The organism is uncultured Moraxella sp. (genome assembly GCF_945873075.1).
In the GTDB taxonomy this organism is placed as follows: Bacteria; Pseudomonadota; Gammaproteobacteria; order Pseudomonadales; family Moraxellaceae; genus Moraxella.
Map to the genome: position 1 here is coordinate 1 of NZ_CAMCBS010000006.1, position 95,127 is coordinate 95,127.

89 protein-coding genes and 1 tRNA gene are annotated in these 95,127 nt (G+C 45.1%); 52 read left to right on the forward strand and 38 right to left on the reverse strand.

Features of this window, described 5'->3' with window-relative positions; genetic code table 11:
• The first annotated feature begins 92 nt into the window (after positions 1-92).
• Positions 93-1,685, forward strand: coding sequence for a 2-oxo acid dehydrogenase subunit E2 (locus tag Q0N89_RS03120; RefSeq protein ID WP_294033446.1), 1,593 nt, complete (start codon positions 93-95; stop codon positions 1,683-1,685).
• Between the two features lie 630 nt (positions 1,686-2,315).
• Here the strand turns inward: Q0N89_RS03120 and Q0N89_RS03125 are convergent.
• A tRNA-Leu gene (locus Q0N89_RS03125) sits at positions 2,316-2,402 on the reverse strand.
• A 213-nt stretch (positions 2,403-2,615) separates the two neighbouring features.
• Between Q0N89_RS03125 and Q0N89_RS03130 the strand changes: the two genes are divergently transcribed.
• From Q0N89_RS03130 to Q0N89_RS03145, 4 genes are all read left to right on the forward strand, one after another.
• Positions 2,616-2,831, forward strand: coding sequence for a hypothetical protein (locus Q0N89_RS03130; RefSeq protein ID WP_294033340.1), 216 nt, complete (start codon positions 2,616-2,618; stop codon positions 2,829-2,831).
• A gap of 18 nt (positions 2,832-2,849) precedes the next feature.
• Positions 2,850-4,112: an amidase gene (locus Q0N89_RS03135; RefSeq protein ID WP_294033341.1), complete on the forward strand. Its 1,263-nt coding sequence runs from the start codon at positions 2,850-2,852 to the stop codon at positions 4,110-4,112.
• Between the two features lie 136 nt (positions 4,113-4,248).
• The gene (gene mfd, locus Q0N89_RS03140; RefSeq protein ID WP_294033342.1) at positions 4,249-7,815 is read left to right on the forward strand and encodes a transcription-repair coupling factor; all 3,567 of its coding nucleotides are present in this window, start codon (positions 4,249-4,251) and stop codon (positions 7,813-7,815) included.
• Positions 7,816-7,924: 109 nt separating this feature from the next.
• Positions 7,925-8,362, forward strand: a complete 438-nt coding sequence (locus tag Q0N89_RS03145) for an HIT domain-containing protein (RefSeq protein ID WP_078255036.1) — start codon at positions 7,925-7,927, stop codon at positions 8,360-8,362.
• A gap of 140 nt (positions 8,363-8,502) precedes the next feature.
• On the opposite strand, the gene rfbC is transcribed toward Q0N89_RS03145, so the two are convergent.
• The 14 genes from rfbC to Q0N89_RS03215 all read right to left on the reverse strand — a co-directional run bounded on the left by rfbC (position 8,503) and on the right by Q0N89_RS03215 (position 22,550).
• Positions 8,503-9,069 carry a dTDP-4-dehydrorhamnose 3,5-epimerase gene (rfbC, locus tag Q0N89_RS03150; protein ID WP_294033343.1) on the reverse strand — a complete coding sequence of 189 codons (567 nt, stop codon included), beginning with the start codon at positions 9,067-9,069 and terminating at the stop codon, positions 8,503-8,505.
• 9 nt (positions 9,070-9,078) lie between these two features.
• On the reverse strand, positions 9,079-9,969 hold the full coding sequence (rfbA, locus tag Q0N89_RS03155; protein ID WP_294033344.1) for a glucose-1-phosphate thymidylyltransferase RfbA: 891 nt from the start codon (positions 9,967-9,969) through the stop codon (positions 9,079-9,081).
• A complete protein-coding gene (gene rfbD, locus Q0N89_RS03160; protein ID WP_294033345.1) occupies positions 9,959-10,864 on the reverse strand; it encodes a dTDP-4-dehydrorhamnose reductase in 906 nt (301 codons plus the stop codon). Before rfbD ends, rfbA begins: the two co-directional genes overlap by 11 nt.
• The gene (locus tag Q0N89_RS03165) at positions 10,861-11,316 is read right to left on the reverse strand and encodes a type II toxin-antitoxin system VapC family toxin (protein ID WP_294033346.1); all 456 of its coding nucleotides are present in this window, start codon (positions 11,314-11,316) and stop codon (positions 10,861-10,863) included. Before Q0N89_RS03165 ends, rfbD begins: the two co-directional genes overlap by 4 nt.
• On the reverse strand, positions 11,316-12,470 hold the full coding sequence (locus tag Q0N89_RS03170) for an AAA family ATPase (protein ID WP_294033347.1): 1,155 nt from the start codon (positions 12,468-12,470) through the stop codon (positions 11,316-11,318). The genes Q0N89_RS03165 and Q0N89_RS03170 overlap by 1 nt, the downstream gene beginning before the upstream one ends.
• A gap of 4 nt (positions 12,471-12,474) precedes the next feature.
• Positions 12,475-13,542 (reverse strand): dTDP-glucose 4,6-dehydratase, encoded by a 1,068-nt coding sequence (rfbB, locus tag Q0N89_RS03175; protein WP_294033348.1) that lies wholly within the window; start codon positions 13,540-13,542, stop codon positions 12,475-12,477.
• Positions 13,543-13,659: 117 nt separating this feature from the next.
• Positions 13,660-14,784, reverse strand: a complete 1,125-nt coding sequence (locus Q0N89_RS03180; RefSeq protein WP_294033349.1) for a glycosyltransferase family A protein — start codon at positions 14,782-14,784, stop codon at positions 13,660-13,662.
• 9 nt (positions 14,785-14,793) lie between these two features.
• A complete protein-coding gene (locus Q0N89_RS03185) occupies positions 14,794-16,173 on the reverse strand; it encodes a hypothetical protein (RefSeq protein ID WP_294033350.1) in 1,380 nt (459 codons plus the stop codon).
• Positions 16,174-16,232: 59 nt separating this feature from the next.
• Positions 16,233-16,928, reverse strand: coding sequence for a hypothetical protein (locus Q0N89_RS03190; protein WP_294033351.1), 696 nt, complete (start codon positions 16,926-16,928; stop codon positions 16,233-16,235).
• A 52-nt stretch (positions 16,929-16,980) separates the two neighbouring features.
• Entirely contained in the window at positions 16,981-18,828 is a 1,848-nt protein-coding gene (msbA, locus tag Q0N89_RS03195; RefSeq protein WP_294033352.1) for a lipid A export permease/ATP-binding protein MsbA, read from the reverse strand.
• 8 nt (positions 18,829-18,836) lie between these two features.
• Entirely contained in the window at positions 18,837-19,922 is a 1,086-nt protein-coding gene (locus Q0N89_RS03200; protein ID WP_294033353.1) for a hypothetical protein, read from the reverse strand.
• 28 nt (positions 19,923-19,950) lie between these two features.
• Positions 19,951-21,003 carry a glycosyltransferase gene (locus tag Q0N89_RS03205; RefSeq protein WP_294033354.1) on the reverse strand — a complete coding sequence of 351 codons (1,053 nt, stop codon included), beginning with the start codon at positions 21,001-21,003 and terminating at the stop codon, positions 19,951-19,953.
• Positions 21,000-21,803 carry a glycosyltransferase family 25 protein gene (locus Q0N89_RS03210; RefSeq protein ID WP_294033355.1) on the reverse strand — a complete coding sequence of 268 codons (804 nt, stop codon included), beginning with the start codon at positions 21,801-21,803 and terminating at the stop codon, positions 21,000-21,002. Before Q0N89_RS03210 ends, Q0N89_RS03205 begins: the two co-directional genes overlap by 4 nt.
• A 3-nt stretch (positions 21,804-21,806) precedes the next feature.
• Positions 21,807-22,550: a hypothetical protein gene (locus Q0N89_RS03215; RefSeq protein WP_294033356.1), complete on the reverse strand. Its 744-nt coding sequence runs from the start codon at positions 22,548-22,550 to the stop codon at positions 21,807-21,809.
• A gap of 166 nt (positions 22,551-22,716) precedes the next feature.
• Between Q0N89_RS03215 and Q0N89_RS03220 the strand changes: the two genes are divergently transcribed.
• From Q0N89_RS03220 to ruvA, 8 genes are all read left to right on the forward strand, one after another.
• A complete protein-coding gene (locus Q0N89_RS03220; RefSeq protein WP_294033357.1) occupies positions 22,717-23,298 on the forward strand; it encodes a hypothetical protein in 582 nt (193 codons plus the stop codon).
• Between the two features lie 23 nt (positions 23,299-23,321).
• Positions 23,322-23,627 (forward strand): DUF4149 domain-containing protein, encoded by a 306-nt coding sequence (locus Q0N89_RS03225; protein ID WP_078255025.1) that lies wholly within the window; start codon positions 23,322-23,324, stop codon positions 23,625-23,627.
• Positions 23,628-24,145: 518 nt separating this feature from the next.
• Complete coding sequence (gene glnA, locus Q0N89_RS03230) at positions 24,146-25,555, forward strand: type I glutamate--ammonia ligase (RefSeq protein WP_294033358.1); 1,410 nt, start codon at positions 24,146-24,148, stop codon at positions 25,553-25,555.
• A 346-nt stretch (positions 25,556-25,901) separates the two neighbouring features.
• Entirely contained in the window at positions 25,902-27,152 is a 1,251-nt protein-coding gene (locus Q0N89_RS03235) for an FAD-dependent oxidoreductase (RefSeq protein WP_294033359.1), read from the forward strand.
• Positions 27,153-27,307: 155 nt separating this feature from the next.
• Positions 27,308-28,510 (forward strand): phosphoglycerate kinase, encoded by a 1,203-nt coding sequence (locus Q0N89_RS03240; protein WP_294033360.1) that lies wholly within the window; start codon positions 27,308-27,310, stop codon positions 28,508-28,510.
• 152 nt (positions 28,511-28,662) lie between these two features.
• Positions 28,663-28,929 (forward strand): entericidin, encoded by a 267-nt coding sequence (locus Q0N89_RS03245; protein ID WP_294033361.1) that lies wholly within the window; start codon positions 28,663-28,665, stop codon positions 28,927-28,929.
• Positions 28,930-29,115: 186 nt separating this feature from the next.
• Entirely contained in the window at positions 29,116-30,153 is a 1,038-nt protein-coding gene (gene fba / locus Q0N89_RS03250) for a class II fructose-bisphosphate aldolase (protein ID WP_078253560.1), read from the forward strand.
• Positions 30,154-30,774 (forward strand): Holliday junction branch migration protein RuvA, encoded by a 621-nt coding sequence (gene ruvA / locus Q0N89_RS03255; RefSeq protein ID WP_294033362.1) that lies wholly within the window; start codon positions 30,154-30,156, stop codon positions 30,772-30,774. It abuts the gene before it with no gap.
• Between the two features lie 106 nt (positions 30,775-30,880).
• Here ruvA and Q0N89_RS03260 read toward each other — a convergent pair whose 3' ends face one another.
• Both Q0N89_RS03260 and Q0N89_RS03265 read right to left on the reverse strand, forming a co-directional pair.
• Positions 30,881-31,774 (reverse strand): LysR family transcriptional regulator, encoded by an 894-nt coding sequence (locus tag Q0N89_RS03260; RefSeq protein ID WP_294033363.1) that lies wholly within the window; start codon positions 31,772-31,774, stop codon positions 30,881-30,883.
• Between the two features lie 112 nt (positions 31,775-31,886).
• Positions 31,887-32,189, reverse strand: coding sequence for a hypothetical protein (locus tag Q0N89_RS03265; RefSeq protein ID WP_294033364.1), 303 nt, complete (start codon positions 32,187-32,189; stop codon positions 31,887-31,889).
• Between the two features lie 321 nt (positions 32,190-32,510).
• On the opposite strand from Q0N89_RS03265, the gene leuC reads away from it, so the two are divergent.
• Genes leuC through leuB form a run of 6 tightly spaced genes read left to right on the forward strand, consistent with a single transcriptional unit; the run spans position 32,511 to position 36,864 of the window.
• A complete protein-coding gene (gene leuC, locus Q0N89_RS03270; protein WP_294033365.1) occupies positions 32,511-33,929 on the forward strand; it encodes a 3-isopropylmalate dehydratase large subunit in 1,419 nt (472 codons plus the stop codon).
• Entirely contained in the window at positions 33,913-34,227 is a 315-nt protein-coding gene (locus Q0N89_RS03275) for a hypothetical protein (protein ID WP_294033366.1), read from the forward strand. The genes leuC and Q0N89_RS03275 overlap by 17 nt, the downstream gene beginning before the upstream one ends.
• Positions 34,211-34,600 (forward strand): PIN domain-containing protein, encoded by a 390-nt coding sequence (locus Q0N89_RS03280; protein WP_294033367.1) that lies wholly within the window; start codon positions 34,211-34,213, stop codon positions 34,598-34,600. The genes Q0N89_RS03275 and Q0N89_RS03280 overlap by 17 nt, the downstream gene beginning before the upstream one ends.
• Positions 34,601-34,619: 19 nt before the next feature.
• Positions 34,620-35,267, forward strand: coding sequence for a 3-isopropylmalate dehydratase small subunit (leuD, locus tag Q0N89_RS03285; RefSeq protein WP_294033368.1), 648 nt, complete (start codon positions 34,620-34,622; stop codon positions 35,265-35,267).
• 13 nt (positions 35,268-35,280) lie between these two features.
• Positions 35,281-35,766, forward strand: a complete 486-nt coding sequence (locus tag Q0N89_RS03290) for a DUF1643 domain-containing protein (protein WP_294033369.1) — start codon at positions 35,281-35,283, stop codon at positions 35,764-35,766.
• Between the two features lie 27 nt (positions 35,767-35,793).
• Positions 35,794-36,864 (forward strand): 3-isopropylmalate dehydrogenase, encoded by a 1,071-nt coding sequence (gene leuB, locus Q0N89_RS03295; RefSeq protein ID WP_294033370.1) that lies wholly within the window; start codon positions 35,794-35,796, stop codon positions 36,862-36,864.
• A 127-nt stretch (positions 36,865-36,991) separates the two neighbouring features.
• Here the strand turns inward: leuB and Q0N89_RS03300 are convergent, their stop codons facing one another.
• The gene (locus Q0N89_RS03300; RefSeq protein ID WP_294033371.1) at positions 36,992-38,614 is read right to left on the reverse strand and encodes an ABC transporter substrate-binding protein; all 1,623 of its coding nucleotides are present in this window, start codon (positions 38,612-38,614) and stop codon (positions 36,992-36,994) included.
• Positions 38,615-38,998: 384 nt separating this feature from the next.
• On the opposite strand from Q0N89_RS03300, the gene tolA reads away from it, so the two are divergent.
• From tolA to Q0N89_RS03315, 3 genes are read left to right on the forward strand one after another with little or no spacing between them, the layout of a single operon-like run.
• Entirely contained in the window at positions 38,999-40,102 is a 1,104-nt protein-coding gene (tolA, locus tag Q0N89_RS03305; RefSeq protein WP_294033372.1) for a cell envelope integrity protein TolA, read from the forward strand.
• 12 nt (positions 40,103-40,114) lie between these two features.
• Complete coding sequence (locus Q0N89_RS03310) at positions 40,115-40,663, forward strand: MotA/TolQ/ExbB proton channel family protein (protein ID WP_294033373.1); 549 nt, start codon at positions 40,115-40,117, stop codon at positions 40,661-40,663.
• A 9-nt stretch (positions 40,664-40,672) separates the two neighbouring features.
• Positions 40,673-41,074, forward strand: a complete 402-nt coding sequence (locus Q0N89_RS03315) for a biopolymer transporter ExbD (protein WP_294033374.1) — start codon at positions 40,673-40,675, stop codon at positions 41,072-41,074.
• A gap of 122 nt (positions 41,075-41,196) precedes the next feature.
• On the opposite strand, the gene Q0N89_RS03320 is transcribed toward Q0N89_RS03315, so the two are convergent.
• The 4 genes from Q0N89_RS03320 to dnaQ form a co-directional block, all read right to left on the reverse strand.
• Positions 41,197-42,483: a DUF2868 domain-containing protein gene (locus Q0N89_RS03320; RefSeq protein WP_294033375.1), complete on the reverse strand. Its 1,287-nt coding sequence runs from the start codon at positions 42,481-42,483 to the stop codon at positions 41,197-41,199.
• Positions 42,484-42,501: 18 nt separating this feature from the next.
• Complete coding sequence (locus Q0N89_RS03325; RefSeq protein WP_294033376.1) at positions 42,502-43,338, reverse strand: RnfABCDGE type electron transport complex subunit B; 837 nt, start codon at positions 43,336-43,338, stop codon at positions 42,502-42,504.
• A gap of 89 nt (positions 43,339-43,427) precedes the next feature.
• Complete coding sequence (gene nudC, locus Q0N89_RS03330; RefSeq protein ID WP_294033377.1) at positions 43,428-44,306, reverse strand: NAD(+) diphosphatase; 879 nt, start codon at positions 44,304-44,306, stop codon at positions 43,428-43,430.
• The gene (gene dnaQ / locus Q0N89_RS03335; protein ID WP_294033378.1) at positions 44,303-45,709 is read right to left on the reverse strand and encodes a DNA polymerase III subunit epsilon; all 1,407 of its coding nucleotides are present in this window, start codon (positions 45,707-45,709) and stop codon (positions 44,303-44,305) included. The genes nudC and dnaQ overlap by 4 nt, the downstream gene beginning before the upstream one ends.
• Before the next feature lie 199 nt (positions 45,710-45,908).
• Here dnaQ and Q0N89_RS03340 point away from each other — a divergent pair, with 199 nt between their 5' ends.
• Together Q0N89_RS03340 and Q0N89_RS03345 are read left to right on the forward strand one after the other, a co-directional pair.
• Positions 45,909-46,556, forward strand: a complete 648-nt coding sequence (locus tag Q0N89_RS03340) for a DUF938 domain-containing protein (RefSeq protein ID WP_294033379.1) — start codon at positions 45,909-45,911, stop codon at positions 46,554-46,556.
• A gap of 55 nt (positions 46,557-46,611) precedes the next feature.
• Positions 46,612-47,835 (forward strand): TIGR03862 family flavoprotein, encoded by a 1,224-nt coding sequence (locus Q0N89_RS03345; RefSeq protein ID WP_294033380.1) that lies wholly within the window; start codon positions 46,612-46,614, stop codon positions 47,833-47,835.
• A gap of 46 nt (positions 47,836-47,881) precedes the next feature.
• Here Q0N89_RS03345 and Q0N89_RS03350 read toward each other — a convergent pair whose 3' ends face one another.
• The 7 genes from Q0N89_RS03350 to Q0N89_RS03380 form a co-directional block, all read right to left on the reverse strand.
• Positions 47,882-49,246 (reverse strand): AarF/ABC1/UbiB kinase family protein, encoded by a 1,365-nt coding sequence (locus Q0N89_RS03350; RefSeq protein ID WP_294033381.1) that lies wholly within the window; start codon positions 49,244-49,246, stop codon positions 47,882-47,884.
• 147 nt (positions 49,247-49,393) lie between these two features.
• Entirely contained in the window at positions 49,394-50,671 is a 1,278-nt protein-coding gene (purD, locus tag Q0N89_RS03355) for a phosphoribosylamine--glycine ligase (protein ID WP_294033382.1), read from the reverse strand.
• A 217-nt stretch (positions 50,672-50,888) separates the two neighbouring features.
• Entirely contained in the window at positions 50,889-51,524 is a 636-nt protein-coding gene (locus Q0N89_RS03360) for a fumarylacetoacetate hydrolase family protein (protein ID WP_294033383.1), read from the reverse strand.
• Positions 51,525-51,679: 155 nt separating this feature from the next.
• Positions 51,680-52,684, reverse strand: a complete 1,005-nt coding sequence (locus Q0N89_RS03365) for an alpha/beta hydrolase (protein ID WP_294033384.1) — start codon at positions 52,682-52,684, stop codon at positions 51,680-51,682.
• A 21-nt stretch (positions 52,685-52,705) separates the two neighbouring features.
• Positions 52,706-52,870 carry a rubredoxin gene (gene rd, locus Q0N89_RS03370; protein ID WP_078253585.1) on the reverse strand — a complete coding sequence of 55 codons (165 nt, stop codon included), beginning with the start codon at positions 52,868-52,870 and terminating at the stop codon, positions 52,706-52,708.
• A 139-nt stretch (positions 52,871-53,009) separates the two neighbouring features.
• Complete coding sequence (locus Q0N89_RS03375) at positions 53,010-53,384, reverse strand: hypothetical protein (RefSeq protein ID WP_294033385.1); 375 nt, start codon at positions 53,382-53,384, stop codon at positions 53,010-53,012.
• 115 nt (positions 53,385-53,499) lie between these two features.
• The gene (locus tag Q0N89_RS03380) at positions 53,500-54,414 is read right to left on the reverse strand and encodes a transaldolase (RefSeq protein ID WP_294033386.1); all 915 of its coding nucleotides are present in this window, start codon (positions 54,412-54,414) and stop codon (positions 53,500-53,502) included.
• Positions 54,415-54,674: 260 nt separating this feature from the next.
• On the opposite strand from Q0N89_RS03380, the gene pheA reads away from it, so the two are divergent.
• From pheA to Q0N89_RS03410, 6 genes are all read left to right on the forward strand, one after another.
• A complete protein-coding gene (gene pheA, locus Q0N89_RS03385) occupies positions 54,675-55,784 on the forward strand; it encodes a prephenate dehydratase (protein WP_078253588.1) in 1,110 nt (369 codons plus the stop codon).
• Positions 55,785-55,880: 96 nt separating this feature from the next.
• Positions 55,881-58,184, forward strand: a complete 2,304-nt coding sequence (locus tag Q0N89_RS03390) for a bifunctional prephenate dehydrogenase/3-phosphoshikimate 1-carboxyvinyltransferase (RefSeq protein WP_294033387.1) — start codon at positions 55,881-55,883, stop codon at positions 58,182-58,184.
• A 110-nt stretch (positions 58,185-58,294) separates the two neighbouring features.
• On the forward strand, positions 58,295-59,188 hold the full coding sequence (rarD, locus tag Q0N89_RS03395) for an EamA family transporter RarD (protein ID WP_294033388.1): 894 nt from the start codon (positions 58,295-58,297) through the stop codon (positions 59,186-59,188).
• A 24-nt stretch (positions 59,189-59,212) separates the two neighbouring features.
• The gene (folB, locus tag Q0N89_RS03400) at positions 59,213-59,572 is read left to right on the forward strand and encodes a dihydroneopterin aldolase (protein ID WP_294033389.1); all 360 of its coding nucleotides are present in this window, start codon (positions 59,213-59,215) and stop codon (positions 59,570-59,572) included.
• Positions 59,569-59,991: a 2-amino-4-hydroxy-6-hydroxymethyldihydropteridine diphosphokinase gene (locus Q0N89_RS03405; RefSeq protein WP_294033390.1), complete on the forward strand. Its 423-nt coding sequence runs from the start codon at positions 59,569-59,571 to the stop codon at positions 59,989-59,991. Before folB ends, Q0N89_RS03405 begins: the two co-directional genes overlap by 4 nt.
• 72 nt (positions 59,992-60,063) lie before the next feature.
• On the forward strand, positions 60,064-60,213 hold the full coding sequence (locus Q0N89_RS03410; RefSeq protein ID WP_294033391.1) for a hypothetical protein: 150 nt from the start codon (positions 60,064-60,066) through the stop codon (positions 60,211-60,213).
• A gap of 7 nt (positions 60,214-60,220) precedes the next feature.
• On the opposite strand, the gene panD is transcribed toward Q0N89_RS03410, so the two are convergent.
• The 4 genes from panD to Q0N89_RS03430 are packed head-to-tail and all read right to left on the reverse strand — an operon-like array spanning position 60,221 to position 64,926.
• Positions 60,221-60,604 (reverse strand): aspartate 1-decarboxylase, encoded by a 384-nt coding sequence (gene panD, locus Q0N89_RS03415; protein ID WP_294033392.1) that lies wholly within the window; start codon positions 60,602-60,604, stop codon positions 60,221-60,223.
• A 42-nt stretch (positions 60,605-60,646) separates the two neighbouring features.
• Entirely contained in the window at positions 60,647-61,876 is a 1,230-nt protein-coding gene (locus Q0N89_RS03420; protein ID WP_294033393.1) for an AAA family ATPase, read from the reverse strand.
• Between the two features lie 36 nt (positions 61,877-61,912).
• Positions 61,913-62,959 (reverse strand): lipid A biosynthesis acyltransferase, encoded by a 1,047-nt coding sequence (locus tag Q0N89_RS03425; RefSeq protein WP_294033394.1) that lies wholly within the window; start codon positions 62,957-62,959, stop codon positions 61,913-61,915.
• A complete protein-coding gene (locus Q0N89_RS03430) occupies positions 62,956-64,926 on the reverse strand; it encodes an ATP-binding cassette domain-containing protein (protein ID WP_294033395.1) in 1,971 nt (656 codons plus the stop codon). Before Q0N89_RS03430 ends, Q0N89_RS03425 begins: the two co-directional genes overlap by 4 nt.
• 104 nt (positions 64,927-65,030) lie before the next feature.
• Here Q0N89_RS03430 and Q0N89_RS03435 point away from each other — a divergent pair, with 104 nt between their 5' ends.
• Complete coding sequence (locus Q0N89_RS03435) at positions 65,031-65,261, forward strand: SlyX family protein (protein WP_294033396.1); 231 nt, start codon at positions 65,031-65,033, stop codon at positions 65,259-65,261.
• A 203-nt stretch (positions 65,262-65,464) separates the two neighbouring features.
• Positions 65,465-66,958 carry an outer membrane protein transport protein gene (locus Q0N89_RS03440; protein WP_294033397.1) on the forward strand — a complete coding sequence of 498 codons (1,494 nt, stop codon included), beginning with the start codon at positions 65,465-65,467 and terminating at the stop codon, positions 66,956-66,958.
• Between the two features lie 153 nt (positions 66,959-67,111).
• Here Q0N89_RS03440 and Q0N89_RS03445 read toward each other — a convergent pair whose 3' ends face one another.
• Together Q0N89_RS03445 and Q0N89_RS03450 are read right to left on the reverse strand one after the other, a co-directional pair.
• Entirely contained in the window at positions 67,112-68,884 is a 1,773-nt protein-coding gene (locus Q0N89_RS03445; protein WP_294033398.1) for an oleate hydratase, read from the reverse strand.
• A gap of 265 nt (positions 68,885-69,149) precedes the next feature.
• Entirely contained in the window at positions 69,150-70,814 is a 1,665-nt protein-coding gene (locus Q0N89_RS03450; protein ID WP_294033400.1) for a fatty acid--CoA ligase, read from the reverse strand.
• Between the two features lie 213 nt (positions 70,815-71,027).
• Between Q0N89_RS03450 and rpe the strand changes: the two genes are divergently transcribed.
• The 5 genes from rpe (at position 71,028) to radA (ending at position 74,744) form a co-directional block, all read left to right on the forward strand.
• Complete coding sequence (gene rpe, locus Q0N89_RS03455) at positions 71,028-71,705, forward strand: ribulose-phosphate 3-epimerase (RefSeq protein WP_294033402.1); 678 nt, start codon at positions 71,028-71,030, stop codon at positions 71,703-71,705.
• The gene (locus Q0N89_RS03460) at positions 71,705-72,007 is read left to right on the forward strand and encodes a hypothetical protein (protein WP_294033404.1); all 303 of its coding nucleotides are present in this window, start codon (positions 71,705-71,707) and stop codon (positions 72,005-72,007) included. The genes rpe and Q0N89_RS03460 overlap by 1 nt, the downstream gene beginning before the upstream one ends.
• Positions 72,007-72,309, forward strand: a complete 303-nt coding sequence (locus Q0N89_RS03465; protein WP_078253601.1) for a hypothetical protein — start codon at positions 72,007-72,009, stop codon at positions 72,307-72,309. The genes Q0N89_RS03460 and Q0N89_RS03465 overlap by 1 nt, the downstream gene beginning before the upstream one ends.
• A 70-nt stretch (positions 72,310-72,379) precedes the next feature.
• Entirely contained in the window at positions 72,380-73,165 is a 786-nt protein-coding gene (locus Q0N89_RS03470; RefSeq protein ID WP_294033407.1) for a hypothetical protein, read from the forward strand.
• 160 nt (positions 73,166-73,325) lie between these two features.
• Positions 73,326-74,744 carry a DNA repair protein RadA gene (gene radA, locus Q0N89_RS03475; RefSeq protein ID WP_294033409.1) on the forward strand — a complete coding sequence of 473 codons (1,419 nt, stop codon included), beginning with the start codon at positions 73,326-73,328 and terminating at the stop codon, positions 74,742-74,744.
• A gap of 270 nt (positions 74,745-75,014) precedes the next feature.
• Here the strand turns inward: radA and Q0N89_RS03480 are convergent, their stop codons facing one another.
• Positions 75,015-75,914 carry a LysR family transcriptional regulator gene (locus Q0N89_RS03480; protein ID WP_078253609.1) on the reverse strand — a complete coding sequence of 300 codons (900 nt, stop codon included), beginning with the start codon at positions 75,912-75,914 and terminating at the stop codon, positions 75,015-75,017.
• 124 nt (positions 75,915-76,038) lie between these two features.
• Here Q0N89_RS03480 and hppD point away from each other — a divergent pair, with 124 nt between their 5' ends.
• The 6 genes from hppD to Q0N89_RS03510 all read left to right on the forward strand — a co-directional run bounded on the left by hppD (position 76,039) and on the right by Q0N89_RS03510 (position 82,210).
• The gene (gene hppD / locus Q0N89_RS03485; protein WP_294033412.1) at positions 76,039-77,121 is read left to right on the forward strand and encodes a 4-hydroxyphenylpyruvate dioxygenase; all 1,083 of its coding nucleotides are present in this window, start codon (positions 76,039-76,041) and stop codon (positions 77,119-77,121) included.
• Between the two features lie 336 nt (positions 77,122-77,457).
• Positions 77,458-78,858, forward strand: a complete 1,401-nt coding sequence (locus tag Q0N89_RS03490; RefSeq protein WP_294033414.1) for a Na+/H+ antiporter NhaC family protein — start codon at positions 77,458-77,460, stop codon at positions 78,856-78,858.
• Positions 78,859-78,905: 47 nt separating this feature from the next.
• On the forward strand, positions 78,906-79,544 hold the full coding sequence (gene maiA, locus Q0N89_RS03495; RefSeq protein ID WP_294033416.1) for a maleylacetoacetate isomerase: 639 nt from the start codon (positions 78,906-78,908) through the stop codon (positions 79,542-79,544).
• A gap of 134 nt (positions 79,545-79,678) precedes the next feature.
• Positions 79,679-80,434 carry an ABC transporter permease gene (locus Q0N89_RS03500; RefSeq protein WP_294033418.1) on the forward strand — a complete coding sequence of 252 codons (756 nt, stop codon included), beginning with the start codon at positions 79,679-79,681 and terminating at the stop codon, positions 80,432-80,434.
• A 14-nt stretch (positions 80,435-80,448) separates the two neighbouring features.
• Entirely contained in the window at positions 80,449-81,450 is a 1,002-nt protein-coding gene (locus Q0N89_RS03505) for an ABC transporter substrate-binding protein (protein ID WP_367178551.1), read from the forward strand.
• A gap of 70 nt (positions 81,451-81,520) precedes the next feature.
• The gene (locus tag Q0N89_RS03510) at positions 81,521-82,210 is read left to right on the forward strand and encodes an ABC transporter ATP-binding protein (RefSeq protein ID WP_367178552.1); all 690 of its coding nucleotides are present in this window, start codon (positions 81,521-81,523) and stop codon (positions 82,208-82,210) included.
• 124 nt (positions 82,211-82,334) lie between these two features.
• Here Q0N89_RS03510 and Q0N89_RS03515 read toward each other — a convergent pair whose 3' ends face one another.
• Positions 82,335-82,913: a septal ring lytic transglycosylase RlpA family protein gene (locus Q0N89_RS03515; protein WP_078253614.1), complete on the reverse strand. Its 579-nt coding sequence runs from the start codon at positions 82,911-82,913 to the stop codon at positions 82,335-82,337.
• Between the two features lie 573 nt (positions 82,914-83,486).
• On the opposite strand from Q0N89_RS03515, the gene Q0N89_RS03520 reads away from it, so the two are divergent.
• The 8 genes from Q0N89_RS03520 to Q0N89_RS03555 all read left to right on the forward strand — a co-directional run bounded on the left by Q0N89_RS03520 (position 83,487) and on the right by Q0N89_RS03555 (position 92,627).
• Positions 83,487-84,278 carry a hypothetical protein gene (locus Q0N89_RS03520; protein WP_294033427.1) on the forward strand — a complete coding sequence of 264 codons (792 nt, stop codon included), beginning with the start codon at positions 83,487-83,489 and terminating at the stop codon, positions 84,276-84,278.
• 134 nt (positions 84,279-84,412) lie between these two features.
• A complete protein-coding gene (serC, locus tag Q0N89_RS03525) occupies positions 84,413-85,495 on the forward strand; it encodes a 3-phosphoserine/phosphohydroxythreonine transaminase (protein ID WP_294033429.1) in 1,083 nt (360 codons plus the stop codon).
• Between the two features lie 17 nt (positions 85,496-85,512).
• Positions 85,513-87,483: an extracellular solute-binding protein gene (locus tag Q0N89_RS03530; RefSeq protein ID WP_294033431.1), complete on the forward strand. Its 1,971-nt coding sequence runs from the start codon at positions 85,513-85,515 to the stop codon at positions 87,481-87,483.
• A gap of 3 nt (positions 87,484-87,486) precedes the next feature.
• Positions 87,487-88,266, forward strand: a complete 780-nt coding sequence (gene gloB / locus Q0N89_RS03535; protein ID WP_294033433.1) for a hydroxyacylglutathione hydrolase — start codon at positions 87,487-87,489, stop codon at positions 88,264-88,266.
• Positions 88,267-88,391: 125 nt separating this feature from the next.
• On the forward strand, positions 88,392-88,952 hold the full coding sequence (locus Q0N89_RS03540) for a manganese efflux pump MntP family protein (RefSeq protein WP_294033435.1): 561 nt from the start codon (positions 88,392-88,394) through the stop codon (positions 88,950-88,952).
• Positions 88,953-89,051: 99 nt separating this feature from the next.
• Complete coding sequence (locus Q0N89_RS03545; protein ID WP_294033437.1) at positions 89,052-90,092, forward strand: ABC transporter permease subunit; 1,041 nt, start codon at positions 89,052-89,054, stop codon at positions 90,090-90,092.
• Entirely contained in the window at positions 90,092-91,153 is a 1,062-nt protein-coding gene (locus Q0N89_RS03550) for an ABC transporter permease (RefSeq protein ID WP_294033439.1), read from the forward strand. The genes Q0N89_RS03545 and Q0N89_RS03550 overlap by 1 nt, the downstream gene beginning before the upstream one ends.
• Positions 91,140-92,627, forward strand: a complete 1,488-nt coding sequence (locus Q0N89_RS03555; RefSeq protein ID WP_294033441.1) for an ABC transporter ATP-binding protein — start codon at positions 91,140-91,142, stop codon at positions 92,625-92,627. Before Q0N89_RS03550 ends, Q0N89_RS03555 begins: the two co-directional genes overlap by 14 nt.
• 7 nt (positions 92,628-92,634) lie before the next feature.
• Here the strand turns inward: Q0N89_RS03555 and Q0N89_RS03560 are convergent, their stop codons facing one another.
• Positions 92,635-93,111: an Lrp/AsnC family transcriptional regulator gene (locus tag Q0N89_RS03560; RefSeq protein WP_078253622.1), complete on the reverse strand. Its 477-nt coding sequence runs from the start codon at positions 93,109-93,111 to the stop codon at positions 92,635-92,637.
• 182 nt (positions 93,112-93,293) lie between these two features.
• On the opposite strand from Q0N89_RS03560, the gene leuA reads away from it, so the two are divergent.
• Positions 93,294-95,012, forward strand: coding sequence for a 2-isopropylmalate synthase (gene leuA / locus Q0N89_RS03565; protein WP_294033444.1), 1,719 nt, complete (start codon positions 93,294-93,296; stop codon positions 95,010-95,012).
• Positions 95,013-95,127: the final 115 nt, after the last annotated feature.

Here is a 95,127-nt window from a genome sequence, read left to right on the forward strand (position 1 = left end):
AAGCAGCTGCACCAGTTGCATCAGCACCAGCATCAAGCCAAACGCACAACCTGCCTGATCTAGGTGTGGACAGTGCTGAAGTCGCTGATGTAATGGTGAAAGTTGGTGATACTGTGACCAAAGATCAGCCGTTGATTCTAGTTGAATCAGACAAAGCATCTGTGGAAGTACCTGCACCGGTTGATGGTGTTGTAGAAGCTATCCTTGTCAAACAAGGCGATGCCGTATCAAACGGTCAAGCATTCATCACCATCAAAGGTGGTGCATCTGTTGACACTGCACCGGCTGCCCCTGCACAAGCAGAACAGTCTGCACAAGCACCTGTACTAGCAACAGCTGAACAGCCTGCACAAGCAGCTGCACCAGTTGCATCAGCACCAGCATCAAGCCAAACGCACAACCTGCCCGATCTGGGCGTGGACAGTGCTGAAGTTGCTGATGTGATGGTCAAGGTTGGCGATACCGTCACCAAAGATCAACCATTAATTTTGGTGGAATCAGACAAGGCATCTGTGGAAGTGCCTGCACCGGTTGATGGTGTTGTAGAAGCTATCCTTGTTAAGCAAGGCGATGCCGTATCAAACGGTCAAGCGTTCATCACCATCAAAGGTGGTGCACAGGCTTCTGCGCCTGTGGCGACTGCTACACCTGCCGCACCTGCACAAGCGCCACAAGCCAGTGCGCCAAAAGCAGCTGCACCACAAGCAAGCGCAGCACCAAGTCAAAAATTGCCTGAAGCTGTCGTGAACGAAAAAGCACGCAATGCTCATGCAGGCCCTGCGGTGCGTAAGCTGGCTCGTGAGATGGGTGTGGATATTAGCCTTGTGACAGGTACAGCAGCACATGGTCGTATCCTAAAAGAAGACCTATTCGGCTATGTCAAGAGCGTGATGAGCGGCGCTACCAAGCCTGCAGCTGCAGCAAGTGCACAAGCTCCTGCGGCACGAGTTGGCTTGCCACCACTACCAGATATGTCAAACAAAGAAATCTGGGGTGAGATTGAGACTGTTGAGCTATCTCGACTACAAAAAGTCTCTATCCCACAGTTGAACTTGAACACGCTGATTCCGCAAGTCACCCAGTTTGACCTAGCGGACATCACCGACACCGAGAACTTGCGCAATGAGCTTAAGGGCGAATTTAAAGCGCAGGGCGTAAGCCTAACCATCTTGGCATTTATCGTTAAGGCAGTGGCATATGCGCTGACTCAGCATCCAAAATTCAACAGCCATGTCTCTGATGACAACACCCAAATGATTATCCGTAAGTCGGTCAATATGGGTATCGCTGTCGCAACGGATGATGGTCTGATTGTCCCTGTCATCAAAGATGCACAAGCTAAGGGCATCCGTCAGCTGGCTGTGGAAATTGGTGAACTTGCCAAAAAAGCTCGTGATAAGAAGCTGTCTGCCAAAGAACTGCAAGGCGCAAGCTTCACCATCTCAAGTCAAGGCAATATGGGCGGTACTTACTTCACGCCACTGGTCAATTTCCCACAAGTGGCAATTTTGGGTATCTCAGAATCAACCTTCCAACCACGCTGGAATGGCAAAGAGTTTGAGCCACGCCTAATGCTACCGCTGTCATTGTCTTATGACCATCGCGCCATCAATGGCGCTGATGCGGCAGTATTTACACGCTATATCGCCAAGCTATTGGCAGATCCACGCCGTATCTTGATGTAAGATATATCGTGTCAAGACGACAAAAAGGTGGCTTCGGCTGCCTTTTTTGTTATACTACATGAGTATCAAGGTTGGAGTTTATTATGCAAAAAGTTGCAATAGTATTTTTATACATCTATGAGTTTAACAAGTTTGACAAATCAATCTCTTAGGGTCTTTTTCGTCTAATGCAGGCTGATAGTACTGAAATTAAGTTTACATAAAATGGCAAAAGTCTTTTATTATGATGTGTATAAGTATAAAGAAAGTGGTGACTTTTACCATTTTAAGCTATTATTATGATAGTTAAGTTCTGTAATGTATAATACGGCACCATTTGAGATGATAAGCCGCCCAAGCTAAAAGTGTGGTTTGGCTTAAACTATGCGGTGCATTCTTATCATAAAGCCGATATAACTTCTATTTAGGTCTGGCGTTATTGATTTCAGTGACAGTTAAAGGTTTAGTTGTGCGAGCCATAACAGTACAGATGCCATCTAAAAGAGTGTAAAAATAAGCTGTACTGTTATTTATACTGTTATCAATACCAGATTTCAAGGTGGTATAGGCATCCACCGGACAACAAAAAACCCTTAAAGCTATATACTTCAAGAGTTTTCGTGTATTTTCGAATCCTTTCGGACTCTTGAATGGTACCAGTGGTCGGACTCGAACCGACACGCTTTTAAGGGCAACGGATTTTGAATCCGTCGTGTCTACCAATTTCACCACACTGGCATGTATGGTTAGCCTAACTGGCTATGTGTGCGTATTATACAGGAAAATTTTGAGCGGTCAAGCGTTTTTTTTGAAATTTATTTTATGTAAGCACTACTGGATTGATCTTTATGTAATATGTGCCGATTTGTGTGTCATCCATGCGTTAGGGGTTGCGCTTACATTACAACTCATCTAAGATAAGCATAATGGTGCGACCAACAAGGAGTGTTTATGTTCAAAGAATACAGCCAATACGACGCCATGGAACTTGCTAAGCCGATCAATGATGGGCAAATCAGCCCAAAAGAAGTCTTATTGGCAGCGATAGAGCATGCTGATCGCTTAAATCCCTCCCCAAATGCCATCTTCACCGCTTTGATGAGAAGGCACTGGCGGCGTGCGATACATTGCCCAAAGGAGCGTTTTTTGGCGTGCCATTTTTGTTAAAGGATTTATTGTACGAATATGCAGGCGAGCCTTTATCCATGGGCAGTCGCAGTGTGTGTGATCCCTAAGCACGACAACACAATCGTCAAACGCATCAAGCAAGCAGGGCTTAACTGCTTTGGCAAAACCAATACCCCAGAATTTGGCCTAATCATCACCACCGAACCCAAAGCTTTTGGGGCAACGCACAATCCCTTTAAGCATGGCTACAGCACAGGCGGCTCATCTGGCGGTAGTGCCGCTGCTGTCGCCAGTGGCATTGTACCGATGGCAGTCAGCGGTGATGGCGGCGGCTCTATCCGCTTTCCCGCGGCGTGGTGCGGTGTCTTTGGGCTAAAGCCCACGCGAGGCAGAAATCCCATTTCATCACTATTGGGCGAAGATTGGCTTGGTGCTGTGGCAAATCATGCCATCATACGCACCGTGCGTGACAGTGCCATGATGCTCGATGTGCTAAGCGGTGCAGAAATCGGTGCGCCTTTTGTTCTGCCGTCTGACAGCTTTTATCAGGCGAGCCAAACACCGCCAAAACGCCCAAAAATCACACTGCACAAGCGTCCTTTGGTCGCCAATACACCGATTGATGACGATGTCATGGACTGCCTTCATACGACCGTCAAGCGACTCGCCGATATGGGGCATATCATCGAAGAAGCTGAGCTTGATGTGGATATAGAAAGGTTGTGGCAGGATTTTTTAGTGGTGGTCGGCTGTCATACGGCGCATTTGGTGGATGAGATTGCACGCACACATGGCAAAGCGATGATTGCAGGTCTTGAACCACAAACTCTAAACCTCGCCATGTTTGGCAGATCTATGACGGCGCTGGATTTATTAACTGCCAAACAAGGATGGCACAGCGTGCGTTATCAAGTGGATAAACTGCTGCAAGACTACGATGTCATTCTATGCCCGACCGTGCCTACGCCTGCCGTACCGCATGAGCAGCTACCGCCAAAGCTGATGGATGAATTTATGATGGGTCTAACCAATCCTTTTAAATTTGGTAAATGGCTACTCAAATCAGGCGTCGTAGAAAAACTTAGCCATCCTGTCCAGTCCAAGATGGCGTTTACCATGCTTGCCAACATCACCGGCATGCCTGCGATGAGCGCGCCTGCGGGCATGAGCCGTGGTGGCTTGCCGATTGGGATGCAGCTCATCGCTCGGCTCAACGATGAAAAGACCCTATTTGCCATCGCAGGTGAGATGAAGCGGGCAGGGTGGTTTGTCAAGACGCCGATAGGTGACTGTTTACAATCATCATTGACTGATTATTAAAAAAATTCTCAGTGCTGTATGAGCTACATTTGAGATAGATTTTGGGATTGGTGATAATTTGGGTCAAAATGCCATGACTGGGTTTATTTTATGCTAAAATAGCGATAGTTTTTTTTTGAATTTTTATATAATTTACATGACAATTTCAAATAATTTTAGCCAATCAACACTCCCAACCAAGCCCAATTTCAAACATACCCTGCCATCGCTGGGTGGTGCGGATTTGGCGTATTGGCTTGCGATGACCGCCAAAAACCAAGATCGGCTGATTGTGATGATTACCATTAATCAAAATGAACTCAATCAGTTAGAAACTGAACTTGCGTTTTTTGGGGTGGATGCGCAGGTGTTCGCCGATTGGGAAATCTTGGCATACGATCAGCTCTCGGTGCACCAAGACATCACGTCAGAGCGGATTGCACTACTCACGCATATGCCAAAATCAGGGGTGCTACTGGTATCGGCGCAGACCTTGATGCAGCGCATTGCACCGCCAAGCTGGTTGATTGGGCGACATTTTGACCTGCAAGTCGGTGATCGATTTGATATTGACGAGCAAAGACAGCGTCTAGCAACCGCAGGCTACATCGCCACCGACAATGTCTTTGAGCCGGGGGAATATGCGGTGCGCGGTAGTATCGTCGATATTTTTGCGGTGGGGCAGGCGTTGCCGTTTCGCTTGGATTTATTTGATGATGAAATCGAAAGCATTCGGTTTTTTGATCCAGAATCACAGCGGACATTAAGCGATGATTCTTTAGAGAAATTGCGTAAAGATGCACAAGCAGGGCTGAATAATTTAGTATTTCACAAGCTACCATCGACCGCCAAAGTCAGCCAATTTAGCCTATTGCCCGCACGAGAATTCCCCCTAGAAGAAGGGCGAGAGCAATTTCGCCAAAACTTCGCTAGCCTATTCCCCAATGCCAGTGCACGCAAGCTTGACCTACACACTGATGTCATGGCAGGCATTGCACCATCGGGCATTGAGTATTATGCGCCGCTGTTTTTTGAGATTGAATCATGGATGACGACAGGGACGCTGTTTAGCTACTTGCCAAGCGATGCACTGCTTGTCAGCCATCATGACATCAGTACGCACCATGAGCAGTATTGGCAACAAATCCAAACCCGCTATCAGTCACGAGCGCATGATAAAGATTTGCCAATTTTGCCACCTGATTATTTATTTTTACCAAATAATGAATTTCATCAATCGCTCAAAGCCTACCCTAGAGTCATCATTGATACCCAAGATGGTGCAGTGCAGATGGATGGCGTCAGTGTACGCACGCCGCCTGTGCTACCGATTAATCATCAGTCGGCTGAGCCATTGTCGGCACTGCTTGAGTTTATCGAGCAGACACCGCAGCCGATGCTCCTACTGGCTGAGAGTGCAGGTCGCCGTGAGATTATCCTTGAGCTATTAAAAGGGAAAATCGCCACCAAAGTCGTTGCTGATTTTGATGAATTTTTGAGCAATCAAGCAAACTTTGTCACAGATAGTATTGCCATTAGCGTTGCGCCGATTGAGCGTTGGCTGTGGGTGGATGGCGAAGGCGGTTTTTGTGTCATCAGCGAGACGCAGATTTTTGGGCGGCAGGTATTGCAGACTCGCCGTCGTCGGCAGTCGAGCGTGTCGCAGGCGTTTTTGATCAAGTCGGTGACTGAGCTGACCGAAGGGGCGCTTGTCGTGCATCTTGAGCATGGGATTGGGCGTTATCATGGGCTGATTGTACTTGATGTGGGTGAAGGCGAGCAAGAGTTTATTCACCTAAAATACGCCGATGATGCCAGTATCTATGTACCGATTACCAATCTTGCTTTGATCGGTCGCTATAGCGGTACGGACTCTGAAGCAGTGGCATTATCCAAGATTGGCTCGGGTAAGTGGGAAAAAGCCAAGCTTAAGGCACTTGAGCAAATCCACGATGTCGCCGCCGAATTGCTCAATGTACAAGCACGGCGTAACGCCAAAGCAGGCATCAGCTTTGAGGTGGATATGGCGCAGTATGAGCTGTTCGCCAGTCAGTTCGCCTTTGAAGAGACCATTGACCAAGCTGCCGCCATCAACGCCATTATCCATGATATGAAACAGTCCAAGCCGATGGACCGCTTGATTTGTGGTGATGTAGGCTTTGGCAAGACCGAAGTGGCAATGCGTGCGGCATTCATCGCTGTGCAAGCAGGCTATCAAGTGGCGGTGCTCGTGCCGACGACACTGTTGGCAGGCCAGCATGAAGACAGTTTTTTGAACCGCTTTGCCGATTGGCCAATCCGTATCGAGAGCCTATCTCGTTTTGGTAACAAAAAACACCATGAACAAGTGCTTACTGATTTGGCAGCGGGCAAAGTTGATATCGTCATCGGCACACACAAGATGCTCCAAGACGATGTGACATTTGCCAAGCTTGGACTGATGATTATTGATGAAGAGCACCGCTTTGGTGTCCGTCACAAAGAGCGTATCAAAGCGATGCAAAGCGAGATTGACAGTCTGTCGATGACCGCCACGCCGATTCCCCGCACGCTAAATATGGCATTGTCAGGGATGCAGGATATTTCCATTATTGCCACACCGCCCGCCAGACGCCTAGCGATTAAGACTTTTTTGATGCCCAAGTCAGATGAAGTGATTGTCGATGCAATCTTGCGTGAGATTTTGCGTGGTGGGCAGGTGTATTATCTGCATAATGATGTGGCAAGTATCGAAGCAGCGGCGGAGAGCCTAAGAAATCTTGTCGGCGAAGCTCGTGTAGCGGTGGCACATGGACAGATGCATGAGCGAGAGCTGGCGGCGGTGATGAGTGATTTTTATCACAAAAAATTCAATATCCTAGTGGCGAGTACCATCATCGAAACCGGTATCGATGTGCCGAATGCCAACACCATCATCATCAACCGTGCTGATAAATTTGGCATCGCACAGCTGCACCAGCTGCGTGGGCGAGTGGGGCGTAGTCACCATCAGGCGTATTGCTATCTGCTTGTGCCATCGCTCAAGGGGCTTAGTAGCGACGCTAAAAAACGCCTAAACGCCATCACTCGAGCCAATACACTGGGCGCAGGCTTTATGCTGGCGTCCGAAGACCTTGAGATTCGTGGCGCAGGCGAGATTTTGGGCAAGGAGCAATCGGGTAATATGCAGACCATTGGCTTTGGGTTGTATATGGATATGCTTGAGCGTGCGACCCGTGCCATCAAACAGGGCAAGACGCCAAGCCTTGCGACACCGCTTGATTTGATTAGCGAAATTGACATTCATGCATCGGCGCTGATTCCTGATGACTATCTGGGTGATGTGCATGAGCGACTGCTATTTTATAAGCGTATCAGTAGCCTTGAGACGGTGGATGAGCTGATTGAGATTCGTACCGAGATGATTGACCGCTTTGGGGCATTGCCTGTGCCGACGCAGAATCTATTTGCCGTGCATCGCTGTCGTATCCGTGCCAAAGCACTTGGCATTACCAAGATGGATGCCACCGAACGCCATATCACCATTGAGTTTCGTCCTGATACGCCTGTTGATGGATTAGCGATTATCAAGCTGATTCAGTCGGGTGATGGCTATCGGATGCAAGGGGCGACGGCGATTCGCTATACTGCCAAAGCGGCGATGGATACGCAGATGCGTATTGATAAGCTTGGCGAGTTGCTACTGTATTTTGAAGGGCAATTAAACACGCACGAAGCGGGCTAATTTGCCAAAATTTCAAGCGTATGCATAACAAAGTTATGAAATTTTATGCTACAATAGCAGTGTTTTTTGGGCGTATTGCCAAGATTTTGATAATAATTTGAGAATAACTATGTTTCAACTACATCCGACTCTTGCCAAGGATACTTTTTTGGTGGGTGATTTTCCGTTATCGACGGTACGACTGATGAATGATTGCCAGTTTCCGTGGCTGATTTTGGTGCCACGAGTATCGGGTATCAAAGAGATTTATGAGCTAAGCCAAGCTGACCAAGTGCAGTTTTTGCGTGAGTCAAGTTGGGTATCTAGCCAGATGGCGAAGATTTTTGGTGCTGACAAGATGAATGTCGCCGCCCTAGGCAATCAAGTGCCACAGCTGCATTTTCATCATATCGTGCGTTACCAAAATGATGTCGCTTGGCCAAATCCTGTGTGGGGGCGTCCTGCCATCCCATACACCGCCGAAGTGCTAAGCCATATGCAGCAGACGCTGATGATGGCACTGCGTGGTCATCATGAGATGCCATTTGATTGGAAGATGTCAGTATAAGGCTTAAGTTGTTGATTATAATCATTTTTTTTAGATTGATAATCAACTTTCTACTACCTTAAATACTACCAAAGCCCTGCATATTACTACGCAGGGCTTTGTTTATTTTGACTAAAGGCATTGGCTATGGATTATTAAGATTAGCCAAGTTCTTTGATGGCTTCATTAAAGGATAGGGCGGTTGCGTCTTTTTCATTAATCAACAGCTCCAAACCTTCCGTTTGCCAATCAATGCCAATGGTTTCATCATTCCACACGATACTTCGCTCACTATCTTTATGATAAAAGTTTGTGGTTTTGTATAAAAATTGGGTATTATCTTCTAACGCAACAAAGCCATGAGCAAAGCCTGCTGGTATCCAAAATTGGCGATGTGTTTCGGTATTTAATTCCACACCGACCCATTGTCCAAAGGTTGGCGAGTTTTTACGAATATCTACTGCGACATCAAAGGCACGACCTTGCACCACACGCACCAATTTGCCTTGGGCATAAGGTGCAATTTGATAATGCAATCCACGCAACACACCCTTTGCTGACATAGAATGGTTATCTTGTACAAAGGTTGGTACATCAAAACCACGTTCTTTGAGTGCTTTTTCAAATACATTTTGGTTAAAACTTTCCATAAACCAACCACGCTCATCAGCAAAAATACGTGGTTCAAAAATCAATAGTTCAGGGATTTTGGTTTCTATGACGTTCATGTTTGCACCTTAACCATTGTGTTCTTTATGCAATTTTAATAAATATTGTCCGTAGCCTGTTTTCTTAAAAAACTCTGCTCGTGCTAATAATTGTTCATCATTTATCCAGCCATTCGCATAGGCAATTTCTTCTAAACATGCTACTTTTAAGCCCTGTCGATGTTCAATGGTTTGTACAAATCGGCTTGCATCAAGTAATGAATCGTGTGTTCCTGTATCGAGCCAAGCAAAACCACGCCCAAGCAATTCAACATTTAATGTATCTTTTTGTAAATACACATTATTAACATCAGTGATTTCTAATTCACCGCGATGCGAAGGTTTGATATTTTTGGCGATTTCTACCACATCATTGTCATAAAAATAAAGTCCAGTTACGGCATAATGTGATTTTGGCTCGGCAGGTTTTTCTTCAATGCTTAAGGCTTTGCCATTTTTATCAAATTCTACCACACCAAAACGCTCTGGGTCATTCACATAATAGCCAAATACGGTCGCTCCTGTTGTCTGTGCTGATGCACGGCGTAATTGTTCGCTAAAATGCTGACCGTAGAAGATATTATCACCCAAAATTAAGCAAACATTATCATCGCCAATAAATTCTTCACCTAAAATAAAGGCCTCTGCTAAGCCATCTGGACTTGGTTGGACTTTGTAGGATAATTTTAAGCCAATCTCTTCACCTGTTCCCAGTAGTTTTTCAAAATTTGGTAAATCTTCAGGCGTTGAAATAATCAAAATTTCTTGAATACCTGCCAACATCAGCACCGATAATGGATAATAAATCATCGGTTTATCATAAATTGGCAATAATTGTTTTGATGTTCCCATGGTGATTGGGTATAGGCGAGTGCCTGACCCGCCTGCCAAGATAATGCCTTTACGGTTTTTAGTTATCATGAATCAGTTCTCCAAGCACTTGGCGAACGCCTTGTTGCCAATGTGGTAAATGTAATAAAAAATTGCGTTGTAATTTGCTGGTATTAAGTCGTGAATTATGTGGACGCTTCGCAGGCGTTGGGTAATCTGCTGTGCCAATGGCATTGATTTGTTTCACCATCAAGTCTGCCCCCATTTCTTGAGCCACATCAAAAATAAACTTAGCATAGTCATACCATGAACATTCGCCTTGTGGTGCAAGATGGTAATGCCCCATCTCAATACTTGTAGAGTTCAGCTGATATTGACGAATGATTTGGGCGGTAATGTCTGCAATCAAACTTGCCCCTGTTGGACTACCAATTTGGTCGGCAATAATTCCAAGCGTTTCACGGCTTGCTCCCAGTTTTAACATGGTTTTGATAAAATTATTGCCATGTGTGCCATAGACCCAACTGGTGCGAAGGTTGATAAAGTTTGCTCCGCTTTGTTCAAGTGCAAGTTCGCCTTGACGCTTGGTTTGCCCATACACATTGATAGGGTTGGTATTATCTTCTTCTGTCCAAGCAGTTTCGCCTGTACCATCAAACACATAATCGGTTGAATAATGTATCAATAGGGCTTGATGTTGTTTTGCTAACTCTGCCAAATGTTTTACAGCCAAATGGTTAATTAACTCTGCTTGCACAGCATCGCTTTCGGCTTTATCAACCGCAGTATAAGCGGCCCCATTAACCACAATATCAGGGCAAATTTGCTGAAATGCGTGTGTTATTGCATCAAAATTCGCCACATCACCACATAAACCATCAGCATTGCTATGACGGTCTAGGGCATAAACCTGTCCTAAGGGTTGTAAACTTCTGTCTAGTTCCCAACCGACTTGACCGTTTTTACCTAAAAGTAAAATTTTCATGATGTTTTTTGTTCCTGTAACCGCTCATATAAAGTATCAATTTGAGTAATATCACCATCTTTGGACAAAATAGGTAATTGATTAACTTTTGCAGTAGCATAATGAAACATATCAAATTTACGCTTATCTAAATTTTTATGTTGTCCAGCTTGTCGAGCAGAATATTCATCAAAACGATAGAGTTCAATTGCTAAATCAGACACATTATTTGTAATATCAAGTGTTTGAAATTCTGCCAAGGCTTGCATTAAGCGATGAAATTTCTCGTTTTCTTCAAATGTAATGCCACGCAATACTTCATAACGAATTAAGGGCGTAAGTACAAATTTGCTTTCTGTTGATGAAAGTAAATTTGCAAACTCTTGTAAAACCGCTTTACGCTTTTCTTTATCAGCATTTTCATCTAGTAAATATATTAAATAATTGGTATCTAGCAAATAAGTCGTCATCATTATTTCTCCATATTTGCCAGTTCTGCTTGTACAAGAGCCAATAAAGCTTGTTTTGCAATAAGTTGTTCATCGGCTTGTACGGCTTGAAGTTTCATTTTATTTAAATCAACATCAAAGGCATCTTTTAATACATCAATAAAAGAGGCTTTATTTGGTGATTCAATAGGACGACTATATACGACACCATCTTCTATATTGCGTTCTAAGCGATAAGCTTCGCCTTGTTGTAACTGGCTAATCACCAATGATGAATGCGTTGATACGATAAAAGTTGTATTGACAAATAACCGTTTTAATAGTGGAATGATTTTAACCTGCCATTGATTGTGCAAATGACTTTCTATTTCATCAATGATAACCACACCACGAACATGAGCGATATTTTGCTCATTGGTATAATAACTATAGCCTGAAATAATCGCTTGTAGAATTTTTAGAATAGAAGTAAATCCACTGGATAACTCGGATAATTCTGTTTTTTGATTGGCAACCTTAATAAATACTCGATGATTACCCGATATTTCCAAAAACTCAGCATCAATGCGTGAATCAATTTCATGCAATAAGCGTAATAAAGTGATAATTTCAATTTCACGATTATCTGCATCCGCTTGGAAACGATTAGACGATTGAGCTCGTTGAATTAACCATGACTCAATATTGCTCGTCATATTTAAGTTTTTTAGCTTATCTGAATCATTTTTAAATGCTTGTTTAATCTGCTCCAAATAGTTTTGTAGTCGTTGCTGTTTATCGCCCAAGCTAGCAATGCTATCATAATGATTCAGGCGTTGTATCGTACTTCGTTGTTGAGCAGCAATATAAACTACTGGTAAATGGTGTTTTATTTGAACAAAAGGGTTGTTGGAAATGTGAATATAATCTTCTTGATGGTTATTTAAAAATTCTTGACCATCAATTACAAGATGACGAAAAGGTAGCCCATGGTAGTCTAAATATAGATTATTTTGGCGTTGCCAATGTTCGCTGGCAAGTAACAATACTGCAAACAAACTTTCTAACAGTTTGGTTTTACCTATGCCATTTTCACCAATAAAAGTATAAACTCTTTGGGGTGAGATTAAATCCAATTGAATCTGTCCCACACCTTTTACCGCAAAGAATTTTATATTTTTTGTGAGAATATCTATCATGGTTTTAATCCTGATATTGCTTATTTATCCAGTTTTGGTATTCACCGCTTTGAACGTGCTCAACCCACTCTTGATTATCCAAATACCATTGCACCGTTTTACGCAAGCCTGTGGCAAAGGTTTCTTGTGGTGTCCAACCTAAATCCGCCCCAATTTTGCTTGCATCAATGGCATAGCGTAAGTCATGCCCTGGGCGGTCTTTCACATAAGTGATTAAATCTCTAAAATGCACAACGCCTTTTGGTTTATTTGGTGCAAGCTCTTCTAATAATTCACAAATGGCTTTGACCACATCAATATTTTTCTGCTCATTGTGTCCGCCAATGTTGTAAGTTTCGCCCACTTTTGCGGTTGTTGCCACTAAAAATAAGGCACGAGCATGGTCTTCTACATAGAGCCAATCACGGATTTGTAAGCCATTGCCATATACAGGTAAAGGCTTGCCATTTAACGCATTTAAAATAGTTAATGGAATTAATTTTTCAGGGAAATGATAAGGCCCGTAATTATTTGAGCAATTCGTAATTACCACAGGCAAGCCATAAGTACGGTGCCATGCACGCACTAAATGGTCAGAACTGGCTTTACTGGCGGAATACGGTGAACTTGGAGCATAAGGTGTGGTTTCAGTAAATAAATCGTCTGTGCCTTCCAAATCGCCATACACTTCATCGGTTGAAATATGATGGAAACGGAATGTTGCCTTTTTATCCTCACTTAACCCATGATAATAATGGCGAGCGACTTCTAACAGCGTATAAGTACCGATAATATTGGTTTGAATAAATTCGCTTGAACCGGTAATCGAACGGTCCACATGACTTTCTGCCGCCAAGTGCATAATGATATCTGGAGCAAATTCATTAAACAATCGCTCAATTTCCGTACGATTACAAATATCTGTTTGGCTAAATTGATAGCGTGGATTGTCAGACACAGATAATAAGGATTCTAAATTGCCTGCATAAGTCAATTTGTCCACATTTAACACATGATGCTCGGTCGTTTGCAAAATATGGCGAACAACAGCTGAACCGATAAATCCTGCACCGCCTGTGATTAGGATGTTCATTGCGTAAATTCCAAAAAAATCATAAATCAATATTAATTCTTAAGTATGTAAGTTGTCTTGGTTAAAGAATAATGTTACCAATTAAATTATTGGTAACATTATACATATCATACATAGTCAAGATTTGGGAGGGTTGAGCAGATTTTGAGAATGTCCATTCCTTAATTTCCGAATAGAGTCCCTAACCCAATGAGCAAAAGCTCTAGACTTTAAAAATTTTTTTCTAGTTGCCCGAATTTTTTCTTTGATTTTTCTAAAAAACTTGCTTATAGGATTTACTTTTTTGTAAAAATAGTAAACCATCTCATACATCTCATCATCCCTTTGATTTCGAGAGGTTGTATTGTGAATATGCCAAATTAACTCATTTTTGGTTTTTTCAGCATCTTGAAGTAATATGTGTAAAAGTCCAAAATTTGCTTGATTATCCAAAAGAGCTTGGCGAACCATGGCGTTACAATATTCTGTTTGATATTTTAGGTGCTTGTCCACCCCAGCAATGACAGGGTTACCGTAAGTACCGTTTGCATTTGGACGGTGATGATAGTAGGCTAATTTTTTATTTAAGGTCTTGATTTCGCCAAGTCTAAACAGTCTCAAGTTATAGTCCCAATCTCCCAATACGGGTAGATTTTCATTAAAACCACCAATAAGTTTTGCAGCTCTCATTCTGATGAGTAGGCAGATTGGCGGCGCAATATTGCCTTTAATTAAGGTGTTGATATCAACAAATTCTTTCCAGTAACCCCAATCAAATATAGCAAGTTCTTTAACAGTATCATTATTGATCTCTTCATGAACAACTTGACAATTGCATATGACAGCAACGGCTGACTTATCTAGCTGTAAGAATTGCACAGTTTCTTGTAAGAATTCCGGATGCCATGAATCATCATCGTCATGCACAACTAAAAATTCTTCATGCGCAATTTGAAAGGCGCAGTTTGATGCCGCTTCCATGCCTAATGAAGTTGGGTTGTGGATTATGGTAATTCTTTGCTGCAGATTATGTGAATAAACATCCACTAAATCTTCAACATCTTTTGGATCACCACCATCATTGACTATATACAAATGCCAATTTTGGTAGCTCTGCTCCAAGACGCTATTAATTGCTCTTGCTAATAAGATAGCACGATTTTTGGTGCGCATGATAATAGCGACTGAACCATCGGCTTTTATTTGATGATTGTCTTGTAGCTCATTGATAATAGGGTATAATTGATTATTAAGCACCGTCATTAGTCCTTCTCAAAATTTACTTTTGATTAATTCTGGATAGTAATCAAAGTGTTGGCGAGCGATTTGGTATGCTGTAGGATTTTTTTCTTTTATACCAAGATTAATCCAATGGGTCATCACACCCGCAGGCCAACCTCCTCTGTGAAGCAAAACAGAAACTTGCTCTTGTGTTTTTGGCAGATTGTTAGGAATAATCCGATGAAACTCATCATGATTGTGTAGCATGCTATGTTCTATTGCGCCTAATGTTTCTATTTCATGTTTATTTGGAGAGCAAAAAACCTGAGCCATGGCAGCATTTGCACTAGCAATGCTAATATCAGTAGCTAGAATACCCATATAACTTCCAGTTGTTACCCATTCAGATATTGCTTGCAAGGCATAGTCTTGAAATAACTTAAAAGTCTCATTAAATGAGTTGATGTATGCATATCCCTTATCTTCCTTTAGGGTCGGATAGTAACATCCGTCCGTATTGGATAAATAAAAATCAACTGTTGTTTGATGATCGGCTGAATGAAAATTTTCCAGCAGATTGATTGAGTTCATCAGTGTAGTTGTTTCATCCTGTCTGAGAAATTTATTCCAAAAAGCGGCAGTCATTGGCCCATTTTTATATAGCCTACCTGTGGTATTTTGACGAAATAAACCATAATAATAGCCATATACTTTTGAGTCAACGCCAAAGTAACTGCGTAAGCTGGCAATAGACATTTGAATAGTACCATTCCAACCTAAGTCAACTACAGCAATCTTGTTATTATCACTCATTAGTCCTTCTTGATGATAGTAATTAGTTGTGTTTTCAAACACTTGCTTAAAAACAGGTAGTAAATCATCAAGTAAAAATTCTTGAATATAGCCCTTAACCTCATCTATCCTAGACCAGTCAATTTTTGAGTTTAGATTGCCAAAAATAGTTTTGAATCCATCTTGATAAATTCTTGTTTGAGAAATATTGAATGGCTCAAAAATTTGAGCGTAGCTATCCTCTGGTTCACAAGATTCATTGATAATAAAGTTTAGCGATGCATCAGATAGGCATCGATCTTTAACAATTTCTGTATAGCATAAAGAGTATCTTAAAACTCGTCTTGAGACATATAGATAGCTCGATGTACAGCCGATTTTATTATCAAAATCTTGAAGTTGCCAAGCTTTATGGATTGCCTGAGCATCTCTTGCGCAGAAAAATACATGGTCAATTTTCTGAGTTTTAATTTGCTCTGCTAGCCAATTTGTAAAACTGTATAAAATTATTGATCCTAAAGATGTGCCCAAGGAAGACCACATATATTTTTTGGTACAAGAATCCAAACTTTTTCGAAGCTTAGTAGCTTGACTAAGAAAAGAAAATGGTAATAAGTTAGGATTTAATTCCGCACCCACTCGGCGTTCGTTTAGGAATCTATCGTAGTGTTTTGTTTGAATGCCATATTTGTTTGGTGTTATAACATCCGCATGGATATTGTCTCCAAAATGAAAGATTTTTTTTCATTTCCAACGACATTTTTTACTTCGGTCCAGATTTTGCCACTATGTTTGGTTTTGCCAAAAAATGAAGAAACGAATAAATAGTCGTAATTATCAAACCCATTAGTTTTTAGAATCATTTCAATGTCTTGTGGATGAAGATACATGTCAGAGACAAAGATGATGGTTTTGCCTAGCTTTTTTAGCTGAGAGATTAATTCGGAGTGATCGGAAATGGCGACACAAAGGTCAATCTCAGAGCTCACTTCACAAGATTTTGCAGCATTTGCAAAATCTTGTGTATAACCAAATTGAGCAACTAACGCATTATAAATTTCGTCAATAGTAATTTCTTCAGCTCTATTTTTGTTGAAGGCCGTATTTCTAGCTTGCTGTTCTGCAAGCAGGCGATTTTTTGCAAAGCCTCTTGCAAGAATATATCCTTGTGATACTAGCTTTGCCTCAATAAAAGCAAAAACATCAATAGGGCATTCAACCAATCGAGTCACAACGGTATCAAATACATCAAAAGAAATAATATCAAAATCTTGAAGTTGATTTAACATCAAGTCAACATAGTTTTTATTTGTTGCCATTCTATTTTTTTCATAATCTGTACGAACCGCTAAAAGCATTTGATTTGCATCAAAATGAGCGTTGGATATGGTCATAAGAGTCCTTATTTGAAAATGTTAAGTGTATCAAATTATGTTATTTAGATGGTTAGTTGGCTTTTGTTAAACTTCTTAACTTAGCATAATACCCATTTTGAGCCATCAATTCTTGATGACTGCCCTCTTCAATAATCTTACCTTCGTCCATGACGACAATGCGATCAGCCTGTTCGATAGTGGTCAGACGATGAGCGACAATGATACTCGTGCGACCATGCATCAAGCGTTCAAGTGCTTGCTGTACAAGGCGCTCTGACTCATTATCAAGTGCGCTTGTCGCTTCATCAAGCAGTAGGATTGGCGCATCTTTTAGGATGGCACGAGCGATCGATACACGCTGACGCTGACCGCCAGATAGCTGACCGCCATTAGCACCGATTGGTTGGTGCAGCCCTAATGGGTGTTTATTGACCAAGTCGGACAAATTCGCCGCTTCTAGTGCTGCCATTACATCACTTTCTGTCGCATCAGGGCGTGAGTAGCGCACATTTTCAAACAAAGTATCGTCAAACAAAAACACATCTTGAGACACCAGTGAGAACTGTGCACGCAGATTAACTAGGCGAAGCTCATTAATATCTATACCATCAAGCGTAATGCATCCTGCAGTTGGTGTTACAAAGCGGGGTAATAGATTGACCGCTGTCGTCTTGCCAGAGCCAGAGCGACCCACAAAAGCAACTTTCTCACCGGCATTAATGGTTAGGCAAAAATTATTAAGTGCTTTACGACTTTCGTTATTATATTGTACATCAATGTTGCAAAATTGCAAGTTGCCAGCAACATTATTAAGCTCAATTTTGCCTTGATCGACTTCAGGTTCGGTATCGAGAAATTGACATACGGAATCTGCTGCCAAAAACATCGTCTGCATGGGAATGGTGATGTTGGCAAGGTTTTTGATCGGGCCAAACATCTGCATCATCGCTACAATGAATGCCATAAACTCACCGATGGTTGTGACGCCATTTTGGCTTTGCCACAGAGCAATAAAAATCACCACAGCGAGCGCAGTCGATCCGATCGCTTCACTGATGGGTGAGCGAGCAGCGGTGGCCTGCATGATTTTTTTACCAAGACGGACGATCGTGTTATTAACATCGCCAAAGCGCTTGGCAGCTTGGGATTGACCGCCAAATAATTTCACCACTCGATGACCTTGATGTACTTCATTGACAGTGCTATTCAGCGTACCGATGGATAGCTGAGCACCGTTAATGATATTCTTGAGTCGATTGCGATAATATCGGGTTAGTGCTGATAAAATCGGAAACATGACCATAATGGTAAGTGCTAGTTGCCAGTTGAGATAAAACAGCACGCATACCAAGCCGATGACGATCAGTGTATCACGAGTCAGCACAATAAAGACATTGCTGGCGTTATTGATTGAGCTTTCGGCCATTTGTACGATATTCATCAATACTTGTCCAGATGGCGTGTCTTGAAAATAACTCGATGGCAAGGTAAGCATCTTATCAAACATATCACGGCGCAGATGGCTGATGGCGACGACCGCTACCCAAGTCATCAAATACTGGCTGATAAAGCGACAAATGCCACGAAAAATCACCAAAGCCATAAAAAAGATAGGAACAATCCAAACCTTATTTTCTGTCCCCCAAATCGCATACATAAAGCTGTCTTTGAGATGCTTGAAGCTGGCGATTAGTCCATCGCCATCCTGAATTGGCGCAGTACCATCAGGAATGGCAAAGCCTTGATTGACAAGTGGTGCGATAAATGCTGCTAAATAGCTTTCGGTAAATGCCACACCGACGATCGCAAGCAATGCGGCGATGATGCGAAATTTATACGGCTTGACATAAGTCATCAGACGCATAAAGCTTTTGGTGTCTTCTTGGCTAAATAGCCCAAAGGTGAGTTTGCTGATCATGGTCGCTCTTATTGTTTGGTGTGTGTGGTTGTGGTTTGTCGTAAGCAGTTATCCAGTGCGATAAACGGATGAATACCGAGCATATAATGTATCCAGTTGGTAAAAGAATACTTATAAATAATCTCTTGATTTGGCGATCGATAAGGTTTTTTGAGAAAACTCTGTATTTCTTCGGGGGTGATGTGATCGGTCCATATCAAGATATTGTGATCATCATAAAAATCATACTGTGCGATATTGGCATTGTTCGTGATGAGTTTTTTGGCGTAATATAACGCTTCAAACGCTCGAAAAGACAAGCCGCCATGCACATCATTTAAGATATCTACAACAATATCTGCAGATTCGACATTTGCCAAATTCTCTTCAAATGAGATGTTTTTATCCAAAAAAGTTACCGAATAAGGCTTGTATTCACTTTGCTTATGTTGCTGACCGCTTATGCCAGCAATCAAAAACATGGGTTCTATGTCTGATTGATGTAGGCAGTTAAGCATTTTTAGCAAAGTGGGCGTTCGCTGATCTAAATGAGATCCAACAAAATAAGCTTTTGGTGGCTTATTTTCGTCTTGAGATGTTTTTTGATTTTTTTGGGTATAATCAAAGTAAAAATTTGTGATCAGCTGCAAATCGTATTGATGGTATTTTTGAATATCAGCTGGATCAAAAACAAAAAAATTGTCAAAAAAATGTATTTTTGAGAATACATCTGGGAATCGATCCAATCCATCCCATTGGTAGCCAATTTTTTTGTTAGAAATTTCTTGCAAAAAGCTTAAAAATTCGTCCGAAAACATATCGGGTCGAATGGTTAGCATATAATCAATTTGTTTATGTTGATGCAAGAAATCCAAAAGCATGGCTTTACCTTCTCGATCTTGATTTTTCGCCTTATAGCTAAAATCCCTAAAAATTAATTTGCGAAAAAAATTAACCATTCTTTCAAAAAAATTTTTGTACTGAAACGCAGGGCGTTCATATTTGATCACGGTAAAGCCACAGTGAGAGAGATTTTTGGCAATCAAGTCACTAATCCCCATATCCTGTGGGGCGACCAAGATAATGGTTTTAGCTGCTGAATTAACAGTGGTCATGTTTCGTACTTCCAATGATTACTTGATATTAAGATGAAATTAAATTTAGATATTTTTGTACAGTTGCTGGTAGGTTGAACCAGATTTTTGGCGAGCTTTGAAATTGCATCGGTGCTTGGCAGGCTTCATCCATTTTTTGGGCGAGTGATTCTATGTCTTGAACAGGCACAAGGTTTTGACTTGGCAGAATCTCAGCAGGGCCTGATGGACAATCGGTGCTAATCACTGGCGTATCCAGCACAATCGACTCAAGGATGGCAATTGAAAAACCTTCAAAGTCAGAAGCGATAACCATAATATCAGCGTGTTTTATCCAAGGATAAGGATTTTTTTGAAATCCTGCAAAAATCACTTGCCCATCTAGTCCAAGCTCATGAACCAGTTGTTTATTTTGTTCAAGCAGTGGACCTGTACCAACAAGCACCAAAGGTTTGAGCCGTTTGGATTTGGCATAGGCTCGAATCAAGATGTCATGTCGTTTTTGTTGTTTAAATTTGCCAACATGCACCATGTAGCCTTGATAGGGTGGTTGATATGCGTCAGCATCTATGATGATGGCATCGGCATCGATGGGATTGTAGATGGTTTGGATGTCGCTGTCTTTGCCGAAAAGTGCCAAAAAATCATTGGTGACTCCTTGGCTGACACCAATACAGGGTTTGGATTGATAAATCTGCTTGAGATGCGATAGCTGTGTAGCTGACGCTGAGCGGTATTCTTCGCTCATAGTGTTGTGAATAACCAGATGCACATTTGGCAGTTTGCTTTTATGCAGGATCAGATCCACAGGATATAGATTGGATAGTACCAAATCTGGCATGCCAATTTCACGCATGACAAAGCGATCAAAGGCGGCGCACGCTACAGCACTACGCATAAACTTAGGCAAAATGCGATAGCGACGATAATCAAAATAATGCAGCTGCACACCATCAGGGACTGGCAAATCGATAATTGGCTTAAAATATATGATATGCGCATCGTGACCTGCATCAATCAAGCCTTTGGCAAGCGTCAAAGCAAAGCGTTCTGCGCCATTGCCTTGTAGGGTGAATATCGCTAGTACGACAGTTTTTTTCATTTAAATCGTTCTTTATCAAATTCAATATATCTTCGCTGTGCCTTGCTCATGACTGATAGATGGCGCAGTCCCATGCGTAGCTGTGCCGATAGTCGGCGCAGCTTAAAGGTCAGCTTTTGACCAAAGTTATCATACACTACCGCATGATGCTCAGATCGCCCAATGGTGGAATCGAAGCGCAAATCATCGCCAAGCCCATAAGCGTGCATTTGATCCTGTTGAATCATTGCGGCAGGTTCGATCTGATAGCCGTTCAGTTCATAGCTTGCGCAGATGAAACCATCAGCGATGGCAGGGGCGGATCGTTCTAGTCGGTCTAACAATTTTTTGGCACCACTTGGATATAGGATATAACCACCTGCACCCGTGCGATCTTGATACAATCGATATAGCTGATATTGCTCATTCATCAGCTGATATGCTGGCGTTTTATCGATGATTTTTTTGCGGCTACGCACTTCTAGATTGATCAAGTCAGCATCGCTGATTTTTTTATCAATGTCGGCTAATAGCTGTGCTAAATTCTGCACCAAGACAGCATCATCTTCCAGAATAAGACACGGCTCACCATGCTCAAGCACTGTTTGCCATGCACGCTTATGACTCAAAAAACACGCAAGCTCTACTTTACGAAGCGGGCGCTGCCACCCAAATGCTAGACGGCGATAGTCATCATCACTAATATCATCGACGCTCACAGCAGGCAAGATATCAAAGCTTAGCCCAAGCTGTGCAAACTGTCGCTGCTGAAAGGCGAGTCGATCACTTGATTTTGGTAAATTAATCAATAAAGTTTTCATCAATTACCACCAGCGAGTGCGTTCACGGGTATGGCGTGCACGAAAACGACTATATACCGTATCATGCTCAGCTAGCTGTAGCCGATCAAAAATCTCGATGACGATTTGACCCAGTGGATGATGGGCGCATACTTTATCGAGTCGCCATCGCATATTGCGCAGGCTATCATCTGTACCGACAGCAAAGGCGGCAGTGCCATCAAATAAGGCGACTCGTTCGGTTTGTAGGCGCTGACGCACATCATCATGCTCAATATCTGTAGCTTGGCAGAGTAGTCGCTCAGTTTCTTGAAGTTTGATGGTGTTAATTAGGATGTTGGCATTCATCAATATGGCTTGCAAAGTAGCATCTTCATCATGATCGATGAAGGTGTCACATGCTGATATTAGCCAACGAGTGTTTAAATGTTGTAATAAAAAATCTCTTTCTGCAAGCCATAATGCTTTGAACTTTTGAAAATTGGCTTCGGTGTCGATTTCACGACGAATCAGCACGATCAAGCTTGCGTGGTAGTGGCACAGTGTCGGCAGACCGACGAATTCTTGGCGTAGATCGTTGATATGCGTCTGCAAATCTTTTGCTGAGCCATAGGTGTAGATGGTGTCATCACCTGTGATGAGCGTGGCTTTCATGCTTTCGATGTCTTGACCATCAAGCGCTTGCGTGACAATGTCGGCGCCGAAGCGTCGTTGGTGACGGCTAAAAGAAAACCAGCGTTCTAATTTGGACTTTTGTCTTGGTGGCATGCCATATCCTATGAATCGTGATGATGTCTGTTAATCTAAATGCTTTATTTTACTTGAATTACTGTTTATACGCCAGTGTTTTACCAAATCTCAACCGTCACGAAGCTAGTAAAATGCCCCAATTTTCAGTACAATGGATCAATTTGTTAAGTCTTAGAGTAACACAATGATGAATTACACAATCCGTCGTGCCATGATGTCGATATTAGCGCTATCTGTACTTGGGCTATCGGCCTGCAGTGAATCCACCACTAAAGCCACCGAAACTACCAAAACAGAGTCGGCAGATACGGCGACAGTATCCAATTTTGAAGGCTGTTATGCCATTGAGCAAGGCTCACCTGCATTGATAAAAATCAGTAAAGATGGCACAGGCTATGCGATGCAAATGAAAGAAAATGCCGATAAGGCACAAGCATGGGACGAGCCCGAAATGCTTGATAGCCTAAGCACTGATGATGCTTGGCAATATTTTGCAAGCAACAGCCTGAATCTGAACAAGTCAGACCTAATCGGCGATGCCATCGTGCGTAAAGACAAGGTGATGGCAATGGCACAGGTGCAATCCGCCGCTGCCAATACCAATCCATTTCTTGACAGTGCTTATGTGGTGATGTTGATTAATAAAGTTGCCACCATTTATCAAGTGCTGTGTGATGACACTCGTGTGGATATGATTAAGGACTTTCACCATGCGACACCAAGCACGACACCAAGTGCATCACAAGACAGCACTCAATCAAAATAATACGCGAATCACTGGGGGAGAATATGGGATTTTTGGGTTATTTATTGATGGGTAGTATCGTCTATGTGATAGGCTTTATGGTGAATCTAAAGCTACTTCGCCCCAAGCGTCAAGCAGGCGTGATTGATTCTGCGACGCATCCGATTATCTTATCATGGGTGGGGGCGTGCTTTGTGATTATGCTTGGCGTATCGGCACTGCTTGGGCGATTTGTGCTGGGTCATGATGGCTTTGATTGGGCATTTATTGTGGTCAATAGCCTTGTGGCGACGGCGGTGTTTTATTTTGGGCTTAATCCTGATACATCACAGATGAATTTGCCGGATTGATATTGACTATTGACCACTGTAAATTTTTGGGTCAAGTAATCATTTATCGGCCATTATGATTTGTTGTTCATTTTTTATGATGAATATTGCCGCTGATTTCAAGGTTGATTTTAGCAGATTAACCATGAAATCGGTGGTTTTTTATGCTTAATTCATCAATATTTATGATGTATAAATTTTAATATCTTATATATTTAACTATACGAATTTATATCAATTAATCATATTAAATAAAATACGCGATGGCTTGTTATACATAAATGTATAAAAACAATAAAATCAATAAGTTAATGATAAATCTTTAGTAATATTTGCCAATTATATGACATTATCTATAAGTTATTGCCTATTTATCGTATTTTCTGATAATAGCATAAATTATGCTAATTGATACTTTACCGACCAAAAAAATTAGCGTATGATAGCTACCAAGTTAGCAAGCAAAGCTTGAACAACCTGAACAGGCAGTTGCTTGGCTGACGACTGATTACTAATGTCCCTAAAAATAGGAGTAAGTTATGTCAAATAAACTATTTGATTTGATCGAATCATCAGGTGCTAAGTGGGTAGATTTTCGTTTTACCGACACGCATGGCAAGGAGCTACACCTGACTTTCCCAGCATCGACTGTGGATGAAGACACTCTAGAAGATGGCAAGATGTTCGACGGCTCATCAGTGGCTGGTTGGAAAGGTATCGAAGCATCTGACATGATCTTGCTTCCTGATCCAGAGACTGCCTATCTTGATCCATTCTTTGAAGCGCCAACTGTGGTGGTTACCTGTGATGTCATCGAGCCTGCTACCCTACAAGGCTACGAAAAAGACCCACGCTCAATCGCTCGTCGTGCCGAAACTTACCTAAAATCAACTGGTATCGGCGATACCGCATTCTTTGGTCCAGAGCCTGAATTCTTTGTATTTGACGAAGTCAAATGGGACATCGACCAATCAGGCGCTCGTAGCACCATCAAATCAGAAGCAGCTGCATGGTCAACCAATAATGACTACCCATGGGGCAACAACGGTCAGCGTCCACACGTCAAAGGCGGCTATGCGGTGACTGCACCTGTGGATCACTACCATGATATGCGTGCGGTGATGTGTGATCGCATTGAAGACATCATGGGCGAAGGCCGTGTGGAAGTGCATCACCACGAAGTCGCATCAAGCCAGCTTGAAATCGGCGTATCGTTCAATACTTTGGTCAAAAAAGCAGACGAAGTACAGCAGTTCAAATATGTGGTACAAAATGTTGCGAACCAATTTGGCAAAACGGCAACCTTTATGCCAAAACCAATCGTCGGTGACAACGGCTCAGGTATGCACGTGCATATGTCGATCTCAAAAGATGGCGTAAACACTTTCTCAGGTGATGAGTACGCAGGTCTATCAACCACTGCGCTACACTTCATCGGCGGTATCATCAAGCACGCTCGTGCCCTAAATGCTATCACCAACCCAACGGTGAACAGCTACAAGCGTCTAGTACCGCACTTTGAAGCGCCGATTAAGCTTGCTTACTCAGCATCAAACCGCTCAGCATCGATCCGTATTCCACACGTATCAAGCCCGAAAGCGGTGCGTATCGAAGCTCGCTTCCCAGATCCTGCGGCGAACCCATACCTATGCTTTGCAGCGCTATTGATGGCGGGTATCGATGGTATCGAGAATAAGGTCGATCCGGGTGAGGCAGCGGATAAGAACCTATACGACTTGCCACCAGAAGAAGAAGCATTGATCCCAACTGTGGCAGAAAACCTAGAAGCTGCCCTAAAAGCTCTTAAAGAAGACCATGCCTTCCTACTTAAAGGCGATGTGTTCTCTAAAGAGATGATTGATGCTTATATCGATCTAAAAATGCAAGAAGTACACAAGATGAACGAAGCGGTACATCCACTTGAGTTTGATCTGTACTATCGCTGCTAATCAAATATTGCTAATCTATTCAATGATTTAGCAATACAATCATGAACAAACCCCAAGAGTGTAGTAGCTTTTGGGGTTTGTTTTGTTGATGGGTGATATAAGCTGTGAAAATGATTTTGGGATGAAATCAATGACAATTGGGCAGAATTTGGATAAATTTTCGGTGGTTATTAAAAGAATTGTCCCAAATTGTCCCAAATAATCTGCATAAAATTAGTGGTAATTTGATAAAAATATCATGGCTAAAATGCCGCAGTGTTAGGGTGAAATTTATCAATGGCGAAAAAACAGGCTTTAGGCTACAATAGCCTTATCAATCATTCAATCAAAGTATTTGGATAATCGCGTGAATTTGCAAACTAGCTATGATATGACCATCGTCGGCGCAGGCACAGTGGGGATGGCGTGTGCGATTGCTTTGGCACAGCGTGGGCTCAAGGTGCTATTGCTTGAGCATAAGTCAGCACCAGTGCAGGCGGATTTTGATCGTCGCCTAGCACATCGTGACGCTCGTGTGTATGCGCTTAATCTTGCCAGTATTGAGCTGTTTGAGTCGATTGGCGTTTGGCAGATGCTATCGCGGCAGGCTGATTATACCCGTATGCAAGTCTGGGCAAAAGATGGGCGTGGTGAGCTGAATTTTGGTGATGGTCGGGCAAAACTTGGCTCAATGGTTGAGCCATCGGTCATTGACTATGCCTTGTGGTGTCGTAGTCAGGCGCAGGATTTGGCGGATCATTTGACCATTTGCTATGATGCACGCCTGTGTGCTGATGGCATGGCGGTAGATGAGATGGCTGATGGGGTGGTATTGCGTTTTCTTCATGGTGGACGACAGCAGTGCGTACGCACATCGCTTGTACTAGGTGCAGATGGTCGTGGCTCGATGGTGCGGCAGGCGGCAGGCATTGGCATTGAGACGCTTGATTATCATCAAACTGCCATCTGCTGTGCTATTCATACTGACAAAGCACATACGCATACCGCACGCCAAGTCATGCTACCGACAGGCACGCTAGCACTGCTACCGATTGCTGATTTGCATGATGATGACGATGGGCGATGGCAGTCGGTGGTGTGGACATTGCCACAGGCGGTGGCGCAGGATTATTTGGCGGATTATCAGCGTGAACCTGATTCACTACGCTTGCGATTAGAGCAGGCGAGTGGCTTTGAGCTTGGGCGGATTTTGGCGGTAGAGTCTGTTGCTAGCTTTGCGCTATCAGCTCAGGTAGCGAGTCGCTATCATCAAGGACGCATTGGGCTCATCGGTGATGCAGCTCATGGGGTGCATCCTTTGGCAGGGCAGGGGCTAAACTTAGGACTGCTTGATGTGATTAGGCTGATTGACTGTCTAGAACGGCGTGGCAATCATCACAATAAGGCACTGCACCCACGACTATTGCATGACTATGAGCGAGCGAGTAAAGGGTATAACGCCTTGATGATGCATAGTTTTTCGCTGATTAACTTTGCTTTTGCATCGGGTGTGGCTGATTTGCACGGTGTCGGTCATCTGCGTAGCGAAGTGATGAATATCATTGGCAAAAATCGCACGATGATGCAGTTTTTTGAGCGTCGTGCCAGTGGTCAATGATGAATTTGGGTGTGATAAGGTATTTTTTAGATTTATCACGCCATTTTATAGATAAATCTATCTTGTCAGGCTTTGTGGATTTGATTTATAATTGGTAAATTTGCAGGTGGTGAAGCTGTGCGCCGCCTTTATTCAATCAACCAAAGGATACTCTTATGTCAATCGTCGCCATGAATGCGCTTGATTTAGCAGGTAAACGCGTTTTAATCCGTGAAGATCTCAATGTGCCAATCAAAGATGGCGTCATCACCAGTGATGTGCGCTTGCAAGCGGCATTGCCAACGCTCAAAGATGCACTAGCGCAAGGGGCGGCGGTGCTTGTGGCGTCGCATTTGGGTCGTCCAACCGAAGGCGAGCCTGAAGCCAAATATTCATTAGCACCAGTGGCGGACTATCTTGCCAAGCATCTGGATGCACCTGTACGCTTTGAGACGGATTATTTGGGCGGCGTGGATGTCAACGCAGGCGAGCTTGTATTGCTTGAGAATGTTCGCTTTAATGTGGGCGAAAAGAAAAATTCAGCCGAGCTGTCTGAACAATACGCCAATTTATGCGATGTATTTGTGATGGATGCCTTTGGTACGGCGCATCGTGCACAAGCATCCACCGAAGGGGTAATCCGTGCGGCCGCAGCTCAAGGCAAAGCAGTCTGCTCAGGTAATCTATTAACCGAAGAGTTATCAGCACTATCTCGTGCACTGGATAATCCTGCTGCACCTGTATTGGCTATCGTCGGCGGCTCAAAAGTTTCAACAAAGCTTGATGTACTACTTAGCCTAGCTGATAAATGCGATAGCATCGTTGTCGGTGGTGGTATTGCTAATACCTTCCTTGCGGCAACCGGTGTTAATGTCGGTGCATCGCTTTATGAGCCTGATTTGATTGATACAGCTAAAGAAATCATGACCAAGACCCAAATTCTACTACCATCAGAAGTGGTGGTGGCTGACAAATCACAAATCGATTTTGAAGACTTTTTGGGTTCGCTTGCCAAAGCGGATGCGGTGGTCAAATCAGTCAATGACATCGGTGATAATGAGATGATTTTGGATATCTCAGAAGCTAGCGCCAATGAAATCGCTAAGCACATCAAGTTAGCAGCGACCATCCTTTGGAATGGCCCTGTGGGTGTGTTTGAAGTGGATAAATTTGGCACAGGCACTCAGATTCTGTCATTGGCGGTCAAAGACAGTGCAGGCTTTAGCATTGCAGGTGGTGGCGATACACTGGCGGCGATTGACAAATATCAAGTGGCAGATGATGTCAGCTATCTATCAACAGGTGGTGGTGCATTCCTTGAGTTTGTTGAAGGTAAGACCTTGCCTGCGATTGCAGCTTTGGCCGAAAGTAACAAATAATTTGTAATAAAGTAGCTAACTTAAGCCATTGTTACTTTTTGTTGCATTTGCTTGATTGTGCTTGTCAAATCAAGCATCTTTGGCTAAACTAAGTGGCGTAAGTAGGTCTGATTACCCGTATTTGGGTAAGCAATCAACAAGAGAGATTAAATATGAAAAAAATCGCATTGGTAGCCCTTGCTGCACTTGTGTTAGCAGCTTGCTCAAAGCAAGAGCAAAAAGCTGAAGAAGCACCTGCGGCACAGACTGAGCAAGTCGCCAAAGAAGCCGAAGCTGCTGCTCAACAAGTCGCCCCTGCACAAGAAGGTGCAACAACTGAGCCTGCTCAAGCTGCAGATGGTGCAGCTGCACAGCCGGAACAGCCAGCAGCTCAAGCCGATACTGCAGAAGCAAAAGCACCTGAAGATCAGCAGTACTGATTAGTACCACTCGTTGTGATTCGATGAGATTGACAGCATCAATGAGCTATGTTCGTTGATGCTGTTTTTATTATTAATGTACAAAAATTTGCACACGCAAGCGATGCAAACAAGTGCAAGTGATGTGAATTTTTGATATAATAACGCTCAAATTAACACGCCCACAGGGCATCTAGGAGAATGAATATGGCATTGGTATCACTACGCCAATTACTTGATCATGCTGGTGAGCACGCTTATGGCTTGCCTGCGTTTAATGTCAATAACTTAGAGCAAATGCGTGCCATTATGATGGCGGCTGACAAGACGGATTCGCCAGTGATTGTACAGGCATCTGCAGGTGCTCGCAAATACGCAGGCGCACCATTTTTGCGCCATCTGATTCTATCAGCGATCGAAGAGTGGCCACACATTCCTGTGGTGATGCACCAAGATCACGGCACAAGCCCTGCAGTGTGTCAACGCTCAATTCAGCTTGGCTTTAGCTCGGTGATGATGGATGGCTCGCTTAAAGAAGACGGCAAAACCCCTGCTGATTATGACTACAATGTTGGTGTGACTCGTGAAGTGGTCAAAATGGCACACGCTTGCGGTGTCTCAGTCGAAGGTGAAATCGGCTGTCTAGGCAGTCTAGAAACTGGTATGGCGGGCGAAGAAGACGGCGTCGGCGCTGAAGGTGTGCTTGACCACAGCCAGCTATTGACTTCAGTCGAAGAAGCTCGTCAGTTTGTCGCTGATACCAATGTTGATGCGCTTGCCATTGCGGTAGGTACATCACATGGTGCGTACAAATTCACTCGCCCACCGACAGGCGATATCCTAGCGATTGACCGCATCAAAGAAATCCACGAAGCACTGCCAAATACCCATCTAGTCATGCACGGCTCAAGCTCAGTGCCACAAGAATGGCTAAAAATCATCAACGAAAATGGCGGTAATATCGGCGAGACCTATGGCGTGCCAGTAGAACAGCTTGTCGATGCCATCAAGCATGGCGTGCGTAAAATCAACATCGACACCGATTTGCGCCTAGCATCGACCGGTGCGATTCGTAAGTTCATGACTGAGCATCCAGCTGAGTTTGACCCACGCAAATATTTGGCAGCGTCAATGAAAGCGATGGAAGAAATCTGTGTTGCTCGTTATGAAGCCTTTGGTGCAGCGGGTAATGCCAGCAAGATTCGCCCAATCAGCCTAGAGTCGATGGTCGGATATTACAAATAAATGATTGGTCTAATCAAAGGACAGGTGCAGTCGCTGAATGCACCTGTTGCATGTATTGTTACCAGTGGCGGTGTTGGCTATGAGATTGAGTTGCCGATACCGTCATTTTGTCAGCTGGTGCTTGGTGCAGAAGTTTGCGTATTTACACATCTATCCGTGCGTGAAGATGCGCACAGCTTGTTCGGCTTTATTGATAAGCAAGACCGCGATGTGTTTCGCAAGCTAATCAAAATCAATGGCGTCGGTGCAAAAATGGCATTAGCCATGCTATCCACGCTATCGGCAGGTGAAATCAAGCGAGCTGTTGAGCAGGATAATGATGTTGCCTTAGTACGAGTACCGGGCATTGGCAAAAAAACCGCACAGCGCATTATCCTAGATCTTAAGGGTAAATTGGCTGAATTTGGCGATGTATCCCCAACAGATGTTGGCGGTTTGTTTGAGTCATCGGATACCATTAGCAATCCAATGCAGGTGATTGCCGAAGTCGAAAGTGCATTGATAAGTCTTGGCTACAAAGAAAAAGAAGCTCAAGCCGCCATCAAAAATGCACAGTCAGATGACACCACAACCACGCAAGCCCTGCTAAAAGCCGCTTTGCGTCAGTTATCGGGATTTTGATGTAGTTACAATGTCTTTGCATTGACTGTATTTTGTATTTAATAAAGCCAAGTAATTGATTTACTTGGCTTTATTTATGTAGATGAAAAGAGTGGGCATTTGTCAGTTAGTTAAAGCTTGTTTGCGCTCTATCATCGATCGAGAGCATCGATAGCAGTGCCTGCATACTGGCTGAACGAGTCAGATTTGGATTGGTGACGACACCCAAATGACGTTGAAGCTCGATATTTTCTGCCATGTCAATTTTGATGAGATCTTGATTGATCAAGGTCTCGGGTAGTACCGACCAGCCCAGACCAACAGAGACCAGCATACGAATGGACTCAAGCGGGTTGGTACTCATCGTCGCATAGGGGCGTAGGTTATGTTTGGCAAATTCAGCCAAAGTAATTTGACTGGTAAAGGTGTTAGCAGCCGGCAAGATAGCAGGGTGGTGTGCGAGCTGTAGTAGGCTCACCTTTGATTTTTGGGCAAGGGGGCTAAGCGTACCTGTCACAAAGTACAAAGGATCACTCCATAGCGTGTGATAATTGAGTCTGCGATCAAAAGTCGGCGGTAGGGTCAAAAAGGCAAGGGAAATCTCGCCTTCAAGCACTGCCTTGTGCGCTTCTTCAGAATCCACAAAACGCACTTCAAGCTGTACGGCAGGATAGGACTGAATAAATCGCTTTAGCACGGGTGCAAGGTGATGTAAGCCAATATGATGGCTTGTACCAATAACCAAGCGACCTGATGCCACTTCTTTGGCGTGCTGTAGGCTAGCTTTACACGCTTCATAATCATCGAGCCAACGACGCACAAACGGTAGCAAATCATGCGCTGCTGCCGTTGGGATGATGCTGCGACCAACGGTATCAAACAGCACCGTGCCAAACTCATCTTCAAGATTCTTGATGCGTTTGCTGACAGCAGGCTGTGTGATGTACAGTTTCTCGGCAGCGCCTGAGATACTGCCTGTTTGCATGACTGCAACAAAAGTCGCAAGATTTGTCGTATTCATAGAGCCATCACTTGTTTTACTGATGTAAATGATATGGATAGCTTAATGTATTCCAAAAAGTTTTGCAATCAAAATTTATAGGAATTATGAAGATAACGACAAGTCTCAACAGTTATTCATGATAGAATTCATGAATTTTATAAAAAACCATCAATAAAGCAGCATAACAAAAGATGCTAACAAGGCATAGTACCAAAAAAGCAATGGCGGTTTGTTCTACGGGTACAGATTTGGCAAGCGGATTGTGCACCATGCCAGTGCCCAGAAATAGCCAGTTAATTGCAATCTGCACCAAAAAACCAACTGCACTGATGCAAGCCGATGCTTTTTCGCTGCTTGATGGTTTTTTGCGGATAATGATAAAGCCGATCGCAAAGACGATGGCGAATAAAACGGCAGAAATTGCATAAATCATGGCAAGATACCCTGTTGCTTATGATTACATAAGTGTAACATAAAATTACTTAAATAGTGGATATAAATGATGAATTGGTTATTTATCATTCCAAAAAGTTAATAATTTAATAAAAAATATAAATTATTATTATGGATTTATTTTTGCTATAATTACGCATATCTATTAAACTATAGCTAATCGAACAAGGCAACACTTGACAATAAACCATCTTGAACGGACGATTGGGAAGTGCTTTTGTTTTATGGTATAATGATTATACCGAATTAGTATAGATTGTTTAATAATTTTTAAATTTACCCAACCATTTAGGAGTACAAAATGGCAGGCAAAACCCTTTATGACAAATTATGGGACGACCATTTGGTCAAACAACGTGATGATGGCTCAAGTTTGATTTACATTGACCGTCAATTATTACACGAAGTAACATCACCACAAGCATTTGAAGGCTTGGAGCTTGCAGGTCGCAAGCCTTGGCGTTTATCGGCAAATGTCGCAACCCCTGACCACAACGTGCCTACATCAATTAAAGAACGTTCTGAGGGCGTAAACGGCATTAAAGACGAAACTTCACGCATTCAAGTGCAAACCTTGGACGAAAATTGCCAAAAATTCAACATTACCGAATTTACCATTAATGACGTACGTCAAGGGATTGTCCATGTCGTAGGGCCAGAGCAAGGCTTGACCTTACCGGGAATGACCGTTGTCTGTGGCGATAGTCATACTGCAACACATGGGGCGTTTGGCTGCCTGGCACACGGTATTGGTACCAGTGAAGTTGAACACGTTTTAGCAACACAATGCCTTGTACAAAAGAAAATGAAAAATATGCTGGTTCGTGTGGACGGCAAACTTGGCAAAGGCGTTACCCCTAAAGATGTGGTACTTGCCATCATTGGTAAAATTGGTACAGCAGGCGGAACAGGACACGCTATCGAATTTGGCGGACAAGTGTTCCGTGATATGTCTATTGAAGGACGTATGACCGTTTGCAATATGGCAATCGAAGGCGGAGCCAGAGTCGGCTTAGTTGCGGTTGATGACAAAACCATTGAATATGTTAAAGGTCGTCCGTATGCCCCAACAGGAGAAGATTGGGACAAAGCGGTAGCATATTGGAATACCTTACATTCTGATGATGATGCACATTTTGATACTGTAATTGTAATGCAGGGCGAAGAGATTGAGCCACAAGTTTCGTGGGGAACATCACCTGAAATGGTCATTCCAGTTACCCAAAATGTACCAACTCTTGAGCAAGCAAAAGACGATGTACAAAAAAATGACTGGACACGTGCTTACCAATATATGGGCTTAACCGCAGGACAATCCCTCGCTGACATCAAGCTTGACCGAGTATTTATTGGTTCTTGCACCAATTCACGCATTGAAGATATCCGTGCAGCGGCTGAAGTCGTAAAAGGACGTAAAGTTGCAGACACGATTAAACAGGCGATGGTTGTTCCGGGGTCTGGTTTAGTGAAAAAACAAGCGGAAATCGAGGGATTGGATAAAATCTTTATCGATGCAGGCTTTGAATGGCGTGAACCGGGTTGCTCAATGTGCCTTGCGATGAATGCCGATAAATTACAAGCAGGCGAACATTGTGCCAGCACCAGTAACCGCAACTTTGAAGGTCGTCAAGGTAATGGCGGACGTACACATTTAGTCAGTCCAGCAATGGCAGCCGCCGCAGCGATTGCAGGGCATTTTGTGGATGTACGAACATTCTAATCAAACCTTGTTAATTGAATGGAATGGGCATTATTTGGCAAAATCAGTAACTACTAAAATCATGGAGTATGCTATGCCAATTTCTGTTGTTGAACAATATTATCAAATGATTGAGCATTTGGATAAGGCTGATAAAATCATTTTGGCTGAAAAAATTATGAATTCAGTCAAGCAAGAATCAAAGCCTTTGAATGATTTATCCAAATTAACACCGCATCCAAATGCAGTCAATGGTAATTCTGATGATTTGGTGAACATCAGTTGGGAAAAGGAGTTAAATCTTGATTTCCCGACATAATATTTATTTGGATACTCATGCTGTCATTTGGCTTTATCTGATGGAGATGGATAAGTTTTCTGATAAAGTGATACACTTGCTGAAAAACAATTATTTATTCGTATCTCCAATGGTAAAGCTAGAGCTGCAATATCTTTATGAGATAAAAAGACTTAATGATTCGCCTGATATGATTTTAAAATCATTGAAACAGAGTATTAATTTAAGTGTTTGCCAAAAATCATGGTTGGATATTGTTAATGTGGCATTGACTTGTGATTTTACTCGTGATGCTTTTGACCGTTTGATTGTTGCTCATGCCATGCTTGATAATAGCATTTTGATTAGTAAAGATAGTAATTTAACTAAACACTATCAACATTGTGTTTGGTAAAATTTAAAAGGAAAATATGATGAAAAAATACACCATTGAAACAGGCATTGTTGCACCGCTTGACCGTGCCAATGTTGATACGGATTTAATTATCCCAAAACAGTTTTTAAAATCCATTAAACGCACAGGTTTTGGCGATAATTTATTTGATGAATTACGCTACCTTGATGAAGGCTATTTGGGTCAAGATATTGCCAAACGTCCAAAAAATCCTGATTTTGTGCTAAATCAAGCACGTTATCAAGGAGCAACGATTTTGCTGACTCGCAGTAATTTTGGTTGTGGTTCAAGTCGTGAACACGCACCTTGGGCATTAAATGAATATGGATTCCGTACCATCATTGCTCCAAGTTATGCCGATATTTTCTTTAATAATAGCTTTAAAAACGGTATGTTACCTGTTATTTTAACCGAAAGCGAAGTTGATGAGCTATTTAAAGAATGTGTGGTTAATGAAGGCTATCAATTAACCGTTGATTTGGAAAACCAAAAAGTTGTTTCACCATCAGGCAAAGAATATCATTTTGAAGTAGATGCGTTTCGTAAACATTGCTTGTTAAATGGTTTAGATGATATTGGTTTAACCTTACAAGATAGCGATAGCATTCGTGCCTTTGAAGAAAAAGCCCGTGCGGATAGACCGTGGGTGTTTAAGGATTTGGCATAATTGGAGCTGATTGATGATTAAAACTGCTGAAATTTCTGAATGCGGTAAATATAGATATCAATTAAAAAGACAATGGGGTTCTGGTAATAATTTTGTACTTTTTATTGCCTTAAACCCATCTATTGCGGATTCTGAAATTGATGATCCAACATTAACTAGATGTATTAATTTTGCAAAAATGCAAAATTATGACGGTCTAATCATGGCTAATCTTTTTGCCTACCGAGCAACCAATCCTAATGATCTAATTGGAGATAAAGATTATTTAATCGGTGCTTTAAATGATGATTGGATACGAAGAAGCATTGAAGAAGTGGATGCTATTGTCGTATGTTGGGGAAATGATGGTGCTTATCTGAACAGAAGTGATGAAGTTCTTGAGATTTTAAAAGAATATCAAGAAATTAAACAGGTTTTCTGTTTGGATAAGAACGCAACTGGGCAACCAAAACACCCATTATATGCGAAAAGTGATAAAGACTGGGTTAAATTTTTTTGAGTAATATAAATTTGTAAGGAAATAACAATGACCAAACACATTGCAATTTTAAAAGGTGATGGTATCGGGCCTGAAATTATCGCTCAAGCGGTAAAAGTGCTGGATAAGTTAATCGCCAATGGCTTGGATGCTAGTTATGAATATGCGGAGCTTGGCGGCTCTGCCTATGACAAATACGGCTCGCCTTATCCAAGCGAAACCCAAGAAATCGTGCGTAAGGCTGATGCGGTGCTACTTGGTGCGGTCGGCTCGCCGCAGTATGACACACTTGAGCGTGCGTTGCGTCCTGAGCGTGGGCTATTGGCGATTCGTAAGGATTTGAATTTGTTTGCAAATTTGCGTCCTGCTATTCTGTATAAAGAACTTGCCAATGCATCCACGCTTAAGCCTGAAGTGGTGGCGGGTCTTGATATTTTGATCGTGCGAGAACTGACGGGCGATATTTATTTTGGTGAGCCACGCGGTATCCGCACGCTTGAAAATGGTGAGCGTGAAGGCTTTAACACCATGAAATACTCTGAAAGTGAAATCCGCCGTATCGCCAAAGTTGCCTTTGAAGCTGCTCAAAAACGCAACAAAAAACTATGCAGCGTGGACAAGGCAAATGTGCTAGAAGCGACCGAGCTGTGGAAAGAAATTTTCACCGAAGTGGGTAAAGACTATCCAGATGTCGAGCTTAGTCATATGTATGTGGACAACGCTGCCATGCAACTGGTCAAAGCGCCAAAGCAGTTCGATGTCGTGGCGACAGGCAATATCTTTGGTGATATCCTATCTGACCAAGCATCCATGCTGACAGGCTCTATCGGTATGCTACCATCAGCAAGCCTAGATGAAAATGGCAAGGGTCTATACGAGCCAAGCCACGGCTCTGCCCCTGATATCGCAGGTCAAGACAAGGCAAACCCACTAGCGACCATCCTATCGCTTGCCATGCTACTACGCTATAGCCTAGCTGATGAAGCACGAGCCAAGCAAGTTGAAGATGCGGTGGGCAAGGTGCTAGAGCAAGGCTTGCGTACTGCGGACATCTATGAAGGTGGCACACAGCTGGTCTCATGTACAGCGATGGGCGATGCGGTGCTTGCGGCTTTATAAGCAGTGTGATTGATTGGATTGATGATATATTTCATCGAAATTAATCACCATCATAATCATAACCCAAAAAAATATCGCCAGTTATCTGACTGGCGATATTTTATTATTCACTGATGTAGCGACTTAATCATTTCTTGAATGAAATATCTTTGATCAAGTAGCCGTCCAATGGATCTTTGTTTGAAAAACCGTTCACATAAGGCTTGATCAGGCGCACGCTGACTGTTGAGAACAGTGGCATGATGGCGGTGTCTTTTGAGATCAAAGTCTCAGCATCTTTATACAGCTGTGCACGAGCTTCAGTGGTGGTATCAGCTTTTAGCGTGTTTGCCATCACAGCGTCATATTCAGCACTGCTGTATTTGCCTGTGTTATTACTATTGCCAGTTTTTAGCAGGTTTAGGAAGCTTGATGGTTCGTTATAGTCTGCACACCAACCTGATAGCGCCAAGGTGAATTTGCCTTGGTTTTTAGTATCTAGGAAGGTTTTCCATTCTTGGTTGATTTGTGCTGCATCGACTGCGCCACCTAGGTTCTGTTTCCACATGGCGGTGACAGCGTTTGACATCAGCTTACCGGTTTCACTCGTTGAGTACAAGAACTCAAACTTCAGTGGATTTTCGGCAGTGTAGCCTGCTTCTGCTAGCAGTGCTTTGGCTTTTTCGTTTCGTGCTGCAGCATCGAGAGATTTCCACTCAGGTGCGGCTTCAAGCATACCTTGGGTGGCGATAGGGGTCAGCTGATAAGCAGGCACATCACCACGCTTGAGTGCGGTGACGATGTTATCACGATCGATTGCCATCGATAGTGCTTCACGGACTCGTGGGTCATTGAGTGGCGCTACCGCAACATTTGGCTCTAGATAGTGCGTACATAGCTTTGGCGCAGTGTGGATTTCGTTAGGAATCTCTTTTTTGGTTTTTTCGATTTGCTCACCTGGCACAGCTGAGATATCGACTTCACCGGCTAGATAGCGGTTGATGCCATTTTGACCAGTGATTGGTAGAAATTGTGCTTTTTCGATGGTGGTCTTGTCATTGGCATAATAAGCAGGGTTACGCACCACAGTGATGTGGCTGCCTACCGCCCATTCGCTCATGGTATAAGCACCACTGACGACGATATTTTTTGGATCTAGCCATTTATCGCCATGGGTTTCGATGGTTTTTTGGTGCACAGGATAGGTTACAGGCAGGGCAAGCATATCAACGAAATATGGCACAGCTTCTGTCAAGGTCACCTGCAGGGTCTTATCATCCAGTGCTTTTACGCCCAGCTGATCAACTGGCATCTTGCCAGTAGCGACGGCATCGGCATTGAGTACTTTGGCATCAGCTAGGTAAGTCGCATAATATGCACCTGTTGCAGGATCGACTAGGCGGCGCAGTGCGTAGGCGGCATCGTGTGCGGTGATGGCATCGCCATTTGACCACTTGGCATCACGCAGGGTGAATGTCCAGACTTTATTGTCTTTGGTTTCCCATTTTTCGGCAAGACCTGGGATGGTTTTGCCATCAGCATCCGTCACTACCAAGCCTTCAAACATCTGGCGAATGACTGCCGAGCCGTTCGTGTCCTGTGATTTTTGTGGGTCAAGTGAGCTTGGCTCAGCACCATTGACGATGACCAGCGTATCTTTATTGGCAGGTAGCGTCTCTGGTGATGCCGTCACAGAACCGCCACCAGAACAGGCGGCTAGGGTGAAGGTGGTAGTAAGCGCCAAGGCAAGCGCAGATTTTGGATACATCATTGTAAAACATCCTTAAGAGCAAATGGTATCAATAAAAAATTGATATGAAAAACACATCAAACCCAAAAATTTTTGATAAGTTTGACGGTGAAATCTTAGCAAATGATTGTTATTTGTCAAGACAATATTTTAGAATTTGGCATAATATTTTGTATCTGACAGGCGGGTGTGGCAGCTGCTTCAATCGTCATGATAAATTTGTTATACTATTACACTTTCTGCAATTTTCAAATGATAATGAGAATTTTATGCAAAAACGTGATTAAGTGATTGAAATTTTGTCAAAACGATTTATAATATGTCAATTGATAATCGTTATCGTTTTTATTTGTATTTTTAAACAACAATAATTCGCTTGCCAAAATTTGGGCAACGGTATGACTGATGGGTGCATTCGTGTTGGATTCTGCAAACAAGATTAAGGGTGTGGCGCTCGCTGTGGCTATCGCTTTGCATGGCGTGGCAGGCTTTGGCGTGGCAAATATGCAAATCAAGACTTTGACACCGCCAAAAATCACACCGCCTTTAGAAGTGGAATTTATCAAACCTGAGCCAAAGCCTGAACCCGAAAAAATCATTTTAAATAACCTTGAGTCGCCTGAACCTGTCGTGGTCAATCAGCCTGTTCAACAGCAGGTAGCACGACCACAAACAGCGGGTGCAGCACCTACCCAACAGAGCGAATTAGAAACCAAGAAAGCTGTTACAGAGAAAAAAACACAGCAAGCCAACGCATCAAAACATACAGCATCCACCAAATCTGATAACAAGCCAGCGGATGATATTGCTAGCCAACAAGCCCAGCAAGCGGCTTTTGAAGCTGAGCAGCGACGCTTGGAACATGAGCGTCTTGAACGAGAACGGCTTGAGCGTGAAAGATTGGAGCATATCGCTCGCCAAGAGCAACTAGAACGAGAACGCTTGGCAAAAGAGCAGGCGCAAAAAGAGCAACTCGCCAAAGAACAAGCGGAGCGTGAGCGTAAACAGCGTGAAGCACAAGAAAAAGCACGAGCCGAAGCTGAAGCCGCGGCACGCCGTCAAGCTGAGGCAGATGCTCTTGCCAAAAAGCAAGCCGATGAAGCTCGTCGCCAAGCCCAACAGGGGCAGGGTCAAGGCAATCAAGGCAATGGCAAAGACAAAAAGAACGATGATGGCAAAAAAGGCGGTAAAGATGACAATAACCAAAAAGGTGAAATCATTTCGGGTCAAAACCTAGGCTCGATATCCAATGCCAGCTGGATTCGTAAGCCAAACTTTAATGGCATTCATTCTGATGAAATTAAAGGCAATGTCAGCGTTACGGCGACTTTGACCATCGATGCCAAAGGGTCAATCACAGGTGTCAGTGGTGTCTCCACAGGTGACCGTGAACTTGATAAACAAATCATGCGTGAGATTCGCCGAGCCAAATTAAAGCCATTTAAGCAAGGCAATAATACATTAACAGGCACGGCAACTTATCCAATTTCTATTAAATTAAGTAATTAAAGGTAACTAACTATGGATTTTGCATTTTATTGGTCGCATACTGATGCGGTGAGCAAGGCATTGTTTTTTGTGCTATTGGCATTGTCGGTGGCATCGTGGGTTGTGGGCATTATCCGTGTGCTCAATTCCAAGCGTCTATCGGGCACGATTGACAAATGCCTATCGGCGGCGATGGCGGATGTGTCGGTAGATGGCTTGGATTTTAACAAAAAAAAGATGATTACCGAACAAAAGCTACTTCAGCACATTGCCCGTTTTCGCTTTGAGCTCGAAAAAGGCTTGCCAGTGCTTGGAACGACGGCATCGATTGCGCCATTTATTGGGCTATTTGGCACAGTGTGGGGTATTTTTCATGCGCTACACAGTATCGGCAAAAGCGGACAAGCAGGTCTTGCACAAGTAGCAGGCCCTGTGGGTGAAGCGCTGATTATGACAGGTCTTGGCTTGGCGGTGGCGATTCCTGCGGTGATTTTTTATAATATCGCTGTACGCATCAACAAAAAAGCCCTGCACATCGCCACAGATACCGCACATCAAATCTTGGCAAAAACGGCACAATAAGGGGGCGATATGGCGTTCGAGCTTGGAGATCATGACGATCAAGGCATGAATGAGATGAATCTGATTCCGCTCATTGATATCATGCTTGTGCTGATGATTATTTTTCTTGTGACAGCGACGGTGCTCAATCCGACCGTGCCACTGGATTTACCAAAAACTGCTGCCAGCGTCAATGATGCACCGCCACAGGTGCTACAAATTAGTATTGATGCAGATAGCCAAATCTATTGGGACAAAGAGCCAATCAGTCTTGATGAGCTCAATCGTCGATTTGGCAAAGAAGTCAAGCAGGGCAACAATCCACAAATCAATCTGCGTGCTGATAAGTCGGGCAAATATGATATGGTTGCCCAAGTGCTTGCAGTGGCAGGTGAAGCAGGGTTAAAAAAGATTGCCTTTGTCAGTGAATAATGATTGGCTCTATAAAGATATGCTCAATCAAAAAAACCGCAGTAAAAAAGCCACAGTGTTGTGGCTTTTATCTTTTAAAATATATTCAATAGCTATATATCAAATAAATCGGATAATTTGGCTTATACAACCAAGATACCCCGTTCATTCATGGCAATCTGCCAAGCGTCAATATGGGTCGGCTTGCCAAGCCAAGTAACGATGATACCGTGGCGGATTTGTTGTAGGGTGTGAATCTTACGCAAAATCCCCCGATCAGGCGGTGTACTGGTATCAATGCCTAGATACAGCTGTGCATCATGGCCATCACACTCATTAATCAGCGCTGTCAGTTCATCACGAGTATCCACCACGCCTGCATCACTAAGTACGGATAATGTCATCACATGGTCTGTATCAGCACGCTCAAGGGTGGCTTTGATCAGTCGCTCATGCGGTGTATCACTGATAGGGTGTATTGGCGTGACATTTGGCGCTTGATAATCATCATGATCAATGATGGTCTGGCTAAACTGTGCCATCAGTGCTTGATAATACGGCTGATTGGTATCGGTGCGGATGCTGACGACAGATTTGAGACGACAATACAGATACGCCATCAGTCGGGGTAGCAGCCCATACAGCACAAGGCAGGCAAGTACAAGATAAGCAAACTGCGCCGGCGTGCCATCGCTCGCTGTCGGCAGAATCAGCCCAAGCTTGGCAGGTAGATAGCCAATCACAGCTAATAGTTCATAAAAATGCGCATCAGTGAGCAGTGTTGATTCAAAGCCAAAGCCATAGCGACGAAACAAGAATAAGCCAAATAAGCCCACCATACTACCCACCAAGCCCGATAGCCAAGCGCCATGCATGATGGTGGATAGATACCATGATTTGATAGGGCGAATGTTATCAAGGACGACACCAAGTGCTGTTTTTTGGGCGGTTTTGTTCGCCGTGTGATTGCTTGATAACACACCTGATGCGATGGGACTTTGTAGGATAAGCTTATCAAAAAAGCTGGTCAGCAGTGAGTGCTTGGGGCGAGCCAACCCAATCAACCACCACAGCAAAGACAAGCTATGCCAGCCCAATAACGCCACCAAGACATAGAAAAAATTGACCACACTACTTGCCAAAATCCCAGCAACACCCACCATGCCAAGCACAAAATACACGATATAAATCAATCGCTTGGATGATGCTATCATCTGATGCGTGCTAGTGATGACATCAAGCAGATGTCCGTCGCTGTCGATTTTTTCGGCACGGATAAATAGCTTGTCATACGCAGAATGATGGTCGCCTTTGAGCGTGTCGGTGACAAGCTTTGGGTCTTGGGCAAAGATAAAATCCTGCGCTTCAAGTCGGCGAATCAACTCTAAGCGTTCGTGTTCTTGGGGTGTCTTGGGTGTGGTCTGAGTCATAGTAAGCGATGGTTTGGCTTAAGTTTGGGAATTGGATTCAAGCATGGCAAGCTCACGGCTGAGTGCATCCACTCGTGCTTGTAGCTCATCATCGGCACGCACGGCAAGCTGTTTGCCTAGTTTTTTGATTTGGGTGCGTAGCTTGGCGGCGGCGATGGTGTTTTTGGCGTTTTGGGCATCGATGGCTTGGCTTGGTGCTGTATTCATGACATTGACCATCTGTGATTCGATGGTGCTGACGACAGGCTTTGTGCCATCTTCGATGGTCTTGGCGACACGGTTTAGATGCTTGTGATAACGCTGGCGTAGATGTGCTTGTTCTTTTTGGCGGGTGTTATCGTCGATATGGCGTGGATGTTCGACCAAATCAATGCAGTCCACAGGGCAAGGCGCAAGGCAGAGTTCACAGCCTGTACACAGCTCGGTGATGATACTGTGCATATGCTTAGCGGTGCCGATGATGGCATCGACAGGACAGGCGGGAATGCACTTGGTGCAGCCGATACAGTCATCTTCACGGATGATGGCACGCACTTCGATTGGGCGATGGCTGACTGGGTCAATTTGCCATTTGCTTGGTGTGGCAGGTTGTGGCTCGACATTTAGGATGCTTGCAATGCCATCACTGACAGCTTGTCCACCAGGTACGCATAAGTTGGGCGCTTCGCCTTGTATAACGATACCATGTGCATAGGGCAGACAGCCGTCATGATGACCGCACAGACCGCACTGGGTCTGGGGTAGTAGCGCATCAATCTGTGCGATGCGGATACGCTTATCATCACTGAGTGTCGCTAATGCCAATGGCTCAAATAAAATCGGCAAGTCGTCTAATCGGGTGGTGCAATCGGTCATAAGATTTTTAAATTTAATTAATTAATACTAAGCTAGTTGGGCGAATTAGCAAAACGGGTAAATTGGACAAGATGGCAGATTTATCAAAGCTAGTCATCTGTGGCAACGGGCAGATACCGCTGTTTGACAAGGCTAATCAACTCATGGGCAATCGTACCTACCGCAGGGATGGGTGGTAAATTATCCAAATCAAAAAACTTGGCATCACTAATCTCACCTGCCTGCACACGGATAGCGCCACTGTGATATTCAGCGATAAAACCTGCCATCAGATTGCTCGGATACGGCCATGGCTGTGAGCTGATGTAGGTGGGAGCATGGATATGGATGCCAACTTCTTCAAATACTTCACGGTGCACGCCCATTTCAAGCGTTTCGCCTGCTTCAACAAAGCCTGCAATCAAGCCATAGACGCCTTTTTGGCGGTGGCGATGATGTAGCGCAAGTAGTATCTGTGGCTTATGCGTATCAGGGCAATGGCGAGTGATGGCGACGATGATACACGGCTGTACACGGGGGTAGGCGTGATGACGGCATTTGGGGCAGACTTTGGCGTGCTCGCCGTGCGCATGGGCGTGTGTCGGCGTGCCACAGCGTGAGCAGTAACGATGGTCATTTTGCCATTGTACAAGCATAATCGCACGGCTTAGTGTATCAAGGCTTGAGCCATCGAGTGTGTTTAGCAGATTGCGAAAGCTTACAGCTTTTAGGTTTTGGACATCTTTGGTGTCAAAGCCATCGCCAAATCTCATCATCAAGCCAAGCTGACAGGCGTGCTCGCTATCAATCACATGGCTGACAGGGTGCTCGTGGTGCTGTGCGATGGTGCTTGGGCTGTCATTGTGCGATTCGTTATAGCCAAGATGGATGGCGTATTTTGGGGTATTTGCCAAGCTTAGCACAAAGGGCGTGCCATCAGCATGACAGACTAGGCTGTCTGCTTGTATGACCCATAGGGTGATGCTCATTTGAGCACCTCTGCTCGCCATGCACTATCGGCATCGTTGTCCGCTTGGGATGCGACGAGCAGATTGGCAAGATTGGCTAAATTATGAAAATGCAATTCTTGATCGCCTGCATCAGCACCGCCATCATCATCCATCGCAAGGCTCATCTGACCTGCGGTCATCGCCAGATACACTTCGGCGAGAATCTCGGAGTCCAGCAAAGCCCCGTGGAATGTACGGTCTTTTTGACCGACGCCAAGACGAGCAACGAGCGCGTCTAGGGTATTTTTTTGTCCAGGATACATCTGCCGTGCCATCGCAAGGCTGTCAGTGACTTGAATTTCATCCAAGAAATTTGGTAGTCCTGCTTTTTTGAATTCCATATCCAAAAAGCGCATATCAAAGCCTGCATTGTGTGCGATAACTTCGCTACCTGCCATAAAGTCGTACACCGCTTGGGCAACTTCAGCAAATTTTGGCTTATCAGCGACAAACTCATTGCTGATGCCGTGAACTCGGATAACATCATCATCCATTTGCTTTTCAGGATTGATATACACGTGCAGTTTGTTGCCGGTAAATTTACGACCAATCAGCTCAATGATACCGACTTCAACGATGCGATCGCCATTTTGGTCATCAAAGCCGGTGGTTTCTGTATCCATGATCAACTGACGATTGGCGACGCCTTTATTGACAGGGCGTGGCAAAATTGCCCAAAAATTAGGATTGGCACGAGATGTATCGCCGTCATAATCAGGATTTTGTTCGGTATTATAATCGCTTAATTTGGGCGCGGGGCGTGATTGCTCACTGGGCAAATCCACAGGTGGCGTGCTATGATTTGCCACAGGTTCTGCTAAATCATACATGGGCTGAACGGCACTAGCACTACCTGCTTGAGAAAAATTTGACAATCCTTGAGCGACGACCCATGATTCACCGCCATGAGCAGGATTGCTGATAAATTCATCCCCTTGACCATCGACGCCGAGATTGGCAAGCTTGTCCGCCGTCTCATTGCCTGCGTGCCCTGCATGACCTTTAATCCATTGCCAGTCGATTTGGCGGTTTTGACTAAGTGTATCAAGCTGTTGCCATAGCTCAAGGTTGAGCACCGGTTTGCCATCGGCTTTTTTCCAGCCACGATTTTTCCAACCGGTAATCCAGCTTGTGATGCCATCTTTGACATAGCCTGAATCCGTCCAAATCTGTATCGGCAAGTGCGCAGGCGTGCTTTGTAGTGCGGTAATGGCCGCCATCAGCTCCATGCGGTTGTTGGTGGTGTTCGCTTCACCGCCCCACAGATTGCGTACATCGCCTGTATCATACTGTAGATGCACGCCATAGCCACCGGGCGATACGGCATTTTGTCCATTGCCTTTGCAGGCGCCATCGGTATATGCAATGATTGGATAAGTCATAAAAATCGTTCGTGTCAATGATTGTAGCAAATGTGCCTATTATAAAGCATTGCACCGCTTTATGCGAATTTCTGCACAGTTTTATGATGGCTTTGGCGTATCAGTCCGTCTGATGTAGATTCCACATTTATTTTTGTGTGGGTGAATGTGGTATAATGGCAAATTATTCATCCATTTAGCATAATTAGCACAAAGAATCATGACATCAACCATCACACCTAGCCATCAGTTTCGCCGTGTGTTTCACCCCAAGTTTCTACACGCCCCAAAATCTGTCAGCATCTGCCATGATGACAGACCGCTGTATCTTGAGATTGGCGCAGGCAAGGGCAAGCACGCTGTGTTATTTGCAACTACCAATCCTGATAAGCGATTGATTGCGGTTGAGCGTACCAGTGAGAAATTTAGTGCATTTGACAAATTAAGCCATGCTAATTCGTTAGATAATCTTACCAATATCCATGCTGATGCGATTGCGTTTACGGTGCATTTTATTGAGCCTAATTCTCTAGATGGCGTGTTTATCCTGTACCCCAATCCCGAACCGCATAACAAAAATCAGCGATGGCTGAATATGCCGTTTTTTGAGTTTTTATTATCTCGGATGAAAGTAGGGGCGACGATTACTCTAGCCAGTAACATCACTGAATACATCGATGAAGCGGTAGAATTGCTTGATACTGTATGGTGCTTACCTTATGTCAAGCAGACCATCGCCAAGTCATCGGCTCGCACGCATTTTGAAATTAAGTATCTGGCTCGAGATGAGCTGTGCCAAGAGATTATCATCACCAAGCCTGATGGCTATCGCACTCGTTTTGATGATGTACCTGCAATGTCTTTATAAAGCGACTTTATAAATCGTATTGATAAATAAGTAAAATTAAATTATTGGAAATGGTATGACTCAGGCAAGTGTGGCGATTATCGGTGCAGGGGCGGCAGGGCTGATGGCGGCAGAAGTGCTATCGGTTTATGATGTCGATGTCCATGTATTTGACCAAAAACCCACCGCCGCACGCAAGATTTTGATGGCGGGTAAAACAGGTCTAAACATCTCGCACAATGAGCCGATGGCGGAGTTTGTCACTCGCTATACGCCGTCTGATTGGCTTGCGCCTTTTGTGCAAGCATTTGGTGCTGATGACATCCGTGCATGGATGGCATCGCTTGGTATCGACAGCTACGTGGGCTCGACAGGGCGAATTTTTCCTGTTGAGATGAAGGCATCCAAGCTTGTGCGCGCATGGCTAAATCGCTTGCATGATAATCAAGTAAAATTTCACTATCGCCATCGCTGTGTTAGGATGAATAATCGTGTGCTTGGCTTTGAAGTGCTGGATAATAAAGGCAATATTATTGAGCGATTTGACCAAGTATTTGATGCGGTGATATTAGCATGTGGTGGTGGCTCGTATGCATATCTGGGTAGTGATGGTGCATGGCAAAGATGGCTAAGTGCTGATGAGCTGACACCGCTGTATGCTAGCAATGTCGGTGTGTTACGCAGTTGGTCGGCGTTTATGACTCCTTTATATGGCGAGGCTATCAAGCGTGTGCGTGCATGGGTGGCTGATGATGACGGACATCAAGGTGATATTATTATCAGTCATTATGGACTAGAAAGCGGACTGATTTATAAGCTTAATTTCGCCATGCGACAAGCGATGGATAGACATCAAAACTTCACCCTATATTTGGATTTATTGCCTGATAAATCAGCTGATTTTATTTATAAAAACTTAACCAAAAATAAGAAACAATCACTCAATACGGCGCTCAAAAAACTCGGGCTTGATGTTGTTAAAATTGCACTATTGCGAGAATGTACGCATAAAACCGACTGGTCGGATTTATCAAAAATGGCAATGCACATCAAATCGCTAGCCATCAGCTGTACAGGATTTCGTCCGATGGATGAAGCCATCAGCACAGGCGGTGGTGTCAAGCGTATGGCAGTGGGGGATGATTTACAATTAACATCCCATGCAGGCATGTTCTGCTGTGGTGAGATGCTTGACTGGGATGCACCAACAGGGGGCTATTTATTGACCGCTTGTTTTGCTACAGGGCGAGCGGCGGCGATGGGTGTGGTAAAATATCTAAATGTTCCATCTGATACTTAGGATTAAAGCTAAAAAAATGGCTGAATGATATCAGCCATTTTGCAGTTTAGATAAACTTCCCAACCAACGCATCACTATCCGTCCGTGCATCGAGTGCCACAAGTAGCGCATAAGCACCGATAAATTTACGGCTGATAAACATCATTTCTTTTGGTGGTAGGCTAAATTCTAGCGATTGCATCCCGTCTTTGGCTTTTTGCATCACACGGGCGTATAGGTCGCTACCAACCCAAATATAGCGTCCGTCATCGTCTAGATGCGGATGCTGACCGTGAGCCACTTGATTGAGCGCCGCCGCTTTGGCAAAAGGCTCACACGCCATCAAAAAGACATCCGCCATATCTGATTTTGGCTTACCGTTAAGTTTATCAAAAAAGTCATAACCTGTCATCGCATCCATCATCATGGACTTGTCTTGATAAAATCCTGCACTGATTAATCCTCGAGCAATGCCAAGCAGATGACTATCAAACTGCTTAATCGCCCCAAAGTCCAATAAGATAAGCTTATCAATGCCATCTTCAAAGCGTACTAGATAATTCCCAAAATTTGGGTCAGTCTGCATCTCACCCCACTCAAACAGCTCACGGATGACTACTTCGATGGTGGCTTGACCTAGGGCGTTTTTGCGGGTTTGGGGCAGCTGTTTTAGGCTGTTATCATTGAGCGATACACCATGCTCAAAGCTCATACAAATCAAGCGTGGCGTGCTATAGTTATCATAAATCGTCGGCACGACATAGCGGGCATCATCAGCCAAATACTGGGCAAATCGCTTGGTAGTATTGGCTTCTAGGGTATAATCCACTTCACGATGTAGTAGCTCGCCAATCTCTTCAAACCACGCATCCAGTGCTTTGGTCTGTGGTACAGCATTGGTAATTTTTAATAAATGCTTAAAAATTGACAAATCAGCGTCAATCGATGCTGCCACACCCGGATATTGCACCTTGAGCACGACTTCACGGCCTGAATATTTGTGCACGGCTTTGTGTACTTGGGCAAGGCTTGCTGTACCAATCGGCGTACGGTCAATCTCAAAATCCGCCACTCGCTCACCAAGTTCACCCTTTAGCGCATCATAGATGATATGCCAAGCCAGTGGTGTGGTGCTGGCATCGAGCGTGTGTAGGGCGTCAAGCACTTGCGGTGGCAAAAAATGCTCGCCATACAATGCTAGCATCTGCCCGACCTTGACCACCGAGCCTTTGAGCTTACCAAGCTCGCTCACCAAATAATCCGCCTGCTCTTGGAGTAGGGTGTGCTTGGCATTGGCTCGCTGTTCTTGGCTCATAAACAGGCTACCGACGCTGGATTTTGCCCAATTTTTACCGATATTGAGCGAAGTTTTGGCGATAGACAGACGGCGAGATAGGGGCGTGGTTTTTAGCTTATCGATTGGCTGGGTCATTCGTGTTTGATTTTATAATGAAAAATGATGGCTTATTATAGCAAAAATTCGCCTGTATCGCTATGATGTCGCTACGATTGCTATCTTTTAGATGGTTTAAAAAAAGGGATAAAGCAAATCGCCTTATCCCTTGATTGGTGCTTGGGTTTAGAACCCTTTATCAATCGCACGCCAACCGATATCACGGCGATACTGCATCCCATCAAAGCTGATACTGTCGATGGCCTGTAGTGCTTTGGCTTGTGCATCTTTGATGGTGTCAGCCAGTGCCGTCACACATAGCACACGACCGCCATCGGTGACGATGTCATCGCCTTGTTTTTTGGTGCCTGCATGGAAGACTTTTAGGCTGTCGGTGTCATTTCCAAGTCCTGTGATGACATCGCCTTTTGAGCTGGTTTCTGGATAGCCGCGACTTGCTAGAACCACACCAAGCGCCACTTGCTTTGACCAGTTGGCAGTGGCAGGTAATTCACCTTTAAGTCCTGCTTCAATCAGCTCGACCAATGAGCTTTCTAGGCGCATCATGATTGGCTGTGTTTCAGGATCGCCAAATCGACAGTTGAACTCGATCACATACGGATCGTTATGCTCATCAATCATCAAACCTGCGTACAAAAAGCCAGTATAAGGCGTGCCGTTCGCTTTCATCGCATCGACCACAGGGCGAATCACTCGCTCGATGACCTTGTTATGCACATCATCTGTCACCACAGGGGCGGGGCTGTATGCGCCCATACCGCCTGTGTTTGCGCCTGTATCGCCTTCAAAGATACGCTTGTGGTCTTGGCTTGTCGCCATCGGCAGAATGTTGTCGCCATCAATCATGCAGATGAATGATGCTTCTTCGCCTGCCAAAAACTGCTCAATCACCACACGACTGCCTGCATCGCCAAATTTATTACCGGCAAGCATATCATCAATCGCATCAAAGGCTTCTTGCTCGCTCATGGCGACGATGACGCCTTTGCCAGCAGCTAGACCGTCAGCCTTGATGACGATTGGCGCACCAATTTTTTGCACAAATGCTTTGGCAGGGTTAATCTCGGTAAAGACTTCATAAAAGGCAGTTGGGATGCCGTGCTTTTGCATAAAGTCTTTGGCAAATGCCTTTGAGCCTTCTAGCTGTGCGCAGTACTGGGTCGGGCCCCAGATGGCGATACCTGCGGCACGCAGATCATCGACCACGCCTGCAACCAATGGTGCTTCAGGGCCGACGACCACAAAGGCGATGTCATTGGCTTGGCAAAACTCAATGACCGCTGCATGATTGGCGACATCAAGATCAACATTGACAAGCTTAGCTTCGATGTCCGTACCTGCATTGCCACGAGCGACATAGACGGTGGCGACTTTTGGATCTTTGGCACAAGCCCATGCCAAAGCGTGCTCACGACCACCGGTGCCCAGTACTAAAATATTCATAATAATCCTTAGAAAATAAGTAAAACGGGAAAATCAACTCAATGGCGTTATTTTAACAAAAATTTTAGGCTTTGGCGAAATTAAATGTGCTTTTGTTGTGGATTTGGCAAAGTCGCCATGTGTTTTAAACTATGCCAAAAATATGGCTTTGACGACAAGTCGACTGCGACCAACCATCAAAGCCAGTTAAGCAACTATAAGCCTGAAACAGCACAGCCTAGACAATGCTAATGGCATAGGCATCATCATCAAGCTTAGCCACGAGTGCATCGCCTGATACCAGTTTGCCCACGCCTTTTGGTGTGCCTGTATAAATTAAATCACCTTGTCGTAGACCAAAATGACGGTGCAAATACTGCAACTGGTACAAGCGGTCAAACAACATCTTATCGGTGGTATCATGCTGACGCACTTCGTCATTGACTGACAAAAACAGCGTACTGACAGCAGGGGGTATGCCGTGTGTCAAAGGCGATAGCCAAGCACCATCACGAAAGCCTTTGGCTAGTGTCCACGGCAGGCCTTTTGCCTTGAGATTGGCTTGTACATCACGAGCGGTCAAATCAAGCCCCACGCCATAGCCTGTGACGATGCTCAAATCAATGTTGGCATCATCTGCCACATCTTGCCCGATATATAGCACCAGCTCCACTTCGTGATGAATATCATCGCTAAAGCTTGGCAAGGTCAGTGTGTTATCTTGGGTGAGTGCGGTGCTCGGTTTCATAAAGACCACAGGCTCACCGGTGGGTGTATTGCCAAGCTCGCTGATGTGCTCGGCATAACTGCGTCCGATACAGTAGATATTACCTACAGGGGCATGACTGCCATCTTTAAAAATCACTGATTTCATTATCCATCCTTATTATCATGTGAATATTTGTCATGATTATCATCAAAGGTGTAACACTACTCGCATCATAACAAATTTTACACCATCAAATCAACGCCAGTTATCCGCTGATGACTGACGGCAGAGATGGGGTCAATCAATATTTGGGCAATGGTTTAGGATTTGCAATGATTACTAATCAAAGTCGCAAGATAAGGATGATAATAAGCGGGCAAATCATGACCCATGCCACTGACTAGCACAAAGCGAGCATTGGGGATGACTTTGGCAAGAAATTTACCATGACTTGGTGCAACGAGCCCGTCCTTGTCGCCATGAATGACTAAGGTGTTGGCACGGATTTGCTTGGTAAACTTCAAAATTGAGCCTGATGCCAAAATCGCAGTCAGCTGCTGAGCCACGCCAAGCGGATGAAAATTGCGCTGATAGCGTTTTTCGGCGATGGCGCGAGTGCCTTTGATATCCAGATGTCCCGGTGAGCCAACAGCCGTCATAAACCATACGCTATGGCGTACCATATCTCGCTCCGAATGGCTCTCGGGGCGGCGCACAAAGGTCATGAACTGCTTGGGATTGGGCGGGCGTAAAAACGCACGGTTGGCGGTAGAAAATAGCAGGGTAAGATTTTTGATATATTTTGGATAGCGAGCAGCGACGATTTGGGCAATCATACCGCCCATCGATGCACCGACGAGATTGACTTTAGACAGATGCATGGTCTTAATCAGCCGTGCCACATCTTCAGCCATGTCGGTGAGCGTGTAGGGTACTTGCTCGCCTTTGTTTGATAGGCCTGCTTGCACCTTGAGCATCATTTTTAGCTTATTAAGTCGTGGCAGACCGTCGATTTGAATTTTGCTAGATAGCCCCGTATCACGGTTATCAAAGCGGATAACAAAAAAGCCTGCATTGATAAACAGTTTAAGAAAACTATCCGACCAAAACAACATCTGCGAGCCAAGACCCGTCACAAAAATCATCGGCGGATGCTCAGGATTGCCCCCCGCTTCGACACACAGGCGTATGCCATCACCGATGTCAATAATGGCTTGATACAGATGCTTGGACAAATCCGATGGATGCCAGTCGATATCGCCAAATCGTCGCCAGCTCTCAGGCACGACGCTCGGCTGTGTGTGAAAGGGGGTTTCGCTACTCATGGCTATGATTGGATTTTTTGATTAGATTTCGACCATTTCAAAGTCGGCTTTACCGACGCCACATTCTGGGCATAGCCAGTCTTCAGGGATATCTTCCCAACGAGTGCCGGGCGCTAGACCTTCTTCGGGGCAGCCTAGCTCTTCGTCATAAATCCAACCGCAGACGATACATTGATATTTTTTCATAAGTCACCTTGTTGCCTTGATTGTGCTGATGGCGCACAATATTGGGGTAAAATTATTAGATGATTAGTTTACAGATGTATCGATTTTTTGCAAGTAAAATTTCGGGTTTGGGAAAAATTCTCTTGCTTTTACTTTCTTACTATGGCTTGCTTAGATGAGCGATACAGGCTTCACCATCAGGATTGACTAAGCCAAAGCCATAACAGGCGTACTCAAGCTTTTTATTTTCATCAAGCATATGGATTTGGTTGCCTTTGATTTGATAGTAATAAGCACCGCCATCCATTGGGATAGGGTTTTGGTATTTGCCTTTATAAAGAACACCAGTACTTGATTTGCCATATATTTTGATGGTTACATTGCCTTTTTTGGTGATGGTAATGCTTTCTTCCGTACCCATGCCACCTGCAAAATTAAAATATCTTGTCCCAACAAACGGCAATTTTTGTGCTTTTGCCAAAGCAGGACTGGTCGCGGTTAATAATGCAAGTGCAATGATGGTAGGTTTTAGCATGATGATTTCCTTATGATGGCTAAATAATTAAGATAGTATCATTAACTATTTACCAAATCAAGAAAAAACCGTCTGGGCTTAAATTGGCACAAACGGTTTTAATCATTGGCTTGGCTTATAAACCCGCCAACTGCTCGACCAATTTTTCACGAGCAGCGATAAAGCCATCAATGCCTTTGATAAGCAGACTGTTTAGCGGATGTGCGTCTTGAGCTTTTTCAAAGTCGGCTTGGCTAAGCGGTGTCGGCTTGGCGGTGATGTCATCTGCTAGGACAAGCTGTCTTGGTACAGCCAGCTGACTGTTTGCCAATTCATCGAGTAGGGCAGGTGAGATGGTCAATAAATCACAGCCTGCCAAGGCGATGATTTGCTCAATACTGCGAAAGCTTGCGCCCATCACTTGGGTATGATAGCCGTGCGATTTATAAAACTGATAAATCGATTTGACCGAATTGACACCCATATCATCACTGATGGCGATGTTTTGGCGATTTTCGTGAGCCTTTTGCCAATCGGTGATACGACCGACAAATGGTGAAATCAAAGTCACGCCTGCATCAGCACACGCACGGGCTTGAGCATCGGTGAATAGCAGGGTGAGATTGCAGTGAATGCCTTGTTTTTCAAGCTGTTCGGCGGCTTTGATGCCTTGCCAAGTCGATGCGATTTTGATGAGTACTCGCTCTTTATCGACACCAAGTTTGGCATAGCGTTCGATGTAGTCATGTGCTTTGGCGATGGTCGCGTCGGTGTCAAATGATAGTCGTGCATCGACTTCGGTTGAGACACGCCCTGCAATCAGCTGACTGATTTGATGACCGAGTGCCACCGTGAGCGTATCGATGGCGGTATCGGTGTCCAAGCCTTTGATTTGGCTTAATAATTCGTCATGCTCGCCACTGGCAAAGGCGGCGGTGATTAGGCTTGGGTTGGTGGTGGCATCGACAGGCTTTAGGCGTGCGATGGCGGACAAATCACCAGTATCAGCGACGATGGTGGTGAGCTGTGATAATTGTTCTAAGCTATTCATAAAAAATCTCAATGGTCTAAAAGGTGAGTTAAAAGTAGCACATTTGGACAATTTTCGCCACTGTTTTGATGTTAATTTGGACAATCGCCATCAGGCAAATCTGATACAAATCGACTGAATAAATCTTGTGTCTAGGTAATCAGTGTCAGCGGTATTGGCTAAAACGATTATAAAAGAAAGTTTGTCAAAATCACTACACCAAAACATAAAAATCGTGTATCATTGGCATATTTATGTTGATTTAAAAAAAGGAAGCTGTAATGAGCGAAACGCCAACCTTGCCGATTAATACAGACGAAATCAAAGGCTATCGCAATCAAATTGATAGCATCGATGAACAAATCCAACAGCTTATCAATGAGCGTGCCAAAGTCGCCCAAAAAGTGGCGATTGCCAAAAAAAATCACGAAGACCATCCGATTTTTTATCGTCCAGAGCGTGAAGCCCAAGTGCTAAAAGCGGTGATGGCTCGTAACGAAGGCCCATTGTCAGGCGAAAAAATGGCTCGCCTATTCCGTGAAATTATGTCGGTCTGCCTAGAGCTTGAAGCCCCACAAAAGGTGGCGTATCTTGGGCCTGTGGGGACATTTACTCATGCAGCAGCACTTAAGCACTTTGGCAAAGCGGCGACCACAGTGTCGCTAGCGACCATCACTGATGTGTTCCGCGAAGTGGAATCAGGCAGTGCGTCTTATGGTGTTGTGCCTGTCGAGAACTCATCAGAAGGCGTGGTCAATCATACGCTAGATGCGTTTCTTGGCTCAAGTTTAAAAATCATCGGCGAAGTTGAACTGCCGATTCATCATAATTTTTTGGTCGCCGAGCACACCAAAGTCAAAAATCTAAGCTGTATCTATGCACACCAACAAGCGTTGGCGCAGTGCCGTCATTGGCTTGATGTCAATTTCCCAAGCGTTGAGCGTGTGGCGGTATCAAGTAATGGCGAAGCGGCTCGCCGTATCCAAAACGAATGGCATTCAGCAGCCATCGCAGGTGATGTGGCAGTCGCTGAATATGGTCTGCACAAGCTACACGAAAATATCGAAGATAACCCAGGTAATACCACCCGTTTCTTAATCATCGGTCGTGAAGACGTGGCGGCATCAGGTGCGGACAAGACATCGATTATGGTGTCAAGTCCTGATAAGGCAGGTGCATTGATTGAAATCCTTGAGCCGCTGCGTCGTCATGGCGTATCGATGACCAGTATCGAGACTCGCCCAGAGCGTCCGAACAAATGGGCGTATGTGTTCTTTATTGATATGAATGGTCATATCAGTGATGACAATGTCGCCGCTGCCATCGAAGATATTCGCCCATTGGTCAAAGATTTGCGAGTGCTTGGCTCATACCCAAAAGCCGTCCTATAATCTGCGTATGAATTGATGGTGCTTTTTTATATTTTATAAAGAATCACTTGATGTTTGTTTGACCATTATCATCAATCGAATGGGGAAATATCACCAATGGATGAGATGACAAAGCCGCTATTTGCCCATCTGTGCGTGATTGGCTTGGGGCTGATTGGTGCATCGCTGGTGCAAGCGGTGCATAATGCCAATCAGCGCCGTAGCACGCCACTGGTTGGCAAAATCACGGCGATGGATACCAATGCCGTCAGCATCAAAGACGCCATCAATGCAGGCGTGATAGCTGATGGTAGCACCGAGATTATCAAGGCTGTGCAGGGCGCTGATATTGTGGTGATTGCCGTGCCTGTCAAGGCGATGGCATCTGTGATGTCTGCGCTCAAAGCTGCGATGGATGCAGGCAAGCTTGTCAAAGACTGCCTAATCAGCGATGTGGGTAGCACCAAAGAAAGCGTGGCAACACTTGCCGATGAAATTTTTGGCACACATCATCGCTTTATCGGTGGGCATCCGATTGCAGGTGCCGAAAATTCGGGCTTTCATGCTCGAAATGGCGAGCTGTTTGTACAGCACAAATTAATCCTATGTCCGACTGATGGCACGGATTTGGCACAACTTGCCAAACTGCGTCAGCTATGGCAGGGCGTGGGCGCAGATGTCATTGAGATGGATGCCAAGCGTCATGATGAGATTTTGGCTTATACCAGTCATCTGCCGCATTTATTGGCGTTTAGCCTGACGCATCAGTTGGCAAGCCATGATGATAATTTGGATATTTTCCGTTATGCCGCAGGGGGCTTTCGTGACTTTAGTCGCATTGCTGCTAGCCACCCTGTGATGTGGCATGATATTTTTATTGCCAATAAATCAGCACTACTTAGCTCTTTGGATGAATTTCAACAACATTTGAATGAATTTAAAGAAATTATCGAAACACAAAATTCACAAAAACTACTTGATTGGCTGGCGACATCTCGCCATGCACGCCGTCATTTTGGGCATATGCTTGCCAAAAAATCCACACACAAACCCAATAGCATCATCACAACCGATGCCATCAAGGACACGATTATGAGCCAAAGCTATCATATCCGCCCCCAAAACCACATTGCAGGTACGATTACCGTACCGGGGGATAAATCCATTTCTCATCGCAGTATCATGTTTGGTTCGTTGGCTGATGGCGTGACCCATGTCAGTGGCTTTTTGCAAGGTGAAGATGCGCTTGCGACTTTGCAGGCATTTGCCGATATGGGTGTCAAAATCGAACGAGATGGCGATAAAGTCACCATTCATGGCGTGGGTATTGATGGCTTACAAGCACCAAAAGAGCCGTTGTATATGGGTAACTCAGGCACGAGTATGCGCCTATTGGCAGGGATTTTATCCGCTCAGAAATTTGATAGCGTGATGACCGGTGATGTCAGCCTATCTAAGCGGCCGATGGAGCGTGTAGCAAAGCCACTGCGTGAGATGGGTGCAGTCATCCAATCGACCGGCGAAAAAGGCACAGCGCCGCTGTCTATCACAGGTTCGCAGCCATTGACCGCTATTGATTATACCTTGCCTGTAGCGTCAGCGCAGATTAAGTCATGCTTGATTTTGGCGTCGCTTTGGGCAAATGGCACAACCACCATTCGTGAGCCTGAAGTCAGCCGTGACCACACCGAACGAATGCTGAACGCCTTTGGCTATCCTGTACATACCGATGGTAATGTCATCACGGTGACAGGTGGTGGTCGCTTGACCGCCACAGACATCATCGTACCTGCCGATATCTCAAGTGCGGCGTTTTTTATGGTGCTGGGTGCAATCGGTGGCGGTGATGGCTTGACCATCCAAAAAGTCGGCATGAATCCGACTCGTACAGGCGTGATTGATATTCTAAAATTGATGGGTGCTGACATCACTGTTACCAACGAAACCATCGTCGGTGGCGAGCCTATCGCTGACATCACTGTCAAGCCATCCGACCTAAAAGGCATCGACATCCCTGAGCATCTAGTGCCACTGGCGATTGATGAGTTTCCTGTGCTGTTCGTCGCCGCTAGCTGTGCCACTGGGACGACTAAGCTTACCGGCGCAAAAGAACTGCGAGTCAAAGAGTCAGACCGTATTGCAGTGATGGCAGATGGCTTGGCGACTTTGGGTGTAGAATCAACTGTGCTGGATGATGGCATCATCATTGTAGGGCGTGGCGTGGCAGGCGAGCGTAATGCCATCTTTGGTGGTGGTGTGATTGAGTCGCATCATGACCATCGCATCGCCATGAGCTTTGCGGTGGCGTCAGCTCGTGCATCAGATGAGATTATCATTCAAGGCACGGAGACGGTCAATACCAGTTTCCCAAACTTTGCTGAACTTGCCAATTCGGTCGGTCTAAGCATTGATGTAAAATAAGTTGTATTTGATCGCTTAATTCATACATCTTAGTTGATGATTGACCAAAAAAGCCTTTCAAAGCATCGCATCATTTGCCAAGCTTGAAAGGCTAATAAGGAAAACCCATCGTGAATCAGCCAACCAAAACGGTCAAAACCACCACCCAAGGCATCATCACCGCTTTGGTGGCTTTTTTGTTATGGGGGAATTTTCCTTTATATTTCAAAGAACTAAGCCATTATGATGCTATCGAAGTCATCGTACATCGGGTGGTGTGGACTTTTGTGCTATTGCTTGTCGTACTGACGCTTAGCCGTCGCACAGCGTGGCTTGGTGTGATTCGCCATCAACCCAAATGGCTTGGGATTACCTTTATTGCAGCACTACTGATTGGCACAAACTGGCTGACCTATGTGTGGGCGGTGACGCATGACCAAGTGCTTGAAGCAAGTCTTGGTTATTTTATCAATCCACTGATGGGTGTGGCGTTGTCTTTAGTCTTTCTAAAAGAAAAACTGCGCCCACTACAAAAAATCGCTGTCTTACTTGCTACCATCGCCGTCGGCATACAGGTGGTGTGGCTTGGTGGTCTGCCGTGGGTGAGCTTGCTATTGGCATTGAGCTTTAGTGTCTATGGTATCATTCAGCGGCAGACGCCATTTGATGCCATTGATGGCTTGTTTCTTGAGACGGCGTTGCTGTTACCGCTGTGTCTGCTTTGGTTATCACAAGCAGGTGTGGCAAGCTCAAGCCTTGATTTGTGGCAATCGGCGGATATTTGGCTACTTATGCTATCAGGGCCAATTACGCTGATTCCGCTACTGTTGTACAACAAATCCACCAAGATGGTCAGCTTTACTTTGCTGAGCTTTATGGGATATTTGACACCAAGCATCGTATTTTTGCTTGCGGTGTTTTTGTACAAAGAGCCATTTAGCATCCAAAATATCGTCGTCTTTGGGCTGATTTGGTCGGCGCTTGCGATATTTAGTGCTGATTTATTACAAAGAAAATCTAATTAATAGAAATTATTATTGGAAACCGTTATGGGTGACATCGTCTTTATCCAAGGTCTTGAAGTGAATACGCTGATAGGCGTGTATTCGTGGGAGCGTGCGATTAAGCAGCAGCTGATTTTTGATGCCGAGATGGTCTGTGATATGAGCCGTGCCATCATGGATGATGATGTGGCACATGTGATTAATTACAAAACGGTCAGCGAAGACATCGAACGACTGTGCCATGAGATTCAGGCGGAGCTGCTTGAGACTTTGGCGGATAAGATTGCCGAGCATATCCTAAGCCATTATCCATGCAGTCAAATCACGCTCACCATCCACAAGCCCAATGCCATCAAGGCAGCCAAAAGTGTCGGCGTCAAAATCGTACGCAGGGCAGCTGTATGACAGATGGGCAAGTCGAACGTCTTGTGATTGCCTTAGGCAGTAACCATCAGGCGGATACTGCTTTTGCCTGTGCTTTGCATAAGCTTAATAAGCTTGGCGAGATACAGTTATCGCAAGTGGTGATGGGGCAGGATTTCACAGGGCGTAGTCAGCGTGTCTATCACAATGCTTGTGCTTATATTGTACTGACAAAGTCAATTCAATATACAGACATCGAACATCAGCTTAAACAAATCGAGCGAGATTGTGGCCGCAATCCTGCCAAAAAATGTGCCGAATATGATTATGAAGTAGCGATGGATTTGGATATTTTGGCGGTGTTCGCTGATGACAAGTGGCAGATGAACCCTGCACGCCTACCGCTAAAAAGCCATGATTTATCAGGTGTCAAAGAAGTGGCTAGGTTTTTGCTTGCTTGAATTGGTATCTATCCAAGGCATTTAGGCACAAACTCACATAGTAATGCCGACTTATAACCATCAAGCATTGATTTGCAAGTCATTGATATTCAAGCATCTTTTAAGCTCAGTCAAAATAAAGACGCCCAAAACAGACAGGGCGCCATTGATGGATTATCAGGGCTTAATACGCATGAGTCCGACACGATGGCAAAGCTTGTCGCCAAGTTTGCCAAAAGCTGATGTCAAATTACCAAACCGTATTGGCAGGCTCATAATGCAGCACATCGGTGATGCGGTTATCGCCATCGACCAGTACGACATTGGGCTTGTGCTGTTTGGCTTTGTCATCATCCATCATCACATAGTTCATGATGATGACGATATCACCTGCTTGCACCTTGCGGGCGGCAGCGCCGTTGAGGCAGACGATACCACTGCCACGCTCGCCTGCGATGGTATAAGTTTCAAAGCGTTCGCCGTTGTTGTTATTGACGATGGCGACTTTTTCATTCACCAAAATACCAGCGGCATCAAGCAAATCAACATCAATGGTGATGCTACCGACATAGTTAAGATTGGCTTCGGTGACGGTGGCGCGGTGGATTTTACCACCTAATAATGTGCGAATCATAATTGACCTCTTTTTATGATTATTGTAAATAATAGCTAATAATTAAAATGGGATGTCATCATTGGGTGTACTGATATAGGTATTGAAAAATGGCTTTTCCAAAGATTCTTCAGCCTCTTCTTCGTCATCTTCTTCATCAACAGAATAGATGACTTGATATTCATCTAAACCCAATTCAAATCGACTGTCAATTTCTTCTTGACAATTATTCACCGCTTCATTGAGTAATGTGGCAAGATAAGGCAGTGCATTAAAGCCTTGATATAAGCCACGCACGCCAAAGGTCTTGATGGCTTCTTGGTTTTGGTCAATCAAGGCTTGGATGGTGTCTGGGCTGATGGTCGCAATCGATTGCACCATGCGCAACTTGTTATTGAGTAGTACAAACGGCGATGTCGGACTGTTAAGTAAAATATCACTCAGCATCGCACCGTCTAGGGGTTGCATGGTGATGATTTTACCCAAGCGACCGACCAATTCATCGGGCAAGCCTAGATTTGACAGCTCCATCAAGGTGCTTGGTGGCTTGGCTTTGGCGTTGGTTGGTGGTGTCGTGGTAAAGCCGATACCGCTGTTATCGTCTTTGACTTTGGCAAGGTTAAAACTGCCACCCAAGATAAATAAGACGTTTTCGGAATTAAAAGACAGGCTTTCGGTGCGACAAGGAAACAGGGCGTTGCCTTCAACTAAGGTTAATAATTCAGTGGCAATAGAGCGACGAAATTCAGAAAAAGATGAGTCCCGATAGGCGAATAATTTGTCAAATTCATCAAAAAACACCACCGAAAACTGCAATTTGAGCTCATCACCTTTGGCATCAATGTGCAGCTGTTCGCCGACATCACAAATATTTCTACCACGATAGCTTTGGGGTGCCAAATGCGTGCTATCAACAATGGCAAAATTCAAATCAAGATGTGTGCAGAGCTGCTTAATAATATGCGTCTTGCCACTGCCCGTAGTACCAGTCAAAAAGATGGGCGGCTGGCGTAGTGGTGCAGGCACTGCTGGCTTAAATTGCAGATAATCGCCTTCAATGTTTTGGGTCTGACCATAAAGCAAAAAGCTGTTGTACTTGGATTTTCGCTCTGAATATTTTTGGTAATTTTCAAGATTTCTTAAATGATAATGCAAAATGTTGGACAGCTGAAATAGGGCATCATCTTGATGAAAAATGCGTTTGTTGGCATCATTAAAAATCTCATCAGGTGTTGGCGTATCACTCTTGTAGCGATGTACGCCACACAGTTTGGCAAGCGTGCGAATTTTCATGAGCGGCTTTCCTGATGCGATGATTTCATAGTTGAGTTATTTTTGATAATAATTCGTGCCATCGGCTTGGTTCTTGAACCTACGGTGAAACCACATCCATTGGCTGATATCTTTTTGGATATTGGCTTCGATTAAGCGGTTGATACGCTCAGCGTCGGCGACTTCATCGGCGGATGGATAATTTTCAAGCGCAGGGCTTAAGGTGATATGATAATGCGGACGACGACCCGATGGGATAAAATCAGGCGTCTGACGCACCATATCCATCATCATCACTGCAGGCGGATTGGATTTATCGCCCATCTTGGCAAGGCGACGCTGTGCGGTGATGGTGGCAGCAGGCACGCCAAAAAATGTCGCCATTACGCCATGCTCTAGCCCAAAATCTTGGTCGGGCGAATACCAAATCACACGCCCAGCCTTGATGCGGGCGATGAGTTTTTTCATATCACGGCTTGAGATTTGTTCATCAAAAATACGACGGCGTGCGTTATAAATGAACCATTCAAGCAGTGCGTTATTCTGAGGGCGATAGACACAATCAGCACCAAAAAACTGCGTGCACAGTCTGCCACCCAAATCCAGCGTCGTATAATGACCGCCGAGCAAAATCACCGCCTTGCCGTCTTTTTGGGCATTGACAAGGTGCTGAAGTCCTGAGATGCTAAAGCTACGCACAAAGATATTGGGGCGAAACCATGCACACAGGCTCTCAAAAATACCAATGCCTTGATTGATAAACACTTGGCGGGCGATGGCTTGGCGTTCGTCATCACTCTTATTAGGAAAGGCAAGCTTAAGATTGGTCAGGGTATCATTGACCCGTCGTTTGACAAGCTTAAACACAAGCTTGCCAATCGCTCGCCCAATCATAAACTGAATCCGTAGCGGTAGATAGATGAGTGGCAAAATCAGTGCCATCGCTAGCCAAAATCCCCAGTTTTTTGGGTGTAAAAATGCCCATTGAAACGGCTTTGGCTCGGCGATGTGCGTCTGCTTATGATTATCCGTCAGCGTAATGGCGGGCGTGGTGCTAACAGGCTTTGTATCGCCGCAGCCGCATTGATGGTTGTCACAGCTCATTTGGCAATACTCTCTAGCTCATCCCAGCGTTCAAGCTTGGCAAGTAATAATTCATCAATCTCACCCAGTCGCTCGCTCGCTGCAGTAGCTGCCGCCAAATCTGTGGTGAACCACGAGCCATCTTCTAGCTTGGCATTAAGTTCACTTTGCTCGGTTTCTAAAGCGGCGATTTCATCAGGTAGGCTCTCAAGCTCTCGCTGTTCTTTATAAGACAGTTTGCGTTTGGTTTCGGTTTTTTGAGCGACTGTTGTAGCGGTTGCAGATTGGGTAGGTTTGTCTGCTTCTGCTTTTTCTGCTTTATTGTCAGCAGGTTTTGCCATAGGTTTTGGATTAGCTGCCAAAAACCGTTCATGTTGCACCAAATAATCTTCATAACCGCCGACATACTCAAGCACCACGCCATTGCCATGCTTATCGGTGTCAAAGACCCAAGTTTGGGTGACGACATTGTCCATAAAGGCGCGGTCATGGCTGATGAGTAGCACCGTACCATCAAAATTCACCACAAACTCTTCGAGTAGCTCAAGTGTCGCCATATCCAAATCGTTGGTCGGCTCATCAAGCACTAGGACATTGGCAGGTTTTAGTAGTAATTTGGCAAGCAGTACTCGGGCTTTTTCGCCACCTGATAGGGCTTTGACAGGGGTGCGAGCACGATTTGGGCTAAATAAGAAGTCTTGTAGATAGCCCAAAATATGCGTCTTGCGACCGCCAACTTCGACATGGTCTGAGCCTTCAGAGACATTGTCTGCGACTGATTTTTCGGGGTCTAGGTCGTCTTTTAATTGGTCAAAAAAGGCGATATTAAGATTCGTGCCAAGCTTGACCGAGCCTTGTTTGACGGCAGAATTATCCAACCCTAAGATGGTTTTTATTAAGGTGGTCTTACCAACGCCATTTTTGCCGATGATACCGACTTTATCGCCACGCAGTAGTAATGTACTAAAGTCTTTTAATAAAATCTTATCATCATACTCAAGCGTCAGATGATTGACTTCGCAGATGATTTTGCCTGATTTTTCGCTGGTATTTTGGCTGATTTGTACATTACCGACGACATCACGGCGGGCTTTACGCTCTTCACGCAGAGCTTTTAGGGCACGCACACGACCTTCGTTACGAGTTCGGCGTGCTTTGATGCCTTGACGAATCCATGCTTCTTCTTGGGCGAGTTTTTTGTCAAATTCGGCAAAGCTTTTTTGTTCACTGGCAAGCTCAAGCTCTTTGAGCTCTTGGTAGCGGGCATAGCCGCCTGCGCCTTGATTGACATCATAGCTGCCCAGCTGACCACGATCAAGCTCAATGATGCGAGTGGCCAGACGATCGACGAATTTGCGATCGTGGGTGATAAATAGCACGGTCAAGCGCTCATTTAATAAGAAATTCTCAAGCCAATCAATGCTCTCAATATCCAAATGGTTGGTCGGCTCATCAAGCAGTAGCACATCAGGCTCAGTGACCAACGCACGGGCGAGCAGTACTCGGCGCTTACGACCGCCTGACAGCTCGCTCAGCTTGGCAGTCGCATCCAATCCCATGCTATCAATGATGGCACGAGCCTTACGCTCAAAATCCCAACCGTGTAGCACATCTAAAGTATGCTGTAGATGGCTCATCTCATCACAAGCTTTATGATCACCCAGACCGCAGGCGTCACTTGCGATTTGATAGGCTTTGAGCGTATCGGCGATGTGTTGATTACCGCTCATCACCACATCCAAGACCGCCATATCACCATCAGGCACATCTTGGGCGAGCATGGCAATCTTAGTGCCGTCTTTGATCAGCACTTCGCCGTCATCAGCGTGCAGATCGCCTGTGATGAGCTTGAGCAGGGTGGATTTGCCTTCACCATTTCGCCCAATCAAGCACACACGCTCATTGGGCTCAAGGCTAAAATTCACCCCGTCCAAAATCGGTGCAACACCAAAGGCTAAGTGGATATTTTTGAGTTGTATTAATGCCATAAACAGTCGGATCTAAGAATCGGTCATATAAAGGTGCATATAATAGCAAAAATTCGCCAAAAATTGTGTACAATATTGGCAATTTTCTGACTGGAGCGTCCGCCATGACCACCACGCTAGGCTATGATAGCCATGATGACATCATCGAATTGCAAACACGCTTAAGCTTCCTAGAAGATACCTGCGATAAACTCAATGAAGTCATCGCCCGCCAAGATCGTCAGCTGATGGACTTACAAGACCAGCTTAAGCTCATCTATGCGCAGATGACCAGCAAAGAAGATGCAGGCGTTGCGCCATTTGATCTATTGGCTGACAGACCGCCACATTATTGATGATCATGCCATCCATTTATCAGAGTCAAAAAATACATAAAAAAAATGCGATTTATCAGTATTTGGCATGATTTTGGTGTATTTTTTGCTTGTGTTGCGATTTATTTTGATTTAATATACAAAAGACAAAACATTTGCTTACATTTAGGTAAGAAAGTAGCGGTGTTTTGTGGATTTAGGGAACTCAAACTTTGGAGAATACTATGAGTGTATCATTTGGCTATAAATCATTAACTTTGGCCGTTGTTGCAGGATTGGCAGCGACTACAGCACAAGCAGCAGGTTTGGACCGTTCGGGTCAGGATGTGACCGCATTCTTGCAAGACGGTACTTATGCTGAGTTTGTTTATACTTATATTGATGCTGATGTTGCAGGTCATGATAATGGCCTTGCATCAGCAGGATCTAAGACCGAATACACCAAAGGCAAAGAAGTTGGCGATGGTGCAGAAGCTTATGACTTTTTCCGCTTCGGTGTAAAAGCAGATGTTAATGATCGTATTAGCGTCGGTGTGCTTTATGATGAGCCATTTGGTGCAGCGGTACAATATCATGGCGATAATAATTTTGTTAGCCAAGGGGCAGCAGCGACTTTAACTGCTCTATATAATAGTGACACGGCTGCTGCTCTACGCCAAGGTATTAATCAGTTAAATAGTACAAAAGATGAGTTAACCAATAACAAAACTCAGCTTGAGCAAGGGATTGCAGCAACGATAGCAGCAGGTGGTGACGCTAGAGAGTTACAAGAAAAGCTAAAAGTTGTAAATGGTGGGCTTGATACTGTGGATCAAAAGCTTAATGCTGCTAATTCACTAGCTGCACAATCAGCCGCTGCTGCTGCGAACATTGCTGCTACTTCAGAAGCTCAAAAAGGTGAAGGTACTAATGTTGAAATTCGTACCCACAATGTCACTGGTTTGGTTGGTGTTAAGCTAGGTGAAAAACGCAATTTCCAAATTTATGGCGGTCCTGCACTTCAGCGTCTAAATGGCGAAGTGCATCTGCGCGGTACAGCATATCAAACAGCACAAGGCTATGATGCTCGTATTAGTACCGATACGGATATTGGCTGGGTGGCGGGTATTGCTTATAGCAAGCCTGAAATCGCACTTAAAGCAGCATTGACCTATCGTTCTGAAATTGAGCACGAAACTAGCATTGCAGAATCTTTCCCTGCGCTTGATCAAGTGACAGCAAGAAATTTCAAAGTGTCATTGCCTGAGTCGTATAACCTAGATTTCCAAACAGGTATCAATCCAACGACGCTATTGACAGCAAAAGTACGCTATGTGCCTTGGTCTGATTTTGAAATTCGTCCACCGACTTATGGCGACGCATCTAAGCGTGTCAATAATAATGTAGCACTGCCAATTGTAAGCTATGAGAAAGACCAATGGTCAGCAGAACTTGGCTTAGGCAAAAAATTGAATGATAAGCTTGCTGTATCAGGTAGCGTTGGTTATGACTCAGGTGCAGGTAACCCAGCTACTTCACTGGGCCCAATCAAAGGCTACTACAGTGTGGGCTTGGGTGCCAAATACAATGTTACCCCAGAATGGTCAGTATCTGTCGGCGGTAAGTATCTGAAATTTGGTGATGTGACTGCAACCTTGCCAACTGGACATATTGCAGGCGAATTCTCTGACAATGATGGCTATATCGCTGGTGTTAAGTTGGCTTATCAAGCTAAATAATCTAGCACTGGTTGATTATTTATCAAAGAAACGGTTTGGTTTTTTGTCAGGCCGTTTTTTTGCTTAGCCTAAATTTTAATATCAGTACTGGCAGCATTATAAAAAATGGCTTGGATACAATACAAGCCATTTTTTTAAGTTTTATTTAATTAGTTAAATCAATTTAGCCTGTTTAAGTAGTGTTTCGAGCGTAGTGCCTTTGATTTTCTCGAGTCCAAGGTTTTCAAGAAATGACGGTATTGGCAAATCTAGCTCGTGAATACTGCGTTTTTCGTTCAGGCAGTATAGTGCTTTTAGTAACTCACGCACATCATAAACCGAGCCAAACACTTCTGGAATGGCTCGTTCGACATCAAGCAGTCCATAGACAGCTTCCATGGCGGTACGGATAGAATACTCAGTTGTAAAGACTGTGTCACGAGTCGGTGATTCTGCAAAATTACCAATAAATGCTAGGTTTACTGATTGATCAGGAATCACCTTAGGGCGATCGCCCATAACTCGTGGCATAAAATAACTGGTAATATAAGGCATGTATACAGGCACTGTATTGATGTATTCTTGAGATGATAGCAACTCAATTTTATCGGTAGGGACACCAAGATGGTATAACCATTCTTGGGTGATTTCTCGTCCTGTACATGATTCTACAGGCTTTTGAATGTAATTACCATCAATGTTGGAATACAGTGCATAGATCCATACGACAATCTCATTATCCTTTTGTTCTTTAAAATGTGGCTGACGATGAATGGTAAAACTCATCATCCAGTTTGAGTCTGTGATGGTGATGATGCCACCAGTATTAACTTTGCCATCATGTAAATCACGGTGAGTCAAGCGCTCGATATAAGGTTCGATTTCGGCACGCTTGATCGTCGCCGTGGCTGAGATGAACCAACTTTGGTCTGGCAGGTCTTTATAAAAGACTTTTGGATGACCAAATTCAACAGACTGAGCTGCTAAGTTCTCCCAAAGCTGCCATGAGCCGCCAAGCTCTTTGTTTGGTGGGGCGATTTGGTCGTGGCTGCCATAGGTACTGCTTTCGGTGATTGAACCATTGGTTACAAATACTAGGTCATTTTTGGTGAGATTAATGACTCTGTCTTGACCTGCGGTAGTCAGATGAATGGCCTTAGCAACTTTTTTATCGTTTTCAAAATCCACTGCGACATTGCTTACTTGACAATCATATTGCACATCGACACCGTGACTTTGTAGGTAAGCAATGATGGGCTTGACCATGGATTCATATTGATTGTATTTGCAGAACTTGAGTGATGAAAAATCAGGTAAACTTTCAATATGATGAATAAAGCGCATCAAATATCGACGCATCTCAGCAGCAGAGTGCCATTTTTCAAAAGCGAACATCGTCGCCCAATAAGTCCAAAAGTTGGACGCAAAAAAACCATCGGTGAATACTTCAGCGATGGTCTTAGCACCAAGCGATTCTTCAGACTGCATAACAAGATCGACAAGTTCTTTGGCGTGCTTACCAAGCGTATAAAGACCGTCAGTCGGCAGACGATTGCCACGATCGTGAATTAGGCGACAGTTTGATGAGTTGGGATCATCTTTATTAAGCCAATAAAATTCATCAAGAAAAGTCGCTCCAGGAATCTCAAGCGATGGAATTGAACGATACATATCCCACATGCACTCAAAATTGCTCTCCATCTCACGACCGCCACGCACGACAAAGCCTAGATGTGCATTATTGGTGCCATCAAGCGAACCACCAGCTAAGGGCAGCTCTTCAAGAATGTGAATATTTTCCCCTGCCATATGTCCATCACGAATCAAAAATACAGCTGCAGCAAGCCCTGCAAGACCCGAGCCGATGATATAGGCTGACTTTTGATCAACACCTTCTGGCTTTCTTGGACGAGCAAACGCTTCATAATTACCACGACTATAACGCATGAGATACCCCCTATTTACTTGTGGTGATTATTACATTGATTTATTTTTAATAAATATCATACATCGTTAAAATGATGATGGATGACACCGCATAAAGCAGAGATGGTATTTGATGTCATATCTGCAATATACTTGCTATATTGTAGCATGTAATATGGGGTAAAACTTTGTACTGTAATTACTTATTGTATACGCCGCAGTCACTGTTTGTCATTGACCAAGAAAATAAGCTTAGTTACCTAAGCTTATTATGTATATTAAAATATTATGAATATAACCCCTGAGCATACATCTGTCGCATTACTTTTTTATCAAGCTTGCCGACACTAGTTTTGGGCAGTTCGCTGACGAATTTGACATCACTTGGAATGGCGTATTTGGCGATCAGTCCACGCTCGACAGCTTGTAGACCGATGGCGATGATATCATCAGCGGTGGTGTCTTGATGGGTGGGCTTAAGGACGATCAGCGCCAATGGTCGTTCGCCCCATTTGTCATCAGGGATGCCGATGACAGCGATGTCAGCGACGCTTGGATGTAGCGATAGCAGAGTTTCGATCTCAAGCGATGACACCCATTCGCCACCAGATTTGATGACATCTTTTAGGCGGTCGGTGACTTGCAATTCGCCTTTATCGTTCATGTTGGCGATGTCTTGGGTGTGTAGATAGCCGCCTGCCCACAGCTCATCGCCTGCATCTTGATTCTTAAAGTAGCTTTGGGTTAGCCAAGGCGAACGCACGACGATCTCGCCTGTGCTCTTGCCATCGGTAGCGACAGCTTGCCCATGCTCATCCCACAGCTCAATACGAGTCAGCACAGCGGGCGTGCCTGTTTTAGTGCGTCGTTTGATGTCATCTTCAGGGCTTAGCTGATCGCTTTTATTAAAGGTAGTGCAAGCAATGACAGGACAGGTCTCTGACATCCCATAAGCGGTGAATACTTCAATGCCCAGATTCAGCGCTTGACGGCACAAGCCTTCGGTCAGGCGTGAACCACCGATGATCATCTTCATGCCATTGAATGTGCGTCCACGGCTTTGCATCTCACCCAATAGCATCTGTAGGATCGTCGGTACGCCATGCGTGAAACTGACTTGGTATTTTTCCATTAAGTCCACCAAGTTCTGCGGCACATATCGACCTGGATAAATCTGATCAAGTCCAACCATCGTTGCCACATAAGGCAAACCCCAACCATGCACATGAAACAGCGGCGTCACAGGCAGATAGACATCATCATAGCGCAGTCCTTGACCTTCGGCATTGAGCCCAAATGTCGATGCCACCGCCAGACTATGCAGTACCAGCTGACGGTGACTGAAGAATACGCCTTTTGGATTGCCTGTCGTGCCACTGGTATAAAAAGTGGTGGCGATGGTATTTTCATCAAAATCAGGGAAATCAAAGCTGTCACTGGCAGCGCTAAGCAGTGCTTCATATTCGCCATAAGCAGCAGATGGCGGCGGCGTGTCATGATCATCCAGCCAGACCACTTTTTCGATGCTTGGCGCATCGGTGGCGTGATCTTTGACCATTGGGGCAAATTCTGAATTGAGAAATAATGCCTTGGGCTTGGCATGATTGATGGTGTAGAGTACCTTATCTTCTGATAGGCGCACATTGACTGTCTGTAGGATTAGTCCGCACATCGGCACCGCAAAATACAGCTCCAGATAGCGATGAGTATCCCAGTCCATCACCGCCACGACATCACCAGAGTGCAGACCTAGGTCGGTCAGCACATTGGCTAGGCGGTTGATGCGAGTAAAGAATGTCTCATAGCTCATCTCGAAGCGATCAGCATAGTGAATCTTCTTATGGCGTGATGCGATCTTGGCACGATCGAGCAGATTTTTGATGAGTAGGGGATAGTGATAGGCGTTTTTGGCTTGATGATAATCATCATGGAGATTTAAAATCGCACTCATAACGGCTCCTTGTAGGTAGAGTGGTATTGCGTCATTGCCATCATATCATGAACCAAAAAATTCACTTTGTAAAGATGCAAAACAATAAAACTACAATTCAACAGTTTAATAAGTTATACTATATCAGTTAATCGAGTTAATATCGGCTTTTGGCTTTATGTTTTGGTCAAATTTTGCTATCATAGGCGATATTTTTTGACTTTGGATACGATTATGACCAAGCCTTATTTGATTGCACCATCGATTTTGTCAGCGGATTTTGCCCGTCTTGGCGATGATGTCAAAGCCGTGATGGATGCTGGTGCTGATGTGGTGCATTTTGATGTCATGGACAATCATTATGTGTCCAATCTGACCTTTGGTGCGATGGTTTGCCAAGCGCTCAAAGACTATGGCATCACAGCACCGATTGATGTACATCTGATGGTATCGCCTGTGGATCGCATGATTGAAGAGTTTTTAAAAGCAGGGGCGGACATCATCACTTTTCACCCTGAAGCCACACAGCATATTGATCGCAGCTTACAGCTGATCAAAGATGGCGGTGCGAAGTGTGGTTTGGTGTTCAATCCTGCGACACCGCTACATTATTTGGATTATACCATTGATAAAGTGGATCAAATTTTGCTCATGAGCGTCAACCCGGGTTTTGGCGGTCAAAAATTCATCGATGGCACGCTTGATAAGCTCAAAGCAGTACGCAAGCGTATCGATGACAGCGGTCGTGATATTCGCCTAGAAGTCGATGGTGGTGTCAATGTCGCCAATATCCGTGCCATCGCTGAAGCAGGTGCTGATATGTTTGTCGCAGGCAGTGCGATTTTTAATCAGCCTGATTATAAAGCAGTCATCGATGCGATGCGTGATGAGCTTGCCAAGGTGGGTGCTTGATGAGTGCTCAAAAAAGCGTTGTGCCGATGAGTTTCACCATTGGTCTGTGCTTGGCTAGTATCGTGCTAAGCGTCGCTGGTTATGGCTTTCGCTTGATGTTCGGGGATGATGTGGCTGCGGTCTTGCGTCATGCGATGGTCGTCGTGCCATTTTTTGTCATCGTATTGCCTGCGCTGATGTGGCTTGGCAGTGTCGGATTGAACAAAATGGGCAAGGCATCGATTCATCCACGCAATGCCTTGACGCTCGGCTGGCTGCTGTCAGTGGTGTCACTATTATCCATCATGGGGGTATATAGCTGATGCTGAACAAACTCATTCCTGATGCCATCACGCCGGTCGGTATTCCTAAGGGATTGATTTTATTACTGATTATTGCTTGTCTTTTGATTGGCTTATCGGGTCTGCGTTATGGTGGGCTCGAAGGGTGGCTACATGTACTCGAAAATTGGCTGGTCAGTTTAATCATTATCCCTGCCTTTACTGCACTCGTGGCGATGCCGATGAAATGGCGTGATGACAGCTTTGATGTCAAGATGGCGTACTATCTGGGGATGTTTGTGGCGTTTTTGTTTATGATGGCAAAACTTCGCTACTGGCGATGACCTTGAAAATACGCACCACCGCCCATATCAATGACCAAACTGACACAAATTGATTTGGAATACAATACCCATGCATGACAACGATTATTTAGAACATTCGCAAATGTGGCAGGCGCTGTCGATTGATGAGCGTTTGCAGATGATTGATGATGTCTGCAAGGCCAATCTTGATGCAGATGATGCGTTGGGTGTGCTACATGAGCTGTTTTTCTTAGAAATGGAACATGGCGCAAATCCTGTGGTGACTGACACGCTAGCGGCGGCGATTGCTGAACGCATTGACCCAACCATCGTCGAAAAAATGGCTGAAGAGCTGGGCTTGCCACCACTACCTAAGCCAAAAAAACGCCGTACACGCAAAACCACCGCCAAATCAGCTGATGCAGACACTGATAGCCGTGATGTACAAGTAAAGACTGATGAAGCAGTCGAAGCACCAAAAAAACGCCGTACACGCAAAAAAACGACCGATACCGATGATAACTCTGTCGCCGATGACGCTGATGCACCAAAGCCTAAGCGACGCACTCGCAAAAAAGCCAGTGACGATGTGCAAGCAGATGAAAGCCCTAAACCAAAACGCCGTAAATCTGCCAACAAACGCACGCCGATGGCACAAGAAACCATGCTTGAGTTCGTCGAAGATGCCAATGGCGTGATGACCTTGCGTGAAGTGGGCGATACTGAAGCGCTGGTGAGCATTGCTTTTTCGGATAAGGTCAAAGAGATGCTTGGCGGTGATGCTCGCATGGTTGGTCAAGCGATGATTCATGCGGCAATTGCTAGCGTGGTTCAGAGACAGGCGAATTTTTGGCACGCTCATGTCTATGACGAAGAGCCAGTGCATTATAGCTGATGTCGATACGGCTAATGCTGTCTCTTAAGATTAAAGCTCAAATCGTGGATTTGGGCTTTTTTGTTTGGGCTGTATTTGGGCTATAAAAGGCATGATAAAGCCTTGTCAAAATCCATAAAAATGCTACAATCTCGTTAAATTTTAAGCCTTAGGAATAGTTATGGCAAAAGCCAAATCCAGCTATGTCTGCCAAAACTGCGGTGCAATGTACGGCAAATGGGCAGGGCAATGCACCGACTGCGGTGAGTGGAATACGCTGATTGAAGCGCCCAATACCGCCTTGCCACACCACACCAAAAAATCAAGCGCTACGGCAGCTACCCCCCGAAAGACTGCCAACTATGCAGGGGCGACCAGTGGCGTGATGACACTCGATAGCGTGGGCGTGACGCTTGAAACTCGGATGCCAACAGGGATTGGTGAGTTTGATAGGGTGCTCGGTGGTGGACTGGTGGCAGGTTCGGTGGTGCTGATTGGTGGTGATCCGGGGATTGGTAAATCAACCATCCTGCTACAAACTGCGATTAATATGGCGGCAGGCGATAGCTTATCAGGGTCTGCGCTGTATATCACGGGTGAAGAGAGTCTATCGCAGGTGGCGATGCGTGCCAAGCGGCTTGGATTGCCGACTGACCGCTTGCGGGTGCTGGCTGAGACCAATGTTGATACCATCTGTATGGCATTGACCGCCGAACAGCCTGCGATTGCAGTGATTGACTCGATTCAGACGCTATTTACCGAGATGATACAGTCGGCCCCTGGCGGTGTGGCGCAGATTCGTGAGTCGGCGGCGATTTTGACTCGCTATGCCAAGCAGACGGGTACGGCACTGTTTTTGGTGGGTCATGTCACCAAAGAAGGGGCACTCGCTGGCCCACGAGTGCTTGAGCATATGGTGGATACGGTGCTGTATTTTGAAGGGGAGTCGGACAGTCGCTTTCGGATGATTCGTGCGGTCAAAAATCGCTTTGGGGCGGTCAATGAGCTGGGAATTTTTGGCATGACGGATACGGGGCTTAAAGAAGTCGCCAATCCATCGGCGATTTTCTTGAGTCGCTATGATAAGCCGATTGCAGGCTCGGTGGTGATGGTCAGCCGTGAAGGGACTCGTCCGCTACTTGTTGAAGTGCAAGCACTGGTCGATAGCTCGCAAGCACAGCCACGACGCATGGCGCTAGGTCTTGATTATCAAAGGCTGTCTATGCTACTTGCTGTTATGCACCGTCATGGTGGTATCCATACGAGCGGTATGGATGTCTATGTCAATGTCGTCGGCGGTGTCAAGGTGATGGAGACAGGTTCGGATTTGGCGGTGCTACTTGCTTGTGCGTCGAGTATCCGTGAAAAGGCGTTGCCCAATCGCTTGTGTGTGTTTGGAGAAGTGGGCTTATCAGGCGAAATCCGCCCCGTGCCAAATGGTCAAGAACGCCTAAAAGAAGCAATGAAACATGGCTTTACCCATGCCATCGTGCCACGAGCCAATGCACCGCAGGCAGGCAGCCGGCAGTTTAATGGTATCACCATCATTGCTGTTGATCGGCTTGATGATGCGATTTCTCAGGCGTTTGAGATTGAGTGATGGGGTGGATTGAGCGATGCTATCTAACAAGTTTTTTAATGGATAATTGGCAAATGCACAATAAAAAAGCACGGTTTGAAGCCGTGCTTTGTTGTGTGAGTGTGGTTGATTAAATTATGAACAAACCGCCGTTTGCATATCTTCGCCAACCGTACCGCTTTGGACATATTCCCATTCGCCAATACTAAGCGAAGTACCAACCAGTTCATCAAAACTTATCAAACGCTTTACAATAAATTTTTAAAAATTAAATTGTCAGTCAATATTCGGCTAAGCGTGCCAAGCTCTACAATATCTGGTCAAAAACGCTTCAAACGCCATCACAGCAGGCGATGCCGAGCGATAGCGATGTTTGTATAACAAAAATTTGTAGCTGATTTGTGGTTCGCTGATGGGTACCATGACAAGGTTTTGTTCATCTACCCAAGGCTTGGCATAGCCAAGTGCCATCGTCATGCCAAGCCCTTGCTTGACCATACCAAGCGCTGTGGACAAAAAATTCACTTCATAATCACTTCGAAATACCTTACTACTGATATCAAGTGGCAAATGATCGGCGATATATTTGGCAAATGGCTCTTGGAGTGTAATCAGCTCGCCATCACTCATCGCATCCCAAGTCAAATCAGTGCGAGATGCCAGTGGGTGATCAGGGCGTACCACCAGCTGAAACGGCGATGAAAACAGCTCGGTCGCTGACAAATCGGTATGATAAGCAAATGCAGGCCCAACGCCCAAATCCGCTTCGAGTGTCTGCACAGAATTGATCACATCTTCGACAGAGCAGTCAATCAGATTGACCTGAATATCAGGATAAGCTTGTTTAAACTGCTTAATCAGCTCGGGCATGGCAGATGCGGCAAGCTGCTGTGGCGCTGCGATACGCACCTTGCCTTGATGAAAATCCTTGAGATCGGCAATCTCATTACCCAACACCTGCATATCATGAATGACCCGCAGGGCGTGGGGCAGTAGTCGCTCGCCTGCTTCGGATAGGTGCATCTGCCGAGTGGTGCGGTCAAAAAGCCGAGTATCGAGCTGATTTTCCATCTCTTTAATCAGTCCGCTCAAGGATGACTGTGTCAAATGTAGCTCATCAGCGGCTTTGGTAAAGCTTTTGTGGCGAGCGACACTGACAAAGGCCTTGAGCTGGCGAAAAGTGATATTCATGGTCTAATCCGATAAATTCAAGAAAAAATCAATTTGTGCATAAGCTTGCGCTATTTTAAGATAAGGCACATATCCTTTACAAGTATCGTTGGATTTATTTTTTTGAACCAAACAAGGAATGATTATGGCAGATTTATTCGAAAACCCAATGGGATTGTGCGGCTTTGAGTTTGTAGAATTTGCAAGCCCTACACCAAATGTGCTTGAGCCATTGTTTGAAAAAATGGGCTTTACGCTCGTTGCCAAGCATCGCTCAAAAGATGTGCTACTGTATCGTCAAGGCAACATCAACTTTATCGTCAATCGTGAGCCGAAGTCCGAAGCGATGTATTTTGCCAATGAACATGGTCCATCAGCGTGCGGTATGGCGTTTCGTGTGCGTGATGCGCAGTTTGCTTATAACCGTGCCATTGAGCTTGGTGCACAGCCTGTCCACATTGCTACATCGGTGATGGAGCTTCGCCTGCCTGCGATTAAGGGCATTGGCGGTGCGCCTTTGTATTTGATTGACCGCTTTGAAGAAGGCAAATCCATTTATGATATTGACTTTGAATTTATCGAAGGCGTGGATCGTCATCCGGTGGGCTATGGCTTTGAAATCGTTGATCATTTGACGCATAATGTCTATCGTGGGCGTATGGATTATTGGGCGAAATTTTATGAAAAATTGTTCAATTTCCAAGAAATCCGCTATTTTGACATCAAAGGCGAATACACAGGGCTAACCAGCCGTGCGATGACAGCACCTGATGGGCTGATCCGCATTCCGCTGAACGAAGAAGCCAAGCAGGGCGGCGGTCAGATCGAAGAGTATCTGATGGCGTTTGGCGGTGAAGGTATTCAGCACATTGCACTATTGACCGATGATTTGCTCGGTGCGATTGACAAGCTACGAGCTGCTGGTATTCCGCTGATGACTGCACCAAATGATGCCTACTATGAGATGCTTGATGAGCGTCTGCCAAATCATGGCGAAGATGTCAAAGCGCTGCAATCTCGTGGCATCTTGCTTGATGGTACGACCGAAGGTGGTCAGCCACGCCTGTTGTTGCAGATTTTTTCAGAAACGGCGCTTGGCCCTGTGTTCTTTGAATTTATTCAGCGTAAGGGCGATTATCGTGAAGGCTTTGGCGAAGGCAATTTTAAGGCATTGTTCGAAAGCCTTGAGCGTGACCAAATTCGCCGTGGCGCGCTAGCGGTAGAATAAGCGTTACTAACCATGCCGCCAAATAACGGCGGACATCATCCATCATCCCAAGTGTTGATCATCTCAAACCGTGCTTTGGGTTGGTGGGTGTCTTTTTTTTGCGATGGATAGCAAATGATCGATTAGGGATATATCACCATTTTTGCGATATTTATCAGTTTTTGTGTAAGCATTGCGTGCCAAAAGTTTGTTATAGTGTATAACAAATCGGCGCAGTCGTGATGGATATTCGTGTTGCTCTCGACATGATTGCCCACAGGCGGTCGTGGTATAATGGTTGATTGATGTTGGCTTTTTGCCACTTTGCTATCCATTTTGAGTGTTAAGGATATGGATATGAACGAACAAAACAAACACGAACCATTATTAACCATCAGCCCAAGCGCCGCCGTACCGATGGCGATTGTGATGGTCATCGTCTTGGGTGTGACCATGATTGCTTGGGGTTGGGTACCGCATCTGTCGCTACTGTTGGTGATTATCGGCTTGATGATGTTTGGGCTTGTCAAGGGTGTCAAATTTGACGCCATGCAAGATAAGATGATCAGCGGTGTCGGGGCGGGCATGGGGGCGATTTATCTGTTCTCATTCATTGGGCTACTCGTGTCGGCTTTGATGATGTCTGGGGCAATTCCGACGCTGATTTATTATGGCTTTGGCGTTTTGTCTGCTGATATGTTTTATTTATCGGCATTCATTTTATCAAGCATTGTCGGTATTGCGCTTGGTAGTGGTTTCACGACTTGTGCGACGATCGGCGTGGCGTTTTTGGGCATGGCGGCAGCATTCGGCGCAAACCCTGCTATCGTCGCCGGCGCAATGGTTTCCGGCGCATTATTTGGTGATAAAATGTCACCACTGTCAGACACGACCAGTATCGCTGCATCCATTGTTGGTGTAGATTTGTTTGACCATATCAAAAATATGATGTACACCACTGTACCAGCTTGGCTCATCAGTGCAGGATTGTTTTGGTTCTTATCAGATGCACACTTGGCAGCGGATTTAAGCGATGTCGCTGTGCTCAAAGAACAGCTCATCATGAGTGGCTTGGTGCATGGCTATGCGTTGTTGCCATTTGTGGTGCTTGTTGTGTTGGCAGTGTTAAAAGTCAATGCCATTTATACCATTTCAGCGACCATTGCGGTGTCATTGGCGCTCACCTTTACGCACAGTACGCCAAGCTTGTCTGATTTGGGTAATTGGTTCTTTGCAGGCTATGCACCAGCAGAAAATCTTAATTTGGGAGATGTTGGCAAAATCGTCAGCCGTGGCGGACTGCAAAGTATGTTCTTTAGCCAGCTACTTGTGATTTTGGCACTGTCATTGGGCGGACTGCTGCAGGGCTTGGGTATCTTGCCTGCGTTACTTGATGGTATGCGTCATCTATTGACCAAGGCAAGTCGTGGCGTGGCAGCGGCGGCGTTTACATCGCTGGGTATCAATGTGCTTGTTGGTGAGCAGTATTTGAGCTTGCTACTATCGGGCAATGCGTTTTTGCCAGAGTATAAGCGGCTTGGACTACACCCAAAAAATCTATCACGCACCATCGAAGATGCGGGCACAGTCATCAACCCACTTGTGCCGTGGGGCGTGTATGGGGGCTTTTTGGCAGGGACATTTGGGATGCCTGTGGTGGCGTATCTGCCGTATGCGTTCTTTTGTTATCTATGCTTTGTGTTGACGCTGATATTTGGATTTACAGGCTTTACCATTACCAAGCTTGATAAGGCATAATCCAACACCAAGTGGACTGATGTAGGGTTAATTATTAAGGATCAATGATGAAACTATACTCATATTTTCGCAGTTCGGCATCGTATCGTGTGCGTATTGCTTTGGCGCTCAAAGGATTGGATGCTGATATCATACCCATCAATCTGCTCAAAGGCGAGCAAAAAAGCGATGATTATCTCGCCATCAATCCCCAAGGGCTGATACCTAGCCTGCAAGTCGATGATGCCGTGCTATCGCAGTCGCTTGCCATCATTGAGTATTTAGAAGAAGTGGATAACACTGTGCCACTATTGCCAAGCGATGCCATTGGGCGTGCGACTGTACGAGCGATGGCGCAGCTGATTGCTTGTGAAGTGCATCCGCTTAATAATTTACGAGTACTTCAATATCTGACAGGCGAGCTTGGCATCGATGATACGACCAAGATGGCATGGTATGCACATTGGATTCATCAAGGCTTTGCATCGCTTGAGATGATGCTAAAACAGCACGCAGGCAAGTTCTGCTATGGCGATACGCCGACGATGGCGGACTGCTGTCTGATACCGCAGGTGTATAATGCCAAGCGGTTCGATGTCGATATCAGTGTCTATCCGCTGATTAACCAAATCGTCGCAAACTGTGAAACTTTGCCTGCCTTTATCAAGGCACATCCTGACCATCAGCCTGATACGCCAGTTGCGTAAATGCAATCTATCCAACTCACCGCAAGTTAAGTCTGCGGTGATTTTTTTGGCTTACATGACGGCATTATCTCGCCTATTTGGGGTGAAATTATGTTACAATAAGCATCATTTTGTCACGCATTTTGCCATTTGCTATGTCTGTCTCCTTATCTCGTTTGGCTCGCCAATACAGTCTTGTGCTGTTGATTTTGCTTGTTTGGCAAGCGGTGATTGGCATGGGCTTAATGCCAGATTATCTGTTGCCGAGTCCTTGGCAGATTGTGCAGGCGTCCATTGATGATTTTGCCTTGCTTGCCATGCACGCCAAATACACATTGGCGACGGCGTTTATCGGTACGATGATTGGGCTGCTCTTAAGCTTTGTGCTGTCGATATTGATGGATTTGTCTCGTGGATTTCGCCAAAGCGTCTATCCTGTGTTGCTACTGAACCAAACCATTCCGACCATTGCCATTGCGCCGCTGCTTGTGATTTGGCTTGGTTATGGCATCACGCCAAAGATTGTGCTTGTGGTGCTGTCGGTGTTTTTTCCGATGACCATTGCGCTACTTGATGGCTATCGCTCGGTAGGGACAGATGAGCTCAATTTATTCCGCTCAATGAAAGCTACAACCTATCAGACTTATCGACATCTCAAGATACCATCGGCGATGGGATATTTTTTTACAGGGCTAAAAGTTGCCTTAAGCTATGCACTAATCTCTGCGGTGGTGGCAGAATGGCTTGGTGGCTATCATGGGCTTGGGGTTTATATGACCCGTGTGCGTAAGTCCTATGAGCTTGACAATATGTTTGCGGTGATTTTTTTGATTAGCTTTTTGACACTGGTGCTGATTGCTATGGTCAAATGGCTCGAAAAACGCCTGATGGCTTATAAATTTCAACAATGACTCATGAAAAGGATATGAAGATGAAGTTTAAATTTCGCCCGTTGGTTGGTGTGACTTTGGTTGCGCTAATGAGTGCAGGGCTATTTGCTTGCCAAAAACAAGAAAACGCACAAGCTTCCCAAACTGAGCAGCCGTTACAAGAGCTGATCATTGCATTGGACTGGGTGCCAAATACCAATCACACGGGACTGTATGTGGCGCTTGATCAAGGGTATTTTGCCAAGCAGGGCTTTGATGCCAAGATTGTACAGCCAAGCGAAGACAGTACATCGACGCTGGTTGCCAATCAGCGAGCGGATTTTGGCGTGTATTTTCAGCCAAATATAGTCAAGCGTCTCAATAAAGGCGAGCCGATCACTGCGGTGGCAGCCATCGCTCAGCACAACAGCGCAGGCCTTATGTCTTTGGCAAGTCTGGGTGCGACATCACCAAAAGATTTGCACGGCAAGCGTTATTCAACTTGGGAGGATCCTGTGGATGATGCGACGGTAGCCGAGATTGTCGGCGAGCCATTGGTCAAAATCCCGGGCGAATCGACCGATGCGACGACCGCACTACGCATGGATCAGTTTGACTACATTATGGCATATTATGGCTGGGATGGGATTCATGCCAAGATTAAGGGCGTTGAGACCAATTTCTTTTATCTTAAAGATGCCAATCCTGTCTTTGACTACTATTCACCGATTTTGATTGCCAATACTGATGCGCTCAAGGCAAATCCCGAAAAATACAAAAAAGCACTCGCCGCCATCAAAGAAGGCTATCTGTATGCCGCCAAAAATCCTGAAGCATCCGCCGAGATTTTGGTCAAGCACGCACCTGAGATCAATCCTGAGCTTGCCAAACAAAGCCAAGCTTATCTCTCGACGCTGTATCTTGATGACAAAGGCGACTGGGGGCGATTTGATTATGCACGCTGGGATCGTTTCTTTGGTTGGGTGAATGATAAGGGCTTGACGGATAAGCCATTACCGCCACAAGCAGGCGTGACCAATGACTACTTGCCAAACTGAGTTGATGGCTCATCCAAAGCCAGCCAAGCTGTCATTGGTGGATATTTGCCACCGCTTTGTGACGGCGACGATGGATGCGCCATTGTTCCAAAATCTGTCCTTGAGCGTCGCACCTAGACAGGTGGTGAGTATTATCGGTACAAGTGGCGTGGGCAAAAGTACGCTATTTAACATCGCAGCTGGGCTGATTCGCCCAGAGTCTGGGCAGGTCATCATTGATGGTGTCGATAGTACGGGCAAGGCAGGGCAAGTGGGCTATATGCTCCAAAAAGACTTGTTATTACCCTTTAAAAGTATCTATGACAATATCGCACTGCCAATGATGCTACAGGGCATGGATAAGACGGCGATACAAGCACGCATTACGCCCAATCTTGGCTTATTTGGGCTAGATGGCTTGGCGGATAAATACCCGCATCAGCTGTCAGGCGGTCAAAGACAGCGTGCGGCACTGCTGCGTACTTATCTGAGTAACGACCATCTGATGCTACTCGATGAGCCGTTTTCGGCGCTGGATTTTGTGACCAAATCTGAGATGTATGCATGGTTTAATGCCTTTCGCCATCAAACAGGGCTGACTTGCTTGATGATTACCCATGATATTGATGAAGCGATTTATCTGTCCGATTGCGTCTATGTGCTAAAAGGCTTTCCGGCAACGCTGGCGCATCGCTTTGAGATACCAAAAGAAGAAGGCTTTATGCAGTCGCAGGAGTTTTTGGTGCTCAAAGAGCGGATTTTGACAGCGATTAAGGGGTAGGGCTAACTTAGGCTAAGCATTGCAAAGGACAATAGTGTAGAAAATACTGCTTGTCTTTTTAAATCAACTCTAAGAAAAAAACCGAAACTTAACAAAGTCTCGGTTTTTTAGTATCCTTATCCAATCAGTCAATACGCTCAATGGTCACATTGCCTGTATTGCCAGTCATGCCGATGGCTTTGGCAGCACCATAAGATAGGCTAAGCGCGCTACTGCCTGCAGATGGACGGTCATTGATTTTGACAACGACTGATTTGCCATTATCACGATTGGTCACACGCACATAGCAGTTCATTGGCAATGAGCTGTGTGCGGCGGTCATGGCATTCATATCAAAGGTTTCGCCACTGGCGGTTTTGCGTCCGTGAAATTGACGACCATACCAAGATGCTAGACCAGTTTGCTTAAATTTGTTCACCGTGCTAGATGCCACAGCCGTCAGTTTTTCGAGCACTGGGGTGTCGCTATCAGCTTTTTTGGTGGTTTTGGCATTTTGGGTCATCAAAGGACTACTAAGCGCCAAAGAAGATGGCTGGCGAGCTTGACGAACCAAACTAGATGCATTGTTGTGCTGAGCGGTCAATTGACCAAGCACATTATCAATATTAGCCGAATTTGCTTTATCGCCTGCGTGTGCAGAAACACCAACGCCTGCGCTGACAGTGATTGCCAAGCCAAGCAAAGATTTGCTAATTGTTTTCATGGTTGCCTCTTTAGTGTTGAAAGCTTTGTTGTGGCGTGTATGCCAACAGACATCATCCTAATGTAACAAAGTCGCTACTATCAAGTATCAATACCATTCAAAAAGTATTAATAACAAGTATTTGTGAATTTATCCCATGATGCTCATACTTGCAAACCAAGCAACTGGGGGTGAATTGTGATTGTTTTGGGCAATGATAACACAGTCAAAATTAATCAAGCATACAGTAGCACAGAAAAAGTATTGCAATGTGTCGTTTTGTAGTCATTGTACCCAGCTTTGGTAAAATTATGACAAATTGATACAAATTGCCCTTTACCACATTCCTATATTAGCACCATTTTGATAAATTACAAGGGCAAAAACAGCAAAAATCACAGAAATTTGCACAAATTTTGTACAAAATGGTGATTTTATCGCTTATTTTTCACATTGAGCACCGACCTTTGTCGTCCATGCGCCGTGATAAGCTGTCAAATAAGCTGTCAAAATTGCTACCAAAAAACATTGGCAAAATTGATGAAGTGGTGTAAGCTTATCAGCAGATTTTGGCTCAAAAAAAATTAGCAATCCATGTCAACCGGCTTTTATGATACACAATATCAATCCCGCACAATCCTATCTGCATTAGGTGTTGTGCTGTGGGCGGCTCGTAGCAGCCAAACACAGCTTTTGGCACAGCCATCGGCTGATGTATCATCACAGCCTTTGGCACGCACTGCGGTATCCACGCAGGTATCACCATCCAAAGCCAATAAAACAGCGCCAACTGATAAGCCATCTAAAGCACCGATTGGCAGTCAGCTGACACATCTTAGCCAAGCTCTCAAAGAACACAGCCGACAGGTACAGCACCACACCGTCCAAGAATTATCATCCACCACACAAAGCACTACAAGCACCGAACTAGACACTGTGCCGACATTTCGATTACAGGCGATTGTCTATCGCCAATGGGTTTTGTTGGTTGATTTTGACGGCATTGACATCGCCAAAAAAGACATCTGGGTATCGCTCAATCAAGCCATCCAAAATCATGCCAAAGCATCACAGCTGACGTATGAACAGCGGGTGCTGAATTATCCGATTATCAGCAATGACCCAAATGCTAACCAACCTGCGGTGATTGATGCTAGTATCAAGGGCTTTATTTTTGGGTGTTTGCAGGCAAGCCCCAAGATTGAACAAATTCTTGTGCTAAGTGCATTACCATCATGTATCAACCTAAAAAACATCATCAGCGCACTGGATGATAAGCTGGTTATCAATCAGGATTTTGGGCTAGATGATATGTGGAAACAGCCAACAGTCAAAAAGCAGTTTTGGCAATATCTACATCAAGCGGATGATAAGACGGACAAATAACCGACAATGCTGACAATGCTATAGCTGATTGCATAAATGAGTGTGCAAAGGCTTATCTGTCACTGCTTTTCATGATACAATAACCAAACTTTCCCAATCTTGCCTGCTATTTTTATATCATTAAGGAAAAATCCATGACCCGTTTAGCGAATTTCTGTGCTGGTCCTGCCAGTATGCCAACCGCTGTCCTTGAGCGTGCCCAAGCTGAAATGCTTGATTGGCAAGGGCTTGGCGCATCTGTGATGGAAATCAGCCATCGCAGTGCCGACTATATTGAGCTTGCCCAAAAAGCCGAAGCTAATTTGCGTAAGCTCATGAACATCAGCGATGACTATGCGGTGCTATTTTTGCAAGGTGGTGCGGCATTGCAGTTCTCTAGCATTCCACTGAACCTACTTAATGGTGGCACGGCTGATTATCTAAACACAGGCGCATGGTCACAAAAAGCCTATAAAGAAGCCAAACGCTATGAAGTGCTTGGTCTTGGCAAGGTGAATCTGGTCGCCGAAGGTGATGGCAGTGATGTGCCTGCGTTTGACACTTGGCAGCTGACGGATGGCGCAAGTTATTTTCACTACTGCCCAAATGAGACCATTCACGGCGTGCAAATCTTTGACACACCAAAAGTCAATGCGCCAATCGTCGCCGACTTCTCATCATGCATCCTATCAGAGCCGATTAATGTCAATGACTTTGGCATGATTTATGCCGGTGCACAAAAGAACATTGGGCCGGCTGGTTTGACATTGGTCATCGTACGTAAAGAGTTGCTTGACAAGGCAAGTCCGTGGTGTCCAAATGTGATGAATTATAAAAATCAGTTTGAAAATGACTCAATGCTCAACACGCCATCGACTTATGCATGGTATCTGTCGGGCCTCGTGTTTGAATGGCTACTTGAGCAAGGCGGTGTCGAAGCCATTGCCAAGATTAACCGTGCCAAAGCACAAGCACTGTATGATGCCATCGACGCGAGCGACTTTTATACCAATAAAGTCAATCCTGCCTATCGCTCTATCATGAATGTACCGTTCCAGCTTGCTGATAGCAGTCTTGATAAGCTATTCTTAGAAGAATCAAAACAAGCAGGGCTACTAAACCTAAAAGGTCATCGTGTCGTCGGCGGTATGCGAGCGAGCATCTATAATGCCATCACGCTAGAGCAAGTGCAGGCATTGGTAAGCTTTATGGCTGAATTTGAGCGTAAGCACGGCTAATTTGTTTATCATCAGCAATGATTCAGTCATCTTATCAGCATGACAGCAGACCACGAGTCAAGCGGTTGTTTGGGTCGTGGTTTTTGTTCTGTACCATCATGGCAAGTGTGGTGATGGCAGGCTGTGCCGATGACTCAACAGGTGCGGATAAGCAGACGGCAGATGTCGCACCTGTCAAATCATCTGCAGATGATGCACTTGATTTATCCGCTGAAAAATTACCACCAAGCATCCGCCAAAATCATCTAGCCGCAGGCACTATCACTAGCACCGTCTTGACAGTGAATAATGATGCCAAATACGCCAATGCCACGCATCTGCCCTATGCCAATCCTGATGCGCCAAAGGGTGGCGTGCTGTCGATGTCTGCTATTGGGATGTTTAATAGTCTAAATAGCTTTATTGACCAAGGCATCCCTGCGACGGGGACTTTTTATCTGTATGACACGCTGATGGCAGGTTCGCTTGATGAATCTTATGTGCTCTATCCACAGCTTGCCAATGCCGTCACGCACAATCCTAATGATGGCAGTTGGATTATTTATCATATCCATCCTGATGCACGGTTTTGGGATGGAAGTGCGGTGACGGCGGATGATGTCAAGGCGACTTTTGAAGCGATATTAACCAAAGGCTTGATGTCGTGGCGGGGCTTTTTGGGTGGGATTGATGCCATCGAAGTGCTTGATAGCCATCGGGTGAAGTTTTATTTTAACCAAATGGCATCAGCGGATTTGGGTGCAAGTGTCGGGCTGATGCCTGTATTTGCCAAATCAGATATCGAAAAGCGATTTGACCAAGTTAGCCTTGTGCCGTTGATGGGTAGTGGTGCGTATCAGCTGGAGCTTGCCGAACCATCACGGCGAGTACGCTATGTCCGTGACCCCAATTATTGGGGTAGGGAGTTGATGGTGAATCGGGGGCGGTTTAATTTTGATGCCATCGAATATCAGTATTTTGCTGATGATGCGGTGGCGTTTGAAGCCTTTAAAACGGGGCAATATCGCTTTCGTATCGAGACGGATATCAAGCGTTGGGCGACTTTTGATAATACTGCTCGCTCAAGTAACATCCAAAAAGCATCCATCATCAACCAAAATCCCGTGCTGATGCAGGGGCTAATTATGAACCTGCGTCGTCCGCTGTTTCGTGATAAGCGAGTACGCCAAGCGATGAATTTGGCGTTTGATTTTGAATGGACAAATCGGCAACTGCTCTACGGCGAATATCAGCGGTTAGACAGCTATTTTTTTGGTTCTGCCTTACAAGCCAAAGGTGCGCCAAGTAGCGATGAGTTGGCAGTATTACAAGCTTTACCATTAAATCAAGATGAACAATCTGCCATCAAAGGCGTACCCAATCAGCCTGTCTCAAACGGCGATGGCATCAATCGCACCAATCTGCTCAAGGCAAGAGCGCTGCTGCTAGATGCTGGATTGTCTTATCACAATGGTAAATTGCACGATAAGGATGGTCAAGTGGTACGCCTAGAAATCTTGGTGCAGGATGATAAATATCAAGCCGTGCTTTTGCCGTATATCGCTCATCTAAAGCGACTGGGCATTGATGCGCGTCTTCGGCGTATGGATAGCTCAAGCTATCTGCACGCCAAGCGAGCATATGATTTTGATATGATTATTGATAGCTTTATGCAGGGCAATTCACCGGGGGCGGAGCAGGGCTATCTGTGGGGCTCAAAATCCGCTGATGAAGCAGGCAACCAAAATACCATCGGCATCAAAAGTGCTGCCGTGGATGCAGTCATCGATAAGCTTAGCCAAGCAACATCACGAGATGAGACCATACTGTATGCCAAAGTGCTCGATCGGTTGCTGCTTGCTGGCGAGTATATGATCCCTTGGTATGGCAAAAACACCACCGATGTCATGTATTATCAAGGCTATCAGCATCCATCTACACCGCCAAACAGTAGCATCGGGCTTGATTATTGGTGGTACTGGCCGCCCAAAGACACTACACAGGACTGACTTATGAATCACTTTGATATTCACGCCATCAAGGCATTTGATGATAATTATATTTGGGCAATCAGCACAGATGGGCAGGCGATCATCATCGATCCGGGTTCTGCTGATGAAGTGATTAATTATCTAGATACTCATCAGCTGACACCTGTGGCGATACTCATTACCCACCATCATCACGATCATATCGGTGGTGTGGATACGCTGATGAATCTTTATAAAGACTGCACACTGTACGCACACAGTCAGCACGGACTTGCCAATGCTGTACTGGTGGATGAAGGTAGTCAGCTTGATATCATGGGGCTAAATTTCACCGTGCAGATGAGTGCAGGGCATACTGATAGCCATCTAAGCTATCTTGTGCTGATTGATGGCGTGATGCGAGTTTTTTGTGGTGATACGCTATTTAGCGGTGGCTGTGGGCGAGTGTTTACAGGGACGATTGACGAGCTGTATGCAAGCTTTGAGCGGTATTTGGCACTGCCCGATGATACGCTGTTTTATCCTGCGCATGAATACACGCTGTCAAATCTGAAATTCGCCCAAACCATCTGCGCTGATAGTATTAAAAAAACCATCGATACCGCCATCACCGATACCCAAGCACGCCTAGAAAATGATAAAATAAGCCTGCCAACATCGCTTGGTCTTGAGAAGCAAATCAATGTCTTTTTACACAGCTTTGAGCCTGCTTTGCGTCATGAGATGGCGCAAAAGCTTGGCTGTGCTGATGATGGTTTGGCGGTATTTACTGCTTTGCGTATCGCCAAAAACAATGCCTAAACAACGCCTAAATATCGGCGAAAAAGCAGTGCTTAAAATGGTTGTACCTAAAAAATGCAACCATCGCCAATGCTGGCTATTATATAAATTAAATTATTAAAAATATTAAAATAAGTGAATCATCAATGAGTCTGATTGCCCTAATTATTCTTGCCTTTGGGATGTCGATGGATGCTTTTTCGGTGGCGATTGCCAAAGGAACGGCCGCTCGTGGCATGAGTATGGCCAAGGCAGTCAAGCATGGCTTGGTGTTTGGGGTGGTCGAAGCGATTGCACCAGTGATTGGCTGGCTCATGGGCAAGGTGGCGCATCAGTGGATGGAAAGCGTCGATCACTGGATTGGCTTTGTGCTACTGATGATACTTGGTATTCGCTGTATTTATGAAGCTATCTGGGGCGATGATGACGATGATGCGTCTGATACTCGCACAGGTGTTTGGCTATTTATCACGGCGATAGCGACCAGTATTGATGCGATGGTGGTGGGGGTGTCGTTGGCATTTTTGGAAGTCAATATCATCACCGCAGCGCTGATGATTGGACTTGCCACGACCATCATGGCGACCACTGGGCTGTATTTAGGGCGCAGACTTGGCGAGCGATTTGGCAAAGGGGCGATGATTGCAGGCGGGGTGGTGCTGATGGTGATTGGCTCATCGATTTTGTACAATCATCTGACTGCTTGATTTTGGACTAATTATTCATAATTTCTTACTTTTTTATAATAAATTAACCATCATGAATAGACAGCAACACAGTCGGACAATCAGCATACAGGGGTGTCGATGAGCTATATCCTAAAGCGTATCGCCTTGATGCTACCGACGCTGTTTTTGATTTTGCTGATTAATTTTGTCATCATCCAAATCGCTCCCGGCGGCCCTGTCGAACAACAACTTACCAAAATCCAAGCCGAACAACAACAGCTTGCCGCACAAGGCTTTACGCTAGCGCAGTACCATTATCAAGGGGCGCAGGGCTTATCTGCACAGATGATGGCAGAATTAAACGCACGATTTGGTTTTGATTTGCCTGCTGGTGAGCGATTTTGGCTGATGCTAAAGAACTTTGCCCAATTTGAGCTTGGGCAGTCGTTCTTTCAGGGGCAGTCGGTGATGGATTTGATTATCCAAAAACTGCCGATTAGCATTGCTTTTGGGGCGTTGTGCTTACTTGTCTCTTATGGCTTTGGCGTGATGATTGGTGTGTATAAAGCCAAAGTGCATGGCAGTGCCAAAGACCATCTGACTATGCTTGTGCTGTCGGTGTTGCACGCTTTGCCGGTGTTTATGATGGCGGTGCTACTGCTTGTGCTGTTTGCAGGCGTGTGGCAGATTTTCCCCATTCAAGGGGCGATGTCAGCGCAGTTTGCCGAGTTATCATTGTGGGGCAAATTCACCGATTTGCTGTGGCATCTGACCCTGCCCGTGCTGGCTAGTAGTGTGGGGTCGATTGCAGGGATTGCTTATTTGACCAAATTTAGCGTGATGAATGAGCTTGGCGCATCCTATGTGCTTGCCATGCGTGCTCGTGGGCTGTCGCAGCGTCGTATCTTATATACTCAAGTGCTCAAAAATGCCTTATTGCCCATTGTGTCAGGCTTGCCATTGGCGGTGGTGGGCGTGCTGTTTTCGGGGAATTTTTTGATCGAAGTGATTTTTGGGATTGATGGCATTGGCAGACTTGCTTATGATGCGGTGCTGCAGCGAGATTATCCGCTGATGTTTGGGATTTTGTATATTTTTACTTTGCTTGGCATGGTGGTTCAGCTGATCTTTGATGTGCTGTATGTGCTGATTGATCCGAGAGTGGATTTTGGGGCGTGATGATGTCAAGTTTAATAAAATCAACACCGTCAGCCCAAAGCGATGCATCGACGCAGGGATTTTTGGCGAATTTTTGGGCAAGATTTCGCCGTGAGCGTTTGGCTTATTTTTCACTAATTTTACTAAGTATCATTAGCCTAATATCATTATTTGCACCTATCATTGCCAATGACAAACCGCTGATGGTTCGCTATCAAAATACCACCTATTTGCCGATGCTACACGACTATGCCGAGATGACATTTGGCGGCGAGTTTGAGACGAGTGCCAATTATCACGACACCGTCTTGATTGACAACATTCAGCGTGATGGGATGATGATTATGCCACCGATACGCTATGGCGAGCAGACTTTGGTGCTCGATGCACCTACGCCACACCCAAGTGTACCAAGCACCAATCATTGGCTAGGCACGGATGATGTCGGGCGAGATGTGCTGGCTTGTGTGCTGTATGGACTGCGTATTTGTCTGTTGATGGGCTTTGGGCTAAGCCTTGTGGGTAGTGTGATTGGCATTGCTTTTGGGGCGTTGATGGGGTATTTTGGCGGCTTGGCGGATTTGCTTGGTCAGCGGATTGTCGAAGTGTGGCTTGGCTTGCCGCAGCTGTTTGTGATGATGATTTTGGCAAGTGTGTTTGTGCCGTCGGTGCCTGTGCTGTTTGTGCTGTTGTTGTCCTTTGGCTGGCTGTCGCTTGTGCCTTTGACCCGTGCGCATTTTTTGCGGACACGGCGTATGGCGTATGTGCTCGCTGCCCAAAATCTTGGCGTGCATCCACTGGTCATCATCAAACGGCACATCTTGCCAAGTACGCTACTGCTCGCTTTATCCCAGTTTCCTTTTGTGATGGTGGCGAATATCAGCGCTTTGACGACGCTTGATTTTTTGGGCTTGGGGCTACCGATGGGTTCGGCAAGCTTGGGTGAGCTGTTATTACAGGGTAAAAATCATCTGGATGCACCGCATTTGATGCTGACGGGCTTTGTGGTGCTAAGCATAGTGCTGTCGCTACTGATTGTGATTGGAGAAGGGCTCAGAAATGCACTCGATGTCAAGCAATAATAAGCCTATCATCTTGCTCAATCAGCTAACTATCAGCACTGCCAAAGGTCCGCTCATCGACGGGCTGACGCTCGATGTTCATCAAGGCGAAATCATCGGTGTCGTTGGCGTCTCGGGTGTGGGTAAGACAAGCTTAATGCTGTCATTATTTGGGCTATTATCACCCTCATGGACGGTGTCGGCACAGCAGGCGATGATAGTAGGTCTTGTGATATCGATGGCTCGGCAGGGTGATGATAAAGCGTTTGGCGTTGTGCGTCGGCAGATGGCGTATATTTTTCAAGAGCCAAAAGCATCGCTTAATCCTGTGGATACGATAGCGACGAGTTTTGATAAGTTATTTGCTACGCTCAATATCCCAAAGCATGAGCGAAAATCTTATGCCAAACAATTACTTGAGATGGTACATCTGCCTGATACCGAGCGTTATTTATCCGCTTATCCGCATGAACTCTCAGGCGGTGAAGCACGGCGTATTAGCATTGCACAGGCTTTGGCAGGCACACCAAAAGTCATCATCGCCGATGAGCCGACGGGTGCGCTTGATAGTCATCTAAAAGATGAAATGCTGACATTATTAACCGATTTGTGCCATCGCACAGGCACGGCATTGCTCATCATCAGCCATGATTTGCCAAGCTTAATGGGTCGTTGTGATCGGTTTTTGGTCATCGGGGCTGATGGCTGTGATACTTTGACACCGCAGACCATCATTCACAATCCCACCGCAAATGCACTATTGACCGCTGATTTTGGCACGCCACCAGTTATGCCTGATGTGATGGATAATCAAAGCCCGATTTTAAGCATACATGATTTGGCCATCAACTATGCACATCGCTGGCTATTTTGGCGTAAATCCAGTCCTGTCATTGAGAAGTTTAATTTACAAGTTCATCAAGGAGAAATCGTCGGTATTATGGGCGTATCAGGCGCAGGCAAATCCACACTTGCCCGTGCCATCACACGCCTAGACCCCAGACTGATCGTCTCAGGTCGCATCATCATCGATGGGCAGGATATCTATCAGCTGTCTGCCACACAGCTAAGGCACGCCAAGCGACAAGCCATCCTAGTGATGCAAGAAGTCAAAGACAGCCTAAATCCTGCTCGCACCATCCGCCAAAGCCTTGATGAAGCTTGTGATACAGCGGATGATGTGTATCTTGATGAGCTATTGGTACTGTGCGGTCTGCCCAAATCCCTGCTTGAGCGTTATCCATCTGGTCTGTCAGGCGGTGAGTGTCAGCGTATCTGTATCGTGCGTGCGCTACTGGCTCGCCCAAAACTCTTAATTCTTGACGAGCCGACCGCCATGCTTGATCGCTTATCGATTGCTCGTTTGCTTGATTTATTAAGACAAATTAACCAAACTTATCAGACTGCGATACTCATCATCAGCCATGATCCGACGGTGATTGACGCACTGTGTCATCGCACCATCTATCTACAAAAGAGCGTATCATTAGTCTAAGGCACTATCACACCGCCGAGCGATTAAACACTTCTCGTAATTCAAAGCTGGTGTGTAGCTGACTTACACCATCAATTTTACTCAGACGATGTAGTAGAAATTCTTCATAATGACGCATATCTTTGACCAAAACTTTGAGCAAATAATCTTCGCTACGACCGGTGACGACGCTACAGCTGACCACTTCATCAAAGGTGCGAACTTGGCTCTCAAACTCGCCAAATCGCTCAGCGGTATGCTTATCCATGCTCACCGCCACATAGACCGATAAGGTATAGCCAAGCGTGGCGGGGTCGGTGTGTGCATGATAGCCTGTGATGATGCCAAGCTCTTCGAGCCGTTTGATACGGCGGATGGTCGGCGTGGCAGACAGATTGACCGCTTCGCTGATATCGCTGATGGATGCTTTGGCATTCATGGTCAACATTCGCAAAATCTTGCGGTCAATCGCATCCAGCGTCACAACTTCTTGAGTGGTAGCCATAACTGATAAATCCATTAAAAATAGTAAAATTCACCATATTTTAGCAAAAAATTAGTATTTTGTACTCATTGGTGGCAAAAATAATGCAAAAATAGGTAAAAATTGCTATACTAAGTTTGTTAAGATAATCACCATCAAAAATCAACCCTATTTTGCGATAACTGATACAGTTTGGAGCTATCATGCCACATATTCATCCAAAAAATTCTGCTTTTGATTTTACCAAATATCGTCCGTTCGAATTTGCGCCGAAGCTGACTGACCGCACTTGGCCAGATAAGACCATCACCAAAGCACCGATTTGGGCGAGTGTGGATTTGCGTGATGGCAACCAAGCATTGATTGACCCGATGAACATTGAGCAAAAATTAAAATTCTTTAAATTGCTTGTTGATATTGGCTTTAAAGAAATCGAAATCGGCTTCCCATCAGCGGCACAGGTTGAGTTTGATTTTACTCGTAAGCTAATTGAAGAAGGTCATGTGCCTGATGATGTGACTTTGCAGGTGCTTGTACAGGCTCGTGAGCATTTGATTGAGCGTACCTTTGAAGCGCTACAAGGCGCTCGCCGTGCCATCGTCCATGTGTATAATTCCACTTCAAAAGTCCAACGCGACAAAGTCTATAAGATGGACAAAGAAGAAATTAAGCAAATCGCCATCGCAGGGGCGACGATGCTTCGTGATAAGGCGAAAAATTATCCTGATACCGAATGGGTGTTCCAGTATAGTCCAGAGAGCTTTAGCCAAACCGAAACCGACTATGCTGTCGAAGTGTGTGATGCCGTCTGCGAAGTGTGGCAACCACAAAACGGTCAAGCGGTTATCCTAAATCTGCCTGCGACCGTCGAAGCCAGCACGCCAAATGTCTATGCCGACCAAGTGGAATATTTCTGCCGTCATCTAAAGCAGCGTGAGCACGTCATCATCAGCCTACACACGCACAATGACCGTGGCTGTGCAGTGGCAGCGTCTGAACTAGGACTTATGGCGGGTGCTGATCGTATCGAAGGCACGCTACTTGGCAATGGTGAGCGTACGGGTAACATGGACATCCTAGTGATGGCGATGAACCTATACACCCAAGGCGTCGATCCTGAGCTTGATTTTAGTCAAGTCAGCGAAATGGTACAAATCGTCACCGAGTGCAACAATCTGCCTGTGCACCCACGCCATCCGTATGTCGGCGAGCTTGTGTTCACGGCGTTTAGTGGTTCGCACCAAGATGCTATCAAAAAATCACTTGATTATAACGAAAAACACAAAGAAACCGACAATCACTGGGATGTGGCGTACTTGCCAATCGACCCTGTGCATATCGGTCGTGGCTACCAAGATGTGGTGCGTATCAATAGCCAGTCAGGTAAGGGCGGTGCGGCGTACATTCTACAACGCCATTATGGATTTAATCTACCACGCTGGACGCAGATTGACTTTGCTCGTGTGGTGCAGGCTCAAGCTGAGAGCTTAGCTCGTGAGCTCAAGACCGAAGAGCTGCTTGAAATCTTTACCCAAGCTTATCTATCGCAAGATAAATTCCGCCTAAGCGACTACACCATCAACAACAAAGGCGGTGATGTGACTTTCCAAGGTCAAGTGGCAGCGCCGACCGAAGTCTTTGAAGTCATTGGTCAAGGCAATGGCGCATTATCGGCGTTTATTGATGGTTTGGTCAAAGCAACAGGCAAGCAAATCCATGTCACCAACTATGCTGAGCACGCCATCAGCCAAACTGCCCAAATCGACAGCGACGACGGTAAGGACAACCAAACGCACAACGCCGCTGCTGCCTACATTCAGCTGTCTGTCGATGGTCAAATCTACTCAGGTATCGGCACCTGTAACAGCACTGTCTCAGCCATGCTAAAAGGCGCATTGTCAGCATTGGCGCAGGCTTGGTAATGGATTAAGCATTGGCAATCCGCTAATTTTATCTAACCAATAAACCGTTCAAAGCTTGGGTTGAACCGCACCCCAAAAGTTAGACAACCTTTGGGGTGTTTTTATGACCAAATAC

What these genes read in the sequence shown, in the direction of transcription:
- Q0N89_RS03120 (WP_294033446.1), top strand. Translation starts at nt 93, where the DNA reads ATGGTGAAAGTTGGTGATACTGTGACCAAAGATCAGCCGTTGATTCTA.
- Q0N89_RS03130 (WP_294033340.1), top strand. Translation starts at nt 2,616, where the DNA reads ATGTTCAAAGAATACAGCCAATACGACGCCATGGAACTTGCTAAGCCG.
- Q0N89_RS03135 (WP_294033341.1), top strand. Translation starts at nt 2,850, where the DNA reads ATGCAGGCGAGCCTTTATCCATGGGCAGTCGCAGTGTGTGTGATCCCT.
- mfd (WP_294033342.1), top strand. Translation starts at nt 4,249, where the DNA reads ATGACAATTTCAAATAATTTTAGCCAATCAACACTCCCAACCAAGCCC.
- Q0N89_RS03145 (WP_078255036.1), top strand. Translation starts at nt 7,925, where the DNA reads ATGTTTCAACTACATCCGACTCTTGCCAAGGATACTTTTTTGGTGGGT.
- rfbC (WP_294033343.1), bottom strand. Translation starts at nt 9,069, where the DNA reads ATGAACGTCATAGAAACCAAAATCCCTGAACTATTGATTTTTGAACCA.
- rfbA (WP_294033344.1), bottom strand. Translation starts at nt 9,969, where the DNA reads ATGATAACTAAAAACCGTAAAGGCATTATCTTGGCAGGCGGGTCAGGC.
- rfbD (WP_294033345.1), bottom strand. Translation starts at nt 10,864, where the DNA reads ATGAAAATTTTACTTTTAGGTAAAAACGGTCAAGTCGGTTGGGAACTA.
- Q0N89_RS03165 (WP_294033346.1), bottom strand. Translation starts at nt 11,316, where the DNA reads ATGATGACGACTTATTTGCTAGATACCAATTATTTAATATATTTACTA.
- Q0N89_RS03170 (WP_294033347.1), bottom strand. Translation starts at nt 12,470, where the DNA reads ATGATAGATATTCTCACAAAAAATATAAAATTCTTTGCGGTAAAAGGT.
- rfbB (WP_294033348.1), bottom strand. Translation starts at nt 13,542, where the DNA reads ATGAACATCCTAATCACAGGCGGTGCAGGATTTATCGGTTCAGCTGTT.
- Q0N89_RS03180 (WP_294033349.1), bottom strand. Translation starts at nt 14,784, where the DNA reads ATGACGGTGCTTAATAATCAATTATACCCTATTATCAATGAGCTACAA.
- Q0N89_RS03190 (WP_294033351.1), bottom strand. Translation starts at nt 16,928, where the DNA reads ATGACCATATCCAACGCTCATTTTGATGCAAATCAAATGCTTTTAGCG.
- msbA (WP_294033352.1), bottom strand. Translation starts at nt 18,828, where the DNA reads ATGATCAGCAAACTCACCTTTGGGCTATTTAGCCAAGAAGACACCAAA.
- Q0N89_RS03200 (WP_294033353.1), bottom strand. Translation starts at nt 19,922, where the DNA reads ATGACCACTGTTAATTCAGCAGCTAAAACCATTATCTTGGTCGCCCCA.
- Q0N89_RS03205 (WP_294033354.1), bottom strand. Translation starts at nt 21,003, where the DNA reads ATGAAAAAAACTGTCGTACTAGCGATATTCACCCTACAAGGCAATGGC.
- Q0N89_RS03210 (WP_294033355.1), bottom strand. Translation starts at nt 21,803, where the DNA reads ATGAAAACTTTATTGATTAATTTACCAAAATCAAGTGATCGACTCGCC.
- Q0N89_RS03215 (WP_294033356.1), bottom strand. Translation starts at nt 22,550, where the DNA reads ATGCCACCAAGACAAAAGTCCAAATTAGAACGCTGGTTTTCTTTTAGC.
- Q0N89_RS03220 (WP_294033357.1), top strand. Translation starts at nt 22,717, where the DNA reads ATGATGAATTACACAATCCGTCGTGCCATGATGTCGATATTAGCGCTA.
- Q0N89_RS03225 (WP_078255025.1), top strand. Translation starts at nt 23,322, where the DNA reads ATGGGATTTTTGGGTTATTTATTGATGGGTAGTATCGTCTATGTGATA.
- glnA (WP_294033358.1), top strand. Translation starts at nt 24,146, where the DNA reads ATGTCAAATAAACTATTTGATTTGATCGAATCATCAGGTGCTAAGTGG.
- Q0N89_RS03240 (WP_294033360.1), top strand. Translation starts at nt 27,308, where the DNA reads ATGTCAATCGTCGCCATGAATGCGCTTGATTTAGCAGGTAAACGCGTT.
- Q0N89_RS03245 (WP_294033361.1), top strand. Translation starts at nt 28,663, where the DNA reads ATGAAAAAAATCGCATTGGTAGCCCTTGCTGCACTTGTGTTAGCAGCT.
- fba (WP_078253560.1), top strand. Translation starts at nt 29,116, where the DNA reads ATGGCATTGGTATCACTACGCCAATTACTTGATCATGCTGGTGAGCAC.
- ruvA (WP_294033362.1), top strand. Translation starts at nt 30,154, where the DNA reads ATGATTGGTCTAATCAAAGGACAGGTGCAGTCGCTGAATGCACCTGTT.
- Q0N89_RS03260 (WP_294033363.1), bottom strand. Translation starts at nt 31,774, where the DNA reads ATGAATACGACAAATCTTGCGACTTTTGTTGCAGTCATGCAAACAGGC.
- Q0N89_RS03265 (WP_294033364.1), bottom strand. Translation starts at nt 32,189, where the DNA reads ATGATTTATGCAATTTCTGCCGTTTTATTCGCCATCGTCTTTGCGATC.
- leuC (WP_294033365.1), top strand. Translation starts at nt 32,511, where the DNA reads ATGGCAGGCAAAACCCTTTATGACAAATTATGGGACGACCATTTGGTC.
- Q0N89_RS03275 (WP_294033366.1), top strand. Translation starts at nt 33,913, where the DNA reads ATGTACGAACATTCTAATCAAACCTTGTTAATTGAATGGAATGGGCAT.
- leuD (WP_294033368.1), top strand. Translation starts at nt 34,620, where the DNA reads ATGAAAAAATACACCATTGAAACAGGCATTGTTGCACCGCTTGACCGT.
- Q0N89_RS03290 (WP_294033369.1), top strand. Translation starts at nt 35,281, where the DNA reads ATGATTAAAACTGCTGAAATTTCTGAATGCGGTAAATATAGATATCAA.
- leuB (WP_294033370.1), top strand. Translation starts at nt 35,794, where the DNA reads ATGACCAAACACATTGCAATTTTAAAAGGTGATGGTATCGGGCCTGAA.
- Q0N89_RS03300 (WP_294033371.1), bottom strand. Translation starts at nt 38,614, where the DNA reads ATGATGTATCCAAAATCTGCGCTTGCCTTGGCGCTTACTACCACCTTC.
- tolA (WP_294033372.1), top strand. Translation starts at nt 38,999, where the DNA reads ATGGGTGCATTCGTGTTGGATTCTGCAAACAAGATTAAGGGTGTGGCG.
- Q0N89_RS03310 (WP_294033373.1), top strand. Translation starts at nt 40,115, where the DNA reads ATGGATTTTGCATTTTATTGGTCGCATACTGATGCGGTGAGCAAGGCA.
- Q0N89_RS03315 (WP_294033374.1), top strand. Translation starts at nt 40,673, where the DNA reads ATGGCGTTCGAGCTTGGAGATCATGACGATCAAGGCATGAATGAGATG.
- Q0N89_RS03320 (WP_294033375.1), bottom strand. Translation starts at nt 42,483, where the DNA reads ATGACTCAGACCACACCCAAGACACCCCAAGAACACGAACGCTTAGAG.
- Q0N89_RS03325 (WP_294033376.1), bottom strand. Translation starts at nt 43,338, where the DNA reads ATGACCGATTGCACCACCCGATTAGACGACTTGCCGATTTTATTTGAG.
- nudC (WP_294033377.1), bottom strand. Translation starts at nt 44,306, where the DNA reads ATGAGCATCACCCTATGGGTCATACAAGCAGACAGCCTAGTCTGTCAT.
- dnaQ (WP_294033378.1), bottom strand. Translation starts at nt 45,709, where the DNA reads ATGACTTATCCAATCATTGCATATACCGATGGCGCCTGCAAAGGCAAT.
- Q0N89_RS03340 (WP_294033379.1), top strand. Translation starts at nt 45,909, where the DNA reads ATGACATCAACCATCACACCTAGCCATCAGTTTCGCCGTGTGTTTCAC.
- Q0N89_RS03345 (WP_294033380.1), top strand. Translation starts at nt 46,612, where the DNA reads ATGACTCAGGCAAGTGTGGCGATTATCGGTGCAGGGGCGGCAGGGCTG.
- Q0N89_RS03350 (WP_294033381.1), bottom strand. Translation starts at nt 49,246, where the DNA reads ATGACCCAGCCAATCGATAAGCTAAAAACCACGCCCCTATCTCGCCGT.
- purD (WP_294033382.1), bottom strand. Translation starts at nt 50,671, where the DNA reads ATGAATATTTTAGTACTGGGCACCGGTGGTCGTGAGCACGCTTTGGCA.
- Q0N89_RS03360 (WP_294033383.1), bottom strand. Translation starts at nt 51,524, where the DNA reads ATGAAATCAGTGATTTTTAAAGATGGCAGTCATGCCCCTGTAGGTAAT.
- Q0N89_RS03365 (WP_294033384.1), bottom strand. Translation starts at nt 52,684, where the DNA reads ATGAGTAGCGAAACCCCCTTTCACACACAGCCGAGCGTCGTGCCTGAG.
- rd (WP_078253585.1), bottom strand. Translation starts at nt 52,870, where the DNA reads ATGAAAAAATATCAATGTATCGTCTGCGGTTGGATTTATGACGAAGAG.
- Q0N89_RS03375 (WP_294033385.1), bottom strand. Translation starts at nt 53,384, where the DNA reads ATGCTAAAACCTACCATCATTGCACTTGCATTATTAACCGCGACCAGT.
- Q0N89_RS03380 (WP_294033386.1), bottom strand. Translation starts at nt 54,414, where the DNA reads ATGAATAGCTTAGAACAATTATCACAGCTCACCACCATCGTCGCTGAT.
- pheA (WP_078253588.1), top strand. Translation starts at nt 54,675, where the DNA reads ATGAGCGAAACGCCAACCTTGCCGATTAATACAGACGAAATCAAAGGC.
- Q0N89_RS03390 (WP_294033387.1), top strand. Translation starts at nt 55,881, where the DNA reads ATGGATGAGATGACAAAGCCGCTATTTGCCCATCTGTGCGTGATTGGC.
- folB (WP_294033389.1), top strand. Translation starts at nt 59,213, where the DNA reads ATGGGTGACATCGTCTTTATCCAAGGTCTTGAAGTGAATACGCTGATA.
- Q0N89_RS03405 (WP_294033390.1), top strand. Translation starts at nt 59,569, where the DNA reads ATGACAGATGGGCAAGTCGAACGTCTTGTGATTGCCTTAGGCAGTAAC.
- panD (WP_294033392.1), bottom strand. Translation starts at nt 60,604, where the DNA reads ATGATTCGCACATTATTAGGTGGTAAAATCCACCGCGCCACCGTCACC.
- Q0N89_RS03420 (WP_294033393.1), bottom strand. Translation starts at nt 61,876, where the DNA reads ATGAAAATTCGCACGCTTGCCAAACTGTGTGGCGTACATCGCTACAAG.
- Q0N89_RS03425 (WP_294033394.1), bottom strand. Translation starts at nt 62,959, where the DNA reads ATGAGCTGTGACAACCATCAATGCGGCTGCGGCGATACAAAGCCTGTT.
- Q0N89_RS03430 (WP_294033395.1), bottom strand. Translation starts at nt 64,926, where the DNA reads ATGGCATTAATACAACTCAAAAATATCCACTTAGCCTTTGGTGTTGCA.
- Q0N89_RS03435 (WP_294033396.1), top strand. Translation starts at nt 65,031, where the DNA reads ATGACCACCACGCTAGGCTATGATAGCCATGATGACATCATCGAATTG.
- Q0N89_RS03440 (WP_294033397.1), top strand. Translation starts at nt 65,465, where the DNA reads ATGAGTGTATCATTTGGCTATAAATCATTAACTTTGGCCGTTGTTGCA.
- Q0N89_RS03445 (WP_294033398.1), bottom strand. Translation starts at nt 68,884, where the DNA reads ATGCGTTATAGTCGTGGTAATTATGAAGCGTTTGCTCGTCCAAGAAAG.
- Q0N89_RS03450 (WP_294033400.1), bottom strand. Translation starts at nt 70,814, where the DNA reads ATGAGTGCGATTTTAAATCTCCATGATGATTATCATCAAGCCAAAAAC.
- rpe (WP_294033402.1), top strand. Translation starts at nt 71,028, where the DNA reads ATGACCAAGCCTTATTTGATTGCACCATCGATTTTGTCAGCGGATTTT.
- Q0N89_RS03460 (WP_294033404.1), top strand. Translation starts at nt 71,705, where the DNA reads ATGAGTGCTCAAAAAAGCGTTGTGCCGATGAGTTTCACCATTGGTCTG.
- Q0N89_RS03465 (WP_078253601.1), top strand. Translation starts at nt 72,007, where the DNA reads ATGCTGAACAAACTCATTCCTGATGCCATCACGCCGGTCGGTATTCCT.
- Q0N89_RS03470 (WP_294033407.1), top strand. Translation starts at nt 72,380, where the DNA reads ATGCATGACAACGATTATTTAGAACATTCGCAAATGTGGCAGGCGCTG.
- radA (WP_294033409.1), top strand. Translation starts at nt 73,326, where the DNA reads ATGGCAAAAGCCAAATCCAGCTATGTCTGCCAAAACTGCGGTGCAATG.
- Q0N89_RS03480 (WP_078253609.1), bottom strand. Translation starts at nt 75,914, where the DNA reads ATGAATATCACTTTTCGCCAGCTCAAGGCCTTTGTCAGTGTCGCTCGC.
- hppD (WP_294033412.1), top strand. Translation starts at nt 76,039, where the DNA reads ATGGCAGATTTATTCGAAAACCCAATGGGATTGTGCGGCTTTGAGTTT.
- Q0N89_RS03490 (WP_294033414.1), top strand. Translation starts at nt 77,458, where the DNA reads ATGAACGAACAAAACAAACACGAACCATTATTAACCATCAGCCCAAGC.
- maiA (WP_294033416.1), top strand. Translation starts at nt 78,906, where the DNA reads ATGAAACTATACTCATATTTTCGCAGTTCGGCATCGTATCGTGTGCGT.
- Q0N89_RS03500 (WP_294033418.1), top strand. Translation starts at nt 79,679, where the DNA reads ATGTCTGTCTCCTTATCTCGTTTGGCTCGCCAATACAGTCTTGTGCTG.
- Q0N89_RS03505 (WP_367178551.1), top strand. Translation starts at nt 80,449, where the DNA reads ATGAAGATGAAGTTTAAATTTCGCCCGTTGGTTGGTGTGACTTTGGTT.
- Q0N89_RS03510 (WP_367178552.1), top strand. Translation starts at nt 81,521, where the DNA reads ATGGATGCGCCATTGTTCCAAAATCTGTCCTTGAGCGTCGCACCTAGA.
- Q0N89_RS03515 (WP_078253614.1), bottom strand. Translation starts at nt 82,913, where the DNA reads ATGAAAACAATTAGCAAATCTTTGCTTGGCTTGGCAATCACTGTCAGC.
- Q0N89_RS03520 (WP_294033427.1), top strand. Translation starts at nt 83,487, where the DNA reads ATGTCAACCGGCTTTTATGATACACAATATCAATCCCGCACAATCCTA.
- serC (WP_294033429.1), top strand. Translation starts at nt 84,413, where the DNA reads ATGACCCGTTTAGCGAATTTCTGTGCTGGTCCTGCCAGTATGCCAACC.
- Q0N89_RS03530 (WP_294033431.1), top strand. Translation starts at nt 85,513, where the DNA reads ATGATTCAGTCATCTTATCAGCATGACAGCAGACCACGAGTCAAGCGG.
- gloB (WP_294033433.1), top strand. Translation starts at nt 87,487, where the DNA reads ATGAATCACTTTGATATTCACGCCATCAAGGCATTTGATGATAATTAT.
- Q0N89_RS03540 (WP_294033435.1), top strand. Translation starts at nt 88,392, where the DNA reads ATGAGTCTGATTGCCCTAATTATTCTTGCCTTTGGGATGTCGATGGAT.
- Q0N89_RS03545 (WP_294033437.1), top strand. Translation starts at nt 89,052, where the DNA reads ATGAGCTATATCCTAAAGCGTATCGCCTTGATGCTACCGACGCTGTTT.
- Q0N89_RS03550 (WP_294033439.1), top strand. Translation starts at nt 90,092, where the DNA reads ATGATGTCAAGTTTAATAAAATCAACACCGTCAGCCCAAAGCGATGCA.
- Q0N89_RS03555 (WP_294033441.1), top strand. Translation starts at nt 91,140, where the DNA reads ATGTCAAGCAATAATAAGCCTATCATCTTGCTCAATCAGCTAACTATC.
- Q0N89_RS03560 (WP_078253622.1), bottom strand. Translation starts at nt 93,111, where the DNA reads ATGGCTACCACTCAAGAAGTTGTGACGCTGGATGCGATTGACCGCAAG.
- leuA (WP_294033444.1), top strand. Translation starts at nt 93,294, where the DNA reads ATGCCACATATTCATCCAAAAAATTCTGCTTTTGATTTTACCAAATAT.